Below are 115,343 nucleotides of genomic sequence, written 5' to 3'. Positions count from 1 at the left end.
TTTTGACGAGCAAAAGCTTAAAGATTTATCTGACTCTATTCGTCAGTACGGCGTGTTGCAGCCGCTTGTGGTGACTCGTCGAGAGCAACAACGAGAAGATGGAGGTCTTTCTGTTCAGTACGAATTGATTGCGGGAGAGCGACGACTACGCGCCTCAAAAATGGCAGGAGTTTCTCTTGTCCCTGTTATTATTCGAGACGATGAGGAGAGCGAGCAAATGAAGCTTGAGCTCGCTATTATTGAAAACTTACAACGAGAAGATATCAACCCTATCGAACGAGCGCGTGCATTCGCCCAATTAGCTGAACAGTTTGGTTTGAAGCATGGAGATATTGCACGTAAAGTTGGACGAAGTCGTGAGTACGTTTCAAACACTATTCGACTTCTTCTGTTGTCAGAAGAAATGCAACAAGCACTTTCAGAAGGGAAAATTAATGAGGGGCATACACGACCACTTCTCATGTTAATTGATAGACCCGAAGAGCAAACGGTACTTTTTAAAGAAATTATTTTTAAAAAACTCACCGTTCGTGATGCAGAACAAATTTCTCGCCGTATTGCAGTTGAAAAAGTCCGACGACACGACCGTTTGTATGATCCAGATATTGTTGAGCTTGAAACACGTGCCTCAGAGCGACTCGGAACGCGTGTTCGAGTAGAGCCAAAAGAAGTTGGTGGAAGAATCTTCATCGACTTTGTTTCTGAAGAAGATTTACGAAAGATTCTTGCGGTCCTCAATAACGAAGAGGTGCGTCACGAGCAACCTGTTGATGTGGTGGTATCCGTTGAGCAAGTGGATGTACCTGTAGCTGGTTCTGCAGAAGTAGTCCCAAGTGCCCCCGTCTCAGAGGAGGTTCCTAAAAAAGAAGATGACGATTTATACTCAGTGACAAATTTTTCACTCTAGTCCTTTTTTTCGAGCGCTGCCCGAATATTTTTCTTTGCAAATCCTGTTTTTGCCCAGGTGAGCCATTTGTGTGATGGTTTGCTGTTGTCTTTTGTTTCAACGAACACAACGTCTCCATGATTTAGTTTCGTTGATAGGGCAACGAATTTTCCATTGACACGAGCGCCTGATGCGTGATCACCAAGGTCGGTGTGAATAGAGTACGCAAAATCAATGGGCGTTGCATCAACGGGGAGGTCAACCACCTCACCGTTTGGGGTAAAGACAAAAATACGGTCATTAAAAAAATCCGTACGAAGATTTTTAATGAATGAAAGAGAGTGTTCTACCGTATGTTGAGTTTCGGTGAGCTCATGAATCCATTGTGTCATTGGACTTACACCACTTTGCTCAGGATTGTTTCTTCCAAATAATTTTTCAACCCACGATGCGCTCGACTCTTGTTTTTGCCCAGGCGCTTTTTCTTTGTATCCAACATGAGATGCGATACCGTACTCCGCGATATCGTGCATTTCTTTAGTTCTAATTTGAATTTCAACAATGGCGCCATTTCCTGTAAACACAGTTGTATGTAGACTTTGATACCCATTTCGTTTTGGCATTGCAATGTAGTCTTTGATGCGACCAGGGAGAGGTTTCCACTTACTGTGAATAAGACCGAGAGCGAGGTAGCATTCTTCGATTGTGGTAACAATGATGCGAAGTGCCTCGATGTCGTACACACGATCAATGTTCATATCTTTTTCTTGTAGTTTTTTATGAAGACTGTATATGTGTTTGACGCGGTAATCCATTACAAGTACTGGTATGTGTGCATGAATGAGAATAGTGCGAAGTTCATGAGCGAGTTTTTTGAGTTGTCCAAGATTTTCTTTGCTTTTTTCTTCACGAAGTGCACGTGTGTGTTCGTATTCTTTTGGATACGCAGTTTTAAATGCAACGTCTTCGAGTTCGCCTTTAAGGTTTCCAATACCAAGTCGGTGGGCAATTGGTGCGTAAATCTCGAGCGTTTCCATTGCAATGCGTTGTTGTTTTTCTCGTGGGAGTGAAGAGATTGTTTCTAGATTGTGCAAGCGATCGGCGAGCTTGATTAAGATAACACGAGGATCACGTGCGGTTGCAAGAAAAAGTTTACGAAGAGTTTCAACGTGACGTTTTAATCCGCGGTATTTTAGTTTTCCAAGTTTTGTTACACCGTCAACAAGAAAAGCAACTTCATCTCCAAAACGATCTCTAATTTCCTGAATAGTAATATGCTCAACGTCTTCAACACTGTCGTGCAATAGTCCGGCAGTAATAGTTGTTGCGTCTGCTCCAATTCGTGCGAGGTGACGAGCTGTTTCGACAAGGTGTGTAAAATAGGGCTCTCCTGATTCTCGTTTTTGGTTCGTGTGTGCTTTTTCGGAAAAAACAAATGCATCTTCAATAGCCCGTTTTTCTGTATCGGTAAATGGACTGTGTGATGCTGAAATGATGTGTTGAGCAGTGAGTGATTTCATAGAGTGCGTGTAGGTATGCTCAAAAACCTACACATGTATACAGTATACTCTTTTGCACGTAAAGAAGCAGTGGTTATTTTTTCTTTGTAAAGCGTCGTTTGCCTCTAAATTTCTTTGGTTCTTTCAGAATATCGAGGGCACGTTCGAGGGTAATTGTGTAAACATCGTCTGTTTTGAGAGAACGAAAATCACCGTCGTGTCCAATGTACGGACCAAAGCGTCCAATATTTGCAACGATGTCTTTCTTTGTTTCAGGGTGTATTCCCAGAGTTCGTGGCAAGCTAAGATATGTGAGTGCATCCGCAAGGGTGACAGTGGCAGGATCTTTTTCTTTTGGGATACTCGAACGACGAGGTTTTTTATTTTTTGGTGTCTTGAGTCCGAGTTGTACGTATGGTCCATACGGTCCATCGAGTACAAAAATAGGATCCTGTGTTTCGGGGTGAAATCCAATTTCTTCTGGGTCGGTTACTTCTTTTCCATCTGCGCCACGTGCACCATCACATTCTGGAAAACGTGAGCAGCTCATAAAGGTACCATTGCGTGCTAGTTTCATAACCATAGTACTTCCACACTTTGGACACACGAATTCTTTTGGAGCATCTCCCATGTTGGTGATTTTTTCTGCCTCTTTTGTTTTTTTAGCGACCTCTTGTGCAAAAGGGGTGTAGAACGTACGGAGTGTTTTTTCGTACTCGCGTTTTCCGAGAGCAATATCATCGAGCTCGTCCTCCATTTCTGATGTGAACGAATCGCTGATGTATGATGCAAAATGTTTTTCTAGAAATGAACTTACAACATCACCGGTATCAGTGGGAGTGAGCGTTCTGTTTTCGCGAGTGACATATCCACGGTCATCAAGTGTTTTGATAATAGATGCATACGTCGACGGTCGTCCAATGCCACGTTTTTCAAGTTCTTTAATGAGACCAGCTTCTGAGTAGCGTGAGGGTGGTTGTGTTTGTTTTGCAAGCGCAAGAACCTTACGAAGTGTGAGTGGATCTTTCTCAGCTACATCTGGCATTTCAACATCTTCCCCGCGAGACGCAGGATCTGCAAGAAGCCACCCAGGGAAGAGTACTCGAGAACCTGTTGCAGAAAATGGTGGTACTTCTGTGTCACCAACGGTCGCTGTTATTTTTGTTTGCATCAATTTTGCAGGTGTCATTTGACTACTGACCGCTCGTGCCCAAATAAGATCATACAAGCGTCGTTCGTCATCATCTGAGCCTGCGGTTCGCACTTCTGCGTTTGTGGGGCGAATCGCCTCATGGGCTTCTTGTGCATTTTTACTTTTACTTGCGTATGATGTTGCACGAGCGTATTCTTTTCCAAATTCTTTTGTAATAACCGCAAGAAGTTGTTGTTGTGCTTGTGCTGCAAGATGTGTACTGTCGGTTCGCATGTAGGTAATAAAACCTTTTTCATACAGTTTTTGTGCGGCGCGCATGGTACGCGAAGGGGAGAATCCAAGTCGTGTGCTTGCTGATTGTTGTATCGTTGAGGTGGTAAATGGTGCGCGTGGTTGACGTTGGGTTTCTGTTTCTTTTACGGACGCAACGTGCCACGTACCGTTTTGAGCTTTTTCTACAATGGCGTCTGTTCTTTTTTGATCTCGCGGTTCTTCTTCGCAGGTGAGTGTGAGTTTTTCTTTTTTTTCTGTTTCTACGTCAGCGGTAATAACCCAGTACTCTTCTGGAATGAATGCGCGAATGTCGCGCTCGCGTTCCATAATGATGCGAAGTGCGGGGGATTGTACGCGTCCGGCGGAAAGTCCGTAACGAACTTTTTTCCAAATAAGTCCTGAGAGGTCGTATCCCACGAGTCGATCTAAAACACGTCGTGCTTCTTGCGCCTCGCGAAGGTGGTTGTCGATATCTCGAGGGTGTGCGACGGCGTCTAAAATGGCGTCTTTTGTAATTTCATGAAACGCAATTCTTTTTACTTTTTGGTTGGGTGTTTTTGTTTTTTTATTTTCTAAACCAAGTGCTTGCGTCAAGTGCCACGCAATGGCTTCTCCTTCACGGTCGGGGTCAGTTGCAAGAAGTACTTCATCTGCTTTTGCCACTGCGGCTTTAAGATCGGCAATAATTTCTCTTTTCTCAGGCACAATTTGATAGTGAGGAATAAATCCTCCTTCGATATCGATGGCGTTCTTGTTGCTCTTTGGTAAATCACGCACGTGTCCAACACTCGCTTTCACGGTGTATCCGGCGCCGAGATACTTTTCAATTGTTTTGGCTTTCGCGGGTGATTCAACAATGACGAGTTTCATATATATGTGCAACAAATACTACAGATACGATATAAAAGCAAATGTGCATACATCGTAAATGTGTACGACTTTATACTGTTCGTTCGATTTTGCCAAGTCGTGTAGTGATATATCCTTTGATTTCGAGAGTGGAAATGATGACGTTGATGTGTGCGATTGGTGTATGTGTTGTGTGTGCAATTTCGTCGATTGTTCGCGGTTCGGTGAGATACTGGAGTACCACGTGTTCATCAGGAAGTACATCATCAAATGTTTTTTTACTTACTCCAGTATGTGGTGGGATGCCAAGTGCCTGTAAGATATCTTCAGCACACGTTACGGCTTGTGCACCTTCTCGGAGAAGTGCGTTTGATCCAGCGTGGTGTGGTGAGGTAATTGGTCCAGGAACGATGAGCACGTCTCGGTTATATTCCATGGCGAGACGTGCGGTGATGAGAGTTCCTGATTTTTCGTGCGCTTCAATAATAAGTGTGGCGTGGCACATGCCGGCCATGAGTCTATTTCGTCGCGGAAAACTCCACACCGTCGCGCGTTCTTTTGGAGGAAGTTCTGAAATAAGTGCACCACCAGCTTTTAAAATACGCTGCGCGAGTCCAACATGCATTCGTGGATAGAGTACAGAATCATCTATTCCAGAACCCGGCAGTGCAATTGTGGGTAGTCCAGCAGTGAGTGCTTCTTCGTGTGCGACACTATCAATACCAAGTGCAAGTCCGGACACAATAGCTATTGGATATCCTGCGAGGGAAGATATAAGATTTTGACACACCGTTTGACTGTATGAGTAGTACTTTCGCGAGCCAACAACGCAGAGGAGTCTATATTCTGGCGAGGGAAGTGAACCACGTATAAAAAGAGTACGTGGTGGGTCGGCCATTTCTCGGAGTAATCCAGGGAATGTTCTTTTGCGTATTTCTGTGGGCAGGTATTCTGTGGCGGGCTCGTGCATGGCGTGACCATACCAGATGGGCATAAAATAAACCTAAATTGTGATAGGATATGAACAACTAACCAAGTAGCTTCTATATATATGTTAGATATCAATTTCATTAGGGAAAATAAAGACGTCGTTATTGCAGGGGCAAAAAAGAAACGGGTAAATGTAGATATTGAGCAACTTCTCGCCGTAGATGATTCCCGACGTTCTCTCACAAAAGAGATTGACGATATGCGCGCACAACAAAATGTGGTGAGCGAAAAAATACCGAACGCATCAGAGGATGAGCGTGCTGAGCTCATTAATGGTATGAAGGTACTCAAAGAGACGCTGCAGAAAAAAGAAGAAGAAATAAAAACAGTTATAGAACAATGGCGATCCCTCATGTTGCAGGTTCCTAATGTTCCCGATGTGTCTGTTCCAGAAGGAAACACTGATGCTGAGAATCAGGAAATTCGTGCGTGGGGCAAAAAACCACAATTTGATTTTGTTCCCAAAGATCACATTGAGCTACTCACTTCGCTTGATATGCTTGATCTTGAGCGAGGGGCAAAAGTTGCCGGATTTCGAGGATATTTTCTTAAAGGTGCAGGTGCGGAACTTCAATTCGCACTCTGGCGGTTTGTGGACGATTTCTTTCGTGCGAAAGGCGATTTTATTCCGATGATTGTCCCATCACTTGTTCGTCAAGAAGTTTTTTTGGGTACGGGATATTTACCACAAGGTGAAGAAGATTTATATAAGACACAGGATGGTGAATATCTTGCTGGTACTGCTGAGGTGGCAACAATGGGATACCACATGAACGACATAATGGAAAAGAAAAATTTGCCCATGAAGATTCTTTCGTTCTCAGATGCGTTTCGTCGAGAGGCGGGAAGTCATGGAAAAGATACGCGAGGTATTCTTCGAGTGCATGAGTTTTATAAATATGAGCAAGTAATACTTTGTGAAGCATCGCATACTGAATCAGTAAAATATCACGAAGAGATTCAACGTAATACGGAAGAGCTTACAGAAGCGCTCGGCCTTCATTACCGTGTGGTGGTGAACTGCAGTGGTGACCTGGGCCTTGGTCAGGTTAAGAAATATGACATCGAGGTGTGGTTGCCTTCAGAGAATACGTACCGAGAAACAGGGTCTGCTTCTTATTTTCATGATTTCCAGACACGCCGTCTGAATATTCGCTATAAAGATGATGATGGGAAGTTAAAGTTCGTACACTCGTTGAATAACACAGCACTTTCTGGACGTCCTCTTATTATGATTGTTGAGAACTACCAAAATGCTGATGGTTCCATCACTATTCCTGAGGTGCTCCGACCGTACATGAACGGAAAGGAGAAAATCTCCAAAGCGTAGTCTATGTTCCGTAGGTTTACATCAGAGCGTGTTCGCCAACAGAGACGCAAACGTTTCGTGGTGTTTTCTATTGTATATAGTGCTCTTGCGGTAGCAGTTTTTCTTTTTGTGTGGCAACTTTCGTATGCACCGTTTATACGTATTAATACTGTGATGATTGAAGGAGAGGAAACTGTGTCACGTGCAGAGGTGTTTGCGCAGGTACGTGCAGAGCTTGTGGGTTCATATGGACATCTTTTTTCAAAACGAAATGTCTTTTTGTATCCACGAACAGACATACAAAAAAAATTACGCACAACATTTCCAAGTATAAAAAAAGTATTTGTTGATGTAGAAGGTATGCACACGCTTCGCATTCGTATTGAAGAACGAAAAGGTGTTGCTGTTGCGTGTCGACTACAAGATAACGCGCAGGAAGTATTGGAAGAATGTTATTTGGTTGATGCGACAGGGTTTGTTTTTATTCAAGCCCCTCGTTTTTTGGGTTCATCGTATGTCGTGCATGAGCTTGAGATGGATCCACAACCACTCGGTATGTATGTATTTCCATCAGAGGAATTTACACGACGTGCCTCATTCATCACAGCTCTTGGAAAACTTTCTATGCGTGTAACGCGTATTCGTACTCTCGGGGATGAAATGAATCTCACTGTGATGACACCACAGCGAGGGGTGGTACATTTGTTAGTGCAACGAAACGCACGCTATGATGAGGTGCTCACTAACATACAGACGGTTATTGAGTCAGAAGATTTTAAAAAAGTCGCCGATCTCGGACGAATTGAGTATATTGATCTTCGATTTGGTAACAAGATTTTTTATAAAGAAAAAGAAGGCGAGATAGAAGCTCCTGTCGTACATGAAAGTGTCCCCGAATTGCGCCCTCGGTAATTGAAAAGGGCCCTCCTCTGGTGGAGGGCCCGATGATTGGGGGGTTGCCTAGAAGGCGAGGTGGGGGCGATGGGTGCCCGCGTTGGCGAGGACCTTGAGACCTTGCGGCTTCGGGCCTCCCTGGGGAGGCTTCATCAAGCCGTTCTCGACTGGAGTCCCGTTCACCTTCTTCTTGTTGCGCGTTCCCCGGCGTTTCCTGGGCATTTTAGGTAATGCCTCCTTAATTACACACATACGTAGTGCATGTGTGGAAAACGCATATTGTACTTCCGAAAAAAACTGTACCACTTGAATGTACTCTTTGCAAGTGCTTTGGTTGTCCACACAAAAAGAAAAGGCTGCCCACACGTGTGTGTTCAGCCTCACTGTGCAAACCCGCTCCTTCTACAGAAAGGTGCTTCTTCCGTATCTAGAGACAAAGTTCGCACGCTCCTCGGCTTCCGCGGCATCTTGGTTTGCCCTGGCATTCCGCTGCTCCGGGCTGAGTTCCACAGTGGTCCTTTGCGGCTTATCGCGACCTTCGCGGGTTCTTCGCACAGTCGACCCCTCACGGAACCCCTCGAGGTAATCTCTCGAGTGGAGACGTTCCTCGGGGGGTGTCTTTTGGTTGTATCCGTCACGGAATCCCGCATCTCTTGCGTTGTAATACCTTCCATCGCCACTTGTTGGTGCTCCGCAGTGTGGACACGTGTTACCCATGGTTTACTCCTCCTAGGCTAGTTGCGTCTGCGGGCATGGTACGTCTTGTGACCTGTGCATGCAAGTGGTACGGTATGCACATGTCCCCGTTAGAAATAACGGACGAATAACGTAGGCATATGTACCAAAGTCGTTTATTTAAAAAAATAATAACCTTAGAACAAGGGCAGTGTGTGTCCGTGTCCTATTTCTAACGGGATGTCTTTTTGGAAAAAACTCCCACAACCATTTTTTTGCCTTGCTCCGATGGCGGACGTAACCGATCCGGCCTTTCGGAGGATGATTGCAAAGTATGGAAAACTTGATGTGCTCTGGACCGAGTTTGTTTCTGCAGATGGACTGTTTCGAGGAGGACACGACGCGCTTATTCATGATTTGGACTATTCAGAAAGTGAACGCCCGGTTGTTGCACAATTTTTTACATCAACGCCGGAGTATATGGAAAAAGCTGGAGCACTTGCACGCGAACTCGGATTTGATGGGGTTGATATCAACATGGGTTGTCCTGACGATGGCGTATGCAAACAAGGAGCAGGTGCAGCACTTATGAAAGAACCGAAGTTGGCACAAGAATTAATTTACGCACTCAAACAAGGTGCTGGTGACATTCCTGTGTCGGTGAAGACACGCATTGGGTATACAACAAATGAATTGGAAACATGGCTGCCGACACTTCTTGAAACAAAAGTAGATGCAATCACTATTCATGCTCGTACAAAAAAAGAAATGTCAAAAGTTCCCGCACGGTGGGATACGATTGCACACGCAATTGCACTACGAGATTATTTTGAAAAAGATTCTTCACACGACACGCTTATCATCGGAAATGGTGATGTTGTTGATATGGATGATGCACATGAAAAAGTTATTACGTATGGGTGTGATGGTGTGATGTTTGGGCGAGCCGTCTTTGGAAATCCATGGCTTGGCTCAGATATTCCTCGTCCGGATCTCAAAGGGCGACTTGCTGTTCTCGCTGAGCATACAAAACTTTTTGATGAATTATGTGGGGAGCGAAAGTCCTTTGCACTCATGAAAAAGCATTTTAAATCGTACCTTCATGGTGATGGATATGACAAAAAAATACTCCTCAAGCTTATGGATGCAAAAACTGCCAGTGAGGCGATTGAGGTGATATACTCATACATATGAATACTGTAGCGTTGTACAGAAAATACCGACCGCAGGCCTTTGATGAGGTCCGTGGTCAAGATCATGTGGTAAAGGTGCTTCAAGGCGCTCTTGAACAACACCACGTTGGACATGCGTATCTTTTTACAGGCGGGCGGGGAACAGGAAAAACATCCGTTGCGCGTATTTTTGCGCGTGCCTTGGGTACACATGACACCGATTTGTATGAAATTGATGCAGCAAGTAATCGTGGTGTTGATGATGCTCGAGCTCTACGTGACGCGGTTGCAACGTTGCCGTTTCATTCACCGTACAAGGTATATATTATTGACGAGGCTCACATGCTTACCAAAGAGGCGTTTAATGCACTTTTGAAAACACTCGAAGAACCTCCTGCACACGTTATTTTTATTCTCGCAACGACAGAGCTTCACAAAATTTTGGATACCATTATTTCTCGATGTGAAGTGCACACCTTTAAGCAACCAACACGTGACATGCTGAAAGAACACGTGGTGTCACTTGCAAAAAAAGAAGGTTTTACCCTTGAGCATGCAGCAGGAGATTTGATTGCACTTCTTGCCGAAGGGTCATTTCGTGATGCGACAGGTATTTTGCAAAAAGTTATTTATGCATCATCAGATAAAAAAGTAGGTGTTGATGAGGTGTCTCTTATCACGTCGGCTCCCCGCGCTACTTATGTGAATGCTCTGGTGACATCGTTGCACACAGGAGATCCTACAGGAGCGCTTGATGCGTTACATACAGCAGCACATGAAGGTGTTGATATGAACGTGATGAGTAAACTTGTATTAGAAAAACTTCGTGCCATTTTACTTCTCCGCTATGCTCCAGATATGAAGAAACAGTTTAGTGAAGAATTTTCAGAAACAGACATGGCGTTGTTGCACGAATATGCTACTGCACAACCTGCACGTATTACGTCGACAACTCTCGCACGATTTCTTGATGTACACACGGCTATCTCACGAGCGTATCTTCCACACTTACCCCTTGAACTTGCAATTATTGATTCGACGACAAAATAGTCGATAGAGAATTTTTCTATGAAAAAGAAGACCACGAATAAAAAAGACGTATATCAGAGGACTGTTGATTTTATTTATGAAACAAATATTCACAGTCAGACCCCTCGATCGGGTTTTTGGTTTTTAGGGAGTGGTTCACAATCAGTTGCGGAACACCTTTTTCATGTAGCGATGATTGGATACGCGCTGGCTTATTTTGAACCGAAAGCAAATAGAGAAAAGATTGTATTAATGTCTTTATTTCATGACATAGGAGAGGGGCGTACATCAGATCACAACTATGTACACCAGCGATACGGCAGACTTGCTGAACCTGAAGCAGTGAAAGATATTGCCAATAGTGTGCCATTTGGTGCTGAAATTCAAGAGCTTTTTGAAGAAGAACAGGCACGAAAAACATTGGAGGCTCAATTGGTAAAAGATGCAGACCAACTTGAGTGGATGGCAACACTTCGTGGTGAAGAAATAAAAGGAAATGTGAAGGCAAAAAAATGGATAGCTGTGACACAAAAACGTTTGAAAACAAAAGCGGGCAAAAAACTTGGGCGTCTACTAGCCACAACACACCCAGACTCATGGTGGTTTGATGAAAATGATTCTTGGTTTGTTGATAGAAATAAAAAAGATCAAAAGTGGAGTAAAAAATAATCCGAATTTGTTTTTTCTGGTATGTCGTTCTACAAACTACTCTTAAAACCGATACTTTTTCAACTCGACCCAGAGAGGGCGCATGACCTCATGGTTGCCCTTGGTGAGTGGTTGGGACATGCAGCTTTCGGTCGTGCTCTGGTTCGTTTTTTGTATGGCTACAGAGGGTCTGTTATTTCAAAGACACTAGACGGTATTACCTACACAACACCATTTTTGCTCTGTGCTGGTTTTGACTACAATGGTCGTTTGACGCGAATCTTGTCATCAATTGGCATGAGTGGGGAAGAAGTTGGTTCGGTAACTGCACGGGCCTCGGCAGGTAATCCAACTCCACGGCTAACGCGCCTCATTCGTTCGCAGAGTATTTTAGTTAACAAAGGACTTCGAAATGATGGTGTTGATGCAATTATCAAACGACTCAAGTCGCAACCACGAGAAAAGGGATATGTTGTGGGTATCAGTATCGCACGAACTAATGACGCACAGGCAGCAAGTATTGAAGAGGGTATTGCAGACTATAAGTATTCACTTGAACGGTTAGTTGCTGAAAATGTTGGCGACTTCTATACGATAAACATTTCCTGTCCGAATGCGTTTGGTGGAGAAACATTTACAACTCCAACACTCCTAAAATCTCTTCTCTCGGAACTTAAAACGGTCAAGCATTCAAAGCCAATGTACGTGAAGATGCCCATTAATCTTCCGTGGAATGTGTTTGAAGAACTACTTACCATTATTGATACACTCGGTTTCTCGGGTGTGGTGATAGGAAATCTCAATAAAGAGTACAATTCTTTGACACACAGAGATGAGGCACCAGAAAAATACGCGGGTGGTCTAAGCGGAAAGCCGTGTGAACAATTGTCTAACGGACTTATCCGAAAGACACGAGAACGCTTCGGTACAAGGTTTACCATTTTTGGGTGTGGTGGTGTTCTGTCTCCAGAAAGTGCCTTAGAGAAATTCAATGCCGGTGCGGACATGATTCAAATGGTGACAGGACTTATTTTTGAAGGGCCATCGCTAGTGAAGCGAAGTTGTCGTGCGTATGCACATATGTCTAACACTGCGGGCGGGCTTGGCTAAAGGCGTTTTAAAAGATATAGTGTTTTGGCTGGCATGGGTGCTAGTGGTTGTATTGCCGGGTCGTCTAATGGTAGGACATCAGGTTTTGGTCCTGAGTATCGGGGTTCGAGTCCCTGCCCGGCAACAAATATTAAAATAACTGGCACAGTGCCAGTTATTTTAATATTTAGTCTGCTAGTGTAGATAGGGACTCGAAAGCCGGAAGAAAACAGTTTAGTAAACTGTTTTCTGAGGCGGGGTTGCGAGTACTTAGGATTTTAACCGCGAAGCGGGTAAAATACTTAGTAACTCGTGACCGAGTCCCTATCCCGGAACAATTTATGATTAAAGAGTCTCAAGAATACTATCTGTCAACTCTCCCTAATGGAAAGATGATTGAAGTAAAGCCGTTTGATCCTCAAGTTCAAAAGGTAGCAAATAAAATTATAGAGGAATTACACTCTGTTTTACCTACCCTTCCGCTACATTTTGGCGGTGCTGCAGCCCTCGGTATCGCTGGGCAAAATGACATTGACATCATAATACTCTGTACTCCATCGGAAATTAATATGTATCGAAATGTTGTGGAAAACCTTTTCGGAGCTCCTTCGCGAATAACTAAGTCAGTTAAATGGCAGTTTCAAAGAGATGGTTTTGATGTGGAACTATATATGACTGATAAAGATTCTGATTCAACTAAAGATCAAATAAAAATATTTGAGTTATTGTCAAAAAATAAAAAACTGTGTACCGAGTATGAGCAAACAAAACTCCCGTACGGAATGATTGATTTTAAAGAATACATGAGAAAGAAATATACATTTTTTAATAAAGTTTTAGAAGAATACAAAAATTAGTATGCCCTCAGCACAACTCATCGCGTTTGATATTGATCAGACCCTCACGGAATCAAAAACAACCATTGATACGGAGATGGCCGAACTCTTGTTGCACTTGATACGAGAAAAAAAGGTTGCAATAGTTTCAGGTGCGCCACTTTCTCAGTGTCTTGAACAGGTGGTTAATAAATTGAGATGTACTCTAGAAGAGCTACAAAATATTTTTATCATTCCAACAAATGGTGCAGCATTGTATACATATACACATGAATGGACCCCGATATATCAAGAACTATTAACTGAAGAAGAAAAAAAATCTATTTACGATGCATTTGAACAGGCGTTTATTGCAACACATTTTGAAAAAGACGAAGAACACACGAAAGGGGAACTTGTTGAAGACAGGGGATCACAAATAACATTTTCAGCATTGGGAAGTGAAGGTCCTCTCGAATTTAAAATGAAGTGGGATCCAGATTTTTTAAAACGAAAAGCAATGCTTGTTGTTATGGAACCACTTCTTCCACAGTTTTCAATGAGTATGGGTGGTGCGACATCGATCGATGTAACGCGAAAAGGAATTACAAAAGCGACGGGGCTTGCTCATCTCGCTCAGTATCTCGGTATTCCTCTATCGGACATGTTGTACGTTGGAGACGCCCTGTTTCCTGGTGGTAACGATGCATCGGTGATGTTTCTTGGTGTTCAAACAGTTTCTGTAGAGGCCCCGGGATTGGATGATACTAAGAATCTTCTTAGGGGGTGGATTACTTCCTGAAATTTTTGAAGAAAAAAGGTATACTGTGTACATGCAAAAACCATTTGATGAACAGCGTCCGTGGGGTTCATTTCGTCAATTTACAACCAGTGAACCAGTAACGGTGAAAATTCTGCACGTTAATCGTGGCGAACAACTTAGTTTGCAACATCATACACAGCGTACTGAATTCTGGCGCGTACTATCTGGAACGCCGCGCATTACTATTGGAAATGAAATACGAGAGGCACATGGCGGAGATGAGTTTGAAATTTATACAGGCGTGGAACACAGAATATCTGCACCCAACGATGATGTTGAATGTTTGGAGATTTCATACGGGACATTCGATGAACATGACATTACTCGTGTAGAAGACAAGTATGGTCGTACGTAAGAAAAAAACACTATCAAGGAAAAAAACGAAGCCAATCAAAAAAGTGGCCTCGCGAGTGTCTAAGCGCCGGGTGGTTGTAAAGAAAAAAATAACGCCGAAGAAAAGAGTTGCGGTATCAAAAAAACGTATAACAAAACGTGCACCAAAAAAGCGCACTACGAAACGCATACCGAAGGTTATACATGCAAAAAAAGGACACCCGCTTACGTTGATACGTCACGCACAAAATCCAATTATCGCCCCATCACAACATTTTTGGGAATCAAAGTGGGTGTTTAATCCAAGTGCGATTCTTCATGATGGAAAAGTACACCTCGTGTATCGTGCTGTTGGTGGTAGTGATATTTCCATGGTTGGATATGCCCATAGTTCAGATGGTTTTACCGTTGATGGACGATACCCTGAGCCAGCGTTTTTTCATCGCAATACACCAGCGGGAGATCGCTCAGAGTTCAAAATTCCACACTCATCCGGAGGTGGATTTTGTGGGGGTTCAGAAGATCCGCGCATTACCCTTATTGGTGATCGTGTCTACATGCTCTTTACAGCTTTTGATGGATGGAGTTCTATTCGTATTGCACTGACGTGGCTTGAACTCTCATATTTTCTTAATCGTATTTGGAAATGGAAAAAACCTGTGTTTATTTCTCCTCCGAATGAGGTGCACAAAAATTGGCTTCTCTTTCCAGAAAAAATTAATGGTAAACATGCGGTGTTGCATAGTATTGCTCCAGAGGTATCTGTTGCGTACGTTGATTCTCTTGATGAATTCGATGGGACAAAGTTTATTAAAAGTGCATACAAGAGTGGTGCGCGTCGAAAAACGTGGGATAACTGGATTCGTGGTGCTGGGCCATCGCCAATAAAGACAGAGCATGGTTGGTTGGTGTTGTACCACGCAATGGATGTAAATGATCCGAATCGCTACAAACTCGGCGCAATGCTTCTTGACCTCAATGATCCTGAAAAAGTCTTGTATCGCTCGTCTCAGCCGATTCTTGAGCCTGATGAGTGGTATGAAAATGAAGGATTTAAAGCAGGGGTTATTTATGCGAGCGGGGCGGTTATCAAAGATGGACTTCTGTTTGTATACTATGGAGGTGCGGATACGGTATGCTGTGTTGCTGTTGCTGATGTAAAAAAATTTCTTGCAAAACTCATGACGGGAGAGAAGTCAAAACTTACACGAAGAAAAAATAAATCCTCACGATAGATTCTCATGTTTACTGTTAAACGTTCACCACACAATCCAATCATTAATCCCATTAAGCACAATCCGTGGGAGGCTTTTGCGACGTTTAATTGGTGTCCGACCGAATATCGTGGGACGTCTGTTGCATTGTATCGTGCTATGTCTGAAAAGATTTTTTATGAAGGTCAGCATTTACATATTTCAACTGTCGGTGTTGCGCGGGGACATGATGGAATACATTTTTCTTCTCGAGAACAACTTATTACGCCAGAGTATGATTGGGAAAAATTTGGGTGTGAAGATCCTCGAGTAACAAAAATTGGAAATACGTATTACATTTTTTATACAGCACTGAGTACATATCCTTTTTCAGCAGAAGGTATTCGTGTTGCTGTTGCGACGTCAAAAGATCTTAAAACAATTGAACACAAACATCTCGTTACGCCGTTTAATGCAAAGGCGATGGCACTGTTTCCAGAAAAAATAAATGGAAAGTACGCAGTTATTTTTTCTGCACACACTGATAGTCCTCCAGCAAAAACAGTTATTGCAACCTGTAACAGCATCGAAGAATTGTGGACTCCTGAGTATTGGGAAAAGTGGAATGAAGATATCGAGTCACGACGAATTGAATTGACACATAGGAGTGGGGATCACACGGAGATTGGTGCTCCGCCCATTAAAACGTCAAAGGGTTGGCTGCTTATCTATTCTCATATTCAACATTACGGTGAAGATAAGATGGTATTTGGGATTGAGGCGGCACTTTTGGATTTACAAGATCCGCGAAAAGTTATTGGACACACACAGGGTCCACTGATTACGCCAGAAGAAACGTACGAAAAATATGGGCAAGTGATGAATATTGTGTTTCCGTCTGGAGCGTGTGTAAAAAAAGGACTGCTCCATATTTATTATGGCGCGACCGATACGACGTGCTGTTTGGCAACAGTAAAACTAAAACATCTCCTCGATAGTCTTGAACGTGGTGCGACCGATCGATTAGTTGTTCGTTTTGATTCGAATCCTATTATTACACCAACACAAAATGCGTGGGAGAAAAAGGCAACATTTAATCCAGCCGCTATTCAACTGAAAGGAAAAACACATATTCTGTATCGTGCCATGGGTGATGATAATACGTCGGTGGTTGGGTATGCATCGAGCGCAGATGGAGAAACAATCGATGAACGACTTGTAGATCCTGTGTACGTGCCACGAGAATCTTTTGAACGCAAAGGTGTTCCTGGTGGAAATTCTGGATGTGAAGATCCTCGCATAACACAAATAGGAAAGACGTTGTATATGTGTTACACCGCGTATAATGGGATACAGCCACCAGCTGTTGCTATTACCCACATTCAAGAATCAGATTTTTTGGCACACCGATGGACGTGGTCATCTCCACAAATTATTACATTGGATAATGTGGATGATAAAGACGCATGTCTTTTTCCAGAAAAAGTTGATGACAAATATCTTGTATTTCATCGAATGGATAACATGATATCTGCGGATTTTATTGAGTCACTTTCAGTTATTGGTGAACGGTTACCAAATCGAGTGCAAATTTTGGCGCCACGTCCAGGAATGTGGGATGGGGTAAAGGTCGGCATTGCATCGCCACCTATAAAAACAAAAGCGGGATGGTTGTTGTTGTACCACGGCGTTTCGGAAACCTCGACATATCGTGTGGGGGCAGTTCTTCTTGATCTCAAAAATCCAACAGAAATAATATCGCGTACCGCGGCACCAATTTTACAGCCACGTGAATGGTATGAAGTGAATGGACAAGTATCCCACGTCGTATTTCCATGTGGAGCAGTTGTTCGAAGAGACAACATATATATCTATTACGGAGGAGGAGATTCGGTTGTTGCGGGAGCAGTCGTGTCTTTGAAGAAACTTCTTGAAATCCTCACAGTGTCTATCTAGAGGGTGATGACGTATTTCGTGTACATTCTCGAGTGTGCAGACACAACATTGTATGTTGGATGTACCAACAATATTGAAAAAAGAGTTCGAGAGCACAACGTGTTAAAAAGTGGTGCGCGGTACACAAAAATTCGCAGACCTGTCGTGTTGCGGTATGTGGAAGAGTACAAAACACTCGCAGAAGGTCGTGCGCGTGAAGCGGAACTCAAGCGATTGCCTCGAAGTAAAAAATTACACATAATCACTTACTAAAAAAATCTATGTTTAAACAAGCAATCCCTCTCGGTATTCTTACAGTTGCTCTTATTGCGGGGTGGTATGCATACACGACAGTTAAACAAGTGGCACTTGTTGCGTGCACTGAAGAAGCAAAGATGTGCTCAGATGGTTCTTCTGTTGGACGCGTAGGGCCTCGATGTGAATTTGCGCCGTGTCCAGCAAACGACACAAGTGCGACTGGAACACCGCAAAGTATTGGGTGCACAAAAGAGATGAAAGTGTGTGCGGATGGCTCTACAGTTGGAAGACATGGACCATCATGCGTATTTGACGCATGTCCCAATCCAGATATTTCTCCAGTTGATCCTGTTGCGTGTACGATGGATGCAAAACTATGTTCTGACGGTAGCGGTGTTGGTCGTACGGCGCCTTACTGTGAGTTTGCGTTGTGTTCTGACGAAGGTGCAATTTCAGGAAAAGTGACGGTTGGTCCAATATGTCCAGTTGAACGACTAGGAGTATCGTGTACGGTTCCTGCGGAAGCATACACATCTCGTGAAGTTATTCTGTATGCAAATAATGGAACGACAGAAATTGGACGAAGACATTTTACGTCATCGGGTACGTACCAATTTAATGCACCAGCCGGGTCATATGTTATAGATATTCCACATCAAGCTGTTGGCGGTAGTGGTGATGTTCCTAAAAAAATAACTGTGAGTGCAGGAAAAATAGTTTCATTTGATTTTTCAATTGATACAGGTATTCGATAATAAGCATGTATGGAAACAAACTACATTCAAAAAGAAAACAAGGTGTGGTTGTGGGCACAATCATTTGCATTGTTGGGTGGGACCGTGTTTGCGTGGTCGAACGTCGTGACGCAGTTCATTGATTTTTATGATGTGTATGGAACGGTGTTTCGTTTTCGTGATTGCACTATTCCAAATCCTCTTGGTACGGCTTGTTTGTATGGGGCGGTTGCATTTTTCGTCGCTTTTGTATGGTCGCTACGTGTACTACAGACACTCAATGGTACGCACCAAAAATATTTAAAAAACTTCCTTATTTTTTGCGTGCTTTTTGCAGCATCAGTGTTCTCACTTGAGGTCGCTGAGTATTACGCACTCATTCCTGCAGGGACACCGTCTGTAAGTTGTACCCCAGGGGCACATCCACTCGCAACACCTTGTTTTTATGGAATGCTTTTCTTCATTGCATCACTTACCTCAGCAATTGTCATTACTCGCGAAAAACGGTACGTATAAGAGGTGCCTATTTTTTTCTTGGTTTTTTCCACTCAACTATTTTCCCAGCAGCTATTTCAACAGCATCTGCACGACGAAGTGTTTTGAGCATGTGTGTGGTGAGGATGGTTTCGTGTGGCGAACGAATTATTTCATCTTCAATGTTCCACATGTCTCTATTGGATGTAAGCCACTCGTCTTCAAATTGCAACATATCAAAGGGTTTTCGTGAGTATCGTCGTAGTGTTTTGTGTCCGCTGTTTATAAAGTATTCATTAAAATAGGACATGACAAGCTCACGAATTGTTTTATATATAGGATCTCGATACCGTAATACGGCGTGGTTTGTTTTACTGATAGCTCCCCAGTAGTTGTCTTGTTTGAAAAGCGTAACAACGTGATCGGTGTCATTGGTGGGTGTTTCGAGATCAAGGAGCAGCGGTTGTTGTCCGTGGTACCACAAAACACTTGCGGCAAACAAAGCGCCCTCTAAACAGTGCGCCGTGTTATCGGCGAGTACTTTTCGTGGAGATCGACACGTGCTTCCGTGAGGCTCAAAATTAAAAGGAATAGTGTTAAGAAAATCTTGTATTTTTGCAGGTGTGTTGAGCTTCTTAAAACACACAAACTCGTTGCGTAACGTTTTTGGAAAATGCTTCATACTACTAGTGTAAAGCATGATTTTTAAAATGATATACTGACATTATGAAGCGTATATTCTTTCTTTGCACACTTCTTGGTCTCTCAGTTTTTTTGTATATGTATCGACAGGATAGTGGAGTCGTTGTACAACCGGTGAGTACCACTGTTGCAGATACTTTTTTGAATACAAAAGATACGGCGCTTTCTGTGCACAAAACTGTACAAAATACGGTACAGAAAACTATTAATACGTTTATTGTGCGTACAGAAGAAGCTCCAGAAATACAACCGCGCACGAATGTTACGCTCGATACAGTACCAACTGAAGCGCCTGTGGTATCGGGAAAAGGGCCGGCATCTCTAGAGGTATTTTCGGATCCTATAAAAAATCTTGCAATAACTGTGAATGGTACGATTGCACAAACAAATTACTATCGACGAAAGGAGGGACTTCCTGGGCTTTCTTCAAACGCATTACTGACACTTTCTGCGCAAAAAAAGGTAGATGATATGTTCGCACGACAATATTTTGAGCATGAGTCACCTGTGGGGGTTGGATCTGATGATTTGGCTCATAGTGTTGGCTACGCGTATGTTATGATCGGTGAAAATTTGGCTCTCGGAGAATATGCAGATGATTCGGAACTGGTTCAGGGATGGATGAATTCTCCAGGACATCGAGAAAATATTCTTAATCCAAAATATACCGAAATTGGTGTTGCTGTTAAGAAAGGGATGTTCAATGGGGACATGGTGTGGTTGGCGGTGCAGGAGTTTGGGCGTCCTGCGTCGGATTGTCCTGGGGTAAGTGGGGTATTAAACGTGCGTATTGAGGAGGGTCAGTTGTTGCTTGAAAAATTACAACAAAAACTTTCAGACATGCGTACTGATATAGAAACCACAACTCCTGCGTCTGGGTCGGTATATACACAAAAAGTTGATATGTATAACACACTTGTTCATGAGTATAATGTTTTTGTACAACAATCAAAGAAAGATGTTGAAACATACAATGCACAAGTAAAAGCGCATAATGTATGTGTGGGTGAGTAGCGTGTTCTTGTATTGACGCCCTAACAAAAATATATTTTAAGTGCGTTTTTTGGATTTGTGTGTAACACGCACAATGGCAATGTGTATAGTATAAGTATGTTCACATATTAATGAACACTAATATTAAAAATAGTTATGAAAAATAAATCGTATACAAAAATATGTGCAGGACTTGCACTGTCTCTGGTATTAGGAGTTGGTCTTTTTAGTGCTCTAGATGTGAAGTATGCTCACGCTGAAACAAGCAATACAAATTCATCAGCACACATTGAGGAGCTTCAAAAAACATTGGAGTCACTTCTTCAAAAATTAATCGAATTGCTCACCAACCAGTTTGCGGTTTTGAGTAGTCAATCAAAAGAAACACACACTAGTTCAAAAGATGACTGTGCCACAAGTACAACAAACACAAAGGGACTTACAGAACTTGAGGCAACTGTATACACCAACGAAACACTCATTAAAGTTGAGTACAACGGTGCAAAGGACATTTTTACGACGAGCTCAACAAGTACAACTGATATAGTTCAGGATGTTCTTGCTGAATACGCGGACCTCACGCTCACTAAGGTGCAGGACATGCTTAACGTACATCATGAAAACCGAGCAAGTAAGGCGAGTGACAAAATATGGTCTGGAAATAGTGCCGTAACCAACACGTGTAACGATGACGCTAAGGATAGTAAGGGTAACGATGACCATGATAGTGATTCTGATAACGGACACTCTGCCACAAGTACCAAAGAGAACCATGGTGATGACGATGATGATAACTAGGTAGGTATATTACTACACAAAAGCCCCGCAACAGCGGGGCTTTTGTGTAGTAATATGAGTGTATTAGTATTTCCTTATTTTCTATACCCATTGTATGAAAAAAGTACTTTATATATGTCTTGGCCTCGTGGTTTTGTGTGGAGGGGTGTATGTATTTTTGTCTCAAAAGACGCAGGTGTCGGACATTTCGTTACCTGAACAACAATCCGTTGAACAACCTGTCGACAATGGGCGCGTCCGTGCTCCTGAAGATATCGTGCTTGGAGTAGGGAAAAAAGGTGTTGCTGCCGGAATGACGATTACATTCAACAAGCTTGTTTCAGATAGTCGGTGTCCTGCGGGCGTACAGTGTGTATGGGCTGGTGCTGTAACTGCAAATGTGACACTTGAAAGTGGGATAGAAAAAACGATAGTAGATATTGCAAGTAATAAAGAGCCAATAGTGTTTGCCGGATACCTCGTATCTATTGTTTCAGTTGTGCCTGATAAAGTACAGGGAGGTATCGTTGATTTGGAAAAGTATGTTGTAATGTTCCGCATTGCTCCGGAAATAGGTGCCGGTAATTCTATTCCTGCGAACATTTAGTTTTTGAAAGCCCCGTCTCGTTGTTGATGGAGTTCCTTGGGAATCCAGGTCTCAAGGATGAAAAGTTATACACAAAGTACTGACGCGAAGAATGGGGTGGATGGTATGCTATATGAGATATGGTTTTAGCTGGTGGAGTTGTTTAACTTAAAAATGTATGAAAAAACTCTTGTTTGGGGGTGCGTTTTTGATGATGTGTCTTCCGGTGTTTGTTTCTGCAAATACAATTGAACGAGTGAGTGTGGATGATGCTGGTGTGCAGGGGAATGGGGCATCGTCGGTTTCTGCGATTTCGTCTGACGGTCGGTATATCACATTTCAATCCGCGGCTACCAATCTCGTTTTGGGTGATACGGGTCAAACGGACATCTTTGTCTACGACCGCACCAATGACACCACCGAACGGGTGAGTGTGTCCGATGCTGGGGTTGAGGGAGATGGTATGTCGTCCAACCCTATGATTTCGGCGGATGGTCGATATGTTGCGTTCCAGTCACTCGCAACTGTTCTTGTTCCGGGAGATACCAATAGTAGGACTGATATTTTTGTTTATGACCGCACGCTCAACATCATCGAACGCGTAAGCATATCAAATGCCGGAGCTGAAGGAGATGGAACATCATCAAGTCCGACGATTTCAGCGGATGGTCGGTATGTTGCGTTTCAATCCACGGCTACCAATCTTGTTGTTGGAGATACCAATGCTAAAACTGACATCTTTGTTTACGACCGCACGGGGGACACCATTGAGCGGGTGAGTGTGTCCGATGCTGGGGCTGAGGGGAATAATATTTCGTCTGAGCCGGCTATTTCTAGTGATGGTCAGTACGTTACATTTCAATCTGCGGCTACCAATCTCGTCTCGGGTGACACAAATAGTGCAACCGACATCTTTGTCTACGACCGCACGGGGGATACCATTGAGCGTGTAAGTGTATCTGGCGCAGGTGTTGAAGGAGATGCGTCATCCGCAAATGCGATGATTTCTGCGGACGGTCGGTATGTTGCCTATGAATCTGCGGCTACCAATCTTGTCGCAAACGATACAAATAGTCAGACTGACGCATTTGTTTATGACCGCACCAACGACACTGTCGAACGTGTGAGTGTATCCGCTGCCGGTGTTCAGGGAGATGGAGTTTCAAGTAAAACATCAGTTACTTCCGACGGTCGGTATGTTTCGTTCCAATCTACAGCAACCAACCTTGTTTTGGGTGACACAAACGGCACAACTGACATCTTTGTCTACGACCGCATCAACGACACTGTCGAACGTGTGAGTGTATCCGCTGCCGGTGTTCAGGGGGATGGTGCATCGAGCGCTGTTGTTCCCTCCATTTCTCCTGATGGTCGGTTTATCGTATTTCACTCTGCTGCAACCAATCTTGCCTCCGGGGATACGAACGGCGTAACAGATATTTTTGTTGTTGATGGGGAGGATAGCGCCACCCTCACCCTCACCACCACAGTCACCAACGACAACGGAGGAACACTCGCCGTCGAGGACTTTCCGTTGTTTGTTGATGGTGTCTCCATCGACAGTGGCGTAGCCACCACCACACTGTCAGCAGGTTCATACACCATCTCCGAAACAGAAGACCCTGCGTATGCCGTCACATATGGCGGAGACTGTGACGAAAACGGTGACATCACCATGGAGGCGGGAAGTACGTATGCATGTACCGTCACCAATGACGACATTGGACCAACCCTCACCGTCACCACCACACTCACCAACGACGACCGTGGTACTGCAGAGGTAGCAGACTTCACCCTCTACCTTGATGGTCTCCCTATCACCAGCGCAGTCGCCACCACGACTCTCGCCACCACCCACACGCTCACCCACGCAACACCCGCTGGTACCACCTATGACATCACCTGGGGTGGCGACTGCGCATCAGATGGAACTCTCACCATGTCCCTCAACACCACCTACACCTGTACCCTCACCGCTAATGACTCACCCTCAAACACCAATGGAGGAAGTGGCGGAAGCACTCGTACCACCACTCAACCACATACCGTTACACCACCACCATCTCCACTACTACCACCCACATCCGACACACCTCTCACTCCTGACGAACGAACGAAACTCATCGCTGATATCAAAGTACAGGTTGTTTCTCTGATTCAACAACTCGTGGCACTACTCCAACAACAGCTGGCGGGGATGTAGAAAGTAGAAAGCAAAAACGAAAAAGCTCCGCAGACGACGGGATGTGTATAAAAAGGTGTATCAAGAATGCACCTCTCAAGGTATACTTGTGTGTATGAAACAAACTCGACTCGATCAACTTGCCGATGGAATTTTTTCAATCGTCATGACGCTCCTTGTACTTGAGATTCGTGTGCCCACGCTTACTGGAGACATAGGGAATAGTGCGGTGTGGTATTCGCTCATCTCTCTCATGCCACAATTATTGAGTTATTCTTTAAGTTTCCTGCTTCTCTTCACGTACTGGAGAGGTCACCATTCAATCGCGTCTGTACTCGCACAAAATATTGATTCAAAGTTGACCACAATCAATGCCTTCTTCTTTTTGTTGGTTGGTCTCGTGCCATTTTCAACACTCCTTCTTGGAAAATATTTCTTTACTCAGATGGCCATCACTATTTATGGTTTAAATATCATTTGTATTGGGCTCTTGTTGTATTGGATGCGGCAGTACATCATTGCTTCACCAACGATACGCAACATGGAGATGGATGGGGTTCAGCTCCAGCACAGTACGTTACGTATTCTTGTTCCTGTGTATACGTCATGTATTGCTATTTTGGTGAGTTTTTTCAATGTGTATGTTTCAATGATCCTTTTTATGCTTGTAATTCTTTTTAATCTTTCTGGTCACAGTACGTCGATTCTTACAAAAATGTTTCCAAAAATAGTGAGCACGTAGTTGTGATTGAATGGAAATGGTGTGTTTTTTAAAATACGTGTAGATATACCATATTTGTGGTATACTAAGCGCATATGCAATCTCTATTACAGAACAAAAAAATAGTATATGGGGTACCTGCTGCACTCATTGTCATAGGTGCTTTGTGGTTTGGGTTAGCGAGGAGCGGTGGTAATAGTGGGGAAGTTATTTCTGTTGAAAAACGGGACGTCGTTGAAAAAGTGGTTCTTTCTGGATCCGTAAAAGCTGATGTTGTGTCTGATTTAGGATTTGAAGCATCGGGTGTTGTTCGAGATGTATTCGTGTCAGTCAACGACATAGTTGCCCAAGGTACAACATTGGCGCGTCTTGGCCTCGGGACACTCCAAGCCGAACTTCAATCTGCTCAAGCTGGTGCTTTTATTAAACAATCGCAAGTTGCAAATACCTTTGTTTCATTAGATACCATAAAACAAAAACAAGACACGCTCGTTGCAAATGCGTTGAGTCAAATGCTTTCAAGTGATCTTGAAGCTGAGCCGCAAGAATCAACGTATACTCAAACAGCGCCTAGTATCACAGGGCGATATGTTGGAAAAGCAGGTACATACAAAGTACGAATAGACGCAGGTGTACAACAGTCTCGAGAAATACTCCGTGTTTTTGGTTTAGAGAATGCTGAGCCGATTGAAATACACAGAACGGGGCCAACAGCACTTGGAACACAAGGATTGTTTATTTCGTTCCCTGATACGATTTCGTCATACAGGGACACCACATGGTACGTTACACTGCCAAATCAAAAAGGGACTTCATACACAGTAAATTATAGTGCGTATCAATCAGCGGTAGATGAACGACAGCGTGCAATAGAGGATGCAGAAGCGGAGCTGCGTACGCAAAGCACTATTGGTTCGTCTATTGCGCAGGCAGAACTTGCACAAGCACAGGCGGAGGTTGCTCGCATTCAATCGCAAATTAGAGAACGAACACTCATCGCACCATTTGATGGTATCGTGACCGCGGTTCATATTGATCCAGGCGAATCAGCTGGTGTTGGTGTCCCTGCCGTTTCACTTATTTCAAAAAACACGTTGGGTATTGAAGTTGATCTTCCTGAGGTGGATAGTGTCAAAGTGCATGTTGGTGAGAAAGCGTCAGTGACATTAGATGCTCTCGGAGGTGTCACCACATTTCCCGCAACAGTTGCCTCAGTAAATCGTTCAGAGACAATCGTCGATAATGTATCGGTGTATGAGGCACGTATTGTTTTTGATACACAAGACGAACGGATTGCTTCTGGTATGACGGCTGAAGTAACTATTATTACTGATGAACGAAAAGATGCTCTTGCAATACCTGCGCGTGCAATTCATTATCGCGATAATGGAACACCGTATGTTTCACTTATAACAGGAACAAATAACGATACTCGAGACACAGATGTCGCTCTAGGATTACGAGGGTCAGATGGATTTTTTGAAATTCTTTCGGGGCTTTCGGAAGGTGATCGTGTAATTGTTTCTCTATAAGTATTCTGACATGTGGAAAGAAACAATACAGATAGGATTTCTCCTTGGTGTGCGGCAAATACGCCATGCAAGTAAGTGGACTACGGGGCTCATTATTTTTATCATGATGCTTACGTTCCTGAACCTTGTTGCTGTGTCAGGAATTCTTGTGGGACTTATTGAAGGGTCTGTTAAGGCGTACAGCGATCAATTTACCGGAGATGTGTTTCTTTCAACGTTGGGTGGAAAGAAATACATAGAAAAAAGCACTGACATGCTTGCAACATTGGACACTATCCCTGGTGTCGCGGCATATTCGGCTCGATATACTGAAGGAGCAACTATCGAAGCGAATTATCGCGTTCGTCGTGATCCTCAACAACTTCGAGACACTGTTGGAACCAACCTTTCGGGAATTAATCCTGAATCTGAAGAGGCACTTACGCACATTTCAAAACATCTTATAGAAGGAGAATTTTTGTCGCCGGATGATACAAATTACATTGTATTGGGGTCAATGCTCCTTGAACAATATTCTCCACTTGGGGCACAGGGTGATGATGCAGGGTTTCCAACGATTAAAGATGTACATGTGGGTTCTCGTGTTCGCGTGACAGTTAATGGAGCCACAAAAGAGTATATTGTAAAAGGAATTCTAAAGACGAAGGTTGATGAAATCTCACGTAGGGCCTTTTTACCGGAGAAAGAGTTTATACGCTTTGCGGGCCGCACAAATCTTAATGTAAATGAGGTATCTATTAGAGCAACAACACTTGCGGATGCTCCGAAAGTAAAACAAGCACTTTTGGACAGTGGTATTGGAGCAAATGCTCTTGTGCGTCTTTCGCGTGAAGGGTTACCAACATTTTTGTTGGATATGATTAAGACGTTTGATCTTCTCGGAAATGGTATTAGTTCTGTCGGTCTTCTTGTGTCTTCGATTACCATTTTCATTGTTATTTTCGTGAATGCGATTACTCGTCGCAAGTATATTGGTATTTTGAAAGGTATTGGTATTCGCGCTGAGGCAATTGAATTTTCATACGTGATTCAATCACTATTGTATGCAGTTGTTGGATCAGGATTGGCACTCATAGTGATTTATGGATTACTTGTTCCATTTTTTGACGCAAATCCAATAAATTTCCCATTTTCTGATGGTATTTTGGTTGCCCCACTGTCTGGAACAATGGTGAAGCTTGCTATTTTGGTTATTTCAACATTGATTGCGGGATATATCCCTGCGTGGATGATTATTAAGAAAAATACCCTCGATTCAATTCTTGGTAGATAATATATGATAGAAGTAAAGAATCTTATAAAAAATTTTGGGAGTGGAGAAGTAGTTACGAGAGTACTCCGTGGCATTAATTTACACATCAAAAAGGGAGAGTTCGTTGCCATTATGGGTAAATCAGGAGCTGGTAAATCAACACTCTTGTACCAGATGAGTATTTTGGATGTGCCGACAAGTGGAGAAGTTATTTTGGATGGTATTAATACAGAGAATTTTTCAGAAAAAGAACGGACCAATTTTCGCTTGAATCGTCTTGGGTATATCTTTCAAGACTATGCACTTATTCCCGAACTTTCCGCGGCAGAAAATGTGTTACTTCCTATCCTCATGCTTGGCACAGAAAAGCATATCGCAAAGGAACAGGCGATGGCGGCATTGGATGCAGTTGGGTTGGCGCATCGTCACGACAACTTGCCGAGTCAACTTTCAGGAGGAGAACAACAGCGTGTATCTATTGCTCGTGCAATTGCACACACGCCAGATATTCTCTTTGCCGATGAACCAACCGCAAACCTTGATAGTGCGTCTGGTGAGGATGTGATGCGTGTGATAAATGAACTACACAAACGAAACGAACAAACAATTGTTATGGTGACGCACGAACCTGAATATGCCGCCTATGCAGATCGTCTCATTGAAATTCAAGATGGAATGGTTGTGTCTGATACACAACAGAAAGGAAATCATTAAGCCGATTTCATTTTGACGGGAAAAAGAATTTGAACGTGGGTACCGATACCAAGGGTGCTCTCGATAGTTATTGTTGCCTTGTGTTTTTCGGCAATTTTTTGAGCGATAGCTAAGCCAAGTCCTGTACCGCGTTCAGTTTGTGCACTCGCGTGGGGTGTACGATAAAATCTGTTAAAAATGTGAGGGAGATCTTCAGGGGCAATACCAATACCGTTGTCTTTCACGTGTATGATGGCGTGTGTTTTGTTTCCGTGAAGTGTGATAGAGAGTGTGCGCTTTCCTCGTGGTTTACTATATTTAATACTGTTACTGAGTACAGCCATAATAAGTTCTTCAACTTTTTCTTTAACGCCGTGTATGGTGACGGTGTTTTCAATGTCTGTGTGGAGAAAAATACGTCGTTCGCTAATGAGTGTTTCTGTACATTCGATAAGTTCGTACATAAGTTCACTCAACGAAATATCTTTCATGTAGTGTTCAAGTTCTGTTTGCTCGAGACGTGATATGTAGAGTGCATTATGAATAAGTGCCGACATGTTGTGAATTATTTTTTCACATCGTTGCAAATGATCTCGGTGTGGTGTGGGTGTTTTTCGCTCTAGTATTTGTAATTCTGCCGCTAAACATGATAGGGGAGTTTGAAGTGCGTGTGAGATGTCGGTAAAAATATCTGTTGCATGCTCGGGTAGTTCGCACGTGCAGATAGATTTCTTTTTAAGAAAAAGACGGCCTTGTATGCCGTCGGTTGTTTTAGTGGTGGTCATAGACACTGAGTGAGCTTGTAACCTTGTCCAGGGATGGTATGAATGAGTTTACATCGTCCGGGCCGTTCTATCTTTTTTCGTAAACTGACAATATGTGCTTCAATGGTATTTGAAAATGGATCGATACTTCGTTCCCATACGTGTTCGAGCATCATGCCGCGAGTAACGACGTAGTCGGTATTTCGCATGAGGTATTCCAAGAGCATAAACTCTTTGCGAGTGAGTGGAATGGTTTCTTTTCCACGTTTGACTACATGGCGCTGTGAATCAAGTGAGAGTGTATCAATTGTGTACACGTCATTGTGTATTCTGTGTGGTCGGCGCACGAGTGCACGCACACGCGCTAATAATTCATCAACGCAAAATGGTTTGGTAAGGTAGTCGTCAACACCAGCATCAAGGAGTGTGACTTTTGTTGATGTGTCGCCTTGAACTGAGAGTGACAAAATGGGTGTGGACTTACCACACCCACGAATTTCACGACACACAGAAACGCCATCTTTTTTAGGCAACATGTTGTCTAAAATGATAAGGTCGTAGTCGTTGGTTTTGGCGGCAAAGGCGCCTTCTTCACCGTCTCGTGCAGTATCGACGGTAAAAAACTCGTCCTGAAGTGTTGACTGAATCACAGAACGTATGATGGCTTCATCTTCTATGACCAATATTTTCATATATAGTTGCATGGGGTATAGCATAGAAGCTTTCTGTTTGTCTAGTGTTTGCACATTCTGACTTTATCAAAATTTTATTTCGTCGAAAAAACATTGTGGTTGAGCCATTTTTATTTGTTGAAAATGTGAGCAGAATGTTTTTCCTGTATAATGGCCATATGTCAGTATTCAAATTACATAGCGACTTTGCTCCGGCTGGAGACCAGCCAAAGGCTATAGAAGCCCTAGAGAAGGGTGTTTTAGACGGTATTCAACACCAAACTCTCTTGGGTGTGACGGGGTCTGGAAAGACGTTTACGATGGCAAATGTTATCGCCAATATAGGCAAACCAACGCTCGTTATTGCTCACAACAAAACGCTCGCTGCACAACTCGCACAAGAGTACAAAGAATTTTTTCCTGAAAATGCAGTGCATTATTTTGTGTCGTACTACGATTATTACCAACCAGAGGCGTATGTTCCGGTCACCGATACTTACATTGAAAAGGAGGCACAAATCAACGAAGAGATTGATAGACTTCGACATGCATCTACACAAGCACTACTAACACGAAAAGATGTCATCGTTGTCGCGTCAGTGTCGTGTATTTATAACCTCGGTCGTCCAGAAGAGTACGAGAAGGTACACATCAAGATAGAGAAGGGTGCACAAATGAATCGTTCGGTGCTTATCCGTGAACTCATCCGTATTTATTTTGAGCGTACAAACAGCGACCTCACTCCCGGAACTTTTCGCGCCATTGGCAATGCGATTGAAATCATGCCGGTGAACGAAAAGGTGGTGTATCGTATTGATCTCACCGACGACCACATACAATCGATTTCAATTATTGATGCCGTGTCGCGCGTGATTAAGAGTGAAGCGGAATCTGTATTTATTTTTCCAGCAAAACACTTTGTCTCGGACAAAGAGGACATACAAAAAGCAATAAAGAGCATTAAAGAAGAAATGGACGAACATGTCGCAAGGTTAACTTTGGAAGGAAAACTCCTTGAGGCAGAGCGTTTGAAACGACGCACCTCGTATGACCTTGCGATGATTCGAGAAGTTGGGTACGTGAACGGTATTGAAAACTACTCACGACACTTTGATGGACGTGCGCCAGGAGAGCCACCATTTTCACTTCTTGAATACTTTCCTAAAAAATCAGATGGAACACCTGACTTTTTGACTATTATTGATGAGTCACACGTCACTGTTCCACAAATTGGTGGTATGTATGCCGGCGATCGTTCACGTAAGAAAACACTCATTGATTTTGGTTTTCGACTTCCATCGGCAATTGATAACAGACCACTACAATTTAACGAGTTTGAAGAACGAATTGGGCAGGTGATATACACGTCTGCAACACCATCGCGCTACGAATTAGACAAAAGCGAAGGACACATTGTTGAACAAATTATTCGTCCGACAGGACTTATTGATCCTGAAATTATTGTTCGGCCAATTCAGGCGAAAGGAAACTATACAGGACAGGTGCACGATTTTATTGCGGAGGCAGAAAAGGTTATTGAAAGTGGTGCTCGTGTGATTGCAACAACGCTCACGAAGCGAATGGCAGAAGATGTTGCTGATTATTTGAAAGAGAAGGGGATTGCTGCCGAATATTTACACAGTGATATTAAAACAATTGAACGGATTGAGCTTTTGACGAAGTTTAGAAAAGGTTCAAAAAACGGTGGCTTTGACATGATTGTGGGTGTGAACCTGCTTCGTGAAGGTCTTGATCTACCGGAAGTTGAACTCATTGGTATTTTGGATGCAGACAAGGAAGGGTTTTTGCGTAGTGAGACCTCACTTATTCAAACCATTGGTCGTGCGGCTCGAAACGTACTTGGTCGCGTTATTTTATATGCAGATGTTATGACGGGTTCTATGGAGCGGGCGATTAGTGAAACAAACCGTCGACGCGCGATTCAAGTTGCCTACAATACGAAGCACGGTATTACACCAAAAACGATTCACAAGAAAATTTCTGACATTACCGACTACATGTTGCGTGAACATGGAGAAACTGTTGCCGAATTGATTGCTCTTGATACTGCGGGAGGGAAGACGCTTAAACAGCTCATTAAACAAAAAGAGAAAGAAATGAGTGACGCCGTAAAAATACTTGATTTTGAAACAGCGGCAATTCTTCGCGATGAAGTGCTGGCACTTACAAAGCTTCTCGAGCCTAAGAAGCCAACTTCTGATAGGAAAAGGGGATCAGGTAGTGCTAAGAATCGTAAAAAAAGTCGTTCGTAGATTTTTTCTTTTTCCATATATCCTAAAAAACCATTTAAATATAACGTATTTTTGTGTATTTGAAAGTGAAATAGGTGATAGTGCTTGACAAAATAAAAGTACATGCTATACTACTCTCCGTACGATCTTTCACATAGTTCTACTTCAGGATTTTGGGCATGCGCCCCGCTTTATAGAAATTTCATACTGTGTGCGTAAAATCCTGAAGTAGAACAAAACCAACCAACAACCGCGACCTTCGAGGTCGCAAGAAAGGACAAAGTCATGATCATCACGTTCAAGAGGCGGCTCGAGAGCTCGTTCGACGAGCAGCGCACCAAGATGAAGAACTTCATGGAGGTGTTCTCCTCCGAGAAGTTCAACGAGGTGCGGATGCACCTCGAGGGTGCCGAGGTTCTGCTCAAGCGGCGGGATGAGGACTTCCGCAATGAGCAGGACGGGGAGCGCGTGATCTTCAACATCAACGCGGCGGCTCGCCTGCTCGGCGAGATCGCTCTCGCCAACATCCCGCGCGCTGGCAAGCAGGCTCGCAAGCCGAAGCCGGCGCCGAAGGCGGCGACCGGCCAGTTCGTCCACAACGCTGTCGGTGTGAAGGTGAGTTCTACCTGCATGCACGGCGAGAAGAAGGGGGTGACGACGATGAAGAATGTCGTCGACTTCTCCGAGTTCGCCGAGGAGCAGCGGGAGGTGGCCGCGAGGATCGCGGCCAAGGCCAACGCCGGCAAGAAGCAGAAGGAGCCCAAGAAGGAGAAGGGCTCCAAGTCGGCGAAGAAGCGGGCGACGGCCTAGAACGGTCGGCAGGGTTGGTCACAAGGCGCAGTACGGGAAACCGGACTGCGCCTTTTTCATACCCAAGCATTTTATCGTGTGTCGTGTCTTGTGGTGCGCGTTCTACAGAGATGATAAATAAGTGGTATACTCAAGTACTTGCTATACGGTGTTATGGAACCTTCTCAAAAAACAGACAATATACTTTTGGGGGTTATCGTCGTCCTTCTTGTTATCCTTGGATACGGTGGGTATCGTTTGTATGTATTGAATAGTCTTTATGCAACGGCATTGACCACAACCCAGACACTTACCGAATCGCATGACATACTTCAAGGTGAGTTAACTCGAGCGCGGGAAGAAAAAATAAACGTACAGAATGAACTCACACTTCAAGAGTCGCGTGTGAATGATTTAGAGCAACAGATACAAGATATTACAGGTACAGTGGGAACGCTTGAAAAATTGAGCAAGACAGATCCAGAACTTTTACAAAAGTATTCAAAAGTTTTTTTCCTCAACGAGCACTACACGCCACCAAAACTTTCAACAATTGATAAGGCGTTGGTGTACGATGAAAGTAAACAACAACAAATTCACAGGCAGGTGTGGCCGTTTCTTGAGGATTTGATTAAGGATGCAAAAAATGATGATGTGTCACTTTTTGTTCTTTCTGCATATCGTTCGTTTGGTACACAGGCGGCTCTCAAGACAGGATATACCGTGAGTTATGGTTCGGGGGCGAACGCCTTTTCGGCAGACCAAGGATACTCAGAGCACCAGTTGGGAACAACGGTTGATTTTACGACAACAGGTATTAATGGTGGCTTGAATGGATTTGAGACAACTCCTGCGTACAAGTGGCTTGTTGATAACGCATACCGATATGGATTTATTCTTTCGTATCCAAAAGGGAATGCGTACTACCAATTTGAGCCGTGGCACTGGCGATTTGTTGGGACTGATTTAGCTCGCGTGTTACATCGACAAAATATGGATTTTTACGATATGGATCAGCGGCAAATTGATAAGTACCTCGTTACGATTTTTGACTAAGTGTGTTGTGAGGCATAATCCACCGCATCACTTCCTTGATCCCGTAGAGATGTTACACTATAGAAAGTAGGTATTACTAGTATTTGTTTATTTATACATACATATGGATCCAGTAACCACAGGTGCTCCGCAGCAAAATAGTGCACCACAAGAATCACACGCAGTAGACCCAGCAAGCAAGAATACGCTCATGGGTATTCTTTCGTACCTCGGGCCTCTCGTACTTGTTCCGTTTTTTACTAACAAAGAACAGCCGTTTGTGAAGTTTCATATCAAGCAAGGACTTGTTGTGTTCAGCATCGAACTCATCGCGTATGTTTTGGGAATGTTTATGTGGCAATTGTGGGTGATTCGCAATCTTGTAAATCTTGCAACACTTATTCTTTCTATCATCGGAATTGTGAACGTTGTAGAGAAAAAGGAAAAAGAACTTCCTCTCGTCGGATCATTCTCAAAGTACTTTACGTTCTAAAAAATCGTATACCTCTCAAGGTGTAGCAAAAAACCATCGGAATATCCGATGGTTTTTTGCTGGGGATACCTCACGTGTGTTTGGCGTGGAGAGCTCTTGCACAACAGAAAAAAACGCGTATCATAGATTAAACAGACGTCTCCGCGCAAGCGGGGGCGTTTGTACGTTATGATGTATGTATGAAACAAACAACGTACCTCAAGATAAAAGTAACTCCACAGGCCTCAAAAGAATCTCTCGTGGATATGGGCGATGGGCGATTTGTTGTCTCTGTTCGAGAAAAAGCACAGGACAATAAGGCAACAGCTCGTAGTTTGACAATGGTCGCGTTGCATGTTGGTGTTCCTGTTTCAAAGCTTCGCGTGCTTCGTGGGCACCATACAAGAAATAAAGTTGTGGAAGTGCTAGAATAGAGACATTACTCATTCACCAATAGGGTACTTATGCTTACTATCTCATTGAAGGCGACGAGTATGGAATTGACACCGGCAATTCGTTTATATGCGGAGGAAAAAATATCGTCGGTAGAAAAATTTATAGATCCTTTAAAAGAAGCGCGTGCTGAAATTGAATTAGGAAAGACAACACATCACCACAACGGTGGTGCTATTTTTCGTTGTGAAATAAATTTTCACATGGAAGGTGAGTTGCTACGATCTGTCTCACAAAAAGAAGATTTGTATGCAGCAATTGATATTGCAAAAGATGAGCTTCTTGATGAAGTGCGAAAACAAAAGAATAAAAAAACACGCGGTAGTCGCCGAGGAGCTCGCATGTTTAAATCATTATTACAAAAAATGGGATTTGGAAACGGGGAGGAGGTTTAGGAAAGAAATTCTGCGTACGTCATTTCACGTTTTCCTTCGGGGATAACACGCTCAATGATGAGCGTGTTATTTTCAAAGCGAGCGCTTGTGATTACAACGCGAACGTGTTTTCCGTTTTTTTCTGCAAAGAAAAATGCACGTGGCCACAGACTGTATGCGAGAATTTTTTTGTAGTTTGTATAGGCGTCATCGGTTAATTGTATGAGGGCGTCTTCTTTTTTGATAATCGCACAGTACGTCGCGTGCGCGTCATCCTGTGGTTGTGGGGATAGGGCTCCTTCAAGGTATGCTGAAAGTGTTTTAACAAGAAGGTGTGCACCGGTTTCTGCGAGAAGTGGACGTAGTGTGTGTGCGGACATTGGCCATGGCAGTGTTGTGTCGGTGAGTGCTGTGTGTGCAAGTACAGGGCCATGATCCATTTTTTCATCCAATAACATAATAGAAACACCAACACCCGAGAGGTGTTCTTCGTGTACGATTTGCGACTCGATTGGTGAGGGTCCGCGATGTCGTGGCAGGAGTGACGGATGCATGTTGAGTGTTCCTAGACGAGGAATATCAAGAATGCTTTGTGGAATAATTTTTCCGTACGCAACAACAACAAAAAAATCGGAAGGGGATGCGTGTAGTGCCGATACCACAGTAGGGTCAGAAAGTTTTTTTGGTTGAAGTACAGGAATTGCATGCTCGAGCGCCCATACTTTTGCTGGTGGAGGGGTGAGTACCATGCCGCGTCCTTGTGGTGCGTCAGGTGCGGTGACGATAGTGTGGGGAATGAGGCCAGCTTGAAAGAGAGCGTTGAGTGATGCGACGGCAATATCAGGTGAGCCAAAAAAAACAAACGAAGGTTTCATGATTTAGTGTGTATCAGATGCGTCGGGTGGCACTGAATGTATGTTGCGAGCGGTATCAATAAACAGTATGCCATTGAGGTGATCAGTTTCGTGTTGAAAAATTTGTGCAAGAAGTCCGCTGGCACCGATTTCAAAAGGTTTTCCGTCGAGGCCAAGCGCGCGTACGGTAGCTTTTGTGTGGCGATGTACTTCTCCGTATTTCCAGCGAACAGAAAGGCACCCTTCTTCAAGCCATTTTTTGGTTCGTGATTTTTTTACTATAACAGGATTAATGAACACCATATCGTCAGGTCTTCGTTCATCATCTTCTTTTTTAAAAATATCCCCAGAAACAATAAAGAGTTGCAAGGGTACGCCGATTTGTGGTGCAGCAAGAGCGACACCATCTTTTTGTGTGGCAAGTGCTTTTTTCATGTTGGTGATAATAGAGGCAAGTCGGTTGCTTCCAATATCTGATTTTGAAACGGCGTGTGCTTTTCCTCGTAACACAGGTGCTTCATTTTGAACAATCTGTTTCATAACTATAGTGTACGGTTTCTTTCAAGATAAAAAAAGGCCCGACCGGGGGAGGGAGCCGCGGTCGGGGGAGGAGAGAGGGTTAAAAAACCACCCTCGCGACTATACTACGTTTTTTTGACAGAAAGTCAATGCTTGGTACTATGTGGCGATATGACTGGGCAAAAGGTATATGTGGCAATGAGTGGAGGGGTTGATAGCTCGGTTTCTGCTGCGTTGCTTCGTGAGCAGGGGTACGACGTCACGGGTGTGTTTATCAAAACATGGCACCCACCTTTTTTGGAGTGCACTTGGAAAGAAGAACGAAAAGACGCTATGGATGTGTGTGCCCATCTCGGTATTCCTTTTAAAACATTTGATCTTGAAGAGACATATAAAAAAGAAGTAGTTGAGTACATGATTTCTGAGTACGCATCTGGGAGAACGCCAAATCCAGATGTTATGTGTAATGAAAAAATAAAATTCGGTGCGTTTTTCAAGAAAGCGCGCGAGGAAGGTGCTGAGTATGTTGCGACGGGGCACTATGCCCGAATAAAAACACAAAACACAAAACACGAAACACGAAATGTGGAGTTGTTGGCGGGAGTTGATGTGCAGAAAGATCAATCATATTTTTTGTGGCGAGTCCCGAAAGAAGTATTTGCTCATGTGCTTTTTCCTGTTGGTGATATAGAAAAAGTTGAGGTGCGCGAACAGGCTCATCGTTTTGGTTTATCGGTCGCTGATAAAAAAGATAGTCAGGGTGTGTGCTTTCTTGGGCACGTCGATATGAGAGATTTTTTAAAAAAGTTTATCGCTGTTTCAGTGGGGGCTGTTTTGAATGAACGTGGAGATGTTATTGGGACTCACGATGGAGCGCTTCTGTACACACTTGGTCAGCGCCATGGATTTCATGTGACAAAAAAAACACCAACAGATGGTCCGTTGTATGTTGTTTCAAAAGATATTGAGCGTAACACCATAACGGTTTCGCATAACCTCACAACAGACAGTGCATTTAGCCATACTGACGTTGTGCTTGAACAGGTAAACTGGATCTCAGTGGCGCCGGTTGTACACAAAGAATACACTGCCCGATTTCGGTACCGACAGCCCCTTCAGGCGTGTGTTGTTGATGTTGTTGGTGAGAATGTACGTATTCATTTTACAGAACCACAGCATTCAATAGCGTTGGGGCAATCGGTTGTGGTATACGACGGAGATGTATGTATTGGTGGTGGGGTTGTGTGCGCTGTGGCGTAGCGTTCTTTCTCACGATATACTTGGGGCATGCTTATTTCCAAATTAGACGGAACTCTTGAGGAATTTTCTCCGGGAAAACTTGCCCGTTCTCTCAAAAACGCAGGAGCATCAGATGATGTTACCGCGGACATTATTACGCACGTTGAAAAAGAGTTACATGAGGGGATGACAACATCACATATTTATACTCACGCACTCAAGCTTCTTCAAAAACAGACACTACACCCCATTGCGGCGCGATATTCGTTGCGTCGGGCAGTGTTGGAGCTTGGTCCGTCTGGGTATCCATTTGAACAATTGCTTGGCGAGGTCTTTAAAAAGAAAGGGTACGATGTTCGTGTTGGAGCAACGATGCAAGGGAAGTGTGTATCACACGAAATTGACGTTATTGCCAAAAAAGAAAAAGAGCTCATTCTTGTTGAAGCAAAATTTCATAATGCACAGGGATTTAAGACGGACGTAAAAGTATCGCTCTACATTTATGCACGCATGCTTGATTTGCAGGCAGGGAACTATGACGGCTTGTGTCCTCCTGGTGGCCTGTGTCATCAGTGGCTTGTCACCAACACAAAATTTACTGACAATGCTATTGCACATGGAAAGTGTGTAGGCATTACCCTGATTGGGTGGGGATATCCACATACAGGAAATGTGCAAGATCTTATCGAAGAAACGAGATTGCACCCACTTTCATGTTTAACGTCACTGTCGAAAAAAGAAAAAGATGCGCTGTATCAGCAAAACATCGTGTTGTGCAAAAATATTGTTGATAATCCAAATATTTTAGAGACCGCCGGCATTACTGGAAAAAAAGTTGACACCGTGTTGAGTGAGGCGCATCAGCTGTGTACTCTTTAATAATTATATAAAAACTGCATATGGATATTATTGCGTTTGGAGGAACTTTTTTTGGCCAACTCTTGGTGGCACTTGTACTCGGCATGCTTATTGGAACAGAGCGAACACTTGCACATAAGACAGCTGGCTTGCGAACGTACGGACTCGTATCAATGGGATCATGTTTATTTATTGTTGTTGTTCTTGCACTCAAAGAGACGCTTGGTATTTCAAGTGCAGATCTTACTCGTGTGATTGCGGGGCTCATCACAGGTGTTGGTTTTTTGGGAGCGGGTGTCATCATTCTTCGTGATCAGACGCTCGTTGGTCTTACGACCGCAGCTGGGTTGTGGGTTGCCTCAGGTATTGGTGTTGCTGTTGGTTTTCAGTTGTACATTATTGCTTTTTACACAACACTTCTCACACTTCTCACGTTTACAGTCTTTTGGTTTCTTGAAAAAGAGGTGACACATATAGGTCCACAAACAGGCGATACAAAATAAGTGTAGATATCTTTAGGGCGAATACATTGCGATGGCATGCTTGACATTTGTGCTGTTTTCTGTTATCTTTTAAAGTAGAAAAGGTCTTTGTGACCAGAAAGGAAGGTACACACATGAAGATGCGTGGGTGTGGGGCGACAATCACGAACAAGGACCTCATTCGGAGGCCAGAGTTCGTAGGGAAGGGGCACTGTTCGCAGTGTCTCTGGGATGAGTTTGCCCCAGAGCCACGGCGAGGCAATAAGTGTTTGCTCTGTTGTCGACCCCGCGAAGACTGGGAGCTCACGGAGAGTCCGGTAGAACCGGACTTCCCACGAAGAAAGCGCTCCTCGAAAAAGAGGTGTGCGAAGCGCACGCGGTGCCGCCCCGTGTCGCTTCCGATTCCTAAGGATGAGCAGTGGGGGGCTGTTGACATCCACGCCATCCGAAAGGGTTTCACCGAGGCGAAGCGTCGCCTCGGTGAGGGCTCGTCCACGTGACGGGCCCTTTTTCTTTTGTGCTACAATTCTTACTATGACATTTACAAAAACCTACAAAGCAAAATTATTTGATCCACAATCTCCTGAACCGTTTAAACTTTCTCGTTCAAAAATAGATCTCTTTCATGAGTGTCCACGTTGTTTTTATTTGGACCGTCGACTTGGTGTATCACGCCCTTCAATGCCCGGATTTACACTCAACGTTGCTGTTGACCATCTTCTCAAAAAAGAATTTGATGTACATCGTGCAAAAGGAGAACCACATCCACTTATGACGACATACGGAGTTGATGCAATTCCATTTGAACACAAAGATTTGGATGTTTGGCGTGAAAACTTTAAAGGCGTGCAGTACGTACACCCAGAAAGTAATTTTTTAGTTACGGGGGCAGTTGATGATGTGTGGGTTAATCCACAAGGCGAGCTTCATGTGGTTGACTATAAAGCAACAAGTAAAGCGGAAAAACCAAATCTCGATGGTATTTGGCAACAAGGATACAAGAGACAGATGGAGGTGTACCAGTGGTTGTTGCGAAACAATGGATTCAAGGTTTCAACGAGAGGGTATTTTGTATATGTAAACGGAAAAAAAGATGTTGAAGCGTTTGATGCAAAACTTGAATTTGATGTTGATGTGATTCCCTATGATGGAGACGTATCGTGGATTGATGGTATTCTTGTGAGTGCACGAAAAACACTTATAGGCGACGCACTTCCTGAGACAGGGGAACGATGCGAATATTGTCCGTATCGTGATAGTGCTGGAACGGCAATCCGAAATGTGGTACTAGCACAACGAAAAAAAGAAGATGCTCCAAAAGAAAAAGATACACTCTTCTAAAACATTTGCTCAGGCTGTGTACGCGGTTGTCTCACGAATTCCTAAAGGGCAGACGCGAACATACAAAGAAGTTGCTCGTCTGGCTGGAAGTCCTCGTGCGTACCGTGCCGTTGGCAATATTCTGAATAAAAACAGGAGTTCAAAAGTGCCTTGCCATCGAGTTATTCGGAGTGATGGAGGTATTGGTGGTTTTGCTTGGGGAAGTGCGAAAAAGAAAGCCTTGCTTAAAAAAGAAGGCACTCTGAAGTAGGGTTCTTTGTGTTATACTGGACTACCTATGGCATATAACTTTAGTGATTTAAAAAAGAAAACGGCGGAAATTCAAGAGTGGCTTTCCAAGGAACTTTCTGCGATTCATACGGGACGGGCAAGTGTTGCGCTTCTTGATACCGTGCGTGCTTCTGCGTATGGAAGTTTTATGCCGATTACACAACTTGCAAATATGTCAGTCGAAGATGCGCGGACAATACGTATCGCCCCATGGGATTCGTCTGTGTTGGGTGCAATTGATAAGGCGCTTCGTGAGGCGAATCTCGGTGTGTCTGTTGCTACCGACGATAAGGGTATTCGTGTTTCTTTTCCTGATCTTACAACAGAAACACGAGAAAAGTATGTAAAACTTGTTGGAAAAAAGATGGAAGAGGCGCGTATCTCTATTCGAGGAGTGCGAGACGAAGTGTGGAATGATATTCAAACAAAAGAAAAAGGTGGGGCAATAGGGGAAGATGAAAAGTTTCGTGCAAAGGAAGAGATGGAAAAACTCATTAAGGAGGCAAATGAAAAACTCGAAGAATTAGCGCGACAGAAGGAAGAAAATATTCGATCCTAACCATGACAGTTGTACTTTTTGTTATTGTTTTAGCGGTACTTATACTTGCCCATGAGGTTGGGCATTTTCTTGCTGCAAAATCTATTGGCGTTCGTGTAGATGAATTTGGTATTGGTTTTCCTCCACGATTGTACAGTTGGCGTCCAGAAGGAAGTGAAACGCTCTATTCAATCAATTGGATTCCATTTGGAGGGTTTGTAAAAATTTTTAAAGAAGATGAGGATATTTCTGAATTATCCCCAGAGGAAAAACTTCGTACGCTTGATGTGAAGCCGTGGTATGCAAAGGTCTGGGTATTGATTGCCGGTGTGTTATTCAATGTTCTTCTTGCGTGGGGACTTATCTCTATAGGTATCACACTCGGTTTTCCCATGTCGGTCACGGAGCAAACAAAAGGAGTTGTGGGTGAACCATCTGTAGTTCTTGTTCATATTGAGGCAGGGAGTCCAGCGCAGACCGCTGGCTTTCTCCCAGGTGATGCACTCGTTTCCTTAAAAGGTGAAAAGGATACAGTGATGAGTCCACTCTCTATTGAAAAGGTACAGTCATTTATTGCACAGCATGGTGGTGAAACGATTACTGTTGCCTACACACGAGAAAAAAAATTGGAAACAACAACTGTTATTCCAAACATACAAACCACAGGCCAAGAGACAAGGGGGGTTATGGGTGTAGTTCTTGATTACATTGCCCTCGTGAAGTTGCCTGTATGGTCTGCTGTTATTGAAGGTGCAAAAACGACATACTATGCTATACAAAATATTGCTGTTGGGTTGTGGAATTTTCTATATCAAACAGTGACAGGTGCGGCAGATTTTTCACAAGTGGTTGGGCCCGTTGGTATTGTGGGTCTTGCAGGAGATGCTGCACGTATGGGGCTTGTTACTCTTCTTTCTTTTGCCGCAATGCTCTCTCTCAACTTGGCGGTTATCAATATGGTTCCGTTTCCCGCACTTGATGGTGGGCGAATTTTATTTGTTTTGATTGAGACCATTAAACGTTCGCCAATAAAACCCGTTGTTGCAAATACATTCAATTTTGTAGGTTTTGGCCTCCTCCTACTTCTCATGGTGATAGTAACTATTCATGATGTTGTAAAACTCTTCGGGTAAGGAATACATACGTGGGGTGGAAGAGATATCTTGTTGAAAATGTTTTAACCACGTACAATTCTCGTATATGAAACAGTCACAGCTTTTTACAAAAACTCGCAAAGAAGTACCAAGTGATGAAGTGTCAAAAAACGCACAGTTGCTTATTCGTGCAGGATTTGTGCATAAAGAAATGGCGGGTGTATATTCCTTGTTACCATTAGGTTTACGAGTCGTTAATAAAATCAATGCGATTATTCGAGAGGAAATGAATGCAATTGGTGGGCAGGAGGTACACATGTCTGCACTACAAGATCCTGACATGTGGAAAAAGACAGATCGCTGGGAAGGGGATGCGAAAGATATTTGGTTTAAAACACAACTGGGAAATGGTGGGGAACTTGGACTTGGCTTTACCCATGAAGAACCAATCACGAATCTTATGAAGAACCACATTTCTTCGTATAAAGATTTGCCAAAATCGGTATATCAGATTCAAACAAAGTATAGAAATGAAGTTCGTGCAAAAAGTGGTGTGTTGCGTGGGCGTGAGTTTCTCATGAAAGATTTGTACTCATTTTGTAAAACACAAGAAGAACAAGATGCATTTTACGCACAGGCACAGCAGGCATATACAAATGTGTTTGCACGCGTTGGTTTGGGCGAGAGAACGTACATGACGTTTGCGTCAGGTGGTATGTTCTCAAAATATTCGCACGAATTTCAAACACTGTGTGATTCTGGAGAAGATACGATTTACGTCCATGAACAAAAAGGTATTGCCGTGAATAAAGAGGTACTCACTGATGAGGTGTTGAATGATTTGGGTATTGTACGCGACGATCTTATTGAAAAACCAGCCGTTGAAGTGGGAAATATTTTTTCACTCGGTACGCGTTTTTCTGACGCGCTAGGTTTGTCATACTTGGATGCAAGTGGAGTACAAAAAAGTGTGGTCATGGGAAGTTATGGTATTGGTCCGACGCGAACAATGGGAGTTATTGCGGAAGTCTATGGAGATGATAAGGGGCTTGTGTGGCCAAAGAGTGTCGCACCATTTGATGTGCACGTTATCGTTCTTGAAAGTAAAGAAGGTGCTGATGTTCACGCGTATGCTGAAAAAATAACTACAGATATAGAACAAGCGGGATATGAGGTTCTCTATGATGATCGACCTTTGACTGCGGGTGCAAAATTTGCAGACGCTGATCTTATTGGTATTCCAATGCGCCTTGTGATTTCAGAAAAACACATGCATAACAATACGGTTGAAATGAAGGGGCGCACTGAAGCAGATGCTCGTGTGGTTAACGCCTCGGAGATATGTTCACTTTTGGTCTAGTTGACAGGAGAGGTTTTTGAACACTTATTTTTTGTAGAACAACATACGAGTGTGCGGTGTTGTTTGATTGTTCTATAGGTACGTGGTCTAGTTCTGTTTGTGGTGATTCTTCAACAGGATTCATTTTGAACAAGAGGGATGCGCGTATATACTACGTGTACATCATATGTGGGAAAAACTGAAAAAACAGTTTGGTAGTCTTATGTCCGATGATATCGGTATTGATCTTGGAACCGCAAATACACTTGTGTATGTTCGTGGTAAAGGGATTATTATTAACGAACCAACCGTTGTTGCAGTGAATCAAAAAACAGGACAAGTCGTTGCTGTTGGAATGGAAGCAAAGCGAATGCTTGGCCGAACTCCTGAGCACATTAGTGCGGTACGTCCACTTGTTGACGGCGTTATTTCTGATTTTGAAGTTACAGAAGAATTTCTCGCACATCTTATTCGTCGTGCGCAACACGGAAAGAGAAAATTATTTGGACCACGAGTTGTTGTTGGTGTTCCGTATGGTACGACAAACGTTGAACGTCGTGCGGTGCGAGATGCTGCGCTGAATGCCGGTGCTCGTGAGGTGCACATTGTTGAACAGCCGATGGCTGCGGCAATTGGCATTCGACTTCCTGTTGAAGATGCAAGTGGAAGTATGATTGTTGATATTGGTGGGGGAACGACTGACATCACCGTCATCTCTCTCAATGGTGTGGTGAATGGAAAAAATACAAAAATAGGAGGAGATCGACTTAATAGTGATATTGCATCGTATATTCGTGATGAATTTAAAATTCTTATTGGCGAACGAACCGCGGAGGATCTCAAAATTCAGGCTGGGTCCATTATTCCAGGGTTGACCCCTATTGAAGTGACTGTTCGCGGGCGTGATTTGGTAACAGGATTACCACGAGAAGTAATTGTCACCGATTCTGATGTTCGTGAGGCAATAGCGCCATCTATCGACATGCTCGTTGAGGCAATAAAAGAAGTACTTGAAACGACTCCTCCAGAAATTTTGTCAGATGTGATGCGTCGAGGAATGTATCTCGTTGGTGGCGGGGCGCTCATTCGTGGGTTCGATGTCTTTTTGTGTGAATGGCTTAAAATTCCTGTGTATGTTGCTGATGATCCGCTCACCTCAGTTGCGCGAGGTACGGGTGTAGTTCTTGAAGATTTAATTCGATTTAAAGAAATTATTATTGATGAAGAACATGCACTTCCCCCGACCATATAAACGAAAAACAAATACGTCACTCGTTGTCTCCGTGGTGGCGTGTGTTGTGCTTATTGGTATCGTGAGTGTGCAGCCATCATTCATGACGCGCATGATGCTGTTCATAGCGTCTCCATTTCATAGTGCACGTGAAAATGTTTCAGCAAATGCAGAATCTTTTTTGGGAGGTTTTTCATCACGGAGTGCACTTGTTGAAGAAAATAAAAAACTTTCGGAAGAACTTGTTCGTGCAAAGATAAAGGCGGATTTGTATGATTCACTTCGACAGGAGTACATGGGCGCATCTGCGGGTACTGCATCGAGTTCGCAATCTATTCGTGCGCGTATTCTTGAAATGCCCCCATTCTCTCTCTATGACACCCTACTTATTAACATGGGTTCTGAACAAGGTGTTTCGGTCGGGGACAAGGTCTCTTTTGATGAGACGGTTGCATTAGGTGTTGTTGATAGCGTTTCGAAAAATGTCTCGCGTGTTCGATTGTTCTCGTCTCCTGGGTATGAGCAAGAAGTTCGTGTTGGAACGAATGACTTTTTGGTACTTGCTCGTGGGCAGGGTGGTGGTGTGTTTGAGATTTCTATTCCAAAAGAAACCATCGTTGCCCGAAATGATAAAGTGCTCCTTTCCAGTGGTGAACTCGTTGGTGTTATAAAAAAAATAACACAGAGCGATGCTGAAGCATTTATCATACTGGATGTTGTAATGCCACAAAATATTTTTGAATTGCGAACTGTTGTTGTGCATTTTCAAAAAACGTTTGAATAGATATGGACCGTATTGCATTCGTCGCTGGCATTTTTCTTATAGCACTCCTGTTTCCATGGTGGGTATTTGTTGGTGCAACTGCAATTGTTTCATTTCGGTATCGTCTCTTTTTTGAAGGGGTCGTTATTGCGGGGTTGTATGACATACTCTACGCAACACACACACTTTTTGGGATACGGTTCTTTGTAACAGCACTTGCCGTCGTGGTATGTTTTGGAGTGTTCTTTATTCGTCGGTATATTCGCTATGATGCTTTTTCGTCGTAAAAAAGGTATTCCCGTCTATGATATTAGTCCCGATGAAATATTTTTAGACGCACGGAATAGTCCTCAGTTCAATAAGGATCAATTTGAAGGAAAAATTGAAAAACCGATATCACGACGGGCACTTTTTTTGTTTAGTTCGGTTCTCGTATTTCTTGGTGTGTTTATTGTTGGGCGAGTATTCTTTTTACAAATCGTATCTGGTGATATGTACGCATCGCGTGCTGAATCAAATCGACTCGCACAAACAGTCATTTTCTCTCAACGCGGGCCTATTTATGACAGAATTGGCAACGTTCTTGCGTGGAATGAATCTCAACAGGGGACTTCGACCGCAACAACAAGCGCAGAACTTGATGAGACGTTCTCGTTTCGAAAATACGACCCACACCCAGGGCTATCACACATTCTTGGCTACGTTCGATATCCTAAAATGGATTCCAACGGATATTATATTCAAAATGCAATCACTGGAGTCGAGGGCCTTGAAGAGATGTACGACACACTTCTTGCTGGTGAACAGGGGCGTACGATTATTGAACGTGACGCCTTGGGAAATAGAGTTGCTGAGTCGACTATTACAAAACCGCGAGATGGGGAGCCACTACATCTCACGATTGATAGTCGTATACAAAAAGCGTTGTATGACTATGCGCATGATTTGATGGATGAAAAAGGATTTTCTGGAGGTGCCGGCGTCATCATGGATGTGACGAATGGCGATATTATTGCAATTATGAGTATTCCTGGATTTGATCCAAACGTTTTGTCTGATGGATCTGACAGAAAAACGATTGCGGCATATAACGCTGACACACAAAATCCATTTCTTAATCGAGCTATTAGTGGACGATACACCCCAGGTTCAATTATTAAACCATTCGTTGCTGTAGGGGCGCTTGCTGAAAAAATAATTTCTCCAGAAAAACAAATTTTTAGTGATGGTGCACTGCGTGTTCCTAATCCATACAATCCTGACAAGCCAACGGTATTTAAAGATTGGAAAGCACACGGATGGGTTGATATGCGCCAAGCTATTGCGGTTTCTTCAAACGTATATTTTATGACCATTGGAGGGGGATTTGGTGGTCAAAAAGGATTGGGGATTGAAAATATTGGAAAGTATACACGCATGTTTGGTATAGGTTCAAAAACAGGCATTGATATTTCAGGTGAAGTCGATGGGCTCATTCCAAGTATTGAATGGAAACAAAAGAATTTTCCTAATGATCCGTGGCGACTTGGTGATACGTACAACACGAGCATTGGTCAGTATGGATTTCAAGTGACACCACTACAGATGGTTCGTGCTGTTGCGGCAATTGCCAACGATGGTTTGCGTGTTGTTCCGCACTTGCGTAGCGATACAGAAGCAACACCTGTCGACACTATTCCTATTTCAAATGAGGTGCTCACTGTTGTGCGTGAAGGAATGCGTCGGTGCGCCCTGGAAGGAACCGCAAAAGCACTCAACGTGTCGTATGCAGAATTTGCGGGTAAGACGGGAACTGCAGAACTCGGTGTTTCGAAAGAACGCGTGAACTCGTGGATTGAAGGATTTTGGCCATACGCATCTCCAAAATATGCCTTTGTGATGGTTATGGAACACGGTCCAGTAACAAACTTGGTTGGTTCAGCGTCGGTGATGCGAAAGCTATTTGATTGGATGCACGTGAACACTCCTGAGTACTTTGATGCAGGACGCGAGGGCAACTAAGGACACTTGTTTTTGGGCTCCAAAACAGGTAGAATAGCCCATCGTACTGCACAGTCGGTACGCATATACTTATGGGTGACGAAAAACAATACGTAACAAAAGAAAAACATGATGAGCTCAAACAGGAGCTTGATTTTTTAATTACTACTAAACGAAATGAAACAGCTCAGCAGTTGGAGTACGCGCGCTCTCTCGGAGATCTATCTGAAAACGCAGAATATCAACAAGCACGCCAAATGCAGGGACAAATAGAATCACGCATTAAATATCTCGTCGGCCTTTTAAAGTCAGCAGAAATTATAAAAAAGCATCACAGTAATACTGTTGAAGTTGGTTCATCGGTTACTATCCAGAAAAAAGGTGATACAGAAAAGAAGGAACTTCTTGTTGTTGGTTCGGAAGAGGCGGATACGTCGGCTGGTCGTATTTCGTTTCAGTCACCACTTGGTCGTGCCCTTGTTGGTAAGGAAAAAGGAGAAACATTTACCTTCGCGACGCCTTCGGGAAAAAACATTGAATACACAGTGGTCTCTATCGACTAGGGTGCATGTATCGTGTAACATGTAACACGAAGCACTGATTACTACACGTTACGTGCTACATGACTTATGTCCCTAGAAGATATTCGAAATGATCGGCTTAAAAAGCTTCACCTTTTGGAGGAAAAGGGTATTTCTGCGTATCCTGCGGTCTCAGGACGCACCACAACTATTGGTGATGTTCTAAATGATTTTGATGCAAAAGCAGATGGAGTTTCAGTTACTGTTGCGGGGCGTGTGATGGCAGTTCGTGAACATGGAGAAATGATGTTCGCAGATATTTTTGACGGCACAGGAAAGATCCAGGGATATTTTAAACACGAAGGACTTGGTGATGCGTTTACACTTTTTGTAGATACCGTTGATGTTGGTGACTTTGTTGATCTCTCTGGTGTTCCAACAAAAACAAAACGAGGCGAGCCAAGCGTGCTCGTGTCCTCGTGGGCAATGCTTTCAAAATCACTCCGATCACTTCCTGAGAAGTGGGTTGGTATTACTGATTCAGAAGAGCGACTCCGTCGTCGGTATTTAGATATTCTGACAAATGAAACTGCACGGCAGGTTGTTGAAAAACGCTCGATTTTTTGGAATGCAATGCGTTCATTTTACCTCGAGCACGGATACACAGAGGTAGAGACACCTGTTCTTGAGACAGTCACCGGAGGGGCAGAAGCTCGTCCTTTTGTGACACATCACAACGCGTTGGATATCGATGTATTTCTACGTATCTCATGTGGAGAGTTGTGGCAAAAAAAGTTGATGGTTGCTGGTATTCCGAAAACATTTGAGATTGGACGTATTTTTCGCAATGAGGGAATGTCTGCGGAGCACTTGCAAGACTATACACAACTTGAAAGTTACGAAGCATACGCTGATTACGAAACAGGGATGCGTATGGTACAGGAACTGTATCGAACAGTAGCAGAAAAAACATTTGGTACCACGCAGTTTACGATTGGAGAATTTAACATTGATTTGAATAGTGAGTGGCCGCGCATTCACTTCTGCGACGTTATCCAAAAAGAATATGGTATTGATCCACGAACTGTTTCTGAAGCAGATGCTATCGCGCTCTACAAAAAAACAAACCCACACATGCCTGTTCCTGAATCCAAAGAGCGCGCCGTTGATGGACTTTGGAAAAATATTCGTAAAACAATAAGTGGACCGGCATTTCTTATTGGTGTTCCTGTATACCTTGAACCTCTTGCGAAACGCTCACGAAATGACAATGCAACAGTTGAGCGATTCCAAGTTATTCTTGCTGGTTCTGAAATGGGGAAGGGATTTAGTGAACTCAATGACCCTGTGGATCAACGAGAACGATTTCTTCATCAACAGTCATTGCGTGATAAAGGTGATGAAGAAGCACAGATGGCAGACATGGAATATGTTGAAGCAATGGAGTACGGCATGCCACCAACATTTGGTTTTGGAGTCTCTGAACGACTCTTTAGTTTTCTTATGAATTTGAATGTTCGCGAAGGCCAAATTTTTCCACTCATGCGTCCGCGTAACGAACAGTAGAGGTATTGACAAATACTTAATATCTGCTATACTTATACCAGAATCTGAAGGGGAATAACTCTTCAGTAAAACAGGTCGTCTAAAGCGACCAGAAATGGAACTAGGGTAATGACTCTAGGTGAGATTGCTGGGTTGCTTGCGGTAGTCTTTGGGATCCTCGGATCTTGGGGGCTCTGGAAGCAAAACCGCCTCATCTGGGGCGGTAAGTCGGCAAAGTCAGTCTCGGGGACGTGGGTTATCACATTCCTCGCAATGTTCACTGCATTTTTGATTTACGGAACGAAGCAGAGCAGTGTGCCGATGATGTTCCAAGGGTGGCTTCGTGTGGCCTTCTCGCTTCCTGTGTCGATTGGGTTCGTCAAGTATGGAAGGGTCGAGAGGGAGCACATCGCTCTTGGGTGTATCTACCTGTTGGGGCTTGCGACCATGGTGTCGGGAATTCTCGCGCCGACACTCTTCGTGGTCTTCTCGACTCTTGGGATCTTGGCATCGTTTGTCCAGGCGTGGACAATAAGGAAGAACCGATCTCGAGGGGCGGTTGCAGTTGAACTGCAAATGATCTACCTGGCCGCAGTCGTTGCTTGGTTGGTGTACGGGTTCGTCCGCAAGGACATTCCTTTGATGCTCGTTTCGACGGGTTTCATTGGCTCGTACTCATCCACTGTCATCATGTGGTTCAGGTATCCACAGAAATAGAGAAATTGCTCTTTCAAGAAAGGAGGTCAAAAAAAACAAGAGGCTGCCCACAATGCAGCCTCTTTTCGCATTCCAAAAAGTGGATAACTGTGTTTGCATGTGGGGCAGAATGTCATACAATACTATTTATGTGGGACAAAGTGGGAAACTGACCACATCCAGTTTCTTACCCTGTCTTTTTAAAAACGCACCGGATGTGGCGTTACTCTCATCATTTATTTCAATCATGCTTATCGGCGAATACATTCACACACTGGACGACAAGAAGCGACTTTCGCTTCCTGTGAAGTTTCGTCAGGAGCTTGGAAAAAAATTAGTGATTACGAGAGGACTCGAAGGATGTTTGTTTATTTACTCAAGCAAAGAGTGGCAGAACATTTCACAACGACTTGGTGAGCTCGGTATGGGTCAAGCAAGTATGCGAGGGTTCACACGATTTATGCTCTCTGGTGCAGTTGAGGTTGATGTTGATGGCGCTGGTCGCATGCTCATTCCCGACTTTTTGAAAGACTTCGCTGATTTGAAAAACAAGGTCGTGGTAACAGGTGTGCAGACACGAGCGGAGATTTGGAATGAAAAAGCGTGGGATGCATACAAGCACCGCATTGAGAAAGAAGCAGATATGCTTGCTGAACATCTCGGTGGAATTGGAGCCCTATGATGAGCTTAAGTAGCTGTATTAGCTTCGCTAGCTTGAGGTTCCAAAGCTTAATGAAGCTAGCACGGCTAACGAAGCTAGAGAAGCTATGACCCACGTTCCTGTTCTTTTACAACACGTGATTGAAGGATTAAACCTGCCAAAAGGTGCGACGGTAGTTGATGCAACTGTTGGTGGTGCCGGATACACGAAAGCATTATGTGACGCAGTTGGTCCAACCGGTGTGGTTGTCGGATTGGATCAAGATGAAGGTGCACTTGCGCGAGCGAAAGAAACACTTGCAGACGTACCGTGCACACTTCATTTAGTTCATGCAAACTTTCGTGATGTGGATGAGGCACTTGCAACACTTGGTATTTCAGAAGTTGATGGTATCGCATTTGACCTTGGATTGAGTTCCACACAACTTGAAGAGTCAGGGAGAGGATTCAGTTTTATGCGAGATGAACCACTCCTCATGACCTTTCGAGAAAAGCAGGACGCAGAACACTTCACCGCACGAGATATTGTGAACTCATGGAAAGAAGATGAAATCGCGAATGTACTCACTGGCTACGCAGAAGAACGAAACGCCAAAAAAATTGCTAAAGCAATTGTTGAAGCGAGACGAAAGGCTCCGATTGAGACAACGACGCAATTAGTTGAAGTCATTACGACAGCACTCGGATACAAAGGTGGACCAATTCATCCAGCAACGAGAACATTCCAAGCACTTCGTATCGCAGTGAATGATGAACTAGGGGCGCTCGACGAAGGTTTAGCTAAAGGGTATGAGGTTTTAAAGAAGGGAGGACGAATGGCAGTGGTAAGTTTTCATAGTTTAGAGGATAGAAAAGTAAAAGAATTTTTTAAAGAAAAAGAGAAAGAGGGAAGTACACGAATTACTAAGAAGCCTATTCCCCCAGGTTTTGACGAAGTACGGCGAAATCCACGATCACGTAGTGCAAAGTTGAGAATACTAGAGAAATAAGCATCAATAACCAAGCATCACATTCCAAACAAAAGAACCAAATATCTAATATCTAATATCTAATATCTAATATCTACACACATGGTTCGCGACCTCTTCCAACTGAATACGCTCTACAAGAAAGCAATCGTTACATTAAGTATGACGCTGTGTAGTGTTCTTGTGATGTATGGAGTATTGGCAGTACAGACGTATGCGCGTGCTGTTGATCAAGATATTCTGAAACAGCAGGTGGCTGATACCGCAGCTTCAGTGAGTACGCTTGAGCATGACTATATGCGTCGTATGGATTTATTGACGTTGGATGATGCACATATGCGAGGTTTTATTGATACAGACGTTTCGTTGTTTGTTTCTCGTCAAGATGCTCATACGTTGACTTTGCATGACCGTGCCTATTAGTAGTGACATGTTTCGTACACGAGGTCGTGTTCTTTTTGTTATGTTTTTTGTGCTTGCACTCGGGCTTGTATCTAAGCTCTACCTTGTGCAGGTAGTACACGGGGATTCGTTTCTTGAGCAGGCGGACCACCAGTATGCGCGTCCGAGTGGTGGACTTTTTGATCGGGGGGCAATTTTTTTCCAAGATAAAAATGGACAACGTGTTTCGGCAGCCACACTTGATTCAGGTTTCTCTCTCACTCTCAATCCGTCACACATTAGTAATGCACGTGATGCGTATGAAAAGATACGCGTAGTACTACCTACTTTGGATGAACAAGATTTTCTTTTGCGCGCAGAAAAGAAAAAAGATACTTATGAAGTAGTTGCTCATCGTCTTGACGCACAGGCAGCACATACTATAGACGCACTTGATATTAAAGGGGTAACACTTGAAAAAGAGCGCTGGCGTTTGTACCCAGGGGAAGAGCGCGCTGCGAACACAATTGGTTTTGTCGGTTTTGATGGAGACACGTTTGGTGGACAGTATGGCCTTGAACGTTTTTATGAGCGCGTGTTACAGAGGAATGATAAAAAATTATACAAAAATATCTTTGTCGAAATCTTTTCAACAGTAAAAGAAGTTGCTCGTACACAAAGTGATGAAGGTGAGGGCGATGTAGTGACTACGATTGAACCAACGGTGCAAGGATTTCTTGAAGATGTTCTTGCAAAAGTAAACAAAGAGCTTACTCCCAAAACAGTAGGAGGTATCATTATTGACCCGATGACGGGAGCGATTTATGCAATGGCAACATTGCCGACATTTAATCCAAATGATTTTTCTGGCATACAAGATCCGATGGTGTTTGGTAATCCAATGGTTGAAGGAACATTTGAGATGGGTTCTATTATGAAACCGCTTACTATGGCCGCAGGTTTGGATGCTGGAGTTGTGACACCAAATACGACGTACACCGATAATGGGTTTGTGAAGGCAAATGGTGCGACGGTATGGAACTATGACCTCAAAGGACGAGGACCAAATACGAATATGGTAAAGGTGTTGGGAAATTCACTCAACACAGGAATGGCGTTTGTCGTTTCACGTTTAGGGAATGAACGTTTTACTGAATACATGAAGGAATTTGGTTTGGAAAAAGAGACAGGTATTGATCTTCCGGGAGAAGTTGCCGGAAACTTGCGATCACTTGAAACATCTCGTGACTTGGAACACATTACTGCGGCATTTGGACAGGGAATTGCAGTGACGCCAATTGCAATGGTGCGCGCACTTTCCACTCTCGCGAATGGAGGCAAACTTATTTTTCCACATGTCGCTCAAGAAATTACCTACGACCTTGGTTTTTCAAAATCGATTGCATACCCCGAGGGGAAACAAGTGATACGTCCAGAAACAAGTGAAACAATCACGCGAATGTTAGTGCAAGTGGTTGATGAATATTTGTTGAACGGAACAGTTAAAAAAGATACCTACGCAATAGCGGCAAAGACAGGAACGGCACAAATTGCTAAAAAGGGTGCAAGTGGTTACTATGATGACCGGTACCTTCACTCGTTCTTTGGATACTTTCCTGCGTACCAGCCGAGGTTTCTCGTGTTTTTCTTTGCTGAGGAACCACATGGGACTAGCTTTGCCTCACAGACGTTTACGTTGCCGTTCATGGATACTGTTGATTTTCTTATTAACTATTATGAGGTTCCACCTGATAGACAACAACGCTAAATCACTAATAGTAACGGGATGAAATCATTTTTTAAAAAAATTGTTGTCGGAATTCTCACGCTTGAGGCTCGTTGTGTGTTGGCAAAATACGCACCGCGCATTATTGGTGTAACGGGAAGTGTTGGTAAAACATCAACGAAAGACGCCGTTGCACGCGTTGCGTCGCTTTTGGGCTCGGTGCGTGCGAGCGAAAAAAGTTATAACTCAGAACTGGGTATTCCGCTTACTGTTCTTGGGTGTGAAAGTGCGTGGGGAAGTGTTTCTGGATGGCTCAAGATTTTTTTTCACGGACTTGGACTCATTTGCTTTACACACACGTATCCAAAATGGCTTGTTCTTGAAATGGGGGTTGATCATCCAGGTGATATGGCACGTTCTGTTTCGTGGCTCCATATTGATTGTGTCATTATGACGCGCATTGGTTCAACACCTGTGCACGTTGAATTTTTTACTTCGCCTGAGGAAGTGTTTCAGGAGAAAAAGAAAATCATTGATGGATTGTCTTCTACAGGAACTCTTATTTTGTCATACGACGACGAGCGTGTTCGCAGTTTAAAGGATGGTTCAAAATTCAAAACACTGACGTATGGGCTCGACGAAAATGCGGATGTTCGTGGTGATTCGTACACAGTGCTGTATGATTCTGCGGGAACACCAACGGGGTGCACATTTCAAATACTACACGCAGGTAATATCGTTCCTCTTAACGTACGGGGTATTGTGGGTGAACATCTTATGTACCCATGTTTGGCAGCGTGTGCATTCGGACTTTCAAATGGACTCAATCTTGTTCATGTAACAGACGCGTTGCGTGATGTGGTGCTTCCCCCAGGGCGTATGCGTCTTCTTGAAGGGCTTCACGGGACAACGCTGATAGATGACACATACAATGCATCTCCAATTGCTGTGGAGAGTGCGTTACAAACACTACTAGAAATTCAAGGGAAACGAAAAATCGCCGTGTTGGGCGACATGATGGAATTAGGAGCATTTTCAGAAAAGGCACATGCAGACGTTGGTGCTCAGTGCGCGGGTATTGATGTGCTGGTAACAATTGGTAATCGTATGCGAGGTGCTGTGAATCGTGCGCGAGAAGTTGGTGTGGTACGAATTGAAAGTTTTGAGTCATCTCGAGATGCGGGTCTTTTCGTGAAAAGTATTTTGAAAGAAGGTGATGTGGTGTTGCTTAAAGGATCTCAATCAGTGCGTGTTGAGCGTGTGACGAAAGAACTTCTTGCACATCCCGATCAAGCAGATACACTCCTTGTTCGACAAGGGAGCGAGTGGAGTAAACGCTAACTGTCACTAAAATCTATATAAATAGAAAACAACCGCACAGGAGTGTGCGGTTGTGGTGTGTATGTACTAATCAAAGAACGAAAACTAGAGGTCGATGAACAACTCTGAAACGAGTGTGGCAAGACGCGAACGTTCGCCTTTCACCAGTTCAATGGCGGCAAACTCGGCATGTCCCCTCATTCGCTCGAGGGCCTTTGCAAGGCCACATGAAGAGGCGTCGAGTTTGGGGTCGTCGATTTGCGTGAGGTCGCCTGTCACCACAATCCGTGAACAATCACCTGCCCGTGTGAGGACTGCCTTGAGCTGGTGAGGAGTGAGGTTCTGCGCCTCGTCAACGATGATGAGGGCATTTGAGAATGTCGTTCCTCTCACGAACGTGAAAGGACGAACCGAGATAACTCCCGTTTCAAGAAGACGTGAGAGTTTCTCTCGCGGGTCCGGAGGCTGTTTGGAGCGCTTCAACTTCTTTACGTCTCCGTTGCTACCGTTACCGTTTCCAGTGTGCTTGTCCTCATGCCCATTGTTCTCGTTTTCTTCGTCGTTTCCGTTTTTGTCGGAATGGCGCGGGAACAGAAGGTCAAGGTTTGAGTAAATCGGAGTACCCCACGGAGCGAATTTCTCTCCGGAACTTCCGGGGAGGAATCCAAGCGGGGTTCCAATCTCAATCATGGGCCGGAAACAGATAATCCGGTTGATTTGCGCCTCGGGAATCGACAACAATTCGATTCCCGCCTTCAGCGCCATCAGCGTCTTACCCGTCCCAGCCTTTCCGATGAACAGATTGACGAGGAGCTCAGAACGCATGACAAGGTTGTAGGCGAAGAGTTGTTCCGCATTGCGCGGACTCACGCCTTTTCTTCCTTTGTCATTGTTCTTATGCACCACGACGATGCGTTCGCCGGGCACGTAGATTCCAAGGGCGTGTTTAGTGCCCTCGGGGTTGGTGAGGCGACAGCATGCGTTGACGTGGAGTCCAAATGGCAACTCCAAGCCGTCGATGGAGATGGACCGTTTCTGGTAGAGCTCGTCGATGAGCTCTGTCGGCACCTCGATATCCACAATACGTGGAGCAAGGCTTTGCGGTCGCTCGACTTTCCCGATGCGCAGGTCTTGGGCCTCAATCCCAGCCGCCCGCGCCTTTGAGCGAAGGGAAATATCCTTGGAAACGAGGATGACCATCTTTCGTTCGTCCAAAGATTTTTTCCCTTCGGCCTCGGTGAGGTTTCCGGCAACACGGAGGATAAAATCATCTCCCGAATTGCCTTGGTACTCTCGAGGGAGCTGGAAACTTCCTCCGTTTGCTCCCACGATGCGCATGCGACCTCCGCCATGTGTGGCGACTCCTTCGCACATGCTTTCCTTGGAGGGAAACGTGCTTTGGAGGATTCGAATCACCTCCCGAGCACTGTTTCCACGCATCGGGTCCAACTTCAAATTGTCGAGCTCGAGCAGGGCCACAATGGGAATCACGACTTCATGATTCTCAAAGGGGGACTGCAAGGGGTCAGCAATTTGTGGTGCGTACATCATGGAGCTCGTGTCTAGCACGAACTCCTTACTCGGGGTACTTCCGCCGTCTTCCGGCATAGGCGCTCCTTTTAGTTCTCGTTCTTTGATTGTAAAAGAACAAGGTAATTCCACTAGGATAGTACGCTGATTGCTAAAAAAGGCAATATTTGAAACAAAAAATACCCAACGGAGGATCCCGTTGGGTGGCGACTGAAGAACGTACTAATGGTTCATGATAGTGGGTGGCGTTTTACCTATCAGTATTTTATAACTAAAATCTATTTTGTCAAATAATCATTTGATTCAAGCTCTTTTTTCTTGTATTCTGGTCTGGGCGGTTTCATCTTAGTTTGTGTGTCTCCGTATTTGGCCTCATCGTCTAGCCTGGTCCAGGACGTCGCCTTCTCAAGGCGAAAACTCGGGTTCAAATCCCGATGAGGTCACAAAACGATTTTCATCTGTACCAGAAGCTGCTTTTACCTTGTAGATAGGGGATAATTCAGCGGTTTTAAATCCAGGATACATGTACTGGAGATTTTGGGGAAACAGCACTCTACGTAGTGCTTTCAGTTCTCCAGGCTCTAGCATTTTCCATGTGAGAGGAAATTCGCTAATTAACCTCAGCCCAAATTGGGCTGATGAATCAGGGGTTGGATTTGAACGTGCAAGAATGACTCCCTCCGCTTGTAAATTTCTAATTTTTTCTTTTCTCTTACTACTCTCATGAAGATATGTTTTATCATCAATAATTCCACTCACACGAAGTTGTAAGAGTTCTTCCATCTCAATCTCCAACTTGGCACATACTCTCTCTACCTTACTGGTCTGGATCAGATTTTCAGCAGATTGCTTTTTGGACACGATCTTTAATGCTTCTCCCAAAGCCTCCATGAGAATAGGATCTGGAGTATATTTCTCAAGAAATTCAGTGAAGTCATTTTCCAAACTCTCTCTACGTATCGATTTTGCTTTGGAGCAAGAAGGATTCATACAACTGTAATAGGCATATTTTTTATTTCTCCCAGAAACAAACCCTCCGGATAGATTACCTCCACAATGTCCACACTTCACACCTCTAAGAGGAAACTCTGGATTGTTTCTGTTTCTTGGTTGTTTATGACCTCTATCTTTTCTCATAAGTAATTGAACCTCATTGAATAACTCAGCAGAAATGATTGGCTCATGTTTCCCTTGAACAGAGATTCCAAGTTTTGAAACCTCTACCCAACCATAATGTATTGGATTGCAAAGGATTTTATGAACAAGTTGTTTACTCATTGCTTGTCCATGCTTACTCTTCACGCCCCACATCTTATTTACTTTTTTTGCTAACTCAGAAAAACCAACTGTTCCTCTAGAGAACTCTTCGAAGAGAAACTTTACTACAGGAGCTTTTATTGGGTCAGGTTCAATAACACGCTTTCCAAGAACATTAGTAACATTTCGATAACCCCACGGAGCACCAGACGGCCAATATCCATCTTCAGCTTTTGAGCGCATTCCAAGAATAGTTCTTTCAGTTCGGATGTCGTTATCTAAGTTTGCAATTCCTGAGAGCATTAACTCAAAGAATTTTCCATAAGGAGTGTCTTCAATAGGTTCAGTAGCAGACCTCAGCTCCACACCACAGTCCTTGAAGAACTTTCGAAGCAGTGCGTGATCCATACTGTTTCGAGAAAAGCGGTCAGCTTTATAGACAACAATGAAGCCAACTTTGCCTGTATTGTGCAAGCAATATTCTCTCATCAGGTTCATTTGAGTACGGTCAGCTATTTTTGCTGATTCTCCCTCTTCACGAAAAACCTTAATAACAGTCAATTCATTTTTTCGAGCATACTCTCTGCACGCCTTTTCTTGATCCGATAGACTATATCCTGCTACCTGCTCTTGGGACGAAACTCTGGTGTAGATGACAGTAGTTTTTGGTCTGCTTAATTTTGCAATATTTTTCATAGTGAATGTATGTTTAATTTTCGCTCCTAATACACAGAAAACAAAATTTCTGTTTTTATAAAGAAATGGAGGTTGGTGTGTAAATGTGCTTTATAGACTAAAGAAACAAGTACACACCCTTCCACCCATTTCAGCAGCTTTCTCTGTGGAGAAAGCGTTTAAACTCTCCTCAGATGGTGTTTACGCACGATCTTGTCTAATTCAATAGCAAGATCGAACAAACTATCAACCATCACCTCTGCCTCTTCTTTAGAAGTACCTTTTCTACGAAGAATGATGTCTTTCATCTTTCTTCGTTCTTGTGGAGTAAACAACACAATGATTTATGTTGCTTCATATACAAGAGGTTGTTATAAAAAAACAACCAATGCACAAAAGCGAGTAGACAACCCTTGCGGGTTGCATAATCACTTTTAGACATCAGTTGGGCATTGCCCTTCATCTACCCCCTCACACTCAACCAGACAATCCTAGTTACTCTCAATTTATGCCTTAGTCAGCAAGTGTAATGGCGCAGCTAATGTAGGTATGAAACGAAGTTTCTGCCTCTACAAAAAGTGTTTCTTATTAATTGCCAATCGATCATGGCCTAGCAATAAGTTAGACCTTTTTATTTGAAAATGCAACTCTGCTTTCTTTAAAACGAGATAAGCGGTAAGATTTAGGAGACCTAAACCCCTTGTGGGCATGGTTACAAAAACGTTAGGCATGAAAAACCCGTCATTCAGGGCGTGCCTAACGTTATAGGGGGAAACTCCTATAGGGTCGCAAGACCTCCTGGTGGCGGGTTTTGTGTTTATTAATTAGGCAGATACACATATGAAGACCAACAACTTTATTCTTACGGCTCTAGTAGTTGTGCTTGGAGCTGTTTCTTTATTTTTCTACACCTCCAGCAGGAATACCGAGTTTTATGCCAACCAAGCAATCAAGTGTCGAGAGACTGGACAGGAAGAACACGAAAAAGAATTAGAAAAACAAACATTTGTCACTACATATTTTGAACCACAGTATATATACAACAAGAGTATGAAAACTTGCCTATACAAAGGTGGCTATAGTTCAGCGGGAGGCTCTTACTACTTTATCAAAGACCTCTATACGGGATTTTATGTTGCAGAATGGTCGTACGCTCTCACAGGAGAAACGATTACAGGTAACCCAGAAGAGTACCATGAGGCAGTGAGGGAGCTTGGGTTTTAGAAAAACTGATTTTTTTTCAAAAATCAAACGTTCATAAAACTTGTTTTACAAATCAAAATATCAGGCTGTAAAAATAGGTTAATATACCTAAATACTAAAATAACCATTTCATGATATTTTTTCAAAAAATTCAGAAACCTCTCATTATTTTATTACCCCTTGTAGTGCTGGTTGTTGCTATATTTGTTTATAAACAAAGAAACAAAAACGATACAGAAGCATGGATATATAGGGGTATGAGTTTCTATGAGGAAGGTAAGTGTACAGAAGCAGTCGCTGCCCTATATCACGCCTCAGCAAATGGAGACAAGTTTGCTGATAGACTATTAAGTTCTGTACTCAATAGTGAAGTGTGTAGTAAACAGTAATTGGTGGTCATTGCCCTGTAATACTGAAACCCTGTGTCAAATTGACATATGTACACCGATATATTGTGGTGCTCATATATAATATTCAAAAGTTAGACATAGCGTGGCTTAACAAAGCCACGATATGTTTTTATTCACCGTTGGTAAAACATAAATCTTAGTAATGATGGACAAAAATAGGCAAAATCATTGTATTTCAGGCTTATTTATGTTATACTGTCCATATAAGAGATAATAAAAAGTATATGAATGACTCAAAAACCCTTGAAAACATAGAAAAAAAGCTCTCTGCTATTTTGGCGGTGCTGGTACTTTTGGGGGACGAGGGACTCTTAAAAAGTAAGAAAGTCAAACTAGAGGTCGTACTAGACAAGATTGGGCTTGAAAGCAAGGATATAGCCACATTATTGGGTAAGGGTCTTCCTGCAGTTCAAAAGACACTACAGAGGGCTAAAAAATAACTATGGACAAAGAGATATTACAAACACAAAAAGAGGTGGTGATGTTATTGGCAGTTCTGGTGAAGCGTGGAGCTTTACAATCTGCGGTTATACAGGAAATGGGTCATGTGGGACTTTCCCCAAAACGTATTGCTGAGTTGCTTGATACAACACCAAACACAGTCAATGTTGCTTTACACAATGCTAGAAAAAACAAAAAGAAACATGAAAAATAAACAACAAACACATCTATTAGATGCAAAACTACAAAGAATTGCATCCCTTCTAGAACACTTGATTGCTGTCCAGATGTACAAGGGTGGTGCAGGACAAAAACAAATTGCAACAGGCTTGAACATGTCAGTTGGAAAAATTAATGGTCTAGTAAAGGGAATAAGAGTTCCCAAAGAAACTCATGACTAAAAAGAAACGAATGGCTCTTACCACAGAAGAAAAACTCTACAAAGGGGTACAGGCTTTATTTATCCTCCATGCCAGACAAGTAGGTATGGGGAACAAGGAGATGCGCGAAATTCTTGGGATTGACCAAGCAGACGTTGATGCTGTGGCAAAGATTGTAAATAAGACAATAAGAAAATATGGGAAAGATACTGCGTAAAGAAATTCGTGAGCACCTGATAAAGACACTTAGACTCACAAAAGGCTCTCTTGCTGTCCGTATTTCTGAAATCAAATATGCACACCCACAACTTACACCAGCAGCTGCAGCACAGTATTTGGCAAGAAAAAAAGGAAAATCCCTCATGCGTTTTTTGGACGATGATGATAAAAAATCATTAGCCACAGTTACTACCATACCTGTTGTGCCAGTGGCTGCGCGTCCGAGTGTTAGGAGTGGAAAGCGCCCACTTCCTCCAATTTTGGTCTTTCCTTCCACAAACAGTTTTATCCTACGACATGTTGAGGAAATAAATGGAACTTACCATGCAAATTGTTGTACTGCGACATTTATTCTTTGCCGAAAGGTAATGGAAAATTTGATAGTACAAATCCTTAAGAAAAAATTTCCGAGTGTAAAGAATAAAAAACTGTACGAAGACAACACAAGTAGGAGATCTTTGGACTTTAGTATTGTGTTAGACAATTTTTTTAGGTCACGGACGAAGTTCTCTATTTCGGGTTCAAGTGCTATTGAACGAATCAAACAAAAGGCAACTCCTTTTAAAGATGACGCAAATGATAAAACACATTCTCTTTTTCATATTGCTTCAAAAAAAGAGATGGAAGATGCAAATGTACAAGAGATATTTGATCTCATCACTGTTGTAATGAAAGAGGTGGGTTTATAGATTTTAAACTCATTAAGGGAGTATCTCTTGTAGTTGAGCTGTTGGTGTAGAAACATCTTTTTGGAGGCTAGAGAATTTAGAGGCTATACTACTGAGCTCTTGGAGAAACTGGACTATTGGTTTTGAGTTCTGTATCGTTAGGGTCACAACATGATAAAACGTTGTCCGTGGGTTAAAGAAGGCGACGCGCTGTATGAAAAATATCACGATGAAGAGTGGGGTGTTCCTGTGTATGATGACAAAAAGATATTTGAATTTTTAGTGCTTGAAAGTGCACAAGCAGGACTCTCGTGGCTCACCGTGCTTCGTAAGAGAGAAAACTACAGAAAAGCATTTGCACAGTTCAATCCTAAAAAGGTGGCACAGTTTGGAAAAAAAGAAGTACGGCAGCTTCTAAAAAACGAAGGTATAATCCGCAATCGTGCAAAAATTGAAGCGGCAATAAACAACGCACAGCGTTTCCTTGAAGTACAAAAAGAGTTTGGCACATTTTCAAAATATATTTGGTCTTTTGTGAATCACAAACCAATGACGCACAAAATAAAAACTCTCAAAGAGTATCAACCAAAAACAAAAGAGTCGGATGCACTTGCACTCGATTTAAAAAAACGTGGTTTCAAATTTTTAGGCTCAACAACTATCTATGCGCATATGCAAGCAACAGGTATGGTTAATGATCACACTGTGTCGTGTTTTCGATACAGAAAAGTATAAAACGATAGTTTATAGACAGCCCATTTCTTTTGTGACATAATTTGGGTAGACCACATACAGCCCAAGGAGGGGTGATGAATAAAAAGATGCAGTTCCTCACCGCCGCAGAGAATCGTGCGAGCTTTTTCAGAAGGGTGGCCCTCTACTACCCGACGCTTGATTGGCGCTACAAGCTCATTGAGCAGGCGTACAACGACGCCAAGGACGCGTTTCGTGGGAAGTATCGCGATGACCAGAAGACGAGGTACTTCGAGCACATTCGTGCCGTTGCCCTCATCCTGCTCGACTATCTGCGCATCAGGGACTACGAACTCATCGTCGCCGCGCTTCTCCATGACATCGTCGAGGACATTCCGTCCTGGACCATTGAGCGCGTTCGGGTGAAGTATGGAGAGCGGGTCGCGCTCTACGTGCAGTACCTCACGAAGCCATCCAAGGAGGAGTACGCGGACCGTGATGAACGTGAACTCGTGTACCACACCCGCTTCGATGCAGCACCACGTGAGTTCTTCCTGATCAAGTTGGCTGATCGTCTTCACAACTTGCTGACGCTCTACGCGTGTACACCGGAGAAGCGTCAGCGGAAGATTGTCGAGACGCGCCGCTACTACCTTCCACATGCTGAGAAGCACCTCATCTTAATGCACGAGATCGAGGATGCTCTCGCCGAGCTGTAACCCTAAGGAGTTGTTCTTGGTTAGGCCGCTGTTGTAAGACAGCGGCCTTCCTCGTTATAGATTTTATATATAAAAAGAAACCGCCATCGACGTGATGGCGGTAAAAAGAACGAAAGAAGAAAAACAGATGAGAGGATCGAGACGACGTCAGCCGATGAGGGCACGTTCACGAATCTCGGCGAAGGTGTACTCCTTGAGGAGCTCACCGTTCTCGAAGACCGTGACGAGCTCGTTGGGGAGCCCCGACCGCATCGCCTCTTCCTCGCGCATCGTCTTGTACGTCTTGTCGTCCTTGACGAGGACGAGACGTCCAGCCTTCGAACGCTTGGAGTGATCGGTCACGGGATCCTTCATGATGTCGTCGTGCCAGAGGCCGTCGATACGGACAGCGCAAGCCTTGAAGGCGAAGCGCAGGGTGTCGCGATTCACCTTCTGCAGCAGGCCGCCACCGGAACCGAATGCGACGTTGTCGGCCGACCATCCGTGCTGCTCCATCGCCTCGAGCACCCGGCGCAGCATCGAGAAGTCGATGCCGTCGCCCTGGATGACGCGTACCTTCGGATTGAGCACCTTGTAGCCCTTGCTGTTGATGCTGTAGCCGAAGGCGTTGCCGAGGATGTCGAGCACCTTCACCACGACGTCGGGCGGATAGCCGCTGTCGGGGCGAACGACGAGGACACCGTCACGATTGATGACCGCTTCCTTGAGCTCCTTGCCCCACAGCTGGCTGCAGGCGTTGTAGATGTCGTAGCTGTCGGAGACGACGGCGACGAGACCGGAAGGGAACGAGGTCAGCATGTTGCGGTAGGCGTCGACCTCGTGCTCCTTGCCCCACGACGTGATCGTGGAGTGCTCCGCAGCGGGGATGGAAAACCCCGCGCACTCCTCGCCGTAGAAGTCCTCGATGACGTCGAGCGCTACCATCGTGTCCGTCCCCTTGAAGGAGACGAGATGGGCAGCGCCGCCGATGCCAGCGGACTCGTTGGACGTCGAACCGCGGTACCCGAAGTCGTGGACCTTGAAGTCGACGAGTGAGGGGTCACCGGTCTTCTCGAGGAACGAGAGGACGAGCTTGCGCATCGCACGGCTCTGGGTCGCGACGGTCGAGGGGTACCACACCTGGGTGAGGATGGTCTCGATGTAGTTCGTGAGCCAGGGCAGCTCGGGGTCCGTGTTCTCGATGGTCATCAGGACGTTGCTCGTGGGAACCGTGGTTCCTTCGGGAACGGCCTTGATGCGGATGGGGAGCTTGCCGCCGTGGACATCGATGATCCTACGCCAGCCCTTCTCGTTGAAGAGCGTGTCGGAGCCGAAGTGCGCGGCGAAGCGCCGACGGGCCTTGGCGATCGTTTGCTCGGTGACCACGACACCCTCGAGATACCGCTTGAGGATGTACTGGAGACCGAAGAAGGTCACGCCGGGGAACTCGCCCCCGCGGCTCTCGAAGAAGGAGAAGAGGATCTCGGTCTTCGGAGGGTACTGCAGGTGGTGCGAGACCTTGTAGCTGTCGGTGCGAGTGACGGTGTTGCCGAGCTCGATGTGTGCGTTCATGGCGTTCTCCTTGTTGTCACAGGGTCTGGTTGAAGTGCTTGAGAAGCATGAGCCCGAGAGGCTCGTGCTCCGGAACGAGATACTCTATCACGTGAGGGATAGGGACCCACACAAGACGATCGAGGTCGTCGCTGGCGCAAAGCGCACCGAAGATGTACGTAGCGGTGAAGAAGGTCGTGATGACGCTGTCTCCGGTGCCCCGATACCTCCAGTCGTCGATTCTTGCGGAACCAACTTCCTTGAGATCGGCGATTTCGATGCCCGTGGTTTCTTCGTACACTTCTCGCTTAGCAGCGACTGCATACGAGGTATCCTTCGGGTCAACGAATCCGCCGACGAAGCGAAGCTTGCCACCGTCCACATTCTTACCGCCGAGAAGGACCTCATTGGTCTCACGTTTGATGATGGCGATGTCAACCGTGGGGTACACGGCCGGCGGCCTGCTCATCTGCGTGTGGATGACACCTTCACGAAACTTCACCGAGTCGGTGATGTTCGCGAGACGCTCACGGTTCTTCGTACCGTTGCTCGTTCCTAGAGGAGGGACAAGGTGTGTTGCATGCACACCGGTGTAGAAGTCGATGAAGGAATCACGGGAACCGTACAGTGTGACGGTGTGGCCATCAACACCACCGGGAAGGGCAGAGGAGATGGCGAGGTCCAGCTCGGTACTCCAACGGGAGTCGAGTTTGGTATCGCGAAGCGGGACAATGATCGCGTTTGGATACCGGTTCGCGATCATCAGCCGGCGCATCTCGAAGGACAGGGGGTTCTTCTTGGTGGGGAAGGATCGAGCTGTACCGAGGATGATGAGTAGGTTGTCGCAGCGCGAGTTCACGTAGTCGATGAGGTAAGTGTGCCCCTTGTGGAGTTTCGCTACCTGGAACCTGGCGACGACGACGCCAACAGTTGTGTTTCTCATGTCTGTGTATTCTCCTTGTCAAAGAACGCTACGAATTGAGAGGGTAGATATTGTATACATTACACTAAGTAAAGGTAAAAAATATATGCCCTCAAAACTCTGTACTAAGTGTATGTTATACAATAAGTATCTGGCTGTCAAGCACCTTAGCAAATCAATATGGGGGATAACTAAAAAGCCCTTTGGTAGGGGCTTTTTAAAGACACGTTTAGAGAATTTCGATCTCTTTAACTTTAGGAGACGCGAATGTGTAGAGTGCTGCAGGACGAAACGCAACACCGGTTCGTTTGTGTGGAAGTTCTTTGAGGATTTTCAGTTTCAGAATTTTTTTACGAAAGTTTCGTTTATCAAATTGGGTTTTAAGAATACTTTCGTATGTTTTTTCTAATTCTGAAAGTGTGAATTCTGCTGGCATGAGTTTACTGACGATGGTTGTGTACGTGGAACGTGATCGTAGACGATTTACAGCAACAGTGAGAACTTCATCGTGGTCATATGCAAGTTTGTGTGCACTCGAGACAGATACCCACTGTGCGCCATTGGTATCCATTTGCTCTGTTGCTGAGAGATTTTCCCAAGGGATCAGTGCGGTATGTGCGACAGCAACGACACGTCCTCGTGGATCGCGGTGTACAGCACTAAAAGTGTATAGTTGTTCAATATATAGTTTACTTGCTTTGATGTGTGCCTTCTCCTCTATATGACGAAGTGCTGCTTCGTCAGCTGTTTCTTTTGGGGTGAGTAGACCACCAGGAAGTCCGGGAATATTTTTAAAGTGGGGAGGGCGATCAACATTTACGAGACGTACAAGTAGTTCTCCATCTCGAACGGTAAAGATAGCTGTGTCAGATGCAAGTATCGCAAACTTAACGTGTGGTGAGTTGGGTGTCATATACTTTGTATAGTTAAACTAAAATCTTTTCTATAGCACTGATAGACTGCTGTAGTCTTTCTTCGGGGGTACCTTGTACTAAGACGTATGTTCTTCCTGTCCGTTTCATTTCTTCAATGAACCAAATGTGCATTTCGTGACGAATGTTTTCACCATCTCGAGTGCCATCTTGCACAAAAGGAATTTCGTCTCCGGTAAGTATGTATAAATCCACCCTCCTTTTATTAGCAATTTTTTGCACTTCCGGCGAATAAAATCCCATATAACGTTTGTGCCATATTGATGTAGCAAACGCATCAGTATCGCTAATCAAAACTCCATATGCGTTTCTGGCCAGCTCATCTTCACGACGCGAGTGCTCTGAGGCGATATGAATAAATTCATCCGTACTCCATTTTTTATCAGGATCTTCTATACGATGTAAACAGTATTCCCGACCATATTCAGGTACCCATGTGGTTTGAAAATGTTCCGCAAGTGCTTTTGAAAGTGTTGTGGTTCCTGTTGATTCCGCACCTAGCACAACGACACGTTTTGCATAGTGGGCTCGTACAGGAGGTGCTAGGTAGGCCCAATTTGCGATGGCATCATTACGAACTTTCGTTCCAGAGATAGGAATGTGTACCCGGTGTTTATCAACAATTATATGCCGTGAGCCCATGAGTTTTGCGTACGGCTCACCATAGTCTTCTGAAGTGAAAACAATATCCGGTGCTTCGCCAAGCACACGAAGTGTATATGTTGCCCACCCTTGTGTATCATCATCTGCAAGTGTGTCAGGTATGAGTCGTACCTCAACATCGGGATATAATTCTTTGATCCAGTTGGCACGAACATGGCCAAGCACTGTTTGTTCTGCTTTTTCACAGACCCAAACAATCAAATGGTCACAATTTGCTCTCGCTACATCAATCAAATACATATGACCAAGGTGAAACGGATAGAATTTTCCGATAATGAATCCTTTTATCATATGGTTTTTTGTAGCGATTGTTGTTTTTTGTAAAGTTTACGCCAGGTAGTGAGTCCGTTTACAGCAAGAATAAAGAAGATAACATATAGAATAGATACAAAGTGAACATCTTTTATCCAGTAGAGCCAGATACCAATAATATCCACAAGAATCCAAAGATACCAAGCCTCGAATTCTTTGTGTATAAGTAAAATTGTTGCTACAAAACTCATGATTGTTGTAAACGAGTCGAGGTAAGGGAATGATGCTGCTTCTGTAAAAACTTTTGGAAAGTATACATTGAGATGGGCATCCACATATCCTAAAATGAGTGTTCCGACAAACGTGATAAGTATCCACCCCAGACGAGATGTGAAAGAAAGAGCGAGAACGGGCTTCTCTTCTTTTGCGCTCTTTTTACCCGTACTCCACGCCCACCAACCCCAGAAACCTGTGAGGAGGAAATAGATTTGTTCAAGAAAATCAGCATATAAATTAATTTGAAAGAAAAGAAATCCAAAAAGGATAGTTGCCACAATACCAACAGGCCAGTTGAGTGTTTTATTTTTTGCTACAAGATATACGCACCATATATTGAGGAGGGTACCAAAGAACTCAATATAGCTCATTGGATATCCGATAACTGTAAAAACTATATTATTGACACTAAAGAATCCGTCCATAAGATTTAGGGATTAATCAAACTAATATACTCTGAAGAATATACCTTGGTTACTTATTGTCAAGAGTACAGTAAGGAATGTTCCAATTTTTTGGAGTTGTTTTATGAGGTGATACAATCGTTCTTATGTCGAAAGAATACTGGACACAAGAGGACAAAGATGCGCTGGAAACTGCACAATCGTATGGTGAACTTTTTACAATTGCCAAACGCATACTCGATCGTATGCCAAGACCGCGAGGACAAATGTGTGGCCCTATTTCAACAGGTGGCGCTGGTTCTGTAGAAGCAAACCTAAAAAGATTTGATGTTGCACTCGAACATATTTTACAAAATGACGTTGAGGTGTTTAATCAAATGCCGTTTGAAGTTCCGATGCAGCGAATAAAGAAAGAACTAGAACCGAATGTTTCATATTCCATGCGATTACTTGAAGAATTTTATTCGCCTATTTTTGAAAATAAACTTGTAGATACCTTATACTTTCTCCCTGACTGGAAAACATCTCGTGGTGCGAATTGGGAGCATGATCAAGCGCAACGTCTAGGTATTGAAATTATCTATTTACCAGAGGATTTGTTTAGTACAGGAATATGAGGTATTTTATTGGTTTTGCAATTCAAGAAGAAGCGGGGAAATGGCACACAGCACTTGCGAAGGATATTTCCGAAAAATTTGATACGTGGAAAATACATGAGTACATTCCTTCTCACATTACATTGTATCGGCCCTTTAACATGGATGACGTTTCTCCAATAAAAGATTTATTGCGAGCGTGGATACAAAAATATTCTGTTTCAGGAACGTTAACGCTTTCTGGGTTTGATCGCTTCGCAGATAGGGTGGTATTTGCTGCTGTTGATATGGAAAAGAGTACCGAAGACGCTATCGCAGACATACGTCAAAAAATTATGGCAGTACTACCAAAAGAAGATTTTCCGAATTTTGTTCCCCACGCAACACTTGCTGACAATGACGTATCTCCAGAGAAAATAGAAAAAATTTGGAAGTACGTGAATACGCTTCCTAAACCATATTTTGTTGTGCCGTTTGATAACATCACCCTTTTTCGTAAAGAAGGTGAAAAAAAGTGGGTTGTGGATGAAATGTTTCCAATAACTCGTGTTGACAACATGTAAATTCTGGTGTAATTTGCTGGCAGTTGGAGACAGAGATGTTCTGTTTTCTGTCTCAAAAAACTAGTTCTTTAACAGAAAGAAAGGAGTTACACATGCTGTTCGTGTTAGTTGATACGGGACGCCGTGGAATGGATGTCCCAAAGGGAACTAAGAGTCTCGTTGAGCGGTACCTGCAATTTGCAGGATTCCCGCTCTCTGATCGTGAGGAGACGTGGACGCTTCGTCTCGGACCCAAAGTCAAAGGGACCACGCACCGGCCGGAGTTCAAGGTGCTCGGTCATGACGATCGACGAGGGAGCATCGCTGTGTACGTGAAACCGGGGAGCAACGATTCAGCGCACGAATGCGGACTCGTCGTCCCTAACGGCTACTCCATCATTGCTTGCTACAAGGCGTTGGAAGCGGCGCAGAAGCGCAATTGGGCTCCTGAGGTTGTTTCCGAGTCGCCACAGGCGACGATTCCTGTTCCGGAGACCATTCCAGTGACGCCCGTTGTTCCGGTTGTGTTGTCGCAGCCGGTCACCATTCGCGAGCAGGCTGAGATGCAAGGGCTCTCGCCCGTTGCGCACGAGTCACTTCGTGGCTTCAGTGAGGATCCCAATCAGTTCGGGCTGGTGCTCATTCTCTTCCAAGAGAAGGTGGGCATCGGCGAATGGATCTCCTCAACCTCGGCGCTGGAACTCGTCAAGGAACACGTGATGCCTAGGGTGGACAACCGTTCCGTCGGGCGAGCCCTCGGAGCTATTGCGCGAAACGGTTATCTCGAAGTCGAGCGCAACTCCGAAAACCGGCCACTGCGTTTTCGGATTTCGCCAGAGGGAGAGGTGTTTCTCCGGAAACTCTCTCCTATGTTGGTGGAAGTTCCTCAGACACCCACGGCTCCTGAGACGGTGGAAGTTCCTCCGACACCCACCACGGTTCTCGAGTCGGTTGCTGTGGATCTCTCCGGCATTGCAAATGCAATCGACACGGCAATTGCGGCGCAGGAAGAGAAGATTGCGCTCGCACGGACACAGCTCAAGCGTTTGCGCGATGCAAGGTCGGCGTTAGTGTCGTAAGCAGATGTTTTTACAAAAAGGGGGTTGAACCATGCGGTTCAACCCCCTTTTTTTATTTCGATATTTTAGAGAGCACGGGTAGAGATTTCTGTTTTGAGTTTTGCAATAAGAGCTTCGAGAGAAATAGTTTCTTTTTCACCAGAACGTTTTTCAAGAGTGAGTTCACCGCTCTCTATTTCTTTGTCACCTAGCACAATTGCATATGGAGTTTTTTCAACTTTCCACGCGCGGATTTTTTTACCAAGCATTTCGTCGCTGTCGTCACACAATACTCGCACTTTCTCTGTCTTGAGTGCATTAGCGATTTCACGTGCCTTTGCGTTGTGCTTTTCTAACACAGGAATCACAGTGACTTGTGTAGGGGAAAGCCACACAGGGAACAAACCAGCGGTGTGTTCAATCATAATACTCATAAAGCGTTCAATAGAACCCATGATTGCAGCGTGAATCATTACCACACGTTCTTTTTCACCTTTTTCATTGATGCATGAAAGGTCAAAACTTTCAGGCATGTTCATATCCAACTGAATTGTGGCGACCTGCCACTCGCGTCCCAAAGAGTCTTGTGCCATGAAGTCCAATTTAGGACCATAGAAGGCAGCTTCACCAAGGCCATCAATCGCGGTGACACCTTTTTCTTTTATAATTTCTGCAAGCATTCCTTCGGCCACCGCCCAACGCGCTTCATCACCGAGGTATTTGTCTGGGTGTGCGGGATCGTGTGTTGAGAGGCGAACAACAAGTTGAAAACCAAATGTACCGTAGAATTCGTGCACAATATCCCATACCTTAAGAAACTCATCTTTCACTTGTTCCATACGACAGAATACGTGAGCATCATCTTGTGAAAAACTTCGAACACGCGAAAGGCCAGAGAGTTCTCCTGATTGTTCATCGCGGTAGCACGCAGTTGTGTTTGCATATCGTTGAGGCATCTCACGGTAGCTCCACTGTTTGCGGTCAAAAATTTGCGTGTGGTGCGGACAATTCATCGGCTTCATCGCAAAGAGGTGTCCCTCACGGGTGGTAATCTTGAAGAGTTCATCTTGAAACTTTGCCCAGTGACCAGATTTTTCATAGAGATCTTTTTTGGTGATGTGGGGAATTTCAACTCGTTCGTATCCGCGTGCGCTGCGTAGTTCCCACACATAGTCATCGAGAAGATTGCGGAGCATTGTTCCTTTTGGAGTCCAGAGGGGAAGACCGCTTCCAACAAGGTCTGAAAAGACAAAAATATCCATCTCGCGACCGAGTTTTTTATGGTCACGCTTCTTTGCCTCTTCAATTTGTGTTTCGTATGCGTCGAGGTCCTCTTTAGTTGCAAACGCAAGACCATAAATACGTGTGAGCATTTTGTTCTTTTCGTCTCCACGCCAATAGGCACCTGCGAGATGAGAAATTTTAAAACCATCAGCAGCAATATCTTGAGATGGATGTTCAACATGTCCTCCACGACACAAATCGGTAAAACCACCACACGTGTAGAGTGTAATTTTTTCACCGCGCTCTACGATTTCGTTGATAAGCTCCTGCTTGTACTCATTGTTTGCAAATTGTTCCCAGGCCTGTTCTTTCGAAACCTCCTCGTGTGTAAATTCTTTCCACGATGACAGCATCTTTTTCATTCGCTTCTGAATCTCTTTGAGGTCAGTGTCGACAATCGGGGTAGGAAAGTCAAAGTCGTAATAAAAACCATTATCGATTGCGGGACCAAGGGTTGGTTTTGCGTCAGGGCGCACTTCTAAAACTGCTGCAGCCATAAGGTGCGAAAGGGTGTGGCGCATGGGCGCGAGCTCCTCGGGTGTATGTTTTTCCATAGTACTCGTAATGGTATCGTTACAAGACCAAAGACACAAGGGCTATTCGGCGATTTTTTGTAGTGGAGGCGGTGTACCTAGTCCATCACCAAGAGGTTTTACTTTGTCGGCAAGCATGCTGATTTCACCGTTGCGTAAAGAAATTTTCCCCTTAACTCCCACACAACTACCGACAACGAGTAGATTTTTATATTCTTCATACACTTTAGGAAAGAGAACAAGTTCAAGTGTTCCTGTGTAATCGCTAATGTGTACGAACGCCATTTTTTCATTTTTCTTGGTCATGATAGGGCGAACATCTTCGACGAGGCCATAGATCACGGATGTCATACCTGAGGGAAGTGTTTTTATTTTTTCTACGTTTGTTGGTACTTTTTCTAAAAATGCTTTATGTACGTCCAGTGGATGACCAGAAATGTACAAACCAAGAAGTGCTTTTTCCCACGCAAGTTTCTGTGCCTGTGTTGCCGCAGGGGCATCTTCTAAGCGCATGTGTGATGTAAAAGGGCTTTCCACTCCGCCAAAGAGGGAGTCTTGTGCTTTTCCGCGTGCGGACGATTCTTTGTTGAATGCGAGAAGGGTACTGACATTTGCGAGCATGTGTCCGCGTTCACCAAAACGGTCGAGCGAACCAGATTGAATAAGTGCTTCAAGAGATTTTTTGTTGAGGTTGCGATCGTGGATGCGATCAAGGAAATTTTCAAGTGATTCGTACGGACCATGTTGTTTTCGCTCTTCAATAATGACATCTGAAATACCTTCCCCAAGATTTTTAATTGAGTACAGTCCAAATCGAATTTTTTCGGTGTCGTCAGTTGTCAAATCTTTGGTTACGACAGAAAATGCTCCAAAACTTTCATTGATATCAGGAGGGAGCACTTCAATACCCATAGCAACACATCCTGCGATGAGCTCAGAAATTTTTTCAACGTCACCCGCATCAGCCGAAAGCACCGCTGCCATGTACGCTGTTGGGTAGTGTGCCTTCATGTATGCTGTTTGGTAGGCAAGTCGGCCGTAACTTGCAGCGTGTGCTTTATTGAATCCATATCCTTGGAATGGTTCAAAAAGTTTCCACATATCTTCAGCTTGTGTTGTTGTCATTCCAGAGTTTTTGACACAACCTTCCACGAAGATGACGTGTTGTTTTGCCATTTCTTCAGGAATCTTCTTTCCGATTGCTTTACGGAATTTGTCCACGGTCTCCCACGTGTACCCCGCAAGTTCGAGTGCTGTGGACATAAGGTCGTCCTGGTACACAAGAATACCGTGTGAACGTTCAAGGAAGTTTTTCATTTTTGGATGCATGTAGATGACCGGTTTTTTGCCATGTTTGCGTGCGATGTACTCTGGAATGTTATTCATTGGACCAGGTCGATAGAGGGCCACCATAGCGTTGATGTCGTGGATATTTGATGGGCGAAGTTCTTTGAGAAATTGTGTCATGGCTTGACCGCTGAGTTGAAAGACCGCCATTGTGTCTCCACGTGCAAGCATGTCGTACGTTTCTTTGTCATCTATAGGAAGTGTCTCGACATCTATTTCAATGCCATAGATTTTTCGTACGCGACGGATTGCCTCTGAGAGAATGGCGAGGTTTTTGAGTCCGAGGAAATCGAATTTGAGAAGCCCGACATCTTCAACGGCATGCATGTCGTACTGTGTGAGGAGTTTCCCTTCACCTTTTGGATCAAATTGTGTTGGAACAATCTCAACGAGCGGAATAGGGGAGATGACCACGCCGGCAGCGTGCACGGAAATGTGGCGTGCACATCCTTCAATTTTCTTTGCCATGTCGATAATACGTTGGGCGTCTTCATCTCGATCATAGAGTGCTTTCAAATCTTTTTCATCTTTCATCGCACGATCCAAACTCATTGGAAATCCTTGTGAACCCATAGGTATGAGCTTTGCAATTTGGTCTCCAATAGCATAGTCAAAGCCGAGTGCACGAGCAGTGTCACGCACCGCACCACGCGCCATCATCGTTCCAAATGTTCCAATTTGTGCAACATTATCTGCTCCGTATTTTTCACGAGCATACGCAATCATGGTGTCGCGTTTGTTATCAGCAATATCTAGATCGATGTCGGGAGGTGAAGGACGAAGAGGGTTGAGAAAGCGTTCGAAGGGGAGCTGGTATTCAAGTGGATTAACAGTTGTGATACCAAGGACATATGAGACGAGTGATCCAGCAACCGAACCACGAGTGTTGGTCAAAATTTTGTGTTCACGAGCATATGCAAGTAGGTCTCCTACAACGAGAAAGTATGGAGCGTATCCTTTTGAAATAATAGTATCGAGCTCAAAGTCCAATCGCTGTTGTATCTCAGGTGTTTTAGTAAGCTCGCGTCGTGTGAATCCTTCATCAACACGTGTACGGAGCTCACTTTCGTACGTTGCCCCTTCAGGAAGTGCGAGATTTGGAAACATCCAAGAGCCCAGAGGAATGTCGATGTGACACCGGTCGGCAATGTTGAGAGTATTTTCCAGTGCTTCAGGTGTGTCTTTAAAAAGTTTCTGCATTTCATCTGGTGACAAGAATGAGAAGTCTGCTTCAGATGATGTGAATCCTCCTCCGCGGAAATCTGAACCAGATTGAATAGAAAGGAGCGTCTTGCGTGCCATCATGTCGTCAGGTGAAAGGTAGTGGACATCGTTGCTGGCGATGAGTGGTGTGTTTGTTTCTTTTCCGAATGCAATTACTTTTTGAACCAACGCCTCGTGTCCATCAACATCGGGATGGTGTGTAATTTCAAGATAAATATTTTCTTTTCCAAATGTTTCAAGATAAAAAGAGAAAGTGGTGTTCAGACGTTCGGTATCGTTATTACGTAGTGCATTTGAAAGTGGACCGTTAAAAATAGGCAAAATAGCAATGAGTCCCTCGTGGTATTTTTGAAGAAGTTCTCGATCAACGCGTGGGCGATAATAAAATCCTTCGGTGTGTGAGTACGTGACCAGTTTGATGAGATTTTTGTATCCAACGTCATTCATTGCAAGAAGTACAAGTCGATCGCGCTTAGCATCTATGCCCGGTTCTTTGTCATGTCGTGTGCGTGCGGCGACATAAAAATCAACACCGAGAATTGGTTTAATTTCAGCTTTAAGGCACGCTTTGTAAAATTCAATCGCACCGTACATATTTCCATTATCAGTAAGTGCGAGTGCGGGCATTTGCAACTCAACAGCCCGAGCAACAAGTTTCTTAATCTTTGGAAGTGCAGAAAGAAGAGAGTAGTGCGAATGTGTATGAAGGTGTACAAACGGGGCGGTCATATGTTCCTCATTGTACGTTCTTACGTTCAAAATGAGGAGTGGATTGTCGAGCGTGTGTATATGGGACTGTTTCTACTGCTTGCTGTCAAATAGAGATAGTATGTGGTAGCTGGTATGTGGGGAAAGGAAAAAAGAAAAATGTAGCGAAATCACAGAAGTTCGACTTCTACTTCTATAGGTGCGTTTCCTACGGTATACTCTATGTATATTTCACGTTACTATTTCCTAACCCATGCCCACCTCCTGCCCAGAACTCATGATGAAGTACCACGCGTGGAAAGACGCGGTTGCTACTCTGCGACAGGCAGCGGACACCCTCATGCACGAAGGTACACCCGATGCACACGAAGCGGTACGCACAGCACAACAAAACACCACACACCTCCAACAAGAGTACCTCACCTACGCATACGAACCGGTTACCTTTGAAGAACACACCCTCTTTCGTATTGAAGCAGAAGCAGGAACACGTATACGTGGTTTGATGGGTAAGGACGTTAGGTTTGGTTTTGAACACGAACACATATCGCGGGTTGGGTTTTCCGCTACACAACCAACTCCCGAACTCAACAAAGCTCTTGCCATGATGGTGGTACTCAAAAAGTGTGGCCTCGACCTCTGGAACCTCACCTCCGCAGAAGGTCTCACACTTCCACACTCCATTGGTGGTAATCTCTACCTCAACAACCTCACCTCCGCAGAAGGTCTCACACTTCCACACTCCATTGGTGGTAATCTCTACCTCAACAACCTCACCTCCGCAGAAGGTCTCACACTCCCACATACAATCGGTGGCAATTTCTACCTCAACCGTCTCACCTCCGCAGAAGGTCTCATCCCCCCACATTCCATAGGTGGTTTCCTCGACCTCAGTAGTCTCACCTCAGCAGAAGGTCTCATCCTCCCACATACAATCGGTGGTGACCTCTACCTCGGCAGCCTCACCTCCGCAGAACGAGACACACTACGCGCGAAGTACCCACATATAACAATCAAACCCACCCCCTAACCTATGCCCACCTCCTGCCCAGAACTCATGATGAAGTACCACGCGTGGAAAGACGCGGTTGCTACTCTGCGACAGGCAGCGGACACCCTCATGCGCGAAGGAACACCCGATGCACACGAAGCGGTACGCACAGCACAACAAAACATCACACACCTCCAACAAGAGTACCTCACCTACGCATACGAACCGGTTACCTTTGAAGAACACGCCCTCCCTCGTATTGAAGCAGAAGCAGGAACACGTATACGTGGTTTGATTGGTAAGGACGTTAGGTTTGGTTTTGAACACGAACACATATCGTGGATTGGGTTTTCCACCATACAACCAACTCCCGAACTCAACAAAGCTCTTGCCATGATGGTGGTACTCAAAAAGTGTGGCCTCGACCTCGAGAGTCTCACCTCCGCAGAAGGTCTCATCCTCCCACAATCCATCGGCGGATATCTCAATCTCGGCGACCTCACCTCAGCAGAAGGTCTCACACTTCCGCACTCCATTGGTGGTGGCCTCTTCCTCGACAATCTCACCTCCGCAGAAGGTCTCATCCTCCCACATACAATCGATGGCGGCCTCAACCTCGAGAACCTCACCTCCGCAGAAGGTCTCACGCTCCCACGCACAATTGGTGGATATCTCAGTCTCGACAATCTCACCTCAGCAGAAGGTCTCATCCTCCCACATACAATCGATGGCGGCCTCAACCTCGAGAACCTCACCTCCGCAGAAGGTCTGACACTTCCACACTCTATTGGTGGTTTCCTCGACCTCGGAAGTCTCACCTCCGCAGAAGGTCTCATCCTCCCACATACAATCGGTGGTGACCTCTACCTCGACCGCCTCACCTCCGCAGAAGGCCTCACGCTCCCACACTCCATTGGTGGTAGCCTTTATCTCAGCAAACTCACCTCAACCGAACGAGACACACTACGCGCCAAGTACCCACATATAACAATCAAACCCACCCCCTAACCCATGCCCACCTCCTGCCCAGAACTCATGATGAAGTACCACACGTGGAAAGACGCGGTTGCTACTCTGCGACAGGCAGCGGACACCCTCATGCACGAAGGAACACCCGATGCACACGAAGCGGTACGCACAGCACAACAAAACACCACACACCTCCAACAAGAGTACCTCACCTACGCATACGAACCGGTTACCTTTGAAGAACACACCCTCCCTCGTATTGAAGCAGAAGCAGGAACACGTATACGTGGTTTGATGGGTGAGGAAGCCAACTTTGAATTTGCACAGGAACACATATCGTGGATTAGGTTTTCCACCACACGACCAACTCCCGAACTCAACAAAGCTCTTGCCATGATGGTGGTACTCAAAAAGTATGGCCTCTACCTCAGGAACCTCACCTCCGCAGAAGGTCTCACACTCCCACACTCAATTGGTGGGTATCTCGACCTCGGCAACCTCACCTCCACAAAAGGTCTCATCCTCCCACATACAATCGGTGGCAGTCTTAACCTCGACAATCTCACCTCCGCAGAAGGTCTCATCCTCCCACATACAATCGATGGCGGCCTCAACCTCGAGAACCTCACCTCCGCAGAAGGTCTCACACTCCCACACACAATCGGTGGCAATCTTTACCTCGACCGCCTCACCTCCGCAGAAGGTCTCACGCTCCCACGCACAATTGGTGGATATCTCAGTCTCGACAATCTCACCTCCGCAGAAGGTCTCATCCTCCCACATACAATCGGTGGTGACCTCTACCTCGACCGCCTCACCTCCGCAGAAGGCCTCACGCTCCCACACTCCATTGGTGGTAGCCTTTATCTCAGCAAACTCACCTCAACCGAACGAGACACACTACGCGCCAAGTACCCACATATAACAATCAAACCCACCCCCTAACCCATGCCCACCTCCTGCCCAGAACTCATGATGAAGTACCACACGTGGAAAGACGCGGTTGCTACTCTGCGACAGGCAGCGGACACCCTCATGCACGAAGGAACACCCGATGCACACGAAGCGGTACGCACAGCACAACAAAACACCACACACCTCCAACAAGAGTACCTCACCTACGCATACGAACCGGTTACCTTTGAAGAACACACCCTCCCTCGTATTGAAGCAGAAGCAGGAGCACGTATACGTGGTTTGATGGGTAAGGACGTTAGGTTTGGTTTTGAACACGAACACATATCGTGGATTAGGTTTTTCACCACACGACCAACTCCCGAACTCAACAAAGCTCTTGCTATGACTGCGGTACTCAAAAAGTGTGGCCTCGACCTCAGGAACCTCACCTTCGCAGAAGGTCTCACACTCCCACATACAATCGGTGGCGGCCTCAACCTCAGGGGTCTCACCTCCGCAGAAGGTCTCACACTCCCACACTCAATTGGTGGGTATCTCGACCTCAGCAATCTCACCTCCGCAGAAGGTCTCACACTCCCACATACAATCGGTGGTGGTCTCTACCTCGACCGCCTCACCTCCGCAGAAGGTCTCACACTTCCGCACTCCATTGGTGGTGACCTCTACCTCAATCGCCTCACCTCCGCAGAAGGTCTCATCCTCCCACAATCCATCGGTGGCAGTCTTAACCTCTGGAACCTCACCTCCGCCAAAGACCTCATCCTCCCACAATCTATCGGTGGCGGCCTCAACCTCGAGAAACTCACCTCCGCAGAAGGTCTCATCCTTCCACGCGCAATTGGTGGATATCTCAGTCTCGACAACCTCACCTCAGTAGAAGGTCTCATCCTCCCACATACAATCGGTGGATATCTCTACCTCGGCAGTCTCACCTCAGTAGAAGGTCTCATCCTCCCACACTCCATTGGTGGTAGCCTTTATCTCAGCAAACTCACCTCCACCGAACGAGACATCTTGCGCGCGAAGTACCCACATATAACAATCAAACCAACCCCCTAACCTATGCCCACCTCCTGCCCAGAACTCATGATGAAGTACCACGCGTGGAAAGACGCGGTTGCTACTCTGCGACAGGCAGCGGACACCCTCATGCACGAAGGAACACCCGATGCACACGAAGCGGTACGCACAGCACAACAAAACATCACACACCTCCAACAAGAGTACCTCACCTACGCATACGAACCGGTTACCTTTGAAGAACACACCCTCCCTCGTATTGAAGCAGAAGCAGGAACACGTATACGTGGTTTGATGGGTGGGGACGTTAGGTTTGGTTTTGAACACGAACACATATCGTGGATTGGGTTTTCCACCACACAACCAACTCCCGAACTCAACAAAGCTCTTGCTATGACTGCGGTACTCAAAAAGTGTGACCTCTACCTCAACAACCTCATCTCCGCAGAAGGTCTCATTCTTCCACACTCCATTGGTGGCGGCCTCGACCTCAGGAGTCTCACCTTCGCAGAAGGTCTCACACTCCCACACGCAATCGGTGGTGGCCTCTACCTCAACCGCCTCACCTCCGCAGAAGGTCTCATCCTCCCACACTCCATTGGTGGCAACCTCTTCCTCAACAATCTCACCTCAGCAGAAGGTCTCACACTTCCGCACTCCATTGGTGGTGGACTCTATCTCGACAATCTCACCTCAGCAGAAGGTCTCACACTTCCGCGCTCCATTGGTGGTGACCTCTACCTTAACAACCTCACCTCCGCAGAAGGTCTCACACTCCCACATACAATCGGTGGCCTTTATCTCAACAATCTCACCTCCGCAGAAGGTCTCATCCTCCCACATACAATCGATGGCGGCCTCAACCTCGAGAAACTCACCTCCACAAAAGGTCTCATCCTCCCACACACAATCGGTGGCAGTCTTAACCTCGGCAGCCTCACCTCCGCAGAAGGTCTCACACTCCCACACACAATCGGTGGTAGTCTTAACTTCTGGAACCTCACCTCCGCAGAAGGTCTCATCCTCCCACATACAATCGGTGGTGACCTCGTTCTCCATGCTCTCACCTCAACCGAACGAGACATCTTGCGCGCGAAGTACCCACATATAACAATCAAACCAACCCCCTAACCTATGCCCACCTCCTGCCCAGAACTCATGATGAAGTACCACGCGTGGAAAGACGCGGTTGCTACTCTGCGACAGGCAGCGGACACCCTCATGCACGAAGGAACACCCGATGCACACGAAGCGGTACGCACAGCACAACAAAACATCACACACCTCCAACAAGAGTACCTCACCTACGCATACGAACCGGTTACCTTTGAAGAACACGCCCTCCCTCGTATTGAAGCAGAAGCAGGAACACGTATACGTGGTTTGGTGGGTAAGGACGTTAAGTTTCAATTCGAACACGAACACATATCGTGGATTGGGTTTTCCACCATACAACCAACTCCCGAACTCAACAAAGCTCTTGCTATGACTGCGGTACTCAAAAAGTGTGGTCTCTACCTCAAGAACCTCACCTCCGCAGAGGGTCTCATCCTCCCACATACAATCGGTGGCTATCTCTACCTCGGCAGACTCACCTCCGCAGAAGGTCTCATCCTTCCACACGCAATTGGTGGCTATCTCGACCTCGAGAGTCTCACCTCCGCAGAAGGTCTCATCCTTCCACATACAATCGGTGGCAGTCTCTACCTCGAGAAACTCACCTCCGCAGAAGGTCTCACACTTCCACACTCCATTGGTGGTAATCTCTACCTCAACAACCTCACCTCCGCAGAAGGTCTCATCCTCCCACATGCAATCGATGGCGGCCTCAACCTCGACAATCTCACCTCAGCAGAAGGTCTCATCCTCCCACATTCCATAGGTGGTTTCCTCAACCTCAACAATCTCACCTCCGCAGAAGGTCTCATCCTCCCACAATCCATAGGTGGTGGTCTCTACCTCGAGAAACTCACCTCCACCGAACGAGACACACTACGCGCGAAGTACCCACATATAACAATCAAACCCACCCCCTAACCCATGCCCACCTCCTGCCCAGAACTCATGATGAAGTACCACGCGTGGAAAGACGCGGTTGCTACTCTGCGACAGACAGCGGACACCCTCATGCACGAAGGAACACCCGATGCACACGAAGCGGTACGCACAGCACAACAAAACACCACACACCTCCAACAAGAGTACCTCACCTACGCATACGAACCGGTTACCTTTGAAGAACACGCCCTCCCTCGTATTGAAGCAGAAGCAGGAACACGTATACGTGGTTTGGTGGGTAAGGACGTTAAGTTTCAATTCGAACACGAACACATATCGTGGATTGGGTTTTCCACCATACAACCAACTCCCGAACTCAACAAAGCTCTTGCTATGACTGCGGTACTCAAAAAGTGTGGCCTCTACCTCGACAATCTCACCTCCGCAGAAGGTCTCATCCTTCCACATACAATCGGTGGCAGTCTCTACCTCGAGAAACTCACCTCCGCAGAAGGTCTCACACTTCCACACTCCATTGGTGGTAATCTCTACCTCAACAACCTCACCTCCGCAGAAGGTCTCATCCTCCCACATGCAATCGATGGCGGCCTCAACCTCGACAATCTCACCTCAGCAGAAGGTCTCATCCTCCCACATTCCATAGGTGGTTTCCTCAACCTCGACAATCTCACCTCGGTAGAAGGTCTCATCCTCCCACACTCCATTGGTGGTGGCCTCTATCTCGACAATCTCACCTCAGCAGAAGGTCTCACACTTCCGCACTCCATTGGTGGTGACCTCTACCTCAATCGCCTCACCTCAGCAGAAGGTCTCATCCTCCCACATACAATCGGTGGCCTTTATCTCAACAACCTCACCTCAGTAGAAGGTCTCATCCTCCCACACTCTATTGGTGGTTTCCTCGACCTCGGAAGTCTCACCTCCGCAGAAGGTCTCACACTCCCACACTCCATCGGTGGTAGTCTCTACCTCGACCGCCTCACCTCAGTAGAAGGTCTCATCCTCCCACACTCCATTGGTGGATATCTCAACCTCTGGAACCTCACCTCCGCAGAAGGTCTCATCCTCCCACATACAATCGGTGGTGGCCTCGACCTCAGGGGTCTCACCTCCACAGAAGGTCTCATTCTCCCACACTCCATTGGTGGTAGTCTCGACCTCAGGGGTCTCACCTCCGCAGAAGGTCTCATTCTCCCACACTCCATTGGTGGCAACCTCAACCTCGAGAACCTCACCTCCACCGAACGAGACATCTTGCGCGCGAAGTACCCACATATAACAATCAAACCAACCCCCTAACCCATGCCCACCTCCTGCCCAGAACTCATGATGAAGTACCACGCGTGGAAAGACGCGGTTGCTACTCTGCGACAGGCAGCGGACACCCTCATGCACGAAGGTACACCCGATGCACACGAAGCGGTACGCACAGCACAACAAAACACCACACACCTCCAACAAGAGTACCTCACCTACGCATACGAACCGGTTACCTTTGAAGAACACACCCTCCCTCGTATTGAAGCAGAAGCAGGAATACGTATACGTGGTTTGATGGGTGGGGAAGTCGAATTTGAATTTGCACAGGAACATATAGCGTTGATTAGGTTTTTCACCACACAACCAACTCCCGAACTCAACAAAGCTCTTGCTATGACTGCGGTACTCAAAAAGTGTGGCCTCTACCTCGGCAACCTCACCTTCGCAGAAGGTCTCACACTCCCACACACAATCGGTGGTGGCCTCAACCTCTGGAACCTCACCTCCGCAGAAGGTCTCATCCTTCCACACGCAATTGGTGACTATCTCTACCTCAACCGCCTCACCTCCGCAGAAGGTCTCATCCTCCCACATACAATCGGTGGATATCTCAACCTCTGGAACCTCACCTCCGCAGAAGGTCTCATCTTCCCACATACAATCGATGGCGGCCTCAACCTCGAGAACCTCACCTCAGTAGAAGGTCTCATTCTCCCACACACAATCGGTGGCAGTCTTAACCTCGGCAGCCTCACTTCCGCAGAAGGTCTCATTCTCCCACACATAATCGGTGGCAGTCTTAACCTCGGCAGCCTCACCTCCGCAGAAGGTCTCATACTCCCACACGCAATTGGTGGTGACCTCGTTCTCCATGCTCTCACCTCAACCGAACGAGACACACTACGCGCGAAGTACCCACATATAACAATCAAACCCACCCCCTAACCTATGCCCACCTCCTGCCCAGAACTCATGATGAAGTACCACGCGTGGAAAGACGCGGTTGCTACTCTGCGACAGGCAGCGGACACCCTCATGCACGAAGGAACACCCGATGCACACGAAGCGGTACGCACAGCACAACAAAACACCACACACCTCCAACAAGAGTACCTCACCTACGCATACGAACCGGTTACCTTTGAAGAACACGCCCTCCCTCGTATTGAAGCAGAAGCAGGAACACGTATACGTGGTTTGACGGGTAAGGACGTTAGGTTTGGTTTTGAACACGGACACATATCGTGGGTTGGGTTTTTCGCTACACAACCAACTCCCGAACTCAACAAAGCTCTTGCTATGACTGCGGTACTCAAAAAGTATGACCTCTGCCTCGACAATCTCACCTCCGCAGAAGGTCTCACACTTCCGCACTCCATTGGTGGTGACCTCTACCTCAACAACCTCACCTCCGCAGAAGGTCTCACACTCCCACACTCAATTGGTGGGTATCTCGACCTCGGCAACCTCACCTCCGCAGAAGGTCTCACACTCCCACAATCCATTGGTGGCAACCTCTTCCTCGACAATCTCACCTCCGCAGAAGGTCTCACGCTCCCACGCACAATCGGTGGATATCTCTACCTCAACCGCCTCATCTCAGCAGAAGGTCTCACACTCCCACATACAATCGGTGGCAGTCTTAACCTCGGCAGCCTCACCTCCGCAGAAGGTCTCATCCTTCCACACGCAATTGGTGGATATCTCAGTCTCGACAATCTCACCTCCGCAGAAGGTCTCATCCTCCCACAATCCATAGGTGGTTTCCTCAGTCTCGAGAGTCTCACCTCCGCAGAAGGTCTCACACTCCCACACTCCATTGGTGGTAGCCTCTACCTCAACCGCCTCACCTCAGTAGAAGGTCTCATCCTCCCACACTCCATTGGTGGTGGCCTTTATCTCGAGAACCTCACCTCCGCCGAACGAGACACACTACGCGCGAAGTACCCACATATAACAATCAAACCAACCCCCTAACCCATGCCCACCTCCTGCCCAGAACTCATGATGAAGTACCACGCGTGGAAAGACGCGGTTGCTACTCTGCGACAGGCAGCGGACACCCTCATGCACGAAGGAACACCCGATGCACACGAAGCGGTACGCACAGCACAACAAAACACCACACACCTCCAACAAGAGTACCTCACCTACGCATACGAACCGGTTACCTTTGAAGCACACACTCTCCCTCGTATTGAAGCAGAAGCAGGAACACGTATACGTGGTTTGACGGGTGAGGAAGCCAACTTTGAATTTACACACGAATACATATCGTGGATTGGGTTTTCCACTACACAACCAACTCCCGAACTCAACAAAGCTCTTGCCATGATGGTGGTACTCAAAAAGTGTGACCTCTACCTCAACAACCTCACCTCCGCAGAAGGTCTCACACTCCCACACACAATCGGTGGCGGCCTCAACCTCGAGAACCTCACCTCCACAAAAGGTCTCATCCTCCCACAATCAATCGATGGCAGTCTTAACCTCAACCGCCTCACCTCCGCAGAAGGTCTCATCCTCCCACAATCAATCGATGGCCTTTATCTCAATAATCTCACCTCCGCAGAAGGTCTCACCCTCCCACACACAATCGGTGGCAACCTCAACTTCGAGAACCTCACCTCAGTAGAAGGTCTCATCCTCCCACAATCCATTGGTGGTGGTCTCTACCTCGACCGCCTCACCTCCGCAGAAGGTCTCATCCTCCCACACTCCATTGGTGGTGGCCTCTACCTCGACAATCTCACCTCAGCAGAAGGTCTCACACTTCCGCACTCCATTGGTGGTGACCTCTACCTCAATCGCCTCACCTCAGCAGAAGGTCTCATCCTCCCACATACAATCGGTGGCCTTTATCTCAACAATCTCACCTCCGCAGAAGGTCTGACACTTCCACACTCTATTGGTGGTTTCCTCGACCTCGGAAGTCTCACCTCCGCAGAAGGTCTCACACTCCCACACTCCATCGGTGGTAGCCTCTACCTCGACCGCCTCACCTCAGTAGAAGATCTCATCCTCCCACACTCCATTGGTGGTGGTCTTTATCTCAGCAAACTCACCTCCACCGAACGAGACACACTACGCGCGAAGTACCCACATATAACAATCAAACCCACCCCCTAACCTATGCCCACCTCCTGCCCAGAACTCATGATGAAGTACCACGCGTGGAAAGACGCGGTTGCTACTCTGCGACAGGCAGCGGACACCCTCATGCACGAAGGAACACCCGATGCACACGAAGCGGTACGCACAGCACAACAAAACACCACACACCTCCAACAAGAGTACCTCACCTACGCATACGAACCGGTTACCTTTGAAGAACACACCCTCCCTCGTATTGAAGCAGAAGCAGGAACACGTATACGTGGTTTGATGGGTGAGGAAGCCAACTTTGAATTTACACACGAATACATATCGTGGATTGGGTTTTCCGCTACACGACCAACTCCCGAACTCAACAAAGCTCTTGCTATGATGGTGGTACTCAAAAAGTGTGACCTCTACCTCGACAATCTCACCTCCGTAGAAGACCTCATCCTCCCACAATCCATCGGTGGCAGTCTTAACCTCGACAACCTCACCTCCGCAGAAGGTCTCATCCTCCCACATACAATTGATGGCAACCTCTACCTCGGCAGCCTCACCTCAGCAGAAGGTCTCACACTCCCACATACAATCGGTGGCGACCTCTTCCTCGACAACCTCACCTCAGTAGAAGGTCTCATCCTCCCACAATCCATTGGTGGCAACCTCAACCTCGACAACCTCACCTCAGCAGAAGGTCTCACACTTCCGCACTCCATTGGTGGTGACCTCTACCTCAATCGCCTCACCTCAGCAGAAGGTCTCATCCTTCCACACGCAATTGGTGGTGACCTCGTTCTCCATGCTCTCACCTCCGCAGAAAAAGAGGAATTAAAGAAAAAATATCCAAGTCTATCTTCAAAAATCGTTTAAACTTATTTGATATGCAAACTATTGTTGGTATTGATGAGGCGGGGCGAGGACCGTTGGCTGGTCCGGTATCTGTTGCGTGTGTTGCAATTCATTCGGACGAGGTTTTTCAAGTATTCCCAGAAGTGTGCGACTCAAAAAAACTCTCCCCAAAAAAACGAGAGGTGTGGTTTGAAGAGATTCTTCGTTTACAAAAAGAAGGCGCTCTTTCATATGCGTCAGAGTTGGTTGGTGCAGGCATTATAGATACAAAAGGAATCACGTATGCAATCAAACAGGGAATTGTCACCGTGCTTACAGAAGTAAACGTGCCCGCATATACACAGATACTTCTTGATGGTGGGTTGAAAGCACCGCGTGAATTTACAAATCAAAAAACAATTATCCGAGGTGATGAACAAGAGCTCTCTATTGCACTTGCATCAATTGTTGCGAAGGTAACTCGTGATAGGTATATGGTGAAACTAGCAGAGAAATATCCTGAGTATGGTTTTGAAATACACAAAGGGTATGGAACCAAAAAACACATGGAATTAATCACTGCGCACGGGCTTTCACCAGAACATCGAAAAACATTTTGTCGTCGTTTTCTCTGATTTTTCATATATTGACACAATAAATATAAAATGGTATTGTACTTTCAGTTGTAGTTGTACATTTTCATTTCAACCAATTCCCGCAAGGGATTCTCAGAAAAAGGAGAGCGTCATGGCCTTCAATAGGTCAGCTTGGGGAGCGGGAGGAGTCGTTGTGGTGGGTACGAAGATTGCAGTTCTTTGGTATGAGGTAAACGGAAAGAAGAAGCTGGCCTTTCCGTTTGGTTCTCAGAAAAAGAACGGCTCTCGCTCGGACAACTCGCCGATGGATACGCTCATCAATGAGCTCGTTGGTGACAAAGAGCTCATGGAGACCGGGACAATCGAGGTTGTCGATATGTTCTGGTCTAATAAGATTTCTCCAGACCATACGCAGTACTGGTACCGAGTGAAGCCTGTTGGCGAACTTCGTACGGAGGCTCTGGTAGACCGCGAGGACGGCATGCCCAACGAAATTCTGTCCGCACCGTTCATGATGGACGTGCGGGAGGTCTACCGACATCCGTTGCTAAAGCGGCTCCATCGCGAAATGATTCCGCGTCTCATCGCCTACATGGCGGAGAAGGATGCGGACTGGGGTTGGATACATCAGGAGCTCAGTGTGCGCGAGCTCATCGCCTCCTGAACGGCCCGGATACTGCAGACAAGAAGGTCTGGTAGCATCCGGGCCTTTTTGTATAAAGTGGAAGTTGGAGGTTGGGAGTGAGGGGTTGGTGATTAGTTTAGAATTTGGCGTTTTATATGAACGGTGGGGCTTGTGAATTCCTCATTCATCTGGTAGGATATTTTGTATTATGACAGTACGAATGCGACATACAGTAGGTCACACGGGAAATCGACGTTCCCACCACGCGCTCAAAGAGCCACGTCTTTCGACATGTGCATCGTGTGGTTCAAAGCACATTCGTCACCAAGCATGTCCTGTATGTGGTATATATCGAGGACGAACGGTAGTTGATGCAAAGGGTGTGCACGAACGCGCTCTCCGTCGCAAGCAAGCAAAAAGCAAGGCGCGAGGTGAAGCGGTAGCTCAGACAGCAAAGGCAGAGAAAGCAACAAAAGAAGAAAAGAAGGCGTCAAAATAGTTCCATTGAAAATCGTCGGCGTATGCATACGTCGCACACCATATGAGTAATCGACATTTAGCACGATCAGTTGTTCTTCAAACTCTTTTTCAGGTAGATTTTTCGAACGTCAACGTACAAGAAGCTGACGCAATTCTTGGTGCAACCATAGCAGAGTACGCTCCCAGCATTGGCGAGCGTGATTTTATGAAAACGTTGATGCACGGTGTTATTGATCGGCGCGTTGACCTCGACACCATTATTCAAAAAGCAGCTCCTGAATGGCCTATCGATAAAATTTCACTCGTTGATCGAAGTGTGTTGCGTCTTGGTTTGTATGAACTTTTGTTTGGTGATCGTGCGCACGTACCTGCAAAGGTTGCTATTAACGAAGCTATTGAACTTGCAAAAACATTTGGTGGCGATTCGTCGGGCCGTTTCGTAAATGGTGTACTTGGTTCTGTGTACAAAGAAATGGGTGAGCCGGGCAAAGATGAACAATCTAAGAAAAAGAAAGATGTGCCGTACGAAGAATTGCCGTTAGAGATGCTTGGTGGTGCTGTGGTGTATGCAAAACATGAGAATGATATTTATCTTGCATTTGTACACGATGTGTTTGGCCACTGGACGCTATCAAAGGGAAAAATTGAAAAGAATGAAGATGTGAAGGTGGGAACAGCACGAGAGATTCAAGAAGAACTTGGCCTTGATGTGGTTATTCAAGACGAACTTGGTTCGAATGAGTACGTGGCGTCGCATCCTGAAAAAGGAAAAGTACGCAAACGAGTTGAGTATTTTTTGGCAGAAGCACCGTTTCATGAAATTACTCTCGGTACTTCAGGGGGACTTGATGATGGACGTTGGTTCCGCGTTTCTGAAATCTTGAACCTTAATATTTACGACGATATTTTGCCACTCATTACGAAAGCAATTACTCTATTATCACAAAAGTAGAAAGTAGTATGTAGAATGTAGAAAGTGGTAAGCATATACATCCAATTTCACATAACCAAACCAAAACTAACCACTAACTTCCAACGTCTATTATTTATGAATCCCGTTAGAAGCCGCGATCGCTTAATAGGTTTGTTAAAAAATCGATATACAAAAATGTTTATTAATCTTAATACACAACGCAGATTTCTGGAGATCGCGATCTGCTTCTAACGGGATGAAAAACTTGGAACCCTTACAAGAAAAACTCGGACACACCTTTGCCGATGAAAAAATATTAGTGACAGCACTGACTCATCGCTCATATATCAATGAGTCACACGCACACACGGGACAGCATAATGAACGTCTTGAGTTTTTAGGTGACGCGGTGCTTGAACTTATTTCCACAGAATTTTTATTTGCAAAATATCCAAAAAAGACGGAGGGAGATTTAACCTCATATCGTGCAGGCCTTGTAAACACCTCAACACTTGCAACGGTTGCCATGGAATTGGGTGTGAATGATTTTTTGTTACTTTCAAAAGGTGAAGCAAAGGATATTGGCCGTGCGCGACAGTATATTCTTGCGAATGCATTTGAAGCTCTTGTGGGCGCACTGTTTCTTGATGGTGGGTATGCTGTTGCACAACAGTTTGTACAACGTGCATTACTTCCATTAACTGACGACATTGTGAACAAGCACTTGTGGAGAGATGCGAAGAGTCGTTTTCAAGAGCTTGCACAAGATAAAACAGGTGTGACACCTTCATATGAAACGCTTAATGAAGAAGGTCCTGACCACGATAAAAAATTTACTGTCGGTGTCTTTTTGAAAGACGTACAGATTGCGCACGGTGATGGAAAATCAAAACAAGAAGCTGAACAAGAAGCGGCACAAAATGCGCTTACCGCAAAAGGATGGGCACGATAAGTTTTTTAATATATTTCTATACAAGTATGTGAAAAGGCACCATCCCAGTAAGGAAGGTGCCTCGTGCGTTCTAGAAAGGAACTAGAAAGGAAGACGTCCGTGTCCACGCTTACTATCCTCAATAATCAAACCGTGTCTACGGTTCCACACCTCTCCAGTGTACAGAAGTGAAGAGCGACAGTAACAGTTACTGAAGGCGTACAAACTCAGCAGGTATCCTTCTCCGGTAACCATACCGTCGCCTCTTTCATTGGTCTAGTTGCAAAGCTTCAGTTGCCAAACGAGCTGACACGCTGGACAAGTTTTCCACTTGCTCTGGGTGTTACCGAAGGAATCGTTATCTGGTCGTTGAATTTCGACACCAAGAGAGCAGGTGTCCGAATCCATGCCGTTACCACACTTCGGGCAGTGGGTGAGACGAAGGGTGCTCTTCACTTCCTCTAACACATCCGTACGAAGTGCTGAAACATCGACTTTTTGATGGGTGCCCATGGCGTAGCCCTTTCTTTTGTCGGTACATGTTCTGACGTGATAGTACTCAGATATGTTGATAAGTCAGTAACTATGAAAGGCGTGTTGCGCTCATTGTGTTTTTGAGTATACTTTTTTCGGATATCCTTGAAAGGAGAACGTATGTCCAATTCGCAGAAGTTTCGGACTACTGTCAGTGACGAGGCGTTATCACTGAAGAACTCTATTGAGGTGTTGACGGGGTTACAGGGTAAACTGCTTCGGTATTTCATTACCGCATTCCTCTTTCTCGAGCTGATTGTTTTTCTCAAGAAGAAGATAATGATTATGCAGCTCTTGTGGCAGGGACACATCAACCAGTGTGCTCATGCTCACATCGCCTATCGAAAGGTGGGGGCACGAGAAACTACGGTGCATTGCTGTGACTGTGGGGCGCATCGCATGACGTTCTATCGTTCTTGTTAGCTTATGTTGGCCGGCCGAGGGAGTCCCTCGGCCGGCATTTCCGTTGGCATAAAAGAAAATTATTTGCGATAATAAAGACTGCCTTATCGATAACGTGTATGTATCCCATTAGAAGCCGCGATCGCTTCTAGGGATATCACAAAAAGATTGGATAAAGAAGTTTTATAAGTTTCAGTAATGATGCGCAGATTAATACGGATCGCGATCTGCCTCTAACGGGATGTATCTCAAATCTCTAGAACTTTCCGGATTCAAATCGTTCGCCAAAAAAGCGTCGCTTGAATTTACAACACCTATTACCGCCATTGTTGGTCCAAATGGTTCTGGTAAATCAAACATAGCCGAATCGTTTCGGTTTGTTCTTGGTGAGCAGTCAATCAAATCAATGCGTGGAAAACGCACCGAAGATCTTATTTGGAATGGTTCAAAGACTGTGCCGCGAAGCAATCGGGCGCATGTGAAGTTGGTGTTTGATAACACAACGATGGGAAATGCAACAGAGTCAGGTCGACTTTTTGGAATAGACTTTGACGAAGTTGCCCTTGAGCGCATTATCCATCGTGATGCAACGAGTGAGTATCGTCTCAATGGATCTGTGGTTCGATTGAAAGACACCATCGAGCTTCTCTCTGGTGCACACATTGGAGCTTCGGGTCACCATATTATTTCGCAAGGTGAGGCTGACAGGATTTTGTCGGTGAATGCCCGCGAACGTAAAGGGATGGTTGAAGATGCACTTGGACTTAAAATTTACCATTACAAAAAAGAAGAGAGTGAGCACAAACTTGAGAAGACACAAGAAAACCTTGAGAAGGTTGAAAGTATTCGCCGTGAACTTAAGCCACACCTGGCATTTTTAAAAAAACAGGTTGCAAAGGTAGAGAAGGCACGTGAATTAGCTCTTGATTTGAAACAAGCGTATCGAGAATATTTTGCTCGTGAAAAAGCATACCTTGATTCCACCCTTGCACGTATCACACACGAACTCTCTCCTCAAGAAAGTCGTATGGAGCAATTACAAAAGGATATTGCTCATGCACGAGAAGAATTGCAAAAACTTTCTCAAAAAGACGTGACGTCGGATGCATTGCTAGTGTCGGAAGAAAAAATGCGCAGTGTGCGAGAAAAGAAAGACGCGGCGGTGCGAGATATCGGACGCATTGAAGGAGAAATTTCTGCACTTCGTTCACTCCTTGCAAAAGAGGAACGCAAACAATCGGAAGAAGCGCATAAAACAGTGCCGTTTCTATCGGTATCTTCAATGACGGTAACTTTGGGGCGTTTGATAGACAGCGCTCTCTCTCAAAATAATCCAACAGAATTCAAAAAAGCACTCGGTGATATCAAAACGCTCGTGTCTGAGTTTATGAACACCATTCGTGGAGAAGCAGTACACAATGAAGATATTCAGGAGGTTCGCGACAGTCTTACACAACTTGAAAGTGATACACAGGCTCGTGAAGAAGAGCGTTTACGTCTAGAAAAAGAAGAGCAAGAGTGTGCTCTCGAATACAGACGTATTCAACAAACAATCGAATCAGACATGCACTCGGGACGTGAAATGGAACGACGTATTTTTACACTTTCAAATGAACAACAAGAAGTGCGTATGCGTATTCAAGCATTGCTGAGTGAAAAAAATACCTACCAGTTGGAAGAAGAGGAATACAAACGTGATTTACTTGAAGCGGGTGCACTAGTGGGTGTTGAGGCGGTTCGATTTGATGATTTGTCTACTGCACTTGCCGAGAGTGGAATTGTAGAAGATCGTAGTGAACAACACGAACGCAAGCGACAAATTGAACGTACAAAAGTTCGCTTGGAGGATGCAGGAAGTGGAGGTGGTGATGAAATCGTCAAAGAATTTGAAGAGGTTTCACAACGAGATGCATTTTTGGAAAAAGAAGTTGCTGATTTGGAACAATCTGCGGTGTCATTGCGTGCTTTGATTGCTGATTTGGAAGAAACACTTGCGCGTGAATTTGCTGAAGGTATCAAAAAAATAAACGAGCAGTTTTCTGAATTTTTCTCACTCATGTTTAATGGTGGAAGTGCGTCACTTGAGGTTGTTCGTGAAATTCGAAAGGCAAAACGAGACACCGATATCGAGGGGCTTACTGATGATAATCATGTCGACAGTGAGGTGTCGCGTGAAGAAAAAGTGCTTGAAGGTGTTGAAATTCATATTTCTCTTCCGCGTAAAAAAGTGCATGGTTTGGAAATGCTTTCAGGAGGGGAGCGTGCGCTTACATCGATTGCACTTATTTTTGCAATGTCTCAAGTAAATCCTCCACCATTCATTATTTTGGACGAAACAGACGCGGCGCTCGATGAAGCAAACTCGAAGCGCTATGGAGATATGATTGAAAATCTTGCAAAGAAAACACAGCTTATCTTGATCACGCACAATCGTGAAACAATGTCTCGGGCAGGAGTGCTTTACGGAATCACTATGGGAGCCGATGCCATTTCACAATTGTTGTCTGTTTCGTTTGATGAAGCAGTGCATGTGGCCAAATAGCTTATAGCTTGTTAGCTTATAGCTTGTTAGCTTATAGCTTCATTAGGCAAAAAATATCAGAGTTTGCTTCGTACCACGAATTTTTGTTGCTACAAAAATTCGTGGTACGGAGTGAGCCTGTTGCCGAAAAAGACTCTCGGAGGACGCGGGTCCGAGAGTGAGCGCGTTTTCAGTAGAAAACGACGCGTGCTTTTGAGGTAATTCAGGCGAGCGGAGAGTTATTCTACGTGGGTTTGTTGTGCGCCTTGGGTTTGCATGTGTTGGTACGTTTCGCCGTGTGCTTTCATAATCGTTTCTTTGACAGTAAGTGGGTTTGCTGCGTTTTTTATAGTGAAATCAATCTCGCTCCCCGCAGTGTGAACGTGAATGTCTCCAAATTTCATAAATGTGGCAAACATACCATTGATGGAAATAGTAACGTCTTGCACTTGTTCTAGTCGAGTAACTGAAATCTCACGACGGAAGACTGATTTTTGTTCAATATCAAAAATACGTTTATTGGTGATTATCCATACGTCAAGGTAGTAATCGGTCCAATAAAAGAAAAAGAATACCCACAAAAAGAGGCACCAGAGCATAAAGAGAAAACCCATCAGTACGTTTCCGTATGTGCCGCCCATAACTTTGTCTATTGCAGCTGCGACAACAGGAGATAGTGTGAGTGGAACAAAAAATAAAATGAGCAGGAATGCCAGTTTACTGTAGAGCATAAACATGTGTCGGCGCACTTCAAGAATTACACGCTCACCGTCCTCGAGTTGTACAAGGTGTTCGATGCTCATAGAGAAAAAATAAAACTTGCGGCAAGGGATAGTATAACGAAAGAACCAATAAAGAAGATACGACGGACTCGTATGAGGCGTTTGCTGTGTGCATCATATGCATTCCAGTGATAGACAAGGATACCAGCAAGGACACTCCATACGATACAGACGACTGCAAAAATCACCCACAGAATAACAGGGGAGAGTGTGTTCGGAAGTGCAGAAGATATGGTGCCAAAAAAATTTAATGACGGTGTACCAAGCATATGTACATAGTGTACAACGCCAGATAGAGGAATGGTAGCTGGTATTTGGTAGTTAGTATGTAGGGGGTGGAAAAATCTAATATCCTGCCTGCGCAGGCAGGCAAATATCCAAAATCTCCTCCCGCATACTACATACCAGCTACTACATACTATTTAAAAAAAGTTATACACAAAGTACTGACGCGAAGAATGGGGTGGATGGTATGCTATATGAGATATGGTTTTAGCTGGTGGAGTTGTTTAACTTAAAAATGTATGAAAAAACTTCTATTTGTTGTCGCGTTTTTAATTATTAGTGTTCCATCACTTGTTTCTGCGGCGACGTGGACAACAACAGCGCTCGATTCGACGGGAAACGTTGGACAGTATGTATCTAGCGCACGTGGTTTGGATGGTTTTGCGCGCATCGCGTATTACGATGTTACCAATACGAACCTCAAATTCATTCAGTGTACGAATGCAGACTGTTCAACAAAGGTTGTCACAACAATCGACTCAACAGGGGTTGTTGGGCGATACACGTCTATTGCGATAGGTGCTGATGGTTTTGCACGCATTGCGTACAACGACTTTACAAACAAAGATCTCAAATTTGTTCGGTGTACTAATGCCGCATGTTCGACGAATGTCATAACAACCATTGATTCGACTGGTTCTGTCGGAAGATACACGTCTATCGCGATGGGAGGGGATGGTTTCGCGCGCATTTCATACAATAGTTACGATGACTTTGTTCCTAATAGTTTGAAATTTATTCAATGTACCAATGCCGATTGTTCGACGCGGGTCACTACGGTGGTTGACACCGGAGTTGATCCCGGAGGCGACCTGCTTGGGGACGGTACGTCTCTTGTTATTGGTGGCGATGGTTTCGCGCGTATTAGTTACAACGATTCGTATAACGCTCTTTTGAAATTTGCTCAGTGTACCAATGCGTCGTGTTCAACAAAAAACATCACGATTGTTGATTCAGATAATCTCGGGTTAGTGAACACGGGACTCTCTCTTGGTTTGGATGGTTTTGTTCGTATTATTTATTATTACGGTGGTGGCACATTACGCTTTGTTCAGTGCACCAACGCCGATTGTTCAACGAAAAATACCAGCACCATTGTTGATCCGTTGGGAGGTGCGGGGCAGGGTATATCTTCCGCCATGGGGTCTGATGGCTTCGCTCGAATCGCATATTACGACGATGCGGACGGCGATCTTGAGCTTCTCCAGTGCACCAATGCGGATTGTTCGACGAACACCACTGAAACTGTTGACTCATCGGGTACTGTTGGTACGTACCCATCAATCTTTCTCGACACCGATGACGTTCCGCTCATAAGCTACTACGACACCACCAACGCTGATCTTAAGTTTGCATACCCGCCCTCTTCTCCGACCCTCACCATCACCACCACAGTCACCAACGACAACGGAGGAACACTCGCCGTCGAGGACTTTCCGTTGTTTGTTGATGGTGTCTCCATCGACAGTGGCGTAGCCACCACCACACTGTCAGCAGGTTCATACACCATCTCCGAAACAGAAGACCCTGCGTATGCCGTCACATATGGCGGAGACTGTGACGAAAACGGTGACATCACCATGGAGGCGGGAAGTACGTATGCATGTACCGTCACCAATGACGACATTGGACCAACCCTCACCGTCACCACCACACTCACCAACGACGACCGTGGTACTGCAGAGGTAGCAGACTTCACCCTCTACCTTGATGGTCTCCCTATCACCAGCGCAGTCGCCACCACGACTCTCGCCACCGCCCATACGCTCACCCACGCAACACCCGCTGGCACCACCTATGACATCACCTGGGGTGGCGACTGTGCATCAGATGGAACTCTCACCATGTCCCTCAACACCACCTACACCTGTACCCTCACCGCTAATGACTCACCCTCAAACACCAATGGAGGAAGTGGCGGAAGCACTCGTACCACCACTCAACCACATACCGTTACACCACCACCATCTCCACTACTACCACCCACATCCGACACACCTCTCACTCCTGACGAACGAACGAAACTCATCGCTGATATCAAAGTACAGGTTGTTTCTCTGATTCAACAACTCGTGGCACTACTCCAACAACAGCTGGCGGGGATGTAGAAAGTAGAAAGCGAAAATGAAACAGCCCCGCCGACGTACTTTGTACTCGGCGGGGCTGTTTCGCGTTCTTACGCAATAAGCGCGCACTCAATTAATTTTTTGTCGATGTCGACCGCTTTGACGGTGATACGAACTTGGTCACCAAGTGAATATACTTTGTGTGTTTTTTGTCCAATGATGCGGTACTTTTTCTGTTCATACTTGTAGAAGTCGTTTGGCATATCAGAGAGACGAATAAGACCTTCGGCGTGTGTATTTGTTTCTTCAACAAAGATACCCCATTCAGATACTCCAGAAATGACTGCATCAAACTCTTGGCCAACACGTGCGTTCATGTATTCTGCTTGTTTGAGTTTTATGGACTCACGCTCAGCTTCAATAATAGAAAGTTCTCGATTTGAAATACTATCAGCAATGGCTGCATACGTTGCGTAGTCGTTGTTGGGAAGTTGACCATTAGTGTTCATGTAATCTAGAAGTCGATGCACAATAAGATCGGCATAGCGACGAATAGGAGATGTGAAGTGTGTGTAGGCTGGAAGTGCAAGTCCAAAGTGTCCAATATTTGCTGTTGAGTAGATTGCTTTTGCCATAGAACGAATTCCAGCTGTTGCAATAAGATCCTCCTCAGGTGTTCCGGTAACGTCTTTGAAGAGCTTATTGAGTGATTTGCCGGTCACTGTTCCTTTGGGAGAAATCTCGAGTGTGTGGCCAAGTGCGTGCGCAAAGGAGGCCAAATCTTTGATTTTGTCCATGTTTGGTGTGTCGTGAATTCGGTAGATGAATGCGTGACGTGCTTTGGTATATTTTTTGTAGGCGTGCTCGGCAACTTCACGGTTGGCAAGTAACATGAATTCCTCAACAAGTTTGTGAGTATCAAGTCGTTCTTTCAAGTATGCGGAAAGGGGAACGCCGTCATCTGCCAATTCAAAACGAACCTCGTGTTGTTCAAAATCAATAGCACCTGCTGCCATACGCTGCTCTCGTGATTTCTTTGCAAGAGTATTAAGTGTGTTGAGCTCCTTGAAATAGAGGCCCTCACCAGCATTGAGGACATCCTGAGCTTCTTCGTAGGTAAAGCGTTTATCGGAGTGAATGATTGATTTTCCAAAATTTCGTGAGAGTACTGTTCCGTCCTGTGCAACTACAAACCACGCAGAAAAGGTGAGACGATCAACATCTGCTTTGAGACTACATAAGTCATTAGAGAGAATTTCAGGGAGCATCGGAATAGTGCGGTCAACGAGATATGCTGAAAAAGCTCGTTTCTTGGCTTCTTGATCAAGGGCGCTTCCTGGTGTGACAAAGTGTGATACATCGGCAATATGTACACCAATTTCATACGTACCATCTGGTAGAAATTGAAATGAAATAGCATCATCAAAATCTTTTGCATCAACAGGGTCAATGGTGAACGTTGGTACGGTACGAAAATCTTTTCGTCCTACAAGCACTTCTTCAACTTTATAGGCTTTGTGAATACGGTCGGCTTCATCTTCAACCGCCTTTGGAAACGTATCGTCAATTCCTTTTTCCAAGATAATGGAGCGTATTTCTACTTCATGAACACCTTTGTTGCCGAGTCGTTCGAGTACCTTTCCGCGAGGTGTTTCGGTAGGATTGGTCCACGGAAGTAATTCCACAAATACTTTTTCATTTACGGACACATCCTCATCTTTTGAAAGGAGAATTTTAATGTAGCTTTTGCGGTCATCGGGTACCAGGAACGTCATGCCGTCTTCTTCAATAACATTTCCTACAAATTTTGTTCGTGCACGATGCACTATATGTGTAACACGACCAAGGTGTTGATCGCGGAGTTTTTTTCCGAGAAGCTCTACTTCTACAAGGTCTCCGTTGAGAGCGGTATTAAGATTCTCGCTTTCAATACGGATATCCTCTTTCTCTAATGTTGGATGCGGTACAAAACCAACACCTCGCGCAATAGTACGGATGGTGTTTTCAAATGTTTGTGGAGACCTTTGTGTACCCTCATTTTTGTGGGCACGGCGGTCGTGATGGGGGTGTTTCTTAGCTTTCATTCTTTGTAGAGAGCAATAATAACATTTTAGACCTTGTTTTGCTACACTATCCTTGTCTTAGATTATAGAAACATTATTTTATTTTTTCTTCATTTCTCTTGTATACACTGACGCCCAGAAAGATCTTTGACAACAGAAAGGAGGAAAAAAGTTTTTGTGTCAGCTGTCGTGTCGTAGTGGGTATTATCAACAAGTTCTATTCATAACCACCATCTCACAAGGAAAAACTATGAGCATCTCGACGTCCACGTTCTCGCCCCGTACCATTCTTCTCTTCGTTCTTCTCGTCGTGACCGGATTTGGTGCAACGTTGTACTTTCGCACCACGCTTGTCGCCGGTGATGATGTGCGTCTGTCAAACCCCATTTTGATTCGTGACGCCGCACTTGCCATCGAACGCAACAAGCCACGTTTCAGTGGTGACATTGGTGGCATTTTCCTTGCTCCACATGGTGTACCTGTACCCGAGAAGTACACGTCGTTTGAAGATGTGTGTGGTCTCGAGCCATCGTCAATTACTATTCCGGACGATCAGGCTGGTCAACTCACACTCGACCTCGAACTTCCGACTGAGTATGCCATCCAAAAGGATGATATGGATTACGGGGTTGTTGCTTGTGGAAATGGCGTTCCGTATATCGCCAAAAAGACCTACACCTACGATGATTCGATCAAGGGGCACAGCCAGGCGCTCATCATTATTGGACGAACTGTTCTAAATTATGATGAAATCGACACTGCCTCGGACCGTCCAAAGGTGATGAAGATTGCTGGTAGGGATGTGGTTGTAATCGAACCCCTCACGGAAGACGGTTTTTTGGAAAACGGAATTGCCATGATTCCGGAATCGTTTGGTTTGACGTTTGTTCATACGTCTAGCCTCCCTAGAGAAGAGTTTATGAAACTTGTTGAGCTCGTTGCATCCAGCACGAGAACGCAGTAAGAAAGGAGACATGCATGCGACTGAGGTGGTTGGTCCCTATTCTGCTCGGTGCCTTTTTTGGTGGTACGTTTCCTGCCGAAAGTGGCACGCTCTACACGTACGTTGTGAAGATGCTTCCTCCATCTGGCACGAACGGTCAGGTGCCTGTTTTGACGTGTGGCTGGCACGATGGTTCGTGCGGAACAACGTCAACCGGTACGTTCCTTGATTGGGACAACACCAGCTCCAATGCAGTCTACTTCCGCGGTTTTTTTAGTAGGGGGAGTTCTCCCTACGAGACCACACGACTCATTGGTAGGCGAGTTCGTCTCACTGGTGGTAATTTTGATTGTGAGAGGCAAGATGTTGTTGTTGCTGACACGGCACTACTCAAGATTAGGGGAATCATGCGATATCTTCATATCGACATGAACTCAAATCAGGAGTTTCCTATTGCCACAGCCGGTAACGATACATACAACGTTAAGTTCATTGGCAACATCGTCAATGACACGGGTTGTGGTCTTTGGAACGGAACACATGTTCACGCCGGGTATCCTGCAACATACACAGTATCCGTGTATTCAATGCGCTACAGCAACACCCAGCGTTTTCCGGGCGGTGATTACTGCACACCGGGTGTTAATTGTTCCAGCTACACGAATACAAGCTCAACCAACTGGACACATAAGTTTACGTGGCCTGGTCCGTAACTCCTTTCTGTTGTTGTACCTTCAATCCCACCCAAAATACCGGGTGGGATTGTCTTTTTTTGAGCTTCTTGGTATAGTATCGGAACTGCCAGAAGGCAGTTTTCATTTCACATGCTAAAAATACGATTACAACGAGTTGGACGAAAAAATGACCCCTCTTTCCGAGTGGTTGTTCTTGAGGCAACACAAGGTCCAAAAGCAGGTAAGCACATTGATCAGATTGGTTTTTATAATGCAGTGACAAAACAGAAAACGCTTGATACTGCAAAAGCAACATACTGGATGTCAAAAGGTGCACAGCCATCAGATACGGTATACAACATGCTTGTTACAGCTGGTGCCATTGAAGGTAAAAAGAAAAATGCACTTCCCAAGAAGAGTCCTATTAAGAAGAATGAGCCAGAAGTTGTAGCGGCTCCAGTAAAGGTGGCACCTGTTGTTGAGACACCATCTGCGGCTGTTGAGGAGTCCGTGGCACCTGTTGCGGAAGAGGCCTCAGTTCCTGTTGAAACATCAGTAGAAACACCAGCAGTTACGGAAGAGGTGGCTACTCCAGAAGAAACTCCTGCCCCTGTTTCAGAAGAAGTTCCAGCGGCATAAATTCATCATACGATAAAAATGTCCACGACACTTTGGGGTCGTGGACATTTTTTGTTTCAGAGGATATACTCATTGCAAACCATCGGCAGGTGCCGGATGGAGTCTGTTAACAGTAAACAGATTTACTAGAAACTTAGTCACACATTATGACACAAGAGTATCAAGACGCAGTATTTCTCGAAGCCGTTGTTAAGGCACTTGTAGAAGTTCCGGCAGATGTGAAAGTCACGCGCACTGTCGACGAAATGGGGGTGCTCATTACACTCAAGGTTAACCAAAAAGACATGGGTACCGTTGTTGGTCGCTCAGGTAATACCGCAAAGGCAATCCGCACACTATTGCGAGTTGTTGGTATGCGAAACAATGCACGTGTCAATTTGAAAATTCTTGAACCAGAAGGTTCAACACGAATGGCTGCTGCAAATATTGATGACGCAATGGCGGCGCTTAAGGAATAGAAGACACGCGGTGTATAGCACAAAACATATAACAACACACCCGCCACACAAGGCGGGTTGTGTGTTAGGATATTTGCATGAAATGTACAGTTATTACACTTTTTCCAGAGTCAATCGAGAGCTATGTTAATAGCTCTATATTGAAGCGCGCTCAAGAAAAAAAGCTTCTCTCAGTTTCGTTTGTAAACCCACGAACCTTTACTACCGATGCTCATCATAAGGTTGATGACAAACCATACGGTGGAGGGCCGGGCATGGTGATGAAAGCAGAACCGATCCTTAAGGCGGTAGAGTCAGTCTTACAAAAAAGCAAAAAGAAAAAAGAACGCACAAAAATTATTTTCTTTTCTCCAACAGGAAAACAATTTACACATGTCCATGCACGTACACTTTCAAAACGATATGACCATATTATTTTCATTGCAGGACGATATGAAGGAGTTGACGCACGCGTCCAGAAAATTTTGAAAGCAGATGATGTGTCTATCGGTCCGTTTGTACTTACAGGAGGAGAAATTCCAGCGCTTGTTGTGATTGATGCGGTTGCCCGACACATTCCGGGAATTCTTGGAACGTACGAATCTCTCGAAGAAGAGCGCATTGCATCAAAGGATGTGTATACACGACCTGATACCTTTATTTGGAAAGGGAAGGCACGCAAGGTTCCAAGGGTCCTCTCTTCAGGTCACCACAAAAACATTGACATGTGGAGAAAAAATACGCACAGATAGCGAGTTATCCACACACCATAAAAAAGGCTTGACTGCAAACGATATTTAGTTTAGAATGGCGCTTAATCAGGGGGTAGAGTGAGTTATGGGGCACTCTCGGATTTTTATAGATTAAAAATTATATTTTGCTAGACATACCTAGCAGATAGCTTTTTGTGACCAATGTTGCCGACCTTGAGCAAAGGTTCGGTTTCGTGCGTCCCCTTTTACATAACTATTTATGCAACAAAAAGTCTTCGCGAAATATCAAAAGCCACTTCTTGAGCTTCCAAATCTTGCGGAAGCACAACTCGTGTCCTTTCGATGGCTAATGGAGAAAGGTGTTAAGGAACTTTTGAAAGAGTTCTCACCAATTTCAGATTATTCAGGCAAAAAGTTCGAATTACACCTTAGTAATCCAGTATTTACTGAGAGTTTGCATGACGAATATTATGCTAAAGAAAACAAGTTGAGTTACGAGGTGCAGTTGAAGGTAACTGCAAAACTGATCAACAAGACATTGGGTACTGAAAAGGAACAAGAAATTTTCCTTTCAGATATGCCTATTCAGACAGATCGCGGAACATTCGTCATCAACGGTGTTGAGCGTGTCATCGTTTCTCAGCTTATTCGTTCGTTCGGAGTTTTGTTTACTTCACAAGAATTTCGAGGAAAGGAGTACTTTGGGGCAAAAATCATTCCATCCCGCGGAGCATGGATTGAAATCGAAACCGAACCAAACGCATCTCTCCAAGTTCGTATTGATAGAAAGAGAAAATTCCCTGTAACACATTTGTTGCGCGTGTTGGGAGTACACACGAAAGAGGACATTCTCAAGCTTTTTGCTGGTACACCAGCGCTTCCATTCATTGAAAAGACATTTGCGCACGACACAGCACAAACAATAGACGACTCATTCATTGAAATTCACAAAAAACTTCGTGATGGTGAGCTTGCAACTGCAGAAAATGCCCGCGATTTCGTTAATTCAATTTTTAACGCAGAACGGTACGACCTTTCTGAGGTTGGACGTTTTCGATTTAACCAGCGTTTTGGTAAGTCAATGGACAAAAAAGCAATGGGTGAGAGAACACTTTCACTTGATGATTTGATTACGATTATCAACAAGATTGTGGAATTGAACACAACGCCAGATGCACGTGCTGATGACGTTGACGATCTTTCGTCACGACGTGTTCGATATGTTGGTGAAATGATGCAACAAAAAATGCGTGTTGGTTTTGCGCGTATGAAGCGAAACATTCAGGATCGCATGTCTATTATTGATGCTGATACAACAATGCCAACGCAGGTGATTAACCCACGTCCGCTTCAGGGGCAAATTCGAGAATTTTTTAGTACCAACCAACTCTGTCAGTTCATGGCGCAAGAAAACATTCTTGCTGAAATGGAACACCTGCGCACACTTTCAGCACTCGGTCCGGGAGGTCTCTCTCGTGAGCGTGCAGGATTTGAAGTTCGTGACGTGCACGTATCGCACTACGGACGCTTGTGTCCTATTTGTACGCCAGAAGGTCCAAACATTGGTCTTATTCTGCACTTGGCAACATACGCTCGTATTAATGATTTCGGTATTATCGAAACACCATACATGAAAGTGGTGAACGGAATTGTTACGACAGAAGTTGCGTACCTTAACGCACAAGACGAACAAAACTATAAAATTGCCCACGCCGCTATTGCGCGCGATGAAAAAGGTGTTATTACCGATGATCGTGTTGACGTTCGTGTAAAAGGACGACCTGTTTCAGTATCTCCAAAGGATGTTGAGTTTATTGATGTTGCAACAAATCAAGCATACTCAATTGCAACCTCACTTGTTCCGTTCCTCAACCACGACGAAGCAAACCGAGCACTCATGGCATCGAACATGCAGAAGCAGGCGGTCCCGTGTATTCGACCAGAAGCTCCACTCGTTGCAACAGGTATTGAGGAACGCGCCGCTCGTGATTCGGGACGACTTGTATACGCACGTGAAGCGGGAAAGGTTTCGTATGTTGATGCAAAAAAGATTGTTGTTAAAAACGCGAAAGGAAAAGACGACGAATATCGACTTATTACGTTTTCACGAACAAACGGATTTACGGTATTTCATCAGCGTCCATCAGTGTCAGTAGGTGATACTGTAAAGCGCGGTGATTTGCTTGCCGATACTTCAACAAGTGCCAATGGTCAGATTGCTCTTGGTCAGAACCTTCTTGTGGCTTTCATGCCATGGTCTGGTAATAACTTTGAAGACGCTATTATTTTGTCTGAACGACTTGTTCGCGACAACTACCTTACCTCAATTCACATTGAAGAATTCTCATCAAATGTTCGCGATACAAAACTTGGACCGGAAGTAACCACAAACGATATTCCAAACGTTGGAGAATTGAAACTTCGTAATCTTGATGAAGAGGGTATTATTCGCATCGGTTCAGAAGTACAACCAGGTGATATTCTCGTTGGAAAAATTACTCCAAAGGGCGAGTCACAACTTACTCCTGAAGAGCGCCTCTTACGTTCTATCTTTGGTGATAAGGCTCGTGATGTAAAAGATACTTCACTTCGCATGGAAGGAGGAAAGCGTGGACGCGTGGTTGGTATTAAAGTGTTCTCCCGAGAAAAAGGAGACCAACTCGAATCAGGAATCATCAAGAAAATTTATATTGAAATTGCACAACTTCGAAACATCACTGTGGGTGACAAACTTGCAGGACGTCACGGAAACAAAGGAGTTATTTCACGCGTGGTTCCTATTGAAGACATGCCACACATGGCAGACGGAACACCTGTTGATGTTATTTTGACACCACTTGGTGTGCCAAGTCGTATGAACCTTGGACAGATTCTTGAATTGCACCTTGGTATGGCAGCAAAAACACTCGGCTACCAAGCAATCGTTCCTCCATTTGTTGGTGCTACTGAAGAAGAAATTAAATCTGAACTCAAAGAAGCTGGTTTTTCAGAAACAGGAAAGATGAAATTGATCGACGGACGTACCGGAGAGCAATTTGAAAACGATATCTCCGTTGGATACATGTACATTCTCAAACTCGAACACATGGTTGAAGATAAGATTCACATGCGATCAATCGGTCCGTACTCGCTCATCACACAACAACCACTTGGTGGTCGTGCACAAAACGGAGGACAACGATTTGGAGAAATGGAAGTGTGGGCACTTCTTGGATACGGTGCAGCCTACACACTTCGTGAAATGCTTACGATTAAATCAGATGACATTATGGGACGTTCTGCTGCCTTCGATTCCATCGTTCGCGGTTCTCGATTGACACAGCCAAACACCCCAGCATCATTCAGCGTACTCTTGCACTACCTTCGTGGGCTTGCGCTTGATGTTGAATTAAAAGAAGAAAACGAATAAACCTATATGCGTCGCACTACACAAACAAATATCATGGAGACGTTTGATACGCTCGGTATTAAACTCGCAAGTCCAGAAAAAATTGCAGAGTGGTCGCATGGGGAAGTGACCAAGCCAGAAACCATCAACTATCGTACGCAGCGTAGTGAAAAGAATGGTTTGTTTGACGAACGAATTTTTGGTCCTGAGCGTGACTTCGAATGTTACTGTGGAAAGTACAAAGGCATTCGCTACAAAGGTATCGTCTGTGAAAAATGTGGAGTTGAAATTACACGTTCCATTGTTCGTCGTGAACGCATGGGACACCTTACATTGGCAACACCAGTTGCACACATTTGGTTTGTTCGTAACGTTCCGTCTCGTATTGGACTCATTCTTGATATTACAGGTCAGGATCTTGAAAAGGTTATCTACTTTGCAGGATACGTTGTTACCTCAGTATCTGAATCTGAACGAGAGCTCTTTCTTAAGAACTTAGATGGTGAGTATCGAGTAAAAACGAAAGCACTCAAAGATGAGAAATCAAAAGATAAATTAAAGGAAGTATATCTTGCAACCAAGCGAGAAATTAACTCAATCACAAAGTACTCAGTTCTCGATGAAGCAACATACGCGAAGTTTACGATGAAGTATGGAACGCTTTTCGAGGCAGGTATTGGTGCTGAAGCAATCTACAATCTTCTTAAAGATGTTAATTTGGAGGAAATTGCAACGACGATTGAGGCAACAATTGATGATGCGGGTGCGGAAGACAAGAAGAAAATGCGCAAGCGTTTGAGTCTTGTTCGTTCGATGGTGCGTTCAAAAATTCGTCCAGAGTGGATGTTCCTCATCAATATTCCAGTTATTCCAGCAGCACTTCGCCCGATGGTCGCTCTTGATGGTGGACGTCACGCAACAAGTGATCTCAACGATTTATACCGTCGTGTGATTAACCGAAACAATCGTCTCAAAAAACTTCTTGAAATTCACGCACCAAGCGTTATTTTACGAAACGAAAAACGTATTCTTCAAGAAGCGGTTGACGCGCTCATTGATAACTCAATGCGTCACCCTGGTGGTACCGCCGCAGTGAGTCAGTCACAACGTCGCCCTCTCAAATCATTGTCTGATAACCTTAAAGGAAAACAAGGAATCTTCCGTCAAAATCTCCTCGGAAAACGCGTTGACTATTCAGGACGTTCAGTAATTGTTGTTGGTCCAACACTTAAACTCGATGAATGTGGTTTGCCAAAGCAAATGGCACTTGAATTGTTCCGTCCGTTTGTTATTTCAAAATTGATTGATCGAGGACACGCATACAACATTCGTGGTGCAGGACGTCTCATTGATGATGCAGGACCAGAAGTGTGGGGAATTCTCGAAGAGGTGATTGCTGGTAAGTATGTGTTGCTCAACCGTGCACCAACACTTCACCGTCTTGGTATTCAGGCATTTCGTCCAATTCTCATTGAAGGACAGGCAATTCAGATTCACCCACTCGTTGTGCAGGCATACAACGCCGACTTCGACGGAGACCAAATGGCAGTGCACCTTCCCCTTTCTGACGAAGCACAACTTGAGGCAAAAGAAATTATGTCGTCAGGAACAAATATCTTGAAACCAGGAAGTGGTACACCGATTGTATCTCTTGGTCACCAGGACATTGTACTTGGTTCGTACTGGATGACACGCATTATCCCTGGAGAAAAGGGAGAAGGTGGTGTGTTTGCAAGTCCAAATGACGCAATTCTTGCATATGATTTTAAGATTCTTTCACTTCGCGCAAAAATTACTGTCCGACCAACTGACAGTGAACGATACGCTGGATTTGGTGGTGCGCCATTTGAGACTTCTGTTGGACGATTGCTTTTCAACGCAGCGCTTCCAAGTTCATACCCATTCATAAACAAGGAAATTACAAAGAAAGAAATGGCGGAATTGGTAAACACGCTTATCGTAACGTACAACAAGGCAGAAATCATGAGCATCCTTGATAAGGTGAAGCATGTTGGTTTTACGTATGCAACACTTTCTGGAACAACATTCTCACTCAGCGACGTTCCAACTCCTCAAGGTAAACAAGAGCTTATTGCCGCGGCTCGTATTAAGGTGGATAAAAATGCTTCACAGTACGAAGAAGGTCTCTTGTCTGATGAAGAAAAATTCAGAAAAGATATTGAAGTGTGGCACGGAGTTCGTACGGACATGGAAAAAATTGTTGCCGAATCTCTTGATACGTTTGGACCGGTATATACCATGTGGAAATCTGGTGCTCGTGGGCAAATTGGTCAGATTACCAACATGGCCGGTGTGAAAGGACTTATTGCTGGTTCACAAGGACGTACTATCGACTTCCCAATTCTCTCATCAGCAAAAGAAGGATTGTCACCAATTGAATACTTCATTACAACAAACGGTGCACGTAAGGGTCTTGGAGATACCGCGCTCAACACTGCTCAGTCAGGATATTTGACTCGTCGTCTCTTTGATGTGGCACAAGACGTCGTTGTTCTTGAAGATGATTGTGGAACAAAAGAAGGAATCGTGCTTTCCGCACAAAATCTTGCCGGTATTGAAATTTCTCTCACAAAAAATATCTCAGGACGTTTTCTTGCACGAGATGTAAAAACATCTTCTGGAGATGTTCTCTACAGGCGTGGTGAGCTCGTCAGTGCGGATGTTGCTGAGGCAATTGAAAAAGCTGGTGTTACAGAGGCATGGGTTCGTTCTCCAATGTCATGCGAAACATCTCGCGGTGTATGTCAGAAGTGTTACGGAAATGATCTTGGAACAGCAACTCCAATTGTTCTTGGAGAAGCAGTAGGAACAATTGCCGCACAATCAATCGGTGAACCAGCCACACAGCTTACCATGCGTACATTCCACGCCGGAGGTGCCGCAGCTGCTGCAGGAGACATCGTTTCAGGTCTTCCACGTGTGCAAGAAATATTTGAACGTCGCCCACCGAAAAACCCAGCTATTATTTCAGAAGTTTCAGGAACGGTTGCAGAGATTCTCGAAAAGGGAAATGAACGAACCATTCGTATTTTGCCGAACGTAGAAGATGGTAAAAGCGATAAAACTGTTGAGTACAGTATTCCATTCCGTCGTACACCAATCGTAAAGACAGGTGATGCTATTGAAAAGGGGCAACTGTTGACAGACGGTTCTGCTGATTTAACTGAATTGTTTAAACACGCAGGACGTGAGAAGAGCCAGACATACGTTATTGATGAAATTAGTAAAATTTATGAGTTGCAAGGTGCATCAGTATCTCGCAAGCACATTGAAATTATCATCAAACAGATGTTCTCACGTGTACAAGTAAAAGACCCAGGAGATACAGATCTTCCTCGTGGAACAGTTATTGAAATGTCGGAGGCACGTGAAGCAAACACGATTGCGAAGAATGCCGGAGGAAAAGAGGCAAAACTTATTCCTCTCGTACTCGGTATTACCAACGTGGCATTGTCACGCGCATCATTCCTTTCTGCTGCTTCATTCCAACACACAAACAAAGTACTTATTGACGCAGCTGTACGCGGAAAGAAAGACGATCTCCGTGGATTGAAAGAAAATATCATTGTCGGACGTCTTATTCCTGCAGGTACAGGATTTAGTGGAAGTCCTAAGTGGAACATGATACAAGACGCGCAACAGGGTATCGAAAATAACTACGAAGCAGAAACAGATTAAAAGAGTTCTCGTGCGCGGACGATGACTCACTATGAGTCACACACACCAATGTCAAACGTCACGCAACAAATAAAAGATCGTCTCGGTATTACCGACGTTGTGTCTTCGTACATAAAGCTTGAGAAATCAGGAAAAAATCTCAAAGCACGATGTCCGTTTCACAACGAAAAATCGGCGTCATTTTATGTTTCTCCAGAACGGGAGAGTTACTACTGTTTTGGATGCGGTGAGCACGGTGACATATTCACGTTCGTTGAAAAAATTGAGGGCGTTGATTTTATGGGCGCCCTTAAAACACTTGCGTCGCGTGCTGGTGTAGAAATCAGTAAAGAAACATTTCAAAAAAGTGAAACCGATCAAACACTCTACAAAATTCTTGAAGATGCAGTTTCTTTTTTCGAAAAAACATTACATCAGACACCCTCTGCACAGGCGTATCTTACACAGCGTGGAATAACAGAAAAAACAAGCGCATCATTCCGTGTTGGATTTGCTCCAGCTTCGTGGCGAACACTCTGTGAGTATCTTGTTGCTCGCGGACACACAAAGAGCAATATTGAAAAAGTGGGACTTATAAAACGAAAACAAGATGATGCGGCAAAGACCTCAGGACAAGACTACTACGATACGTTCCGTTCGCGCATCATGTTTCCGATTTTTGATCCGTCAGGAAGGCCGATTGCGTTCTCCGGTAGACACTTTGGAGATGAATCTCCAGAGGCACCAAAATATATCAACTCTCCAGAAACGCCATTGTTTAAGAAAGGAAACGTACTCTATGGATTTGAAAAAGCAAAAATAGGAATTCGAAAATATAATTTTTCTATTCTTGTTGAAGGCCCTATCGATCTCATCATGGCACACCAGTACGGCTTTACAAATACAGTGGCGGTTATGGGAACGGCGTTGACGCAGGAACACATAGAAAGGGTGAAAAGGTTGTCACGTAACATCGTGGTCGCACTTGATGGAGATGCTGCGGGTATACAATCAGCACTCAAAACATCTCGACGAGCAATTGAAGCCGATATGGATGTCAAATGTGCAGTATTGCCAGAAGGAAGTGATCCGGCAGATGTTCTTAAAACAAATCCTGATATCTGGAAAAAGGCCATTCGAGAAGCGGTGCATGTTGTGTTCTTTCTTATTGAACAAATACAACGTTCGCATAAGGGGGATGAGAGGTTGTTTAGACAAAGAATACGAAATGAAGTGTTGCCGTACATCGGACTTATTCAAAACAAGATTGATCAAAAATATTTTATAGATAGTGTCGCAACGCGGGCTGGTGTAGATGCTTCGGTTATTGAAGAAGAAATGCAAAAAGTAGCTTTTCAGGAAACACTCAATACACCAGAAGTGCCACACGCGTCAGCGTCACCTCATGTATACGAAGGACGAAAAGAGGTACTTCTCCGGCAACTCATCGCTCTCATTTTTATGTATAAACACCGCGGTAAAGAAACTGAATTACGCACGGTGCACGAGAAGGTCAAGGAGATATTGGGTAGGGATCCGCTAGAACACATCGATGAATCACAGTATCAAGAAGACATGTTTGAATTAGAAAAGGCAGAGACAGAGTTTGGAGACAGTGAGTTGCACCTCGAAGAAATGCTTCTCGCACTTCATGAGGAAATATTAAAAGATACGTACACACGGACACGAGAAAAACTTATCGAAGCGGAACGTGGTGGTGATGAGTCTCGTATGGCAGAGTTGTTGCGTGAATGTATGACTATTTCAAAATCTCTTCGAAATAGTCGCATAAAAAATACCCATTAATCTAATACATTTGTAATACTAAACACATTGTATGAAAAAAACAAAAGTAAAACGCACAAAACAAACTGCACGGCGTACTGTTCGTAAAACAAAAACGGCACCACGAAAGATACAACCAAAAAAGGTTGTACAAAAAAAGGTGGTGTCTACAGCTTCTGTGCGCGTACCCAAGAAAAGTGTTGTTGTTCCGGCACAAAAAATTCCCAAAAAGATGTCGAAAAAAGAACACGCACTCCAAGACAAGGCAAATAAACTGTACCAAAAAGGGCGCGAACGAGGTTTTATTACGTATGATGAAATTTTAAAAGAGTTTCCAAATATTGAGGACAATGTACTCTTTCTTGAAGAGCTCTATGATACGTTCGATACGGAAGGTATTGATGTTATTGAAAGTGGTGGGTTGCTCGATTTTGGCGGGGAAGCTGGTCTAGAGAAAAATGTATACCATAAAGATGAAGGTCGTTTCGATTCCATTCAAATGTACCTGAGAGATATTGGTAAGTATGATCTTATTTCCGCGGCGATGGAAAAAGATTTGGCGCGACGTATTGAGCAGGGTGATGAAGAGGCAAAAAATGTTCTTGCACGTGCCAACCTTCGTCTTGTGGTGTCTATTGCAAAAAAATATGCAAATCGAAGTTCAAATCTAACGCTTCTCGATCTCATTCAAGAGGGGAACATTGGTCTTTTTAAGGCAGTAGAAAAATTTGATTGGACAAAAGGGTATAAGTTTTCGACGTATGCAACGTGGTGGATTCGTCAGGCAGTAACACGTGCTATTGCCGATCAGTCACGCACCATTCGTATTCCTGTGCACATGGTTGAAACCATTGCAAAATACAAGCGTATCGTTCGCCGTCTGGCTCAAGATTTGGGGCGTGAACCACTTCCTGAAGAAATTGCAGTTGAAATGGACATGGACGTTGATAAAATTCACCACATTCAACAGATTAACCAAAACACAGTATCACTTGAACTTCCTGTTGGAGATGATGATGAAAAAGGCTCAACGCTTGGTGATTTTCTAAAGGATGAACATCTTCCATCGCCTGACAAGGAATCATCGCAACGAATTCTCGCCGAACACATCAAAGAAGTCCTGGGTGAACTTTCTCCAAAGGAGAGAAAAATTCTGGAGCTTCGAAACGGACTCGCTGATGGTATTGCTCATACTCTTGAAGAAGTGGGGAAGGAGTTTGGTGTGACTCGTGAGCGTATTCGACAAATCGAAGCAAAAGCACACGAAAAAATTCGTCATCACCAGAAGGCACAGCAACTCAAAAATTACTAATGTAATTTTTGAGCTTGTTAGCTGATAGCTTTTAGCTTATAGAAAAAAGACCGGCGCCGAGAGCCGGTCTTTTTTGTGACTAGACGAGAGAAGTCTTGAAGATGTTCCACTTGCGCATGAACGCTTGTTTGGTGAGAATGAGCATGATCTGATCGTGATACTTTCCGTCACGATAATGCCACTTGGGCATACGTCCCACCTCAACGTATCCCTGCTTGCGAAGTGCCCGGTAGGAGCGTTCGTTGAAAGCAATGACCGACGAGGAAATGGTTCGCAGGTTCATTCTCGTGAATGCGTGATGGAGAAGGAGTATCTTGGCTTCGGTGCCATATCCCTTTCCCCAGTATTCTTTTTCACCGATGAGTGCTCCGGTGGTTCCTGTACGGTCGACCCAATTGATTCTGTGAAGGCCGACGGTTCCGATAGGAATACCTTTCGCGGTTTCAATGACAAGAACAAGATTGTCCTTTTTGTCATCGAGTCCACGAATCCACGAAACCTCTTGTGCGTGTGAGTTCGGAAAAACACCCGAAGAGATAAAGTGGGTGACTTCCGGATCATTGATCCATCGAACAAGAGTATCGGCGTCGTTCTCGTTGACAGGGCGAAGAGAAACGAGCTTCCCATTCAAAAACGCAGTCTTGGTTTCCATGACATCCTCCGTTGTCGTTGTGTGAAAGAACAGTACTACACAAAATCTCGGCTTTTGTGTAGCCGAGAGTTCTTTAACAAGAATTGAATACGTAGGAGTTACAGCATTCACGGCTACACAAAAACTGTCTGTGTATCAATGGCAAAAAGGCCAAAGATAGGGCCAGAGACGTTTTTATTAAGTTGTGAATGCATGTAATGCATGAGACAACTCTATAATCATTGACTTGTATTGTCAAGCCCAACTCATTGTTGAGAATAAAAACATTGCGATACTTGAATACATGTGGTACAAATCAAAACGGACTGTTTAATGCAGGAGGAGCTATGGCAACAAAAGGTGATGAACGAGGGTTCCGGGGCCAGCAGGGCCCAATTCTGAACGAAGAGCAGCGCAGGCTACTTGAAAGGCTTCGTTCGGCCTCGGCGCCGATTGGCCCCAGCGAGGAGTTTCTCGCCAAGCAGGGGCACCCCTCGAGGCCTAAGAGGAGGGGTGGAAGAGCGGGAAGAGGTGACGAGTAAGTCGTCGTGTACGTTGGCCGGAAATACTTTCCGGCCTTATTTTTTTATACTATATCTGTAAGCGTCGGTCTTTTCAAAAATGCTACAATAGGATTCATGCGCACAAGTCCTGTATTTCAAAAACAATATAAAGCACTCAATGCTGAGCAAAAAAAGGCCGTAGACACGATTTATGGGCCAGTGATGGTCATTGCAGGTCCTGGTACTGGTAAGACGACACTTCTGACTCTCCGTATAGCAAATATATTGCAGAAAACAGATGCCTCAGCAAGCTCTATTTTAGCTCTGACGTTTACCGAAAGTGCCGTGTCATCCATGCGTACGAAGTTGTTTGAGATTATTGGCACGGATGCGTATCGTGTACACATTAATACATTTCATGGGTTTGCAAATGACGTTATTAGTCGTTACCCAGAATATTTTCCTCGTATTATTGGTTCGCACCATATCCGAGATATTGAGCAGATAAAAATTGTTCGAGAAATTATTGAGCGTCACACATTTACACATATCAAGCCGTTTGGAAGTCCATTTCACTATGTGAATGACGCACTCAAGGCGATTCAATCCCTTAAACGTGAAGGGAGTACTGCTGAGAAATTTAAAGCACTTTTAGAAAATAAAGAGCAACAAGAAGACGCCGTTCGATATGGACGCAATACTGAACTTGCTATTGTGTATGAAGAATATGAAAAAGCGCTTACTAAGAATAAATCATTTGATTTTGATGACATGCTTTTGGATGTGGTAACGGCGCTTAAAGAACACGAGACACTTCGGGCAACGCTTCAAGAACGATTCCAGTACATTCTTGCTGACGAACATCAAGACGCAAACGCATCACAGAATGCCATACTTGAATTACTTTCTTCGTATGATGATACGCCGAATCTTCTTATTGTTGGTGATGAAAAACAGGCGATCTTTCGTTTTCAAGGTGCATCATTGGAAAATTTTCTCTATTTTAAAAAACGATACCATACGGCGAAACTTATTTTCCTTACAAGTAACTATCGTTCAGGACAAAGTATTTTAGATGCGGCACACGGTTTAATATCTTCTGGGGCAATGTCGCATGATATACAAAAACTTCGTGTTCCGTTGCAATCCGCGCGGAAAGGAACATCGCGCGTGCGGGTAGTTACGTGTGGTACGGATTCAGAAGAACGTGCGTTTTTGATTCACGAAATAGAGCGGGTGCACGCTGAAGGAACTCCATGGGAAGAAAT

General features: G+C 44.9%; 110 protein-coding genes, 2 tRNA genes and 1 pseudogene (2 of these 113 running past the window's edge). 91 read left to right on the top strand and 22 right to left on the bottom strand.

All coding sequences use genetic code 11. The features are described 5' to 3' along the window. Positions 1-907, top strand: the 3' portion of a protein-coding gene (locus IPJ70_01535) for a ParB/RepB/Spo0J family partition protein (protein QQR82774.1). It extends 77 nt beyond the left edge of the window; only the last 907 of its 984 coding nucleotides appear in the window; the start codon falls outside the window, past its left edge; its stop codon occupies positions 905-907. Here the strand turns inward: IPJ70_01535 and IPJ70_01530 are convergent. The 3 genes from IPJ70_01530 to dprA all read right to left on the bottom strand — a co-directional run bounded on the left by IPJ70_01530 (position 904) and on the right by dprA (position 5,654). Then, positions 904-2,406: a bifunctional (p)ppGpp synthetase/guanosine-3',5'-bis(diphosphate) 3'-pyrophosphohydrolase gene (locus tag IPJ70_01530; GenBank protein QQR82773.1), complete on the bottom strand. Its 1,503-nt coding sequence runs from the start codon at positions 2,404-2,406 to the stop codon at positions 904-906. The two genes, IPJ70_01535 and IPJ70_01530, sit on opposite strands and share 4 nt — an antisense overlap. 73 nt (positions 2,407-2,479) lie before the next feature. Continuing rightward, positions 2,480-4,681, bottom strand: a complete 2,202-nt coding sequence (topA, locus tag IPJ70_01525) for a type I DNA topoisomerase (GenBank protein ID QQR82772.1) — start codon at positions 4,679-4,681, stop codon at positions 2,480-2,482. 70 nt (positions 4,682-4,751) lie between these two features. Further along, positions 4,752-5,654 carry a DNA-protecting protein DprA gene (dprA, locus tag IPJ70_01520; GenBank protein QQR82771.1) on the bottom strand — a complete coding sequence of 301 codons (903 nt, stop codon included), beginning with the start codon at positions 5,652-5,654 and terminating at the stop codon, positions 4,752-4,754. Positions 5,655-5,711: 57 nt separating this feature from the next. Between dprA and serS the strand changes: the two genes are divergently transcribed. The 15 genes from serS (at position 5,712) to IPJ70_01445 (ending at position 19,073) form a co-directional block, all read left to right on the top strand. After that, positions 5,712-6,980 (top strand): serine--tRNA ligase, encoded by a 1,269-nt coding sequence (gene serS / locus IPJ70_01515; protein QQR82770.1) that lies wholly within the window; start codon positions 5,712-5,714, stop codon positions 6,978-6,980. A 3-nt stretch (positions 6,981-6,983) separates the two neighbouring features. Continuing rightward, positions 6,984-7,871 carry a hypothetical protein gene (locus IPJ70_01510; GenBank protein ID QQR82769.1) on the top strand — a complete coding sequence of 296 codons (888 nt, stop codon included), beginning with the start codon at positions 6,984-6,986 and terminating at the stop codon, positions 7,869-7,871. Positions 7,872-8,768: 897 nt separating this feature from the next. Beyond that, positions 8,769-9,722, top strand: coding sequence for a tRNA-dihydrouridine synthase (locus IPJ70_01505; GenBank protein ID QQR82768.1), 954 nt, complete (start codon positions 8,769-8,771; stop codon positions 9,720-9,722). Next, positions 9,719-10,750: a DNA polymerase III subunit gamma/tau gene (gene dnaX, locus IPJ70_01500; GenBank protein ID QQR82767.1), complete on the top strand. Its 1,032-nt coding sequence runs from the start codon at positions 9,719-9,721 to the stop codon at positions 10,748-10,750. The genes IPJ70_01505 and dnaX overlap by 4 nt, the downstream gene beginning before the upstream one ends. Positions 10,751-10,768: 18 nt before the next feature. Next, complete coding sequence (locus IPJ70_01495) at positions 10,769-11,398, top strand: HD domain-containing protein (protein QQR82766.1); 630 nt, start codon at positions 10,769-10,771, stop codon at positions 11,396-11,398. 21 nt (positions 11,399-11,419) lie between these two features. After that, positions 11,420-12,487, top strand: coding sequence for a quinone-dependent dihydroorotate dehydrogenase (locus tag IPJ70_01490; protein QQR82765.1), 1,068 nt, complete (start codon positions 11,420-11,422; stop codon positions 12,485-12,487). A 53-nt stretch (positions 12,488-12,540) separates the two neighbouring features. Beyond that, positions 12,541-12,611, top strand: a tRNA-Gln gene (locus IPJ70_01485). Between the two features lie 196 nt (positions 12,612-12,807). Beyond that, positions 12,808-13,323 (top strand): GrpB family protein, encoded by a 516-nt coding sequence (locus tag IPJ70_01480; protein ID QQR82764.1) that lies wholly within the window; start codon positions 12,808-12,810, stop codon positions 13,321-13,323. A gap of 1 nt (position 13,324) precedes the next feature. Then, a complete protein-coding gene (locus IPJ70_01475) occupies positions 13,325-14,083 on the top strand; it encodes an HAD-IIB family hydrolase (protein ID QQR82763.1) in 759 nt (252 codons plus the stop codon). 31 nt (positions 14,084-14,114) lie between these two features. Then, on the top strand, positions 14,115-14,459 hold the full coding sequence (locus IPJ70_01470) for a phosphomannose isomerase type II C-terminal cupin domain (GenBank protein ID QQR82762.1): 345 nt from the start codon (positions 14,115-14,117) through the stop codon (positions 14,457-14,459). Further along, positions 14,446-15,672 (top strand): hypothetical protein, encoded by a 1,227-nt coding sequence (locus tag IPJ70_01465; GenBank protein ID QQR82761.1) that lies wholly within the window; start codon positions 14,446-14,448, stop codon positions 15,670-15,672. Before IPJ70_01470 ends, IPJ70_01465 begins: the two co-directional genes overlap by 14 nt. A 6-nt stretch (positions 15,673-15,678) precedes the next feature. Next, positions 15,679-17,586: a hypothetical protein gene (locus IPJ70_01460; protein QQR82760.1), complete on the top strand. Its 1,908-nt coding sequence runs from the start codon at positions 15,679-15,681 to the stop codon at positions 17,584-17,586. A gap of 6 nt (positions 17,587-17,592) precedes the next feature. Further along, positions 17,593-17,838, top strand: coding sequence for a GIY-YIG nuclease family protein (locus IPJ70_01455; protein ID QQR82759.1), 246 nt, complete (start codon positions 17,593-17,595; stop codon positions 17,836-17,838). An 8-nt stretch (positions 17,839-17,846) separates the two neighbouring features. Then, a complete protein-coding gene (locus IPJ70_01450; GenBank protein ID QQR82758.1) occupies positions 17,847-18,578 on the top strand; it encodes a hypothetical protein in 732 nt (243 codons plus the stop codon). 9 nt (positions 18,579-18,587) lie between these two features. Further along, positions 18,588-19,073 carry a hypothetical protein gene (locus IPJ70_01445; protein QQR82757.1) on the top strand — a complete coding sequence of 162 codons (486 nt, stop codon included), beginning with the start codon at positions 18,588-18,590 and terminating at the stop codon, positions 19,071-19,073. Positions 19,074-19,080: 7 nt separating this feature from the next. Here the strand turns inward: IPJ70_01445 and IPJ70_01440 are convergent, their stop codons facing one another. Continuing rightward, entirely contained in the window at positions 19,081-19,713 is a 633-nt protein-coding gene (locus IPJ70_01440) for a hypothetical protein (protein QQR82756.1), read from the bottom strand. Between the two features lie 44 nt (positions 19,714-19,757). Here IPJ70_01440 and IPJ70_01435 point away from each other — a divergent pair, with 44 nt between their 5' ends. The 8 genes from IPJ70_01435 to IPJ70_01400 all read left to right on the top strand — a co-directional run bounded on the left by IPJ70_01435 (position 19,758) and on the right by IPJ70_01400 (position 28,490). Next, the gene (locus IPJ70_01435) at positions 19,758-20,747 is read left to right on the top strand and encodes a CAP domain-containing protein (protein QQR82755.1); all 990 of its coding nucleotides are present in this window, start codon (positions 19,758-19,760) and stop codon (positions 20,745-20,747) included. Positions 20,748-20,882: 135 nt separating this feature from the next. Then, a complete protein-coding gene (locus IPJ70_01430) occupies positions 20,883-21,524 on the top strand; it encodes a hypothetical protein (GenBank protein QQR82754.1) in 642 nt (213 codons plus the stop codon). A gap of 94 nt (positions 21,525-21,618) precedes the next feature. Then, the gene (locus IPJ70_01425) at positions 21,619-22,110 is read left to right on the top strand and encodes a hypothetical protein (GenBank protein QQR82753.1); all 492 of its coding nucleotides are present in this window, start codon (positions 21,619-21,621) and stop codon (positions 22,108-22,110) included. A gap of 157 nt (positions 22,111-22,267) precedes the next feature. Further along, positions 22,268-24,292, top strand: a complete 2,025-nt coding sequence (locus IPJ70_01420) for a PD40 domain-containing protein (GenBank protein QQR82752.1) — start codon at positions 22,268-22,270, stop codon at positions 24,290-24,292. A gap of 94 nt (positions 24,293-24,386) precedes the next feature. Then, the gene (locus tag IPJ70_01415) at positions 24,387-25,013 is read left to right on the top strand and encodes a DUF1211 domain-containing protein (protein ID QQR82751.1); all 627 of its coding nucleotides are present in this window, start codon (positions 24,387-24,389) and stop codon (positions 25,011-25,013) included. 74 nt (positions 25,014-25,087) lie between these two features. Beyond that, positions 25,088-26,524 carry an efflux RND transporter periplasmic adaptor subunit gene (locus IPJ70_01410; protein QQR82750.1) on the top strand — a complete coding sequence of 479 codons (1,437 nt, stop codon included), beginning with the start codon at positions 25,088-25,090 and terminating at the stop codon, positions 26,522-26,524. Positions 26,525-26,534: 10 nt separating this feature from the next. Next, a complete protein-coding gene (locus IPJ70_01405) occupies positions 26,535-27,797 on the top strand; it encodes a hypothetical protein (protein ID QQR82749.1) in 1,263 nt (420 codons plus the stop codon). Positions 27,798-27,800: 3 nt separating this feature from the next. Further along, complete coding sequence (locus IPJ70_01400) at positions 27,801-28,490, top strand: ABC transporter ATP-binding protein (GenBank protein QQR82748.1); 690 nt, start codon at positions 27,801-27,803, stop codon at positions 28,488-28,490. Here the strand turns inward: IPJ70_01400 and IPJ70_01395 are convergent. Continuing rightward, complete coding sequence (locus IPJ70_01395) at positions 28,487-29,254, bottom strand: HAMP domain-containing histidine kinase (protein QQR82747.1); 768 nt, start codon at positions 29,252-29,254, stop codon at positions 28,487-28,489. The genes IPJ70_01400 and IPJ70_01395 overlap by 4 nt on opposite strands. Beyond that, on the bottom strand, positions 29,251-29,925 hold the full coding sequence (locus tag IPJ70_01390; protein QQR82746.1) for a response regulator transcription factor: 675 nt from the start codon (positions 29,923-29,925) through the stop codon (positions 29,251-29,253). The genes IPJ70_01395 and IPJ70_01390 overlap by 4 nt, the downstream gene beginning before the upstream one ends. A 158-nt stretch (positions 29,926-30,083) precedes the next feature. Here IPJ70_01390 and uvrB point away from each other — a divergent pair, with 158 nt between their 5' ends. The 6 genes from uvrB (at position 30,084) to raiA (ending at position 35,300) form a co-directional block, all read left to right on the top strand. Next, on the top strand, positions 30,084-32,177 hold the full coding sequence (gene uvrB, locus IPJ70_01385; GenBank protein ID QQR82745.1) for an excinuclease ABC subunit UvrB: 2,094 nt from the start codon (positions 30,084-30,086) through the stop codon (positions 32,175-32,177). A gap of 264 nt (positions 32,178-32,441) precedes the next feature. Beyond that, a complete protein-coding gene (locus IPJ70_01380) occupies positions 32,442-32,966 on the top strand; it encodes a hypothetical protein (protein ID QQR82744.1) in 525 nt (174 codons plus the stop codon). Between the two features lie 153 nt (positions 32,967-33,119). Then, complete coding sequence (locus tag IPJ70_01375) at positions 33,120-34,001, top strand: M15 family metallopeptidase (protein ID QQR82743.1); 882 nt, start codon at positions 33,120-33,122, stop codon at positions 33,999-34,001. A 103-nt stretch (positions 34,002-34,104) separates the two neighbouring features. Further along, positions 34,105-34,473, top strand: a complete 369-nt coding sequence (locus IPJ70_01370; GenBank protein ID QQR82742.1) for a hypothetical protein — start codon at positions 34,105-34,107, stop codon at positions 34,471-34,473. Between the two features lie 179 nt (positions 34,474-34,652). Further along, a complete protein-coding gene (locus tag IPJ70_01365) occupies positions 34,653-34,886 on the top strand; it encodes a DUF167 domain-containing protein (protein ID QQR82741.1) in 234 nt (77 codons plus the stop codon). Positions 34,887-34,916: 30 nt separating this feature from the next. Then, positions 34,917-35,300, top strand: coding sequence for a ribosome-associated translation inhibitor RaiA (gene raiA / locus IPJ70_01360; protein ID QQR82740.1), 384 nt, complete (start codon positions 34,917-34,919; stop codon positions 35,298-35,300). Here raiA and IPJ70_01355 read toward each other — a convergent pair. Both IPJ70_01355 and def read right to left on the bottom strand, forming a co-directional pair. Continuing rightward, a complete protein-coding gene (locus IPJ70_01355) occupies positions 35,297-36,154 on the bottom strand; it encodes a methionyl-tRNA formyltransferase (protein QQR82739.1) in 858 nt (285 codons plus the stop codon). The genes raiA and IPJ70_01355 overlap by 4 nt on opposite strands. A gap of 3 nt (positions 36,155-36,157) precedes the next feature. Further along, positions 36,158-36,673, bottom strand: a complete 516-nt coding sequence (def, locus tag IPJ70_01350; GenBank protein ID QQR82738.1) for a peptide deformylase — start codon at positions 36,671-36,673, stop codon at positions 36,158-36,160. A 150-nt stretch (positions 36,674-36,823) separates the two neighbouring features. Between def and mnmA the strand changes: the two genes are divergently transcribed. From mnmA to IPJ70_01250, 20 genes are all read left to right on the top strand, one after another. Then, entirely contained in the window at positions 36,824-37,912 is a 1,089-nt protein-coding gene (gene mnmA / locus IPJ70_01345) for a tRNA 2-thiouridine(34) synthase MnmA (protein QQR82737.1), read from the top strand. Between the two features lie 27 nt (positions 37,913-37,939). Next, a complete protein-coding gene (locus IPJ70_01340; GenBank protein ID QQR82736.1) occupies positions 37,940-38,770 on the top strand; it encodes a restriction endonuclease in 831 nt (276 codons plus the stop codon). A 20-nt stretch (positions 38,771-38,790) separates the two neighbouring features. Next, positions 38,791-39,252, top strand: a complete 462-nt coding sequence (locus tag IPJ70_01335; protein ID QQR82735.1) for an MgtC/SapB family protein — start codon at positions 38,791-38,793, stop codon at positions 39,250-39,252. Between the two features lie 513 nt (positions 39,253-39,765). Further along, positions 39,766-40,572: a PD-(D/E)XK nuclease family protein gene (locus IPJ70_01330; GenBank protein ID QQR82734.1), complete on the top strand. Its 807-nt coding sequence runs from the start codon at positions 39,766-39,768 to the stop codon at positions 40,570-40,572. A gap of 16 nt (positions 40,573-40,588) precedes the next feature. Then, complete coding sequence (locus IPJ70_01325) at positions 40,589-40,822, top strand: MGMT family protein (GenBank protein QQR82918.1); 234 nt, start codon at positions 40,589-40,591, stop codon at positions 40,820-40,822. A 27-nt stretch (positions 40,823-40,849) separates the two neighbouring features. Beyond that, positions 40,850-41,401, top strand: a complete 552-nt coding sequence (gene frr, locus IPJ70_01320) for a ribosome recycling factor (protein ID QQR82733.1) — start codon at positions 40,850-40,852, stop codon at positions 41,399-41,401. Positions 41,402-41,403: 2 nt separating this feature from the next. Then, a complete protein-coding gene (locus IPJ70_01315) occupies positions 41,404-42,513 on the top strand; it encodes a site-2 protease family protein (protein QQR82732.1) in 1,110 nt (369 codons plus the stop codon). Positions 42,514-42,580: 67 nt separating this feature from the next. Beyond that, complete coding sequence (locus IPJ70_01310) at positions 42,581-43,834, top strand: prolyl-tRNA synthetase (protein ID QQR82731.1); 1,254 nt, start codon at positions 42,581-42,583, stop codon at positions 43,832-43,834. Between the two features lie 178 nt (positions 43,835-44,012). Continuing rightward, on the top strand, positions 44,013-45,065 hold the full coding sequence (locus IPJ70_01305; protein QQR82917.1) for a rod shape-determining protein: 1,053 nt from the start codon (positions 44,013-44,015) through the stop codon (positions 45,063-45,065). Continuing rightward, the gene (locus IPJ70_01300; protein QQR82730.1) at positions 45,043-45,828 is read left to right on the top strand and encodes a hypothetical protein; all 786 of its coding nucleotides are present in this window, start codon (positions 45,043-45,045) and stop codon (positions 45,826-45,828) included. Before IPJ70_01305 ends, IPJ70_01300 begins: the two co-directional genes overlap by 23 nt. 2 nt (positions 45,829-45,830) lie before the next feature. After that, positions 45,831-46,094, top strand: a complete 264-nt coding sequence (locus IPJ70_01295) for a hypothetical protein (GenBank protein ID QQR82729.1) — start codon at positions 45,831-45,833, stop codon at positions 46,092-46,094. Continuing rightward, positions 46,075-47,808: a hypothetical protein gene (locus tag IPJ70_01290; GenBank protein ID QQR82728.1), complete on the top strand. Its 1,734-nt coding sequence runs from the start codon at positions 46,075-46,077 to the stop codon at positions 47,806-47,808. Before IPJ70_01295 ends, IPJ70_01290 begins: the two co-directional genes overlap by 20 nt. A gap of 71 nt (positions 47,809-47,879) precedes the next feature. Then, positions 47,880-48,350, top strand: coding sequence for a transcription elongation factor GreA (gene greA / locus IPJ70_01285; protein ID QQR82727.1), 471 nt, complete (start codon positions 47,880-47,882; stop codon positions 48,348-48,350). Positions 48,351-48,416: 66 nt separating this feature from the next. Continuing rightward, entirely contained in the window at positions 48,417-49,874 is a 1,458-nt protein-coding gene (locus IPJ70_01280; protein QQR82726.1) for a lysine--tRNA ligase, read from the top strand. A gap of 108 nt (positions 49,875-49,982) precedes the next feature. Beyond that, the gene (locus IPJ70_01275; protein ID QQR82725.1) at positions 49,983-50,570 is read left to right on the top strand and encodes a hypothetical protein; all 588 of its coding nucleotides are present in this window, start codon (positions 49,983-49,985) and stop codon (positions 50,568-50,570) included. A 226-nt stretch (positions 50,571-50,796) separates the two neighbouring features. Further along, positions 50,797-51,231: a division/cell wall cluster transcriptional repressor MraZ gene (mraZ, locus tag IPJ70_01270; protein ID QQR82916.1), complete on the top strand. Its 435-nt coding sequence runs from the start codon at positions 50,797-50,799 to the stop codon at positions 51,229-51,231. A gap of 85 nt (positions 51,232-51,316) precedes the next feature. Then, positions 51,317-52,198 (top strand): 16S rRNA (cytosine(1402)-N(4))-methyltransferase RsmH, encoded by an 882-nt coding sequence (gene rsmH / locus IPJ70_01265; protein ID QQR82724.1) that lies wholly within the window; start codon positions 51,317-51,319, stop codon positions 52,196-52,198. An 81-nt stretch (positions 52,199-52,279) separates the two neighbouring features. After that, complete coding sequence (locus IPJ70_01260) at positions 52,280-52,600, top strand: hypothetical protein (GenBank protein QQR82723.1); 321 nt, start codon at positions 52,280-52,282, stop codon at positions 52,598-52,600. A 7-nt stretch (positions 52,601-52,607) separates the two neighbouring features. Further along, positions 52,608-54,326 (top strand): penicillin-binding protein 2, encoded by a 1,719-nt coding sequence (locus IPJ70_01255; protein QQR82722.1) that lies wholly within the window; start codon positions 52,608-52,610, stop codon positions 54,324-54,326. Positions 54,327-54,344: 18 nt separating this feature from the next. Then, positions 54,345-55,625 (top strand): UDP-N-acetylmuramoyl-tripeptide--D-alanyl-D-alanine ligase, encoded by a 1,281-nt coding sequence (locus IPJ70_01250; GenBank protein ID QQR82721.1) that lies wholly within the window; start codon positions 54,345-54,347, stop codon positions 55,623-55,625. 84 nt (positions 55,626-55,709) lie between these two features. Here the strand turns inward: IPJ70_01250 and IPJ70_01245 are convergent, their stop codons facing one another. Further along, positions 55,710-57,212 (bottom strand): PhoH family protein, encoded by a 1,503-nt coding sequence (locus tag IPJ70_01245; protein QQR82720.1) that lies wholly within the window; start codon positions 57,210-57,212, stop codon positions 55,710-55,712. 290 nt (positions 57,213-57,502) lie between these two features. On the opposite strand from IPJ70_01245, the gene IPJ70_01240 reads away from it, so the two are divergent. Beyond that, positions 57,503-57,577, top strand: a tRNA-Glu gene (locus tag IPJ70_01240). Here the strand turns inward: IPJ70_01240 and IPJ70_01235 are convergent. The 3 genes and pseudogenes from IPJ70_01235 to IPJ70_01225 form a co-directional block, all read right to left on the bottom strand. Further along, a complete protein-coding gene (locus IPJ70_01235) occupies positions 57,540-58,271 on the bottom strand; it encodes a zinc ribbon domain-containing protein (protein QQR82915.1) in 732 nt (243 codons plus the stop codon). The genes IPJ70_01240 and IPJ70_01235 overlap by 38 nt on opposite strands. A 336-nt stretch (positions 58,272-58,607) precedes the next feature. Then, a pseudogene (locus tag IPJ70_01230) lies at positions 58,608-59,087 on the bottom strand (recombinase family protein). Between the two features lie 158 nt (positions 59,088-59,245). Next, the gene (locus IPJ70_01225) at positions 59,246-59,404 is read right to left on the bottom strand and encodes a hypothetical protein (protein ID QQR82719.1); all 159 of its coding nucleotides are present in this window, start codon (positions 59,402-59,404) and stop codon (positions 59,246-59,248) included. Positions 59,405-59,906: 502 nt separating this feature from the next. Between IPJ70_01225 and IPJ70_01220 the strand changes: the two genes are divergently transcribed. The 9 genes from IPJ70_01220 (at position 59,907) to IPJ70_01180 (ending at position 63,799) form a co-directional block, all read left to right on the top strand. Next, positions 59,907-60,290, top strand: coding sequence for a hypothetical protein (locus IPJ70_01220; protein QQR82718.1), 384 nt, complete (start codon positions 59,907-59,909; stop codon positions 60,288-60,290). Positions 60,291-60,400: 110 nt separating this feature from the next. Further along, positions 60,401-60,658: a hypothetical protein gene (locus IPJ70_01215; protein QQR82717.1), complete on the top strand. Its 258-nt coding sequence runs from the start codon at positions 60,401-60,403 to the stop codon at positions 60,656-60,658. A gap of 245 nt (positions 60,659-60,903) precedes the next feature. After that, a complete protein-coding gene (locus IPJ70_01210) occupies positions 60,904-61,119 on the top strand; it encodes a hypothetical protein (protein QQR82716.1) in 216 nt (71 codons plus the stop codon). A gap of 2 nt (positions 61,120-61,121) precedes the next feature. Further along, a complete protein-coding gene (locus IPJ70_01205) occupies positions 61,122-61,334 on the top strand; it encodes a hypothetical protein (protein ID QQR82715.1) in 213 nt (70 codons plus the stop codon). Beyond that, positions 61,324-61,521, top strand: a complete 198-nt coding sequence (locus IPJ70_01200) for a hypothetical protein (protein QQR82714.1) — start codon at positions 61,324-61,326, stop codon at positions 61,519-61,521. Before IPJ70_01205 ends, IPJ70_01200 begins: the two co-directional genes overlap by 11 nt. Continuing rightward, positions 61,514-61,717 carry a hypothetical protein gene (locus tag IPJ70_01195; protein ID QQR82713.1) on the top strand — a complete coding sequence of 68 codons (204 nt, stop codon included), beginning with the start codon at positions 61,514-61,516 and terminating at the stop codon, positions 61,715-61,717. Before IPJ70_01200 ends, IPJ70_01195 begins: the two co-directional genes overlap by 8 nt. Further along, entirely contained in the window at positions 61,698-62,408 is a 711-nt protein-coding gene (locus tag IPJ70_01190; protein QQR82712.1) for a hypothetical protein, read from the top strand. The genes IPJ70_01195 and IPJ70_01190 overlap by 20 nt, the downstream gene beginning before the upstream one ends. 153 nt (positions 62,409-62,561) lie before the next feature. After that, complete coding sequence (locus tag IPJ70_01185; GenBank protein QQR82914.1) at positions 62,562-63,122, top strand: DNA-3-methyladenine glycosylase I; 561 nt, start codon at positions 62,562-62,564, stop codon at positions 63,120-63,122. 74 nt (positions 63,123-63,196) lie between these two features. After that, positions 63,197-63,799 carry an HD domain-containing protein gene (locus IPJ70_01180; protein ID QQR82711.1) on the top strand — a complete coding sequence of 201 codons (603 nt, stop codon included), beginning with the start codon at positions 63,197-63,199 and terminating at the stop codon, positions 63,797-63,799. A gap of 147 nt (positions 63,800-63,946) precedes the next feature. On the opposite strand, the gene IPJ70_01175 is transcribed toward IPJ70_01180, so the two are convergent. From IPJ70_01175 to IPJ70_01155, 5 genes are all read right to left on the bottom strand, one after another. Beyond that, positions 63,947-65,350, bottom strand: a complete 1,404-nt coding sequence (locus tag IPJ70_01175) for a nicotinate phosphoribosyltransferase (GenBank protein ID QQR82710.1) — start codon at positions 65,348-65,350, stop codon at positions 63,947-63,949. Positions 65,351-65,366: 16 nt separating this feature from the next. Next, on the bottom strand, positions 65,367-66,272 hold the full coding sequence (locus IPJ70_01170) for an NUDIX domain-containing protein (protein QQR82709.1): 906 nt from the start codon (positions 66,270-66,272) through the stop codon (positions 65,367-65,369). Between the two features lie 208 nt (positions 66,273-66,480). Next, positions 66,481-67,164 (bottom strand): NUDIX hydrolase, encoded by a 684-nt coding sequence (locus tag IPJ70_01165; GenBank protein QQR82708.1) that lies wholly within the window; start codon positions 67,162-67,164, stop codon positions 66,481-66,483. 13 nt (positions 67,165-67,177) lie between these two features. Further along, positions 67,178-68,137, bottom strand: a complete 960-nt coding sequence (locus IPJ70_01160; protein ID QQR82707.1) for an AAA family ATPase — start codon at positions 68,135-68,137, stop codon at positions 67,178-67,180. Next, positions 68,134-68,799, bottom strand: a complete 666-nt coding sequence (locus tag IPJ70_01155) for a nicotinamide mononucleotide transporter (GenBank protein QQR82706.1) — start codon at positions 68,797-68,799, stop codon at positions 68,134-68,136. Before IPJ70_01155 ends, IPJ70_01160 begins: the two co-directional genes overlap by 4 nt. 125 nt (positions 68,800-68,924) lie before the next feature. On the opposite strand from IPJ70_01155, the gene IPJ70_01150 reads away from it, so the two are divergent. Genes IPJ70_01150 through IPJ70_01140 form a run of 3 tightly spaced genes read left to right on the top strand, consistent with a single transcriptional unit; the run spans position 68,925 to position 70,995 of the window. Then, positions 68,925-69,395, top strand: a complete 471-nt coding sequence (locus IPJ70_01150; protein ID QQR82705.1) for a DUF4406 domain-containing protein — start codon at positions 68,925-68,927, stop codon at positions 69,393-69,395. Then, on the top strand, positions 69,392-69,937 hold the full coding sequence (locus tag IPJ70_01145; protein QQR82704.1) for a 2'-5' RNA ligase family protein: 546 nt from the start codon (positions 69,392-69,394) through the stop codon (positions 69,935-69,937). The genes IPJ70_01150 and IPJ70_01145 overlap by 4 nt, the downstream gene beginning before the upstream one ends. 35 nt (positions 69,938-69,972) lie before the next feature. Further along, positions 69,973-70,995, top strand: coding sequence for a hypothetical protein (locus IPJ70_01140; GenBank protein QQR82703.1), 1,023 nt, complete (start codon positions 69,973-69,975; stop codon positions 70,993-70,995). Positions 70,996-71,060: 65 nt separating this feature from the next. Here IPJ70_01140 and IPJ70_01135 read toward each other — a convergent pair whose 3' ends face one another. Both IPJ70_01135 and dnaE read right to left on the bottom strand, forming a co-directional pair. Then, positions 71,061-72,812 (bottom strand): threonine--tRNA ligase, encoded by a 1,752-nt coding sequence (locus tag IPJ70_01135; GenBank protein QQR82702.1) that lies wholly within the window; start codon positions 72,810-72,812, stop codon positions 71,061-71,063. Positions 72,813-72,854: 42 nt separating this feature from the next. After that, positions 72,855-76,091, bottom strand: coding sequence for a DNA polymerase III subunit alpha (dnaE, locus tag IPJ70_01130; protein ID QQR82701.1), 3,237 nt, complete (start codon positions 76,089-76,091; stop codon positions 72,855-72,857). A 232-nt stretch (positions 76,092-76,323) separates the two neighbouring features. Here dnaE and IPJ70_01125 point away from each other — a divergent pair, with 232 nt between their 5' ends. The 17 genes from IPJ70_01125 to IPJ70_01045 all read left to right on the top strand — a co-directional run bounded on the left by IPJ70_01125 (position 76,324) and on the right by IPJ70_01045 (position 94,197). Then, a complete protein-coding gene (locus tag IPJ70_01125) occupies positions 76,324-77,100 on the top strand; it encodes a hypothetical protein (protein QQR82700.1) in 777 nt (258 codons plus the stop codon). 3 nt (positions 77,101-77,103) lie between these two features. After that, a complete protein-coding gene (locus IPJ70_01120; protein QQR82699.1) occupies positions 77,104-78,069 on the top strand; it encodes a hypothetical protein in 966 nt (321 codons plus the stop codon). A gap of 3 nt (positions 78,070-78,072) precedes the next feature. After that, positions 78,073-78,975 carry a hypothetical protein gene (locus tag IPJ70_01115; GenBank protein QQR82698.1) on the top strand — a complete coding sequence of 301 codons (903 nt, stop codon included), beginning with the start codon at positions 78,073-78,075 and terminating at the stop codon, positions 78,973-78,975. A gap of 3 nt (positions 78,976-78,978) precedes the next feature. Further along, positions 78,979-80,007: a hypothetical protein gene (locus IPJ70_01110; protein ID QQR82697.1), complete on the top strand. Its 1,029-nt coding sequence runs from the start codon at positions 78,979-78,981 to the stop codon at positions 80,005-80,007. A 3-nt stretch (positions 80,008-80,010) separates the two neighbouring features. Next, positions 80,011-81,099: a hypothetical protein gene (locus IPJ70_01105; protein ID QQR82696.1), complete on the top strand. Its 1,089-nt coding sequence runs from the start codon at positions 80,011-80,013 to the stop codon at positions 81,097-81,099. A gap of 3 nt (positions 81,100-81,102) precedes the next feature. Beyond that, a complete protein-coding gene (locus IPJ70_01100) occupies positions 81,103-82,005 on the top strand; it encodes a hypothetical protein (protein ID QQR82695.1) in 903 nt (300 codons plus the stop codon). Positions 82,006-82,008: 3 nt separating this feature from the next. Continuing rightward, on the top strand, positions 82,009-83,286 hold the full coding sequence (locus IPJ70_01095) for a hypothetical protein (GenBank protein ID QQR82694.1): 1,278 nt from the start codon (positions 82,009-82,011) through the stop codon (positions 83,284-83,286). 3 nt (positions 83,287-83,289) lie between these two features. Continuing rightward, the gene (locus IPJ70_01090; protein QQR82693.1) at positions 83,290-84,192 is read left to right on the top strand and encodes a hypothetical protein; all 903 of its coding nucleotides are present in this window, start codon (positions 83,290-83,292) and stop codon (positions 84,190-84,192) included. 3 nt (positions 84,193-84,195) lie between these two features. After that, positions 84,196-85,224, top strand: a complete 1,029-nt coding sequence (locus tag IPJ70_01085) for a hypothetical protein (protein QQR82692.1) — start codon at positions 84,196-84,198, stop codon at positions 85,222-85,224. Positions 85,225-85,227: 3 nt separating this feature from the next. Then, positions 85,228-86,376, top strand: a complete 1,149-nt coding sequence (locus IPJ70_01080; protein QQR82691.1) for a hypothetical protein — start codon at positions 85,228-85,230, stop codon at positions 86,374-86,376. 3 nt (positions 86,377-86,379) lie between these two features. Then, the gene (locus IPJ70_01075; GenBank protein QQR82690.1) at positions 86,380-87,216 is read left to right on the top strand and encodes a hypothetical protein; all 837 of its coding nucleotides are present in this window, start codon (positions 86,380-86,382) and stop codon (positions 87,214-87,216) included. 11 nt (positions 87,217-87,227) lie between these two features. Further along, the gene (locus tag IPJ70_01070) at positions 87,228-87,809 is read left to right on the top strand and encodes a ribonuclease HII (protein ID QQR82689.1); all 582 of its coding nucleotides are present in this window, start codon (positions 87,228-87,230) and stop codon (positions 87,807-87,809) included. Between the two features lie 112 nt (positions 87,810-87,921). After that, positions 87,922-88,434, top strand: a complete 513-nt coding sequence (locus IPJ70_01065) for a hypothetical protein (protein ID QQR82688.1) — start codon at positions 87,922-87,924, stop codon at positions 88,432-88,434. Between the two features lie 169 nt (positions 88,435-88,603). Next, complete coding sequence (rpmF, locus tag IPJ70_01060; GenBank protein QQR82687.1) at positions 88,604-88,894, top strand: 50S ribosomal protein L32; 291 nt, start codon at positions 88,604-88,606, stop codon at positions 88,892-88,894. A gap of 42 nt (positions 88,895-88,936) precedes the next feature. Next, the gene (nusB, locus tag IPJ70_01055; GenBank protein ID QQR82686.1) at positions 88,937-89,827 is read left to right on the top strand and encodes a transcription antitermination factor NusB; all 891 of its coding nucleotides are present in this window, start codon (positions 88,937-88,939) and stop codon (positions 89,825-89,827) included. Between the two features lie 217 nt (positions 89,828-90,044). Next, the gene (gene rnc, locus IPJ70_01050) at positions 90,045-90,740 is read left to right on the top strand and encodes a ribonuclease III (protein ID QQR82685.1); all 696 of its coding nucleotides are present in this window, start codon (positions 90,045-90,047) and stop codon (positions 90,738-90,740) included. A 1,156-nt stretch (positions 90,741-91,896) separates the two neighbouring features. Continuing rightward, positions 91,897-94,197 carry an AAA family ATPase gene (locus tag IPJ70_01045; GenBank protein QQR82684.1) on the top strand — a complete coding sequence of 767 codons (2,301 nt, stop codon included), beginning with the start codon at positions 91,897-91,899 and terminating at the stop codon, positions 94,195-94,197. Positions 94,198-94,415: 218 nt separating this feature from the next. Here the strand turns inward: IPJ70_01045 and IPJ70_01040 are convergent, their stop codons facing one another. Next, on the bottom strand, positions 94,416-94,979 hold the full coding sequence (locus IPJ70_01040) for a PH domain-containing protein (GenBank protein QQR82683.1): 564 nt from the start codon (positions 94,977-94,979) through the stop codon (positions 94,416-94,418). Between the two features lie 503 nt (positions 94,980-95,482). On the opposite strand from IPJ70_01040, the gene IPJ70_01035 reads away from it, so the two are divergent. Then, complete coding sequence (locus tag IPJ70_01035; GenBank protein ID QQR82682.1) at positions 95,483-97,351, top strand: hypothetical protein; 1,869 nt, start codon at positions 95,483-95,485, stop codon at positions 97,349-97,351. Between the two features lie 68 nt (positions 97,352-97,419). Here the strand turns inward: IPJ70_01035 and rnr are convergent, their stop codons facing one another. Then, positions 97,420-99,393 carry a ribonuclease R gene (gene rnr / locus IPJ70_01030; GenBank protein QQR82681.1) on the bottom strand — a complete coding sequence of 658 codons (1,974 nt, stop codon included), beginning with the start codon at positions 99,391-99,393 and terminating at the stop codon, positions 97,420-97,422. Between the two features lie 229 nt (positions 99,394-99,622). Between rnr and IPJ70_01025 the strand changes: the two genes are divergently transcribed. The 9 genes from IPJ70_01025 (at position 99,623) to IPJ70_00985 (ending at position 112,941) form a co-directional block, all read left to right on the top strand. Further along, positions 99,623-100,336, top strand: coding sequence for a hypothetical protein (locus IPJ70_01025; GenBank protein ID QQR82680.1), 714 nt, complete (start codon positions 99,623-99,625; stop codon positions 100,334-100,336). 14 nt (positions 100,337-100,350) lie between these two features. Further along, positions 100,351-101,028: a hypothetical protein gene (locus tag IPJ70_01020; GenBank protein ID QQR82679.1), complete on the top strand. Its 678-nt coding sequence runs from the start codon at positions 100,351-100,353 to the stop codon at positions 101,026-101,028. 111 nt (positions 101,029-101,139) lie between these two features. Continuing rightward, on the top strand, positions 101,140-101,628 hold the full coding sequence (rpsP, locus tag IPJ70_01015) for a 30S ribosomal protein S16 (protein ID QQR82678.1): 489 nt from the start codon (positions 101,140-101,142) through the stop codon (positions 101,626-101,628). Between the two features lie 146 nt (positions 101,629-101,774). After that, entirely contained in the window at positions 101,775-102,086 is a 312-nt protein-coding gene (locus tag IPJ70_01010; GenBank protein ID QQR82677.1) for a KH domain-containing protein, read from the top strand. A 77-nt stretch (positions 102,087-102,163) separates the two neighbouring features. Beyond that, complete coding sequence (gene trmD, locus IPJ70_01005; protein QQR82676.1) at positions 102,164-102,817, top strand: tRNA (guanosine(37)-N1)-methyltransferase TrmD; 654 nt, start codon at positions 102,164-102,166, stop codon at positions 102,815-102,817. Between the two features lie 220 nt (positions 102,818-103,037). Then, complete coding sequence (locus IPJ70_01000; GenBank protein ID QQR82675.1) at positions 103,038-106,187, top strand: DNA-directed RNA polymerase subunit beta; 3,150 nt, start codon at positions 103,038-103,040, stop codon at positions 106,185-106,187. A 33-nt stretch (positions 106,188-106,220) separates the two neighbouring features. After that, positions 106,221-109,865 (top strand): DNA-directed RNA polymerase subunit beta', encoded by a 3,645-nt coding sequence (gene rpoC, locus IPJ70_00995; GenBank protein QQR82913.1) that lies wholly within the window; start codon positions 106,221-106,223, stop codon positions 109,863-109,865. A gap of 48 nt (positions 109,866-109,913) precedes the next feature. After that, positions 109,914-111,650, top strand: coding sequence for a DNA primase (gene dnaG, locus IPJ70_00990; GenBank protein QQR82674.1), 1,737 nt, complete (start codon positions 109,914-109,916; stop codon positions 111,648-111,650). Between the two features lie 211 nt (positions 111,651-111,861). Then, positions 111,862-112,941 carry a sigma-70 family RNA polymerase sigma factor gene (locus tag IPJ70_00985; GenBank protein ID QQR82912.1) on the top strand — a complete coding sequence of 360 codons (1,080 nt, stop codon included), beginning with the start codon at positions 111,862-111,864 and terminating at the stop codon, positions 112,939-112,941. A gap of 79 nt (positions 112,942-113,020) precedes the next feature. On the opposite strand, the gene IPJ70_00980 is transcribed toward IPJ70_00985, so the two are convergent. Next, positions 113,021-113,593 carry a GNAT family N-acetyltransferase gene (locus IPJ70_00980; protein ID QQR82673.1) on the bottom strand — a complete coding sequence of 191 codons (573 nt, stop codon included), beginning with the start codon at positions 113,591-113,593 and terminating at the stop codon, positions 113,021-113,023. Positions 113,594-114,210: 617 nt separating this feature from the next. Between IPJ70_00980 and IPJ70_00975 the strand changes: the two genes are divergently transcribed. Next, positions 114,211-115,343, top strand: partial view of an ATP-dependent helicase gene (locus tag IPJ70_00975; protein QQR82672.1) — the 5' end (the start) only. The gene runs 1,807 nt beyond the window's last position; only the first 1,133 of its 2,940 coding nucleotides appear in the window; its start codon is at positions 114,211-114,213; the stop codon falls past the right edge of the window.

The sequence above is a fragment of the Candidatus Campbellbacteria bacterium genome, assembly GCA_016699465.1.
Classification (GTDB): Bacteria; Patescibacteriota; Minisyncoccia; order Phycocordibacterales; family EsbW-18; genus EsbW-18.
The sequence above is the reverse complement of the archived record's forward strand: the minus strand, read 5'-3'. Positions and strand labels throughout refer to the sequence as shown.

What these genes read in the sequence shown, in the direction of transcription:
- IPJ70_01400 (QQR82748.1), top strand. Translation starts at nt 27,801, where the DNA reads ATGATAGAAGTAAAGAATCTTATAAAAAATTTTGGGAGTGGAGAAGTA.
- nusB (QQR82686.1), top strand. Translation starts at nt 88,937, where the DNA reads ATGAGTAATCGACATTTAGCACGATCAGTTGTTCTTCAAACTCTTTTT.
- dnaX (QQR82767.1), top strand. Translation starts at nt 9,719, where the DNA reads ATGAATACTGTAGCGTTGTACAGAAAATACCGACCGCAGGCCTTTGAT.
- IPJ70_01000 (QQR82675.1), top strand. Translation starts at nt 103,038, where the DNA reads ATGCAACAAAAAGTCTTCGCGAAATATCAAAAGCCACTTCTTGAGCTT.
- IPJ70_01170 (QQR82709.1), bottom strand. Translation starts at nt 66,272, where the DNA reads ATGAGAAACACAACTGTTGGCGTCGTCGTCGCCAGGTTCCAGGTAGCG.
- IPJ70_01105 (QQR82696.1), top strand. Translation starts at nt 80,011, where the DNA reads ATGCCCACCTCCTGCCCAGAACTCATGATGAAGTACCACGCGTGGAAA.
- IPJ70_01160 (QQR82707.1), bottom strand. Translation starts at nt 68,137, where the DNA reads ATGATAAAAGGATTCATTATCGGAAAATTCTATCCGTTTCACCTTGGT.
- IPJ70_01415 (QQR82751.1), top strand. Translation starts at nt 24,387, where the DNA reads ATGAAACAAACTCGACTCGATCAACTTGCCGATGGAATTTTTTCAATC.
- IPJ70_01100 (QQR82695.1), top strand. Translation starts at nt 81,103, where the DNA reads ATGCCCACCTCCTGCCCAGAACTCATGATGAAGTACCACGCGTGGAAA.
- IPJ70_01035 (QQR82682.1), top strand. Translation starts at nt 95,483, where the DNA reads ATGAAAAAACTTCTATTTGTTGTCGCGTTTTTAATTATTAGTGTTCCA.
- trmD (QQR82676.1), top strand. Translation starts at nt 102,164, where the DNA reads ATGAAATGTACAGTTATTACACTTTTTCCAGAGTCAATCGAGAGCTAT.
- IPJ70_01375 (QQR82743.1), top strand. Translation starts at nt 33,120, where the DNA reads ATGGAACCTTCTCAAAAAACAGACAATATACTTTTGGGGGTTATCGTC.
- IPJ70_01155 (QQR82706.1), bottom strand. Translation starts at nt 68,799, where the DNA reads ATGGACGGATTCTTTAGTGTCAATAATATAGTTTTTACAGTTATCGGA.
- IPJ70_01390 (QQR82746.1), bottom strand. Translation starts at nt 29,925, where the DNA reads ATGAAAATATTGGTCATAGAAGATGAAGCCATCATACGTTCTGTGATT.
- IPJ70_01420 (QQR82752.1), top strand. Translation starts at nt 22,268, where the DNA reads ATGAAAAAACTCTTGTTTGGGGGTGCGTTTTTGATGATGTGTCTTCCG.
- IPJ70_01290 (QQR82728.1), top strand. Translation starts at nt 46,075, where the DNA reads ATGATGCTTTTTCGTCGTAAAAAAGGTATTCCCGTCTATGATATTAGT.
- IPJ70_01310 (QQR82731.1), top strand. Translation starts at nt 42,581, where the DNA reads ATGAAACAGTCACAGCTTTTTACAAAAACTCGCAAAGAAGTACCAAGT.
- IPJ70_01205 (QQR82715.1), top strand. Translation starts at nt 61,122, where the DNA reads ATGGACAAAGAGATATTACAAACACAAAAAGAGGTGGTGATGTTATTG.
- rpoC (QQR82913.1), top strand. Translation starts at nt 106,221, where the DNA reads ATGGAGACGTTTGATACGCTCGGTATTAAACTCGCAAGTCCAGAAAAA.
- dnaG (QQR82674.1), top strand. Translation starts at nt 109,914, where the DNA reads ATGTCAAACGTCACGCAACAAATAAAAGATCGTCTCGGTATTACCGAC.
- IPJ70_01010 (QQR82677.1), top strand. Translation starts at nt 101,775, where the DNA reads ATGACACAAGAGTATCAAGACGCAGTATTTCTCGAAGCCGTTGTTAAG.
- dprA (QQR82771.1), bottom strand. Translation starts at nt 5,654, where the DNA reads ATGCCCATCTGGTATGGTCACGCCATGCACGAGCCCGCCACAGAATAC.
- IPJ70_01140 (QQR82703.1), top strand. Translation starts at nt 69,973, where the DNA reads ATGTTCTGTTTTCTGTCTCAAAAAACTAGTTCTTTAACAGAAAGAAAG.
- rnr (QQR82681.1), bottom strand. Translation starts at nt 99,393, where the DNA reads ATGAAAGCTAAGAAACACCCCCATCACGACCGCCGTGCCCACAAAAAT.
- IPJ70_01125 (QQR82700.1), top strand. Translation starts at nt 76,324, where the DNA reads ATGCCCACCTCCTGCCCAGAACTCATGATGAAGTACCACGCGTGGAAA.
- mraZ (QQR82916.1), top strand. Translation starts at nt 50,797, where the DNA reads ATGCTTATCGGCGAATACATTCACACACTGGACGACAAGAAGCGACTT.
- IPJ70_01475 (QQR82763.1), top strand. Translation starts at nt 13,325, where the DNA reads ATGCCCTCAGCACAACTCATCGCGTTTGATATTGATCAGACCCTCACG.
- IPJ70_01220 (QQR82718.1), top strand. Translation starts at nt 59,907, where the DNA reads ATGAAGACCAACAACTTTATTCTTACGGCTCTAGTAGTTGTGCTTGGA.
- IPJ70_00980 (QQR82673.1), bottom strand. Translation starts at nt 113,593, where the DNA reads ATGGAAACCAAGACTGCGTTTTTGAATGGGAAGCTCGTTTCTCTTCGC.
- IPJ70_01045 (QQR82684.1), top strand. Translation starts at nt 91,897, where the DNA reads ATGTATCTCAAATCTCTAGAACTTTCCGGATTCAAATCGTTCGCCAAA.
- IPJ70_01355 (QQR82739.1), bottom strand. Translation starts at nt 36,154, where the DNA reads ATGAAACCTTCGTTTGTTTTTTTTGGCTCACCTGATATTGCCGTCGCA.
- IPJ70_01395 (QQR82747.1), bottom strand. Translation starts at nt 29,254, where the DNA reads ATGACCACCACTAAAACAACCGACGGCATACAAGGCCGTCTTTTTCTT.
- IPJ70_01195 (QQR82713.1), top strand. Translation starts at nt 61,514, where the DNA reads ATGACTAAAAAGAAACGAATGGCTCTTACCACAGAAGAAAAACTCTAC.
- IPJ70_01275 (QQR82725.1), top strand. Translation starts at nt 49,983, where the DNA reads ATGACTCTAGGTGAGATTGCTGGGTTGCTTGCGGTAGTCTTTGGGATC.
- IPJ70_01075 (QQR82690.1), top strand. Translation starts at nt 86,380, where the DNA reads ATGCCCACCTCCTGCCCAGAACTCATGATGAAGTACCACGCGTGGAAA.
- uvrB (QQR82745.1), top strand. Translation starts at nt 30,084, where the DNA reads ATGTCAGTATTCAAATTACATAGCGACTTTGCTCCGGCTGGAGACCAG.
- IPJ70_01480 (QQR82764.1), top strand. Translation starts at nt 12,808, where the DNA reads ATGATTAAAGAGTCTCAAGAATACTATCTGTCAACTCTCCCTAATGGA.
- IPJ70_01440 (QQR82756.1), bottom strand. Translation starts at nt 19,713, where the DNA reads ATGAAGCATTTTCCAAAAACGTTACGCAACGAGTTTGTGTGTTTTAAG.
- IPJ70_01445 (QQR82757.1), top strand. Translation starts at nt 18,588, where the DNA reads ATGGAAACAAACTACATTCAAAAAGAAAACAAGGTGTGGTTGTGGGCA.
- IPJ70_01150 (QQR82705.1), top strand. Translation starts at nt 68,925, where the DNA reads ATGTCGAAAGAATACTGGACACAAGAGGACAAAGATGCGCTGGAAACT.
- IPJ70_01315 (QQR82732.1), top strand. Translation starts at nt 41,404, where the DNA reads ATGACAGTTGTACTTTTTGTTATTGTTTTAGCGGTACTTATACTTGCC.
- IPJ70_01425 (QQR82753.1), top strand. Translation starts at nt 21,619, where the DNA reads ATGAAAAAAGTACTTTATATATGTCTTGGCCTCGTGGTTTTGTGTGGA.
- IPJ70_01190 (QQR82712.1), top strand. Translation starts at nt 61,698, where the DNA reads ATGGGAAAGATACTGCGTAAAGAAATTCGTGAGCACCTGATAAAGACA.
- topA (QQR82772.1), bottom strand. Translation starts at nt 4,681, where the DNA reads ATGAAACTCGTCATTGTTGAATCACCCGCGAAAGCCAAAACAATTGAA.
- IPJ70_01135 (QQR82702.1), bottom strand. Translation starts at nt 72,812, where the DNA reads ATGGAAAAACATACACCCGAGGAGCTCGCGCCCATGCGCCACACCCTT.
- IPJ70_01455 (QQR82759.1), top strand. Translation starts at nt 17,593, where the DNA reads ATGACGTATTTCGTGTACATTCTCGAGTGTGCAGACACAACATTGTAT.
- greA (QQR82727.1), top strand. Translation starts at nt 47,880, where the DNA reads ATGGGTGACGAAAAACAATACGTAACAAAAGAAAAACATGATGAGCTC.
- IPJ70_01260 (QQR82723.1), top strand. Translation starts at nt 52,280, where the DNA reads ATGGTTCGCGACCTCTTCCAACTGAATACGCTCTACAAGAAAGCAATC.
- IPJ70_01450 (QQR82758.1), top strand. Translation starts at nt 17,847, where the DNA reads ATGTTTAAACAAGCAATCCCTCTCGGTATTCTTACAGTTGCTCTTATT.
- IPJ70_01200 (QQR82714.1), top strand. Translation starts at nt 61,324, where the DNA reads ATGAAAAATAAACAACAAACACATCTATTAGATGCAAAACTACAAAGA.
- IPJ70_01530 (QQR82773.1), bottom strand. Translation starts at nt 2,406, where the DNA reads ATGAAATCACTCACTGCTCAACACATCATTTCAGCATCACACAGTCCA.
- IPJ70_01065 (QQR82688.1), top strand. Translation starts at nt 87,922, where the DNA reads ATGGCCTTCAATAGGTCAGCTTGGGGAGCGGGAGGAGTCGTTGTGGTG.
- IPJ70_01490 (QQR82765.1), top strand. Translation starts at nt 11,420, where the DNA reads ATGTCGTTCTACAAACTACTCTTAAAACCGATACTTTTTCAACTCGAC.
- IPJ70_01340 (QQR82736.1), top strand. Translation starts at nt 37,940, where the DNA reads ATGCTTATTTCCAAATTAGACGGAACTCTTGAGGAATTTTCTCCGGGA.
- IPJ70_01435 (QQR82755.1), top strand. Translation starts at nt 19,758, where the DNA reads ATGAAGCGTATATTCTTTCTTTGCACACTTCTTGGTCTCTCAGTTTTT.
- IPJ70_01330 (QQR82734.1), top strand. Translation starts at nt 39,766, where the DNA reads ATGACATTTACAAAAACCTACAAAGCAAAATTATTTGATCCACAATCT.
- IPJ70_01025 (QQR82680.1), top strand. Translation starts at nt 99,623, where the DNA reads ATGAGCATCTCGACGTCCACGTTCTCGCCCCGTACCATTCTTCTCTTC.
- def (QQR82738.1), bottom strand. Translation starts at nt 36,673, where the DNA reads ATGAAACAGATTGTTCAAAATGAAGCACCTGTGTTACGAGGAAAAGCA.
- IPJ70_01335 (QQR82735.1), top strand. Translation starts at nt 38,791, where the DNA reads ATGGATATTATTGCGTTTGGAGGAACTTTTTTTGGCCAACTCTTGGTG.
- mnmA (QQR82737.1), top strand. Translation starts at nt 36,824, where the DNA reads ATGACTGGGCAAAAGGTATATGTGGCAATGAGTGGAGGGGTTGATAGC.
- IPJ70_01110 (QQR82697.1), top strand. Translation starts at nt 78,979, where the DNA reads ATGCCCACCTCCTGCCCAGAACTCATGATGAAGTACCACACGTGGAAA.
- IPJ70_01505 (QQR82768.1), top strand. Translation starts at nt 8,769, where the DNA reads ATGTCTTTTTGGAAAAAACTCCCACAACCATTTTTTTGCCTTGCTCCG.
- IPJ70_01465 (QQR82761.1), top strand. Translation starts at nt 14,446, where the DNA reads ATGGTCGTACGTAAGAAAAAAACACTATCAAGGAAAAAAACGAAGCCA.
- IPJ70_01175 (QQR82710.1), bottom strand. Translation starts at nt 65,350, where the DNA reads ATGAACGCACACATCGAGCTCGGCAACACCGTCACTCGCACCGACAGC.
- serS (QQR82770.1), top strand. Translation starts at nt 5,712, where the DNA reads ATGTTAGATATCAATTTCATTAGGGAAAATAAAGACGTCGTTATTGCA.
- IPJ70_01300 (QQR82730.1), top strand. Translation starts at nt 45,043, where the DNA reads ATGCACTTCCCCCGACCATATAAACGAAAAACAAATACGTCACTCGTT.
- frr (QQR82733.1), top strand. Translation starts at nt 40,850, where the DNA reads ATGGCATATAACTTTAGTGATTTAAAAAAGAAAACGGCGGAAATTCAA.
- IPJ70_01210 (QQR82716.1), top strand. Translation starts at nt 60,904, where the DNA reads ATGAATGACTCAAAAACCCTTGAAAACATAGAAAAAAAGCTCTCTGCT.
- IPJ70_01165 (QQR82708.1), bottom strand. Translation starts at nt 67,164, where the DNA reads ATGACACCCAACTCACCACACGTTAAGTTTGCGATACTTGCATCTGAC.
- IPJ70_01215 (QQR82717.1), top strand. Translation starts at nt 60,401, where the DNA reads ATGATATTTTTTCAAAAAATTCAGAAACCTCTCATTATTTTATTACCC.
- IPJ70_01405 (QQR82749.1), top strand. Translation starts at nt 26,535, where the DNA reads ATGTGGAAAGAAACAATACAGATAGGATTTCTCCTTGGTGTGCGGCAA.
- IPJ70_01235 (QQR82915.1), bottom strand. Translation starts at nt 58,271, where the DNA reads ATGAGAAAAGATAGAGGTCATAAACAACCAAGAAACAGAAACAATCCA.
- rnc (QQR82685.1), top strand. Translation starts at nt 90,045, where the DNA reads ATGAAAAACTTGGAACCCTTACAAGAAAAACTCGGACACACCTTTGCC.
- IPJ70_01495 (QQR82766.1), top strand. Translation starts at nt 10,769, where the DNA reads ATGAAAAAGAAGACCACGAATAAAAAAGACGTATATCAGAGGACTGTT.
- IPJ70_01180 (QQR82711.1), top strand. Translation starts at nt 63,197, where the DNA reads ATGAATAAAAAGATGCAGTTCCTCACCGCCGCAGAGAATCGTGCGAGC.
- IPJ70_01085 (QQR82692.1), top strand. Translation starts at nt 84,196, where the DNA reads ATGCCCACCTCCTGCCCAGAACTCATGATGAAGTACCACGCGTGGAAA.
- IPJ70_01080 (QQR82691.1), top strand. Translation starts at nt 85,228, where the DNA reads ATGCCCACCTCCTGCCCAGAACTCATGATGAAGTACCACGCGTGGAAA.
- IPJ70_01120 (QQR82699.1), top strand. Translation starts at nt 77,104, where the DNA reads ATGCCCACCTCCTGCCCAGAACTCATGATGAAGTACCACGCGTGGAAA.
- IPJ70_01470 (QQR82762.1), top strand. Translation starts at nt 14,115, where the DNA reads ATGCAAAAACCATTTGATGAACAGCGTCCGTGGGGTTCATTTCGTCAA.
- IPJ70_01380 (QQR82744.1), top strand. Translation starts at nt 32,442, where the DNA reads ATGATCATCACGTTCAAGAGGCGGCTCGAGAGCTCGTTCGACGAGCAG.
- IPJ70_01145 (QQR82704.1), top strand. Translation starts at nt 69,392, where the DNA reads ATGAGGTATTTTATTGGTTTTGCAATTCAAGAAGAAGCGGGGAAATGG.
- IPJ70_01250 (QQR82721.1), top strand. Translation starts at nt 54,345, where the DNA reads ATGAAATCATTTTTTAAAAAAATTGTTGTCGGAATTCTCACGCTTGAG.
- rsmH (QQR82724.1), top strand. Translation starts at nt 51,317, where the DNA reads ATGACCCACGTTCCTGTTCTTTTACAACACGTGATTGAAGGATTAAAC.
- IPJ70_01460 (QQR82760.1), top strand. Translation starts at nt 15,679, where the DNA reads ATGTTTACTGTTAAACGTTCACCACACAATCCAATCATTAATCCCATT.
- IPJ70_01040 (QQR82683.1), bottom strand. Translation starts at nt 94,979, where the DNA reads ATGAGCATCGAACACCTTGTACAACTCGAGGACGGTGAGCGTGTAATT.
- IPJ70_01245 (QQR82720.1), bottom strand. Translation starts at nt 57,212, where the DNA reads ATGCCGGAAGACGGCGGAAGTACCCCGAGTAAGGAGTTCGTGCTAGAC.
- IPJ70_01365 (QQR82741.1), top strand. Translation starts at nt 34,653, where the DNA reads ATGAAACAAACAACGTACCTCAAGATAAAAGTAACTCCACAGGCCTCA.
- raiA (QQR82740.1), top strand. Translation starts at nt 34,917, where the DNA reads ATGCTTACTATCTCATTGAAGGCGACGAGTATGGAATTGACACCGGCA.
- IPJ70_01430 (QQR82754.1), top strand. Translation starts at nt 20,883, where the DNA reads ATGAAAAATAAATCGTATACAAAAATATGTGCAGGACTTGCACTGTCT.
- dnaE (QQR82701.1), bottom strand. Translation starts at nt 76,091, where the DNA reads ATGACCGCCCCGTTTGTACACCTTCATACACATTCGCACTACTCTCTT.
- rpmF (QQR82687.1), top strand. Translation starts at nt 88,604, where the DNA reads ATGACAGTACGAATGCGACATACAGTAGGTCACACGGGAAATCGACGT.
- IPJ70_01020 (QQR82679.1), top strand. Translation starts at nt 100,351, where the DNA reads ATGCGACTGAGGTGGTTGGTCCCTATTCTGCTCGGTGCCTTTTTTGGT.
- IPJ70_01370 (QQR82742.1), top strand. Translation starts at nt 34,105, where the DNA reads ATGGATCCAGTAACCACAGGTGCTCCGCAGCAAAATAGTGCACCACAA.
- IPJ70_01115 (QQR82698.1), top strand. Translation starts at nt 78,073, where the DNA reads ATGCCCACCTCCTGCCCAGAACTCATGATGAAGTACCACACGTGGAAA.
- IPJ70_01510 (QQR82769.1), top strand. Translation starts at nt 6,984, where the DNA reads ATGTTCCGTAGGTTTACATCAGAGCGTGTTCGCCAACAGAGACGCAAA.
- IPJ70_01280 (QQR82726.1), top strand. Translation starts at nt 48,417, where the DNA reads ATGTCCCTAGAAGATATTCGAAATGATCGGCTTAAAAAGCTTCACCTT.
- IPJ70_01090 (QQR82693.1), top strand. Translation starts at nt 83,290, where the DNA reads ATGCCCACCTCCTGCCCAGAACTCATGATGAAGTACCACGCGTGGAAA.
- IPJ70_00985 (QQR82912.1), top strand. Translation starts at nt 111,862, where the DNA reads ATGTCGAAAAAAGAACACGCACTCCAAGACAAGGCAAATAAACTGTAC.
- IPJ70_01255 (QQR82722.1), top strand. Translation starts at nt 52,608, where the DNA reads ATGTTTCGTACACGAGGTCGTGTTCTTTTTGTTATGTTTTTTGTGCTT.
- IPJ70_01295 (QQR82729.1), top strand. Translation starts at nt 45,831, where the DNA reads ATGGACCGTATTGCATTCGTCGCTGGCATTTTTCTTATAGCACTCCTG.
- IPJ70_01095 (QQR82694.1), top strand. Translation starts at nt 82,009, where the DNA reads ATGCCCACCTCCTGCCCAGAACTCATGATGAAGTACCACGCGTGGAAA.
- IPJ70_01410 (QQR82750.1), top strand. Translation starts at nt 25,088, where the DNA reads ATGCAATCTCTATTACAGAACAAAAAAATAGTATATGGGGTACCTGCT.
- rpsP (QQR82678.1), top strand. Translation starts at nt 101,140, where the DNA reads ATGCTAAAAATACGATTACAACGAGTTGGACGAAAAAATGACCCCTCT.
- IPJ70_01070 (QQR82689.1), top strand. Translation starts at nt 87,228, where the DNA reads ATGCAAACTATTGTTGGTATTGATGAGGCGGGGCGAGGACCGTTGGCT.